Here is a 112,823-nt window from a genome sequence, read left to right as displayed (position 1 = left end):
GAAGTGCTTGCCGAGCGCGTCGAGCGCGTGCATCCGTTCGCCGTCGCTGAGGAGCAGCCCGTCGGGATCGGGAGTCGCGGTCATGATCGCCCACCTCTACACCAGCATTTGCCGTTCGTGGTCGAGTCTAGTGCTGCGGCACGCGCGGCATCGACCTATCGCGCGTGCTGGACGCGAGCGCTGGCGTAGAGGCAGATCGCCGCGGCGGCAGCCAGATTCAGGCTTTCGGCGCGGCCGTGAATGGGGATGCGGACACGATGGTCGGCGCGGGCGGCCACGGCGGGGTCCAGGCCGTGGGCTTCGTTGCCGAACAACCAGGCGACCGGTCCGGTGAGGATGTCGTCGGCGGCATCGAGGTCGACCTCACCGTGTGCCGTGGTCGCCAGGATCGTCACCCCGGCGGCGGCGATCGCGTCGAGGGTGGCGGTGATGTCGCGGCTGCGGGCGACCGGCACATGGAACAAGCTGCCCGCGCTGGCGCGTACGCACTTGCCGTTGTGCGGGTCGACGGTGTCGCCGGCCAGCACCACGCCGTCGGCGCCGACCGCGTCGGCGACCCGGATCAAGGTGCCGGCGTTACCGGGTTCGGCGATCTCGACGGGTACCGCGAGCAAGCGCGGACCGCCGTCGAGGATCTGGCCGAGCGGAACGTCGAGCTGCTCGCAGACCGCGACCAGGCCGGGCGCGGTGACGGTCTCACCCAGGTGCTCGGCGGCGCGATCGGTGACCAGAGTGGTGCGCACGCCCTCGGCGTCAGCCCCGGCGATCAGCGTGACATCACGCCGGGCGGCGGCGAGGGAATAGAACAGCTCACGCACTCGCCCCGTCTCGAGCGCGGCGGCCACCGCGTTGGCGCCTTCGGCCAGGAAGAGACCGGTTTTGCGGCGGTGTGCGGCGCGTTGGAGCTTGACAGCGGAAACGACCCGCGGATTGCGCTCGGAGAGCGCGTCCACGGGTCGTTCCGGCAGATTACTGTGCGTCGTCAAGCTCAGGCAGCCGCGGCCGGAGCGTTGACATCGGCGGGCAGCGCGGCCTTGGCGACGGCCACCAGGCCGGCGAAGGCTTCGGCGTCGGAGACGGCGAGCTCGGCGAGGATCTTGCGGTCCACCTCGACACCGGCGGCCTTGAGGCCCTGGATGAAGCGGTTGTAGGTGATGTCGTTCAGACGCGCGGCGGCGTTGATACGAGCGATCCACAGCTTGCGGAAGTCACCCTTGCGCGCCTTACGGTCGCGGTAGGCGTAGGTCAGCGAGTGGAGCTGCTGTTCCTTGGCCTTGCGGTACAGGCGCGAACGCTGGCCCCGGTAGCCTTTGGAGGCCTCGAGGATGGAACGGCGCTTCTTCTGAGCGTTGACAGCCCTTTTGACGCGTGCCACTTTTCAGTCCTTGATCATTTGGGGGCGCGACGGCGCCCGAATTCGGTGATTGTCGGCGTCCGGTTGTCCCGGCCGCGTGATCGTCGGGTTACGACGGTCCTCGAGCCTGCGATCAGGCCAGACCGAGCAGCCGCTTCACGCGGGGGACATCGACGGAAGCGACGGACTCCGTGCCTTCCAGACGACGAGTCCGGCGCGAGGACTTGTGCTCCAGGAGGTGGCGACGGTTCGCCTGCTCACGAAGCAGCTTGCCCCGGCCGGTCACCTTGAATCGCTTCTTGGCGCCGCTGTGGGTCTTGTTCTTCGGCATGGATTCCTCTATCTAGTCGTTGAAATCGGTGTTACTGCGGATCGGCCGGCGGAGCCTGCTCGGTCGGCGCGGCCGGTTCGGCGGGCTTGGGCGCCGCGGCCGGTTCGGCACTGGCGCGGGGGGCCGCCTGTGGACGAGGTGCCGCCGAATCCTGCTGCGCCTTCACACGGGTCTTCGCACCCTTGTGGGGGGCGAGGACCATCGTCATGTTGCGACCGTCCTGCTTGGCCGAGGTCTCGACGAAGCCCAGATCGGCCACATCGGCGCCCAGACGCTGAAGCAACCGGAAACCGAGTTCGGGCCGCGACTGCTCACGACCGCGGAACATGATCGTGACCTTCACCTTGGAACCGGCTTCGAGGAAGCGAACGACGTTGCGCTTCTTGGTCTCGTAGTCGTGATCGTCGATCTTCGGCCGGAGCTTCTGCTCCTTGATCACGGTCTGGACCTGGTTCTTACGGGACTCACGCGCCTTCTGCGCGGTCTCGTATTTGAACTTGCCGTAGTCCATGATCTTGCAGACCGGCGGGCGGGCATCGGGTGCCACCTCTACCAGGTCGAGGTCGGCTTCGAGCGCGACGCGTAGTGCATCTTCAACACGCACGATCCCAACCTGTTCGCCGCCGGGTCCGATGAGTCGAACCTCGGGAACACGGATGCGATCGTTGATGCGGGTCTCAGTGCTGATGGGGCCTCCTAGGTCAAGCGGTGTCGTCATGACGACCGCAATAACTGCAACCCCTGTTTCAACACGAAAGCCCCGTTGCGGATTTCTCCGCGACGGGGCCCGAGTCGACCGATCGTCCACAGCCGGTGCCCAGAAGGACACGGTGTCGACCCCTGCATGACCAGCACGCAGGAAACCCGCCACACTGTGGGGGTGACCGGACCGTTTGTCCCGGGCGAATGCTCGCCGGTAAACGGTGGGAGTCGGGCTCCACTTATCTGCCCCAGACTGCATGACACAACCAGGGGCGGTCGTCAACGGGAAGTCTAGCATCGCATCCGGCTATCGCCGAATCGGCCGGGTGCGCACGGTCGCGAACGGCCTGGCGATAGCCTGGTCGTCATGACTGACGAGCTCGATCCTCCCGTGCGCGACCTGGCCGACATCCCCGCTGTCGAGGTGATCAGCCGGGCCGCCGTGATGCTGATGAGTTCGGCCGCGGAGAAGCTGGGCCTGGCCGAGGAGACCCCGAACTCCGGCGCCAACGTCGACCTCGACGAGGCCCGCCGGGTGATCACCGCGCTGGCCGGCCTGGTCACCGCATCGGTGGAATACCTCGGACCGCACGCGGGTCCGATCCGCGAGGGCCTGCAGGCACTGCAGCGCGCCTTCCGCGAGGCGTCCTCGGTGCCGGACGCGCCGGGGGCCGGACCGGGCGAGAAGTACACCGGCCCGGTGCACTGACCCTCCCCCACAACGCAGAGATCCGCCGGTGCAGTGCGCACCGGCGGATCTTTTGTGTCTGCGCGATCAGACCGCGGGAGCCGGGGGCTGACCCGGGGTGACCGAGACGGCCGAGCCGGAGGAGATCATGTTGGCGATGGCGGCGAACAGTGCCGCGCTTCCGGTTTCCATTGCTGCGGGGATCCTTTCGATTCTGCCGAGTCAGGCAGTCGGCGTTGTGGGCTCGTAGGCCATCGAGGACCCGCCGCTGAGGAATGACAGAATCTGGCCGATGAGCGCCGTGGTGGCTTCATCCATGGGGACGTTCCTTTCGTACTGCACGACATCCGCGATCGCGCCGCCCACGGGCGCGAGGCACCGCTGGATGCCGGTCGACAAACCGCTACTGTCCGGTATTCCGGCGACGGTGAGGCGAATGTTACCCACGCCTGTTTCACTTCGTAGCGTTTTCGGGAAGTCCCGGCGCGATGGTAGCCGCGATCAGCCGCGGCGGTGGCCGCATCAGCGCAGCGCGGCCGCCTTTCGAGCCAAACGCTTGGCCGCGACGGTCTCCGGCGGCGCCTTCTTCTCGGCCGGCGCCGCCTTCTTCTTCTTCGCCGCGGGCGCGGTCGGGGCCGCAGCGGCGAGCACGCCCTTCAGGAACTGCCCGGTGTAGCTGTCCGACACCTGCGCCACGTCCTCCGGCGTACCGGCGGCGACCACGGTGCCACCACCGGAACCACCCTCGGGGCCCATGTCGATGACCCAGTCCGAAGTCTTGATGACATCGAGGTTGTGCTCGATGACGATCACCGTGTTGCCCTTGTCGACCAGCCCGTTGATCACCTTGAGCAGTTTGCGGATGTCCTCGAAGTGCAGACCGGTGGTCGGCTCGTCGAGAATGTAGACGGTGCGCCCGGTGGATCGTTTCTGCAGCTCGGCGGCCAGCTTCACGCGCTGGGCCTCACCACCGGACAGGGTCGGCGCGCTCTGCCCCAGCCGCACATAACCCAGGCCGACCTCGACGAGGGTCTTCAGGTAGCGGTGGATCGAGGTGACCGGTTCGAAGAACTCGGCGGCCTCGTCGATCGGCATGTCCAGCACCTCGGCGATGGTCTTGCCCTTGTAGTGCACCTCGAGGGTCTCGCGGTTGTAGCGGGCGCCGTGGCACACCTCGCACGGGACATAGACATCGGGCAGGAAGTTCATCTCGATCTTGAGCGTGCCGTCACCCGAGCACGCCTCGCAGCGACCGCCCTTGACGTTGAAGGAGAACCGGCCCGGCTGGTAGCCGCGCACCTTCGCCTCGGTGGTGGAGGCGAACAAGGTGCGGATCTTGTCGAAGACACCGGTGTAGGTGGCCGGGTTGGAGCGCGGGGTACGCCCGATCGGCGACTGGTCGACCTGCACCAGCTTGTCGAGCTGATCGATACCGTTGATCCTGGTGTGCCTGCCCGGCACCTGACGGGCGCCGTTGAGCTTGTTCGCGAGCACCGTCGCCAGGATGTCGTTGACCAGCGTCGACTTACCCGAACCCGAGACACCGGTGATCGCGGTGAGCACCCCCAACGGGAACGTGACATCGATGTCGGCCAGATTGTGTTCGGTGGCACCGACCACGGTGAGCTTGCGCTTCTTGTCGATCGCCCGGCGCACCAGCGGCAGCTCGATCTGCTCACGGCCCGACAGGTAGGCACCGGTGAGCGATTCGGGCTCGTCGAGCAGATCGGCGTAGGGGCCCGAATGGACCACGCGACCGCCGTGCTCGCCGGCCAGCGGGCCGATGTCGACCACCCAGTCCGAGGCACGAATGGTGTCCTCGTCGTGTTCGACCACGATCAGGGTGTTACCCAGCCGCTTCAACCGCAACAGCGTCTCGATGAGCCTGCGATTGTCGCGCTGGTGCAGACCGATCGACGGCTCGTCGAGCACATAGAGCACACCCACCAGCCCGGAACCGATCTGAGTGGCCAGCCGGATGCGCTGCGCCTCGCCACCGGACAGGGTCGCCGCCGCCCGGGAGAGCGACAGATACTCCAGACCGACATCGAGCAGGAAGCCGAGCCTGGCCTGGATCTCCTTGAGCACCTGACCGGCGATCGCGGCCTGGCGCTCCCCCAGCGTGAGCGCGTTCAGGAAATTCGCGCACTCCCCGATCGAGAGCTCACTGACCTCGGCGATCGACTTGTCGATGCCGTCGGCGGCCAGGGTGACCGCCAGGATCTCCGGGCGCAACCGTGAACCGTTGCACACCGGGCACGGCACATCACGCATGTAACCGTCGTAGTGCTCTTTCATCTGCTCGGACTCGGTGTTGTCCATCCGCCGCTGCAGGAACGGCATCACACCTTCGAAATCGGCGTAATAGGAGCGTTTGCGGCCGTAACGGTTGGTATAGGACACGTGCACCTGATCGGAGCTGCCCTCGAGCACCGCCTTGCGGGCCCGGGCGGGCAGTTCACGCCACGGGGTGTCCATCGAGAAACCGACCGCGGCGGCCAGGCCCGAGAGCAACCGGTTGAAGTACTCGGCGGTCTGCCCACGCGACCACGGCGCGATCGCACCCTCGGCCAGACTCAGATCCGGATCGGGCACCACCAGGTCCGGATCGACCTCCTTGCGGATACCGAGACCGGTGCAATCCGGGCAGGCACCATAGGGCGAGTTGAACGAGAACGAACGCGGCTCGAGGTCCTCGATATCGAGCGGATGACCGTTCGGGCAGGCCAGCCGCTCGGAGAAACGGCGCTCGCGGTCGTGCGCGTGTTCGTCACGGTCCACGAAATCCAGCACGACGATGCCGTCGGCCAGCCGCAACGCGGTCTCGATCGAATCGGTGAGGCGCTGCTTGGACGCCGCCTTCACCGACAGCCGGTCCACGACCACCTCGACGTCGTGCTTCTCCTGCTTCTTGAGCTTGGGCGGCTCGGTGAGCGGATACACCACACCATCGACGCGCACACGCGAGTAACCCTGGGTCTTGAGCTGATCGAACAGATCGACGAACTCGCCCTTGCGGGTCCGCACCACCGGCGCGAGCACCTGGAACTTCAGGCCCGCGTCCATCGCCAGCACCTGATCGACGATCTGCTGCGGGCTCTGCTTGGCGATCAGCTCACCACACACCGGACAGTGCGGCGTACCGGCACGCGCGTACAGCAGGCGCAGATAGTCGTAGACCTCGGTGATGGTGCCGACCGTGGACCGCGGATTGCGGTTGGTCGACTTCTGATCGATCGACACCGCGGGCGAGAGACCCTCGATGAAATCGACATCCGGCTTGTCCATCTGCCCGAGGAACTGGCGCGCGTACGCCGACAGCGACTCGACATAACGGCGCTGTCCCTCGGCGAAGATCGTGTCGAACGCCAAGCTCGACTTACCCGAACCGGACAGGCCGGTGAACACGATCAGACTGTCACGCGGCAAATCCAGGTCCACACCCTTGAGATTGTGTTCCCGAGCTCCGCGCACAGTGAGGCGTTCCGCCACCTGGTGAATCCCTTCTCCATCGTCATCCGCCGACCGGACCTGAACCCCCACGAACAATGCTAGGCGCGCCCACCGACAGAGTTGCTGGAGCGCTGGCGCGCTCGAGTTCGCGGCCCCTTGTGTCCCGGCGATCAGGCGCCGTTGCTTGCTCCTTCGTCGCGTACGCAACGGCGCCTGATCGCCGGGACGGCCGCGAACCGCCGCTGCGCGGCGGCCCCTCCTCGAGGTCGGGGCGTGGTGGTCGAGTTTCCGGTCTACGCACGGGATTTGGGGGGTCGGATTATGTTTGACCGTAAGGGGTGACCGTTCGACATGATGAAGGAGCCGGCGTGCTCGAGGTGTTCCTGGTCGACGACCACGAGATCGTGCGGCGCGGATTGATCGATCTGCTCGAGGGTGATCCAGAACTCACTGTGATCGGTCAGGCAGGCAGCGTCGCCGAGGCGATGGTGCGGATCAGGGAGACCCGCCCGCACGTCGCCGTTCTGGATGTGCGGCTGCCCGACGGCAACGGCATCGAACTGTGCCGCAATCTGCTGGCCGAGTTCGAGGACCTGCACTGCCTGATCCTCACCTCGTTCTCCGACGAGCACGCGATGCTCGACGCGATCCTGGCCGGTGCCAGCGGTTATGTGGTGAAGAACATCGACGGCATGAAACTGGCCGACGCGATCAAACAGGTCGGCGCCGGGCAGTCGCTGCTCGACACCAGGGCCGCCGACGCGCTGCGCGCCCGGCTGCGCCGCAGCACCGAACCCACCGGTGCGCTGGCCGGGCTCACCGAGCAGGAACGCCGATTACTCGAACTGCTCGGCGAGGGCCTGACCAACCGCCAGATCGCGGCGAGAATGTTTCTCGCCGAGAAGACGGTGAAGAACTACGTCTCCCGGCTGCTGGCCAAGCTCGGTGTGGAGCGCCGCACCCAGGCCGCGGTCCTGGCCACGAAGTTGCGCGAGCCGTGAGAGTTCAGGACGGGACGACGATCGTCAGGTCGCCGTCGTAGCGGCGGTAGAGCAGGTTGCCGCGCCCGGTGTGGGTGTCGGTGAAGAACAGATACGGCAGGCCCGCCGTGCACAGCACATCGGAGGCCTCGTCCTCGGCGTAGACCGGCGCGGCATCCTGGACCACCCGCACCGGCATGGCGCTGGCGGTCAGCGGCAGGTGCGCCGAATCCCCCACCGCCCCGGTGCGGCGCTGCCGGGCCAGGGTGACCCCGTGCGGGTCGGACCAGGTGACGATCGCGTCCTCGCCGGTGTCGGCATCGGTGAACAGGTAGGCCTCGTAGTCCATCGCGTCCAGGACGGTGCTGGCTTCCAGCGGGGTGCCGGTCATCAGCGCGCAGTCCTTGCGGCGGATGATCGGCCGGGTCTCGGTGACCTCGGCCAGCGGGCGCCGCGCCGGGTCCGGCCACGCGCTGCGCGCTTCCTTGCCCGCGCGCCGGGCGAGCTGCCGGTCGAGCCGTTCGGCGGCGAAGGTGACCGCGAAACCGCCGGGACCGGTGACCTGCACGCGGGTCAAGGTCTCGTTGGTGCGGATGTTGGCCTGGACGAGAGTCGGTTCGCCGTTGCCCTGCGGCGCGGTGACGCGCACGCGGGCCGGGCTGTCGAGATGGTGGCGGCGCATGACGCGGGTGATCGCGCGCACGGCACGGGTCACATCCTGGGCCGGTACCTCGCCGCGGGTGGTCACCGCGAGCTCCGGGTCCGCGGCGGTCGTCCAGTGCTGGGTGCTCGACAACGAATTCATCACTTGCCCCACTTCTCGATCCCTATTCCCGGTGGCCCTATGCCACCATCTCGGCCCGCCGGGAAGAAGGGCCGAAAGTCCCCAACCTTGCGGACTAGACTTCGAGGTGGATCGGTACGGGGTGGCGCGGTGACGGGATCAGGCGATGACGAATGACGATCGGGCAGGCCGCAGTTCGGCCGGCCGGTCGGTTTCGCAGCAGCGTCTGCGCGCCCTGCTCGGCGAGGTGGCCGACCGGGTCGAGGTGATGATCGGTTCGCGTGACCGGATGGACGGGCTGGTCGAGGCCATGCTCACCGTCACCGCCGGACTGGATCTGGACGAGACCCTGCGCACGATGGTGCGCACCGCGATGAATCTCGTCGACGCCCGCTTCGGTGCGCTCGCGGTGCACGGGCACGGTCAGCAGGTGGCGCAGTTCATCGACGAGGGCATACCCGATCAGCTGCGCGAGCGGATCGAACGACCACCGGCCGGCCACGGCGTGCTCGGCGCGGTGTTCGCGCACAAGAAGCCGTTGCGCCTCGACGATCTGAGCCGGCACCCCGCCTCGGTCGGTTTCCCGGCGGGCCATCCACCGATGCGCACGTTTCTCGGTGTGCCCGTGCGCATCCGGGACGAGGTGTTCGGCAGCCTGTATCTCACCGAGAAGTCCGACGGGCAGCCGTTCACCGAGGAAGACGAGGTCCTGGTGCTGGCGCTGGCCGCGGCGGCGGGCATCGCGGTCGACAACGCCCGCCTCTACGAACAGGCGCGCACCCGCCAGGCCTGGATCGAGGCCACCCGTGACATCGCCACCGAGTTCCTGGCAGGCACCGAGTCGGATCGGGTCCTCGCGCACGTGGTCGATCACGCCCGCGGGCTCACCGGCTCCCATCAGGCGTTCCTGGCCGCGGTGCCGGTTCCCGACGAATCACCCAGCGAGATCGCCGAATTGGTGGTCACCCAGTGGACCGGGCCCGACGCCGGACAGGACTGGCAGACGATCCCGATCGCGGGCACGGTGCTGGGTGACGCGTTCAGCAGGCGCACCCCGCTGCGCTTCGACGACGTGTCGAAGGTGACGCTGGGCGTGGAGTTCCCCGCGGCCGAATTACCCGGCGCCGGACCGGCGCTGGTGCTGCCGCTGTGCACCCCCGACGCGACGCTCGGCGTGCTGGTGACCGTCCGCCCACCCGGTTTCGCCCCCTATTCCGACGAGATGCTGGAGCTCACGGCGGCATTCTGCGATCAGGCCGCGCTGGCGGTGCGCTTGGCCGACGCCCAGCGGCGCATGCGCGAGCTCGACCTCGTCGCCGACCGCGACCGGATCGCACGCGACCTGCACGACCATGTGATCCAGCGACTGTTCGCGATCGGGCTCACCGTACAGGCCACCATGCCCAGGGCTGAGGCTCCCGAAGTGCGGCAACGGCTTTCGTCGGTGATCATGGATCTGCAGGAAGTGGTCCAGGAAATCCGCACCTCCATCTTCGACCTGCACGCCAGCGGCCCCGGCCACAGCGAGGGCCTGCAGCAGCGGCTGGAGCTGGCGATCCGGCGCCAGACCGCCGACATCGCGTTGCGCGCCACCATCCAGGTCTCGGGGCCGCTGTCGGTGCTCGATCCGCAATTGGCCGATCACGCCGAGGCCGTGGTGCGGGAGGCGGTGAGCAACGCGGTCCGCCATTCCGGCGCCGACACCGTCGCGATCGTGATCGAGGTGGCCGACGATCTCACCATCACCGTCACCGACAACGGGTGGGGCATCCCGAACCACGTCATCCGCAGCGGCCTGCGCAACCTCGAGCAACGTGCCCGCGAAGCCGGTGGCCGGTTCGGCATCGGCCCGGCGCAACGCCCCGACGCCGACGGCAACCATCCGGAGATGCCGGGCACCCAGCTGCGCTGGGCGGTGCCGCTGCCCCACGATCAGCCGGTGACCGGCGGGTACGCGCTGGCCGCGGGTCCGGAGACCAGCGAAGACTGAATCCGCGCCACCCGGCACGCCCGAACGAGCCGTGCGCACGCGCAGGATCTGCGCCGCCCGCACTCGCGCCCGGACCTGGGAGCGCTGATCACGTCGCGGCCCGTAAGCGCGGTGTCGGCCGGGAGCGGGCCGGCCGGGGAGCGGTTCCCGCCACCGCTGTCGGCGACCGCACCCGAAAGCTGAGACCTCGCCGATACCACCGGCCGACATAGAATCGATTCGGTGGGCCCTGCCGTCGGGACGCACGGTGACCACCTCAGTCCCGCGCACCATCCGTAGCCCAGGCAGAGATCGGGGGTCAGTCGCAGTGGGAGATGCCGACGCCGCGAGCGCGGAACTGCTCGCCCAGCGCTACCGTTCACTGGTCGAACACACCCCCGACGGGATATGCGTGCACGAGGCGGGCCGCGTCGTCTACGTCAATCCGGCCATGGTGCGCATACTCGGCGCGCATTCGGCCGACGATCTGATCGGCCTGCGCATCACCCATTTCGTCCATCCCGACGACGCGCCCGCGATGCTCGATCGAATCGCGCACCTCACCGCGGAGGGCGCCGCGTCCCCGCCCACCGACATGGACCTGGTGCGGGTCGACGGCCGTCGGGTGCCGGTACGGACGGTATCGGTGCTGACCGCGTGGCAGGGCGAAGTCGCCTACCAGGCGGTGGTGCACGACCTGACCGCCCAGCGGGCCGCGGAAGCTTCCGCGCGCCAGGCCGAGGCCTACTTCACCACGGTGGTGTCGCAGCTGGAGGAGGGTGTGCTCGTCGTCGATCGGCGTGGCCGGCTGGAATCGATCAACCCCGCGGGCAAGCGGATCCTCGGCATCGACGAAGGCGCGGCCGTGCTCGGGTGCCACATCGACGAGCTGCCCGCGACGATGATCGACCGCGACGGCAGACCCCTGCCGTCGGGCAAGCACCCGATGGCGCACACCCTCGCGACCGGGGAACCGGTCTCGCGCTATGTGTTCGGGGTACTGCGCGGTGACGGTCAGCAAGTGTGGGTGTCGTGCAACTGCCGCCTGCTCAACCCGGACAACCCCGATTCGCCGGGGGTGTCGTCCTTCGCCGACATCACCGAGTACCGGGCCAGCAAGCGCCAGCTCGAATACCAGGCCACCCATGACGCGCTGACCGGCCTGGCGAACCGCTCGCTGATCCTGTCGCAGCTGTCCAACGCGCTGGCCGACGAGGGCGACGCCCTGGTCACCACCGTGCTGTTCATCGACCTCGACGGCTTCAAGGCCATCAACGACACGCTCGGCCACGCCATCGGCGACACCGTGTTGCAGGTCGTGGCCCAGCGCCTGCAGCACGCGCTGCGCGCCGAGGACGTGGTGGGCCGCCTCGGCGGCGACGAGTTCCTGGTCCTGCTCTCCGGACACCCGCAGCGCACCAACCTGCCCGCCCTGATCGAACGCCTGCGCACCTCGATGGCCGAACCGATCATCGCGCACGGTCACCGGCTGGAGGTGAGCGCCTCGATCGGCATCACCGAACTCGGCCCGCAGGAGAACCGCACCCCCGAGTCGGTGCTGCACGACGCCGATCTGGCCATGTACCGCGACAAACCGTCGGGCCCCGACGACCTCGCTCCCGGCCGCAACCGACGCTCGAACAACCACGCCTCTTGAGAGACTGCTCGCGTGATCATCGAACACGCGCTGCTACCCGTGCGACCCGACCGCACCGTCGCCTTCGAGGCGGCCTTCGCCGAGGCCTACCCGATCATCGCGGCCATGCCGGGCTTCGGTGGGCTGTCACTGTCGCGCTGTCTCGAACGCGACGGCACCTACCTGCTGCTGGTGCGATGGGAGCAGTTGCGCGATCACACCGAGGGCTTCCGCGGCTCCCCGGAATATCAGCGCTGGCGGTCGCTGTTACACCACTTCTACGAGCCGTTCCCGGTGGTCGAACACTTCGCTCCGGTGGCGGGCGACGACGTCTTCTCTGCCGTGGCGCCGGTAGCCGCGGGCCCGGCCGCACCCGAGTAGACTCGACAACTCTGTTCTCAACGCGGTGACAAAGGAGTCCTGTTTTGCCCGACCGCCTCGCCGAAGACCGCGCCACCGCCGAACCGTCCGAGCGCAGCCGCGAGATCGAACAGGAGCAGCAGTACCTCTCGGTGCTCTACGACCGGCTCGACAGCATGCGCGACTACGCCAAGAACCGCCTCTCCACCGTGCTCCTCGACACCGGGGGTACCCCGCAGGCGCGCAGTGAACGCGAGTCGTTCACCGCCCTCTACACCGAGGACCTCGCCAAATACGATGCCGCCGAGCACGGACTGTGCTTCGGGCGCATCGACCTCGATGCCGCCGAGGACTCCGCCCGCTATATCGGCAGGCTCGGCATCCTCGACGAGGCCAACGACTACGAGCCGCTGCTGCTGGACTGGCGCGCTCCCCTGGCCCGCCCGTTCTACCTGGCGACCACGGCGAATCCCGAGGACGTCACCCGACGCCGCCACATCCGCTCGCGCAACCGCGCGGTCACCGCGATCAACGACGAGTACCTGGACCTGCGCGCCGCCGAACGCGACGGGGTGGTCGGCGCCGACGACGGTGTCGGCGGCGAGAGCGCGCTGCTTGCGGCGCTGAACGCGGCCCGCACCGGGCACATGAACGACATCGTCGAGACGATCCAGAGCGAGCAGGACGCGATCATCCGCTCCGATCACAAGAGTGTGCTGGTGGTGCAGGGCGGGCCGGGTACCGGCAAGACCGCGGTCGCGCTGCACCGGGCGGCCTACCTGCTCTACACCTACCGTCAGCAGCTGGCCAAGAGCGGCGTACTGATCATCGGACCCAATGCCACCTTCCTCGATTACATCGGCCAGGTGCTGCCCTCGCTCGGTGAGACCGGTGTGCTGCTCTCGACCATCGGCGACCTCTATCCCGGCGTGAAGGCGGTGCGCGAGGACACACTGCGCGCCGCCGAGCTCAAGGGCTCGCTCGACATGCTCGCCGTCCTCAAGCAGGCGGTGCGCGATCGCCAGGAGGTGCCCGCCGAGCCGGTGCGGCTCAGCTTCGACGGCTACCCGGTGACGCTGGATCGCAAGATCGTCACCCGGGCGCGGGGCCGGGCCCGGTCCTCGCGGCGCCCGCACAACCTGGCCCGCCCGATCTTCGCCTCCTCGGTGATCGACGCGCTCACCGATCAGCTGGCGGCGACGATGGGTGCGGATCTGTCCGGCGGCACCAGCCTGCTCAGTTCGGCCGACCTCAGCGAGATCGGCGACGAGATGCGGGCCGATCCGCACGTGCAGGCCGCCATCAGCGCGCTGTGGCCGGTGCTGACTCCCCAGGAGGTCCTCGCCGACCTGCTGGCCGACCCGGCCCGGCTCGATCGGGCGGCCAAGACGCTGAGCCCGCAGGATCGCGCCGCGCTGGTGCGTCCCGACGACGGCACCTTCGCCACCGCCGACGCCCCACTGCTCGACGAGCTCGCCGAGCTGCTCGGCGTGGACGACACCGAGGAACGCGAACGGTCCCGGCGACGCTGGCGGGCCCAGCTCGCCGAGGCACAGGACGCTCTCGACATCCTCACCGGTTCGGCGCCCCAGGACATCGAGGACGAGCTCGATCCGGAGATCCTGATGGCCTACGACCTGATCGACGCCTCCCAGCTGGCCCAGCGCCAGGAATTCGGCAACCGGCAGACCACCGCCGAACGCGCGGCGGGTGATCGCACCTGGACCTATGGGCACGTGATCGTCGACGAGGCGCAGGAACTTTCGGAGATGGCGTGGCGGATGGTGATGCGCCGCATCCCGAACCGCTGGATCACGGTGGTGGGTGACGTCGCCCAGACCGGCGATCCGGCCGGTGCGTCGTCCTGGCAGCGAGTGCTGGAACCCTATGTGGCACAACGATGGAAGCTCACCGAGCTCACGGTGAACTACCGCACGCCGGCCGAGATCATGGCCGTGGCCGCCGATGTCCTCACCGCGATCGACCCCGCGGCACAGGCCCCACGTTCGGTCCGCGAATCCGGCAATCCGCCGCGAGCACACCGGGTTTCACCACAGCAGGTGAAATCGGAGCTGTCCCGGCTGATCGCCGAACAACACGGCCCCGGCACCGCCGCCGTACTCGCCCCCGCCCTACTTGTCCCCGAATTGTCGTCCCTTGCAGGGGAATCAGTCCAGGTCCTGACGGTGCACGACGCGAAGGGCCTCGAGTTCGACCGCGTCTACCTGGTGGAGCCACAGTCCATCCTGGACGAATCCCCCCGCGGCCTCAACGACCTCTACGTCGCCCTGACCCGCGCGACCCAACGCCTGGCGATAGTGCACACCGAAGACCTACCGGAAAGCCTCGCCACCCACTTCACACAGTAAAAGAGCGTGGCGCCGCAGCAACCTGCGACGCCACGCTCCCAGAGTCACCCACCGATCTCGCAAGCACATGGGTAACTCACCGGGTACGGGCTGACCCACCACGCTCCCAAAGCTTGCCGCGTGCTCACCCGACACCACACCTGAGTCCGGCCAGAATTCGCGGAGAGGCGGGTGAGCGGAGAGGCGGGCGAGCTATCTTACGGTGTGGACGATCAGTACGTCAGAACGTGACTTGCGGGCCACGTCCGAGGGCACCGAGCCGAGCAGTCGCCCGGTGAGGGTGTTGAGTCCACGGTTGCCGACGACGAGCAGGTCGGCCTTGGTCTCGCGGACCAGGTCGAGCAGCGAATCGACCGGCTCACCGACGATGGCACGCTCGACGATGTTGTTCGCACCGGCGGCCACCGCCTTCTGCCGTGCCACGATCAGGATCTCGTTGGTCGGGGCCGAGCCACGAACCTGGTAGGCCTCGTCCTTGAGCACATCGGCGGCGGCGGCGACATCGCGGTCGTCGGTCGGGAAGTAGGCGCAGGCCAGTACCAGAGTGGCGTCCGCATCCGCGGCGAGCGCCGCGGCCTTCTCCACCGCGACGTACGACGAATCCGAGCCATCTGTACCGACGACAATGGTCCGGTAGGCGGTCATCTCTCCTCCAACTTTGGTCGGTGCCAGTGCCGGAGCACTCGCCGAATCGAGCGTCAGCGCGGCAATTGAAACGACCCTAACGCCAAAACCGGCCGATTCAGCAGAAATCGCAACAGATCACATCGGGAGTGTTGACCGCGCCGTGCGCGGTAACCGGCATTGTCGCGCGATGCCAACGTATTCACCTGGGCCGAACGGGCCGGCGGGCACAAAAGTTGTGGCCGATCACAACCGAATCAACATTGTTGCGCCGGTGGGATTTTGCTCACATCACCCCGGTGCCGATCGCGTCCTGCGCGCATATTCGCCGGGTGACATGCCGATCTCGGCGGTGAATTCCCGGCTGAAATGCGCTTGGTCGAAATAGCCGAGGCCCGCGGCCAACTCCGCCAGCTCGGGGCTGCCGTGGGCGAGCAGATCGGCGGCGTCTTGGAGCCGGAAGCGGCGCAGCACCCATTTGGGCCCCGCCCCGACATAGCGGCGAAACAGGCGCTGCAGGGTGCGCACCGGAATCGCGAAGCGCTCGGTGACCTGATCGACCCTGGTGAGTTCGGAGTCCTCGGCCATCGCCGCGACGATCCGCGACACCAGGGCGTAGTGCGGATCGTCGGTGCGGCCGCGGCCGGCGAAGAACTCCTCGATCAGTACCCGGCGGTGTTCGTCGTGCGATTCGGCCAGTACCCGTTCGGCCAGTCCGCGCGCCTCGGGCAGCACCTGGGTGAGCGGGGCCGCGTCGTCGCGCAATGCCGCGACGTCGCAACCGGTGAACGCACCGAAACCGCCGGGCCGGAAACGGATACCGAATGTCTCGCCCTCACCGTCGAGTTCGCGCACGTACTTGGTGGTGCTCACCCCGTTCACGAATCCGCCGGTGCGCGTGCTGGTCCGCTCGAAGGTGAGGTTCACGCACGGAAACGACAGCACCTCGGCGCGGTAGGCGGGGCGGCCGCGCAGATCCCAGCGCACCACCCAGTACCGGTCGGCGAATTCCGCGAGCGCGGGCCCGACGTCGAGCCGGCGCAGCGAGCGGTGCCTGGCCTGTTCGTCGGGGTGCAGAATCCCTTTCATCTCGCCGGTGCCTGCCGCGCCCGTCACCGGCGGCCGATCTGTCGTGTTCGTACAAGATCCCCGGTCCGGGGCCGAGCAGAATCGTCGGCATGACCACACCTGTTGCGCCCATCCCGGAGGGCTACCACTCCATCACCTGTTTCCTGGCCGTGGCCGATGCCAACGCGGCCATCGACTTCTACACCGAGGTGTTCGGTGCGAAGGTGCTCAGCCGCGCCGATCTGCCCGACGGCCAGGCGGCCCACGCCGAACTCCTCATCGGTGACTCCACCCTGCAGCTCGGAATGCCGGTGCCCGACAGCGGTGTTCGAGCGCCCGAGGGCTGGGTGCACACCTCGGTCGTGCACTACTGCCCCGATGTCGACGCGGCGATAGCGCGCGCGGTCGAGCACGGCGCCCGTATCGCCGAAGCGCCGCAGACCTTTGTCACCGGTGACCGTTTCGGCGTCGTGCTCGATCCGTTCGGTCACCGCTGGGCGGTGATGACCCGGGTGGAGAACGTGTCCAGAGCAGAGGCCGACCGCCGGGTCGCCGCCTGGATGGCTGCGTCTGCTTAGCGGCCGGCGCCGCGGGGTTTGCGGCCCCTTGCGCCTCGCGTCCGAGGAGCGACACAGCGCCTTCGGCGTTCCGTCTCGCTCCTCGGACGCGAGGCGGCCGAAAACCCGTGGTTGCCGGGTCGACACCCTCAGCTCAGTCCTGCGGCGTCCATACCGCGTAGTTCCTTCTTCAGGTCCGCGATCTCGTCGCGTAGTCGGCCCGCCAGCTCGAACTGCAGTTCGCGCGCGGCGTTCATCATCTGTTCGGTGAGCGAGGAGACCAGGTCGGCCAGTTCGGCGCGCGGCATGGACTTCACATCGCGTTCGGCGTAGATGCCCGCGCTCACCGCCCGCCCCGGCTCGCCCTGCGCCCGCCTGCCCCGACTGGAGTTGCGGCCGGACCCGCCGACGGCCACCTCGTCGTCGGCCTCGAGATACACCTGGTCGAGGATGTCGGCGATCTTGCGGCGCAGCGGCTGCGGATCGATGCCCTTGGCCTCGTTGTAGGCCACCTGTTTGGCGCGGCGGCGGTCGGTTTCGTCGATCGCGTGCCGCATCGAGTCGGTGATCTTGTCGGCGTACATGTGCACTTCACCCGAGACGTTGCGGGCCGCGCGGCCGATGGTCTGGATGAGGCTGGTGCTCGACCGCAGGAAGCCCTCCTTGTCGGCATCCAGGATCGCCACCAGCGACACCTCGGGCAGGTCCAGGCCCTCGCGCAGCAGGTTGATGCCGACCAGCACGTCGTACTCACCGAGGCGCAACTGACGCAGCAGCTCCACCCGGCGCAGGGTGTCGATCTCGGAGTGCAGGTAACGCACCCGGACCCCGAGGCCCAGCAGGTAGTCGGTGAGGTCCTCGGCCATCTTCTTGGTGAGGGTGGTGACCAGCACGCGTTCGTCGCGCTCGCTGCGCCCGCGGATCTCGTGGACCAGGTCGTCGATCTGCCCCTTGGTCGGCTTCACCACCACCTGCGGATCGACCAGCCCCGTGGGGCGGATCACCTGCTCGACGACCTCGCCGCCGACCTGCCCGAGTTCGTACGGACCCGGCGTGGCCGACAGGTACACGGCCTGACCGATCCGATCGGCGAACTCCTCCCAGGTCAACGGCCGGTTGTCGACCGCCGACGGCAGCCGGAACCCGAAGTCGACCAGATTGCGCTTGCGCGACATGTCGCCTTCGTACATGCCACCGATCTGCGGGACGGTGACGTGCGATTCGTCGATCACCAGCAGGAAATCGTCGGGGAAATAGTCGAGCAGCGTAGCCGGCGCCGACCCGGCCGGACGGCCGTCGATGTGGCGCGAGTAGTTCTCGATGCCCGAGCAGAAGCCGACCTGACGGATCATCTCCAGGTCGTAATCGGTGCGCATGCGCAGGCGCTGGGCTTCCAGGAGTTTGCCCTGGCCCTCGAGTTCGGCCAGCCGCGCGGCCAGCTCCTCCTCGATCGCCGCGACGGCGCGTTCCATCCGGTCCGGGCCCGCCACATAGTGGGTGGCCGGGAAGATGCGCAGCGAATCGACCTTGCGAACCACGTCACCGGTGAGCGGGTGCAGGTAGTAGAGCGCCTCGATCTCGTCGCCGAAGAACTCGATGCGCACCGCCAGCTCCTCGTAGGAGGGGATGATCTCGACGGTGTCGCCGCGCACCCGGAACGAGCCGCGGGTGAAGGCCATGTCGTTGCGGGTGTACTGCACATCGACCAGCAGGCGCAGCAGGGCGTCGCGGTCGATCTCGCCACCGACCTCGAGCTGCACCGACCGATCCAGGTACGACTGCGGGGTGCCGAGGCCGTAGATACACGACACCGAGGCGACCACCACGACATCGCGGCGCGAGAGCAGGCTCGAGGTCGCCGAGTGCCGCAGGCGCTCGACGTCGTCGTTGATCGAGCTGTCCTTCTCGATGTAGGTATCGGTCTGGGCGATATAGGCCTCGGGCTGGTAGTAGTCGTAGTAGGAGACGAAGTACTCGACCGCGTTGTGCGGGAACATCTCGCGCAGCTCGTTGGCCAGCTGAGCGGCCAGGGTCTTGTTGGGCGCGAGCACCAGGGTGGGCCGCTGCAGCTTCTCGATCAGCCAGGCGGTGGTCGCCGACTTGCCGGTACCGGTCGCGCCGAGCAGGACGACGTCCTTTTCGCCCGCGGTGATCCGCCGCTGCAGCTCGGCGATGGCCGCGGGCTGATCACCGGCCGGGTTGTGCTCACTGACCACCTCGAAGCGCCCGCCCGTGCGCTCGATCTCGCCGACGGGGCGATGTTCGGAATGCGCGAGCGGGTGCCCCCGCTCTTCGTACCCTTCCGTCGGGATCTCGGTTGCGAATGCCATGCACACCAGGTTAGGCGCAGCCACCGACAAGTTCGCCGCAGCGCCCGGTGCCCGGTCGGCGCCGACGGGTGCGCGCCGGTAGATTCTGCGCTCATGACGCAGGCAGCCACCGCGCACGTGCATCCGCCCAAGGTCGAGTACTTCGATCTCGCGGCACAGACCAACACCGACCCGAAGGGATTCGTCCGGCCGGTGGAGGTCTATCAGGAGCAACCGTGGGGTCTGTACATGGCGCGACATTCCGACCACCCGACCTTCCACTATCTGGAGTCGTGGCTGCTGCCGGACCTGTCGCTGCGCGCGTCGAAGCTCTGGTACAACCCGGGTATCGAGCAGTACCAAGACATCTACGTCGACGTGGGTTCGTTCACCCGGCAGTCCGAGACCCTGTGGCGTTCGGTGGACCACTACCTTGATCTGCTGGTGCAAACGGGCCGCGAGGTGCGCCTGGTCGACGTCGACGAACTGCTGGCCGCGCACGCGGACGGCCTGCTCGACGCCGCCGACGCCCAGTCGGCGGTCGAGCACGCCGTGCGCGCGATCGACGGCATGGCCGCGCACGGGCATTCGCTCGAGCCCTGGCTGGCCACCCTCGGGGTGGAGCTGACCTGGCGCTGAAACGACGCGACCGCCCGGGCTCTCGGTAGGAGCCCGGGCGGTCGCGGACGCCGGATCAGCCTGCCGAACCGCTACCGAGCAGATCGCCCAGGCCACCACCGCAACCGGCGCTGCCGGTCGCGGCGGCCTCGCCCACGGTGACCGTGATCGAGTCACTGATCAACAGCTGACGCGCCTCGAGCTTGTGCTGGCCTGCCGTGGTCGGCTTCCAGGTGATGCTCACCGTGCCCGAGAGCAGCGACGGCGACACCGGGCTGCCCGGGATGTCGCGGCCGTTGTCGGTGAACTTCACCGAGGTCAGCCGGTCGACCTCGACGCTGGCGGTCAGCTTGTAGCTGCAACCGACCTTGTGGTCGGTGCCTGCCACGCCCAGATTGCCGACCCAGGCCGAGGCTTGCGGGGCGGCCAGCACCACGGTGGCGGCCACGGCGCCGAAGGCGGTGAGGCCGAAGCCGGCCCGGCCGAAATGACGGTGATGTGTTGTCATACGCGCTACAACTTCCCTGTGAATCGAGTCACCCGATCGTGACTCGCCACAATGTACCCAGCGCGCGGCACCGCTCGGCCTATTTTGAAGTATTGATGTTTAACAGTTTCGTCTCGGCATCACCCACGAGCGCGCGCCCACTCGGTGACCGTCGGATACACGGCGTCGAACCATGGTTCCTTCACCGCGTAGTACGCCTCGCCCGCCGCTTCGCCCGCCCGGTCCGCCGCGGCCCGCTGCGCCTCCTGCTTGACCGCCAGATACTGCGCGCGGGCGTCCGGGTCGGCACGCAGCCAGTCACGCAGGTCGAGCGCGAACCGCTGACCGGGCGAATCCTGCACGCGCAGATGAATGTTGGCCGGACGCTCGGGATCGGCATTGCCGTGCAAGCGCTTGGCCCACCTGGCCGTATCGGTGCCCGCCGAGTCGCCCGGCGTGGGCTTCGGGTTGTCGTGTGTCACCTCGGACGCGCGCGGGAAGCCGGCGATCGCCAGCGGCCCGGCCAGCGCGTCGGCGGTGTCCAGGTCCGCCACCGTCACCTGGATGTCGATGAGGTCCTTGGCCGCCAGCCCACCGACCGCGGTGGACCCGATGTGATCGATGCGCACCGCCGACGCACCACAGGCCAGATGCAGGCGGGCGATGATCCGGCGCGCCTGCGCTCCCCACTCCGGATCGTGCGACACGAGCCGGTAGTCGGCACGGGCACGAATCCCGGCGCGCTGGTTGCGCTCGAACGGCACCAGGCGCCGCTCCCACAGCTCGCGCACCTGCTGTTCGACCACCTCGGGCGCACCGTTGTTGTCGAGCCACACATCGGCGACCGCGCGCCGTTGATCGTCGGTGGCCTGCGCGGCGATCCGGGCGCGCGCATCGGCTTCGTCGACCCCGCGCTGTCGCACCAGCCGGTCCAGTCGCGTCTGCACCTCGGCGCCCACCACCACGACCAGCTGCATCAGCGGCGCGAGCCCGTTCTCCACCAACAGCGGAATGTCTTGCACCACAATCGCGTCCGCGGGGGCGGCACCGATGAGCTCGGCGGTGCGCGTACCGACCAGCGGATGGGTGATGGCGTTGAGTTTCGCGCGGGCGGTGTCGTCGGCGAAGGCCACCGCGGCCAGCGCCGGGCGATCCAGACTGCCGTCATCGGCCAGGATCTGCTCGCCGAACGCGTCGACCAGCGCCGCCAGCCCCGGCGTACCGGGCGCGACGACCTCGCGCGCGATCACGTCGGAGTCGATCAGCACCGCCCCGAGTTCGACCAGGGTCCGCGCCACTGTGGATTTTCCCGCTCCCATGCCTCCGGTGAGGCCGATCCGCAACATGGGGCCAGTCTCGCATCCCGGCGGCCGCCGAGCCGCATCCAGGCCGACACGCCCAGGCGGTGACCGGCGTAAATCCGTGGTCGGGCGCGTCGCGTCGATTAATCTTCGCGGAGGCGAGAAGGCCGCTCCAGCTACCGAAGGATGATCATGAGTACCAGAGACCACCGGAGGGGCCGCCACCGCCTGGGCATGCCCGGCGGTGTGCATTGTGCCGAATTCCCCGCTGTCGCAGCGACTCTCGCGGAGTATCGGCGCCCCTGGCTCACCGCCCTGATCTCCCCGGCCCGGCACAGCTTCGCCGCGATGCGCAAGCGGTCGACGATGGCCAGCACCTACTGGGTTCCCGCCGCCGCCGCGAACTGACACCCGCACTCCTGCGCCGAGCCCACCGCCCCGCTGCGGTGGGCTCGTTCGTATGCCACGACCCCCACCCACCCTGGAACAGGCCGAAGGCCCCGGTCCGTGTGGACCGGGGCCTTCGGTATTGCTCTACCCGAATCAGGCGTTGCCGGAGAGCTTCTCCCGCAGAGCCGCGAGCTGGGCGTCACTGGCGAGCGAGCCGCCGGTGGTCTCAGCCGGGCCCGAGGAGGCCTGCGGCGCGTTGTTGCCGGTCTCGGAGGAGTAGTTGCCCGCGGCGGCACCGCCGTTGGCAGCTTCGGCAGCCGCGTCGGCGGCCATCTTCTCCATCTGAGCGGTGTGCATCTTGTGACGACGCTCGGCCTCGGCGTAGCGGCTTTCCCACTCTTCGCGGACCTTGTCCGAGCCCTCGAGCCATTCGTTGGTCTCGGGATCGAAGCCCTCGGGGAAGATGTAGTTGCCCTGCTCGTCGTAGCTGTCGGCCATGCCGTACTTCGACGGGTCGAACTCGGCGTGGTAGTCCTCGTTCGCCTGCTTCAGCGACAGCGAGATCCGGCGACGCTCGAGGTCGATGTCGATGACCTTGACCATCGCGTCGTCGCCGACGGCGACAACCTGGTCCGGGACCTCGACGTGGCGCTCGGCCAGCTCCGAGATGTGCACCAGGCCCTCGATGCCCTCTTCGACGCGCACGAAGGCACCGAAGGGAACCAGCTTGGTGACCTTGCCGGGCACGATCTGGCCGATGGCGTGGGTCCGGGCGAACTGACGCCACGGGTCTTCCTGGGTCGCCTTGAGCGACAGCGAGACGCGCTCGCGGTCCAGATCGACGTCGAGAACCTCGACGGTGACCTCGTTGCCGACCTCGACGACCTCGGACGGGTGGTCGATGTGCTTCCAGGACAGCTCGGAGACGTGCACCAGGCCGTCGACGCCACCCAGGTCCACGAAGGCACCGAAGTTGACGATGGAGGACACGACGCCCTTGCGGACCTGGCCCTTCTGGAGCTGGTGCAGGAACTCGCTGCGGACCTCGGACTGGGTCTGCTCGAGCCAGGCGCGACGCGACAGGACCACGTTGTTGCGGTTCTTGTCGAGCTCGATGATCTTGGCCTCGATCTCCTTGCCGACGTACGGCTGGAGGTCGCGGACACGACGCATCTCGACGAGCGAGGCGGGCAGGAAGCCACGGAGACCGATGTCGAGGATCAGGCCGCCCTTGACGACCTCGATGACGGTGCCCTTGACGGCCTCGTCCTTCTCCTTGAGCTCCTCGATGGTGCCCCAAGCGCGCTCGTACTGAGCCCGCTTCTTCGACAGGATCAGGCGGCCTTCCTTGTCCTCCTTGGTGAGAACCAGGGCCTCGACCTCATCGCCCACGGAAACGACCTCGTTCGGGTCGACGTCGTGCTTGATGGAGAGCTCACGGGACGGGATGACGCCTTCGGTCTTGTAACCGATGTCGAGCAGGACCTCGTCACGATCGACCTTGACGATGGTTCCCTCGACGATGTCGCCATCGTTGAAGTACTTGATCGTGGCGTCGATGGCGGCGAGGAAATCCTCGGCGGAGCCGATGTCGTTGACGGCTACCTGCGGCGAGGTGACGGTGGTGGGCATATGTGGGTTTGCTCCGGACGGATTGTGGTCGGTTGCGGACATTGGAACTTTCGGTACGCTGCGAGATCACCGCGACGAGGCGACGAAGGATACCGGGTAAGTATCGCACGGCCCGTCGAACTTGCGATGATCGAACTCAGCACGGGACTTTCGTCATCGGATACCGTACGCACAACACCGCGGCGCAGCGGAGTCCTCGAAAGTCACTCGCGTGCCTCAGCGTACGCGAGGCTGCGCCGACCGGGCAAACCACCCCCCGCGCCACGCCGATACCCTGTTCGGCGTGTCCGACGACGAACGCCACGCGCAGGCAAACGCGCTGCTGGGAACCACCGCGACCACCCGAACCAAGATCGACTCGGCCGCCAGCGAGCGCGCGAGCAGGCGCTGGTGGGACGCCGACGCCGACCAGTACCACCAGACCCATGCCGACTTCCTCGGCGTGGACTCCCCCGGCGGTGAGTTCGTCTGGTGCCCCGAGGGGCTGCACGAGGGCGACATGGCCTTCCTCGGCGACGTGGTCGGTCGGTCCGTGCTCGAGATCGGCTGCGGGTCGGCGCCGTGTTCGCGCTGGCTGGCCGGGCACGGCGCGCACCCGGTGGGCCTGGACGTGTCGATGGCGATGCTCGAGCGCGGGGTGGCCGCGATGGACCAGGGCGGGCCGCGGGTGCCGCTGGTCCAGGCGGGCGCCGAGGCGCTGCCGTTCGCCGACGAGTCCTTCGACCTGGCCTGCTCGGCCTTCGGCGGGGTGCCGTTCGTCGCCGATTCGGCGCAGGTGATGCGCGAGGTGGGGCGGGTGCTGCGCCCGGGCGGGCGCTGGGTGTTCTCGGTGAACCATCCGATGCGCTGGATCTTCCCCGACGATCCGGGACAGGCCGGACTCACCGCCACGATCCCGTACTTCGACCGCACCCCCTATGTAGAGGTCGACGACGCCGGAACGCCGACCTACGTGGAGCATCACCGCACGATCGGTGACCGCGTCCGCGAGATCGTCGGCGCCGGCCTGACCCTGCTCGACATCGTCGAACCCGAGTGGCCGGAGTGGCTCGACCGCGAGTGGGGGCAATGGTCGCCGCTGCGCGGGGAGATCTTTCCCGGCACCGCCATCTTCGTCTGCGAGAAACCGCGCGCCTAGAACTCCGGTAGCGCCGCGAAGGCCGGGTCGACGCGCACCTGGGGCACGGTGTCGGCGATCCAGCGCCGCGCCCTGGTGAGCGGGTGCTCGGGGAACGCGTCGTCGAACCGCAGATGATCGGACAGGGTGTAGGGCAGTCTGCCGCGCAGACCGGGGGCGTAGGGGTGCGCCGGATACATCTCGGCCGGGCGCACCCGGCTGCCGACGATCGCTTCCCGCACGCCGGGCGCGCCGGTCTCGGGGCAGATGATCTGGAACACCGCGCTGCACCGGTCCTTGGGCACCACGATGGAGGCGGCGAACACCAGCCCCACCGGGGAACCCGGCATCCGGGACTTCTCCACTCGCAGCAGCGCGGGCAACTGGTCGACCCACACGACGAACGCCTCGATCAGGCAACCGGTGCGGGCATGGTGTTCGGCCAGTCGCCTGCGCAACCGCGGCAGATCGTGCAGCGGCGCGGGCAGATCCGGGACACCATCGGCGTAGGTGAGCGCGACAACGTCACGAGTGGCTGGATCCCCCCAGGTCGTGTTGTCCAACTGCTGCATTCCACGGATGTCGAACGAGATGGGCACCGGATCAATTTACCGGCGGGTCCGGATTCGGTTCGCCCCGCGCGCCGTCCCGGCGCGCCGATCGGTACTCGAGCCACCTCGGGCGGGCGCTACCTCGTGACCGATCACAACCGTTCAGTCCCGCTTGGGTTTTCGGCCCGCCTGTTCCAGCGCCAGGCGCAGCGCGTATTCGATCTGGGAGTTGACGCTGCGCAGGTCGTCGGCCGCCCACTTGGCGATGGCCTCGTGGACGGCCGGGTCGAGCCGCAGCAGAACCTTTTTGGGTTCCTTCCTCGGCGTGGGCACGGTGCGCTCAGGCGTAGAGGGATCCGGCGTTGACCACCGGCTGGGTGGCGCGGTCGCCGCACAGCACGACCAGCAGGTTCGAGACCATCGCGGCCTTGCGCTCCTCGTCGAGTTCCACGGTGCCCTGCTCGGTCAGCCGGTCCAGGGCGAGCCCGACCATGCCGACCGCGCCCTCCACGATCTGCGTGCGCGCCGCGACCACCTGCGCGGCCTGCTGGCGCACCAGCATCGCCTGGGCGATCTCGGGGGCGTACGCCAGGTGGGTGATGCGCGCTTCGATCACCTCGATTCCGGCGGTGAGAGTACGTTCGCGCAGCTCCACGGTGAGTTCCTCGGCCACCTCGGCGCCGTCGCGCAGGCTGGTGCGGGCGTCGTCGTGCGCGTCGTAGGGGTGGGTGGTGGCCAGGTGGCGCACCGCGGCCTCGGACTGGGTTTCGACGTACTCCTCGTAGTCGTCGACGGCGAAGGCGGCCTTGAAGCTGTCGATCACCTTGTAGACCACGACCGCGGCGATCTCGACCGGATTGCCGTCGGCGTCGTTGACCTTCAGTTTCTGGGTTTCGAAGTTGCGCACCCGCAGCGAGATGGACTGGCGGTCGGCCAGCGGGATCACCGAGAAGAAGCCGGGCTCGCCGACCGAGCCGATGTAGCGGCCGAAGAACGTGACGACCTTGGCTTCATTGGGGTTGACGATGGTCAGCCCGGTGGCAAGCAACGCGACGACGAGCACCGCGACCGTGGCGAGGCCCGCGATCACCCAGGCCGGCGCACCACCGTCGCGCTGAGCGGCAGCGACGAACGCCAGCACCGCGGCGGCACCGAACAGGAGGGTGAGCACCAGCCACCCCAGCAAGACGACGAATCCGTTGACGCGGAATGCGGAGCGTAGCTCCATGACAGCCTCCCGATATCTGAGTGATATCACCAAGATAGTGCAGTCGGCTCGGGAGGGCAAGGCGTCCGGTGCCGCTACCCGGCGGGTGCGATGTTGCGATTGAACCGGAACATGTTGCGGGGGTCGTACTTCGACTTCAGCGTGCGCAGATGCGCGTAGGTGACATCGTCGTACCCGGTCCTGGTCTGCGCCGGCCCGGCGGCGGCACCTGCCCCGTAGAGGAAGTTGAGGCCGGCGCCGATCGTCCACGGCGCCAGCGCTTCTCGCACCACGTCGAGACCCGCGGGAGCCGAATCCCGCACCCCGGCATCGGTGATCACCCGCACGAGGTATTCGGCGTCGCGATGACCGATCGACGCCGTGCCCCGGCGCAACGCCGCGCCGAGGTGCCGGATGTCGATCACCGCCTCGACGGGTCCGCCGGGCGCCGTGCGTGCGCGCAGCGCCGCTAGCGTTTCCGGCGTCAGCTCCGAGAGCATCGCACTGGTAGCCGCGTAGGCGTGGGGGAAGTCGGGATCACTGTGGATGGTGTGTGATTCGGTGTAGGGCAAGATGCGCAGATCGTCACGCAGTCGCGTGCCGACGGCCCGTAGCGGAGCCACCAGTCGCTCGCCGTCGTCGGCCGGACCGTGGAAGGCGATGCGGACCGAAGCGACGTGGCGACCACGCAAGGGCGCGGGCACCGGCTCGATGTCGGGGAAGGTGAGCACCGCGATACTCGAGGTGAGCGCGTCGGGCAGGGTCACGGTCCACTGCCGCCATGCCTCCAGCGCCCGGTCGACCAGCGGGGTGTCGAATACCAGTTGGCCGCCATAGATTTCGGTGACGGGAACCAGCTCGAGTTCGAGGCCGGTGACCACGCCGAAGTTGCCGCCGGTGCCGAGTACCGCGGCGAACAGTTCGTCGGCCGGGGTGAGGGTGCGGATTCTGCCGTCGGCGGTCACGAGGTCGATCGAGCGCACATGGTCGGCGGCATAACCGAATTCGCGCGCCAGCAACCCGAGGCCGCCCCCGAGTACGTACCCGGCCATGCCGACCGAGGGCGCGGAGCCGTTCAACGGGGCCAACCCGTGCCGGGCGGCGGCGGCGACCAGCGCGCCGGCCCGGACGCCCGCCCCTATCCGAGCGGTGCCGGCTCGCGCGTCGACGTCGATGCCGGTCATCCGGCCGGTCGTGATGAGCACTCCCCCGTCGGCGGCCGCCGAGAGCCCGTGTCCGGTCGCCTGCACCGCCACCGGCAGGTTGTGCCGTGCGGCATGTTCCACGGCCGCGCGGACGTCCTCGACGTGCGCGGCGCCGACGACGAGCGCCGGACGGTGGGTGTATGCGGTCTGGAACCCGGCGACCTCCTGTGCGTATTCGGCGTCGCGCGGGGTGAACACGGGTCCGGTGCAGCTGGGGTGCGGTGCGGTTGCGGTCATGTCGTCGACTCTGCGGCCGCACGAACAAGAAGTACAACAGATAGCATTTCTCAGACCTATAATCATCAGTTATGGAACTGCGGCAGCTGCGCTACTTCGTGACAGTGGTCGACGAAGGCGGCTTCACCCGGGCCGCCCAGCGCCTGCACCTGACCCAGCCGGGGCTCAGCGCCCAGATCCGGCAGCTCGAACGCGAACTCGGCCAACGCCTGCTCGACCGCGGGGCGCGCACGGTGACCCCCACCGAGGTCGGCGCCGCCGTCCTCACCCACGCCCGCGCCGCCCTGGCCGCCGCCGACCGGATCGGGGAGACAGTGCAGGAGTTCACCGGGCTGCTGCGCGGGCAGGTGCGCCTGGGCGTGATCTCCGGCGCGGCCGACGGCGAGTTCGACATCGCCGGTGTCCTGGCCGATTTCCACCACGATCACCCCGGCGTGGCGATCAGCCTCACCGAGGACACCTCCGAACGCATGCTCGCCGCCGTCGAACGCGACGAGCTCGACATCGCGCTGGTCAGCCTCACCGGCGCCGCCCCCAGCCCCGCCGTGGACATCGACGTCGTCCTGGAAACACCGGTCGTCGCCGCGATCGCCCACGACGCCGCCCCCGACCCCGCCGAATCAGCCGGCACCATCACCCTGGCCGACCTCGGCCGACGCCGACTCATCTGCCTACCCCCGGGCACCGGCCTGCGCGGCATCTTCGAACGCTCCTGCGCCGCAGCCGGTTTCACACCGTCGATCACCTTCGAAGCGGCCGCTCCCCCGCTACTGCTCGAACTGGCCGCACGCGGACTCGGGACCGCGGTGGTCCCCGCACTCTCCGCCGAGGAGGCCACCGCCTTCGGCGTCCGCGTACTCGACATCGTCGAACCACGAATCCACGGCCGCCTGGCCCTGGCTTCCCGCGCCGACCGGCCCGGCACACCGGCAGCGAAGGTGCTGCTGGGGCAGTTGCGCGTCGCCTTCGGTCACGCCGGGCGCGCCCGTTCCTGAAGCTGTCGCGTCGCCGACAATCCGCGCTCACGCCGGGGTTAGGCTCAGCCGACACTGATGAAGGAGAGCTCGACCACAACGGGAAGGGCATGCGCATGGGGCAGTCGACTACCGCGGCGAAGCTGCAAGAACTCCGGCAGAACCTGGCGGCGGCACAGGAACCGGCCGGGGCGGCGGGGATCGCCAAGCGGGTGGCCAAGGGGATACCGAGTCCGCGCGAACGCATCGACATGTTGTTGGACCCGGGTAGTTTCGTCGAGATCGGGGCGTTGGTCAGGCAGGCGGGTGCCGACGGGCTCTACGGCGACGGTGTGGTCACCGGGCACGGCACCGTCGAGGGGCGGCCGGTGGTGGTGATCGCCCACGATCAGACGGTGTTCGGTGGTTCGGTGGGTGAGATGTTCGGGCGCAAGGTCGCCAAGGCCATGGATTTCGCGGCCGACACCGGGTGCCCGTTCGTGGCGATCAACGACTCCGGGGGCGCCCGGGTGCAGGACGCGGTGACCTCGCTGGCCTGGTACGCGGCCATGAGCCGACGGCAGCTGCGCCTGTCCGGCCTGGTGCCGCAGGTATCGGTGATGCTGGGCAAATGCGCCGCGGGCGCGGTGTACTCACCGATCAACACCGATGTGCTCATCGCCACCGAGTCGGCCTACATGTTCGTCACCGGACCAGAGATCATCCGCGAGACCACCGGGGAGAGCGTGACTCTCGAAGAGCTCGGCGGGGCGTTCAACCAGGCCGAGAACGGCAACATTCATCATGTCGCCACCGATGAGCGCGCCGCTTTCGACTGGGCGCGAAAGTATTTGAGCTACATGCCGTCGAACTGCTTCGACCGGGCACCGGTGGTGAATCCGGGCATCGAACCCGAGATCACCGATTCCGACCGGGAACTCGACTCGCTCATCCCGGATTCGGACCGCGCGGGCTACGACATGTACGACGTGCTGCTGCGGATCTTCGACGACGGCGACTTCCACGAGGTCGGTGACGGTGCCGCCCGTAATCTCATCACCGGTTTCGCCCGGGTCGACGGGCACAGCGTCGGGGTGATCGCCAATCAGCCACTGGTATTCAGCGGCGCGATCGACGCCCGCTGCTCCGACAAGGCCGCGCACTTCATCCGGCTCTGCGACGCGTTCGGGATCCCGCTGGTGTTCGTGGTCGACACACCGGGTGTGCTGCCGGGTGTCGAGGAGGAGAAGATCGGCGTGATCAAACGGGGCGGGCGGTTCTTCTACGCGGTGGTCGAGGCGACGGTGCCGATCGTCACCGTGGTGGTACGCAAAGCCTATGGCGGCGGCTACGCGGTGATGGGCTGCAAGCAGCTCGGCGGTGACGTGAACCTGGCCTGGCCGACCGCGCGGATCGCGGTGATGGGCGCCGAAGCCGCTGTCGGGCTCACCCAGCGCCGTCAGCTCGCCGCCCTGCCCGACGAACAGCGGCCCCTCGTGCGGCAGCAGATGGTCGACTTCTACAACGCGACGGTCGCCACCCCGTGGATCGCCGCCGAGCGCGGCTATATCGACGCCGTCATCGAGCCCTCGCAGACGCGGCTGGAAATCCGTAGGGCGCTGCGCCTGCTCGCGGACAAGCGGGTCGCGCAGGGCCCGCGCAAGCACGTGCTCATGCCGTTGTGACCCGTTCCCGGGCACGGCGTTCCGAGCCGCCGGCCACCCGGATCAGCGGCACCGCGTCGTCGGTGACCGAGCTGACCCGGTGGCCGGCACCGGTGGGTCACACGGTGACCCGATTCGCCTGCGCGGTGGCCGCGTCCGGGGCACGCCGGACGACGGTCCGCAGCGCCAGGTACACCGGGAACACGATGGGCGACAACAGGATCGTGCCCACCAGCAGCGGCCCCATCAGCAGCGGGTGGATGTCGCGGTCGCGGCTGTCGAGGTAGACCCAGCGGCCCAGGAACAGGTCCCAGGCGAGGATCTGGGCCCACAGCGCGGTGAGGACGGCGGGGTCGGCGGTGGCGGTGGTGATCGCGGCCAGCGACGGGGACGTGACCAGTGACCACATGGTGTCCAGGACGGGCAGCGCCACGATCGCCCAGATCACGACCGAGGGTGCCACGATCCAGGGCGAGGAGATGATCGTGCGGGTGTGGCGCCAGGTCGGGGCCAGGATCATCAGTGCCCAGAACGGGACGGTGACGTAGAACGACAGGTCGAACAGGGTGCTCATACGGTGGCTACCTTTCGTGCGTTGGTGGCGGGCGCCACCGAGATGAGAAGGCCGCCGACGACTCCGGTGAGGATCGCGGCGGCCGCGGTGAGCGTGGCACCGTCGGGGTGGACGAGTGGCTGGCCGCGCAGTGCCTGCCAGGTGAGCAGCGCGAGTACGGCGGCGTAGCCGGCCGACGCGGTGAGGATCAGCCCGAGGCGCACCCGCGGCACGCGCAGCAGCGGGACGCGCGGCGCGAGCAGCACCAGCGCCGCTGCCAGCAAGGGCAGCACCTGGAGGGCGTGCATGCCGAAGAAGTGGGGAATCCGCAGGTCGCCGTCGGTGGTGCTCCAGCCGGTCAGCGGCATGCCGGGGGTGCCGTCGGGTGCGCCGACGGTGTGCGCGCCGGTGATCTGGTCGACACCGGATTCCCGGCCGACCATCAACTGTCCCAGCCCCAGACCGACCAGGGTGATCACCAGGCCCAGCCGGATCGACCAGGTGATCGCGGCATCGCCGATGCGGGCCCGGGCGACCCCGGCAGCGATCACCATCGTCGCCAGGAACAGCGCGACGATGGTGGCGCCCATGGTCACCCAGAGGGCGCGGTCGAGGTCGGTGGTGGTGTTGAAGTGGCTGCGCAGGCCCCGTACCACCTGCCCGACGATGATGACCTGCTCGACGGTCCCGGCCACCACGATCACCGTGGCCATCCACCATGCGAGCCGGGATGCCTTGGGCCGCAATGAGATCAGCCAGGCCAGCGCCACGCTGTAGAGCAGGAACGACATCGCGAACTTGGCCGGCTTGGCCCAGGCGGCCGACCCGGCGATCAGCCGGTCGTCGACCAGCATTCCGACCATGGCGACCACGGCGAGCACGCCGCTGGCGGCAGCGAAGTACAGCAGTGGGCGGTGCAACGGGGCGCGCCGACGAGGTAGCGCATCGGCAACGGTCAGGACGGACATATGGATCTCCCCTAGTTAGATAGTTCTACTATCCGTTACGGATAGTTAGACTATCCGCTAGGCGAACCGTCGACAAGAGGTGCGAACGAAAACGGAGGAACGGTGCGGATTTCGGAGTTGAGCGAGCGCAGCGGGATCGCGGTGGCGACGATCAAGTACTACCTGCGCGAAGGACTGCTGCCCGCGGGCGAACGCACCGGCCCCAACCAGGCCAGTTACGGCGAAGAGCACCTGCGCAGGCTGCGGCTGATCCGCGCGCTGATCGAGGTGGGCGGGTTGCCGGTGGCCACGGTCGGCGACGTCCTGGCCGCCGTCGACACCCCGGATCTGTCGATGTTCAGCCTGCTCGGCGTCGTACAGCACAGCATGACCACCCCCGTCCCGGCCGCGCCCGACGACGAATGGGAACGCGCCTCGGCCACCGTGCACGCGGAACTGGCGCGCCGCGGCTGGAACCCGAAACCGAGCCGCCCCGCGATCGACACGCTCACCGCCGTACTCGTCCGCCTCGCCCAACTCGGCTACCGGGACTGGGGCACCACCGCCCTACCCAGCTACTTCGACGGCGCCCGCGTGATCGCGGCCACCGACGTGGAAGCCGCACTCACCGCGGGCAGCCGCGAAGAGATCGTCGACGCGGTAGTAGTCCTCACCGTCCTCGGCGACACCGCCCTCTCAGCCATCCGCCGCATGGCCCAGGCCCAGATCACCCTGGAAGGCCTCGAGGCTGACAACACCACAAGAACAGACAACTGATCCCGCAAGAACATGGGTAACTCCATGTACTCACATCGGGCTAGTTTACGGTTGGTGTTGTTGTCAAGAGCAAACAGGGTTGGGCGCGCTTGGCAACGTGAGCCCCTGGCCTGCGGATATGCAGAACGTTTGCGGCTTCGTGTGGGCGACATTGATTTGGTAGCGTTGGCGTCAACGAGTGTCATTGGCTGACATTAGACATTAAATGGCAGGTTTGATGACAAGTGACGACGGCTTCGGCAGCAACCGCTCTACGCCGGGCTGGATGGCTGGACGTTCACATGGGCGGCGGCTCATGACCAGCGCGTGTCGCAGGTTCGCGCCCCGGGCGGGGCACACCGAAGATGGGAACGCGGGCGAACTGGGGATTTGTACTGGTCGGCTGATGATAGAAGCGGATTTCGCGAGCATGAGCCGACGCTGGCGGCGACTAGCCGCCGCGCTCGGCCTCCCCGAGGGGGTAACGCCCCACAGCTTGCGTAAACACCTTGGCACCGAGGGCATCTCGGCCGGACTCGACGCGACCAAGGTCGCCGACCAACTCGGCAACAGCTCAAGGGTACTGAGGAATTCCTACGTGCGACGCCACCAGCCCCACGCCGACGTCACCGCCTTGATCGGTGACAAGCTCGCCCCCGCGCTGAGCGAAGTCGCACGCTACCGCTCCGGCTAGGCCGCCTCAGCGGTAGCGAAGGGGCGGCCCCGCTCATGCGGCCCCGCCCCTATCTCATGTCCACCACGAGTGCCCCCGCGCACACCTCACCCCTGAGCCATACCTTGGGTGGTGTGCCCGGTGCGGCCTCGTGCCCTTACGCCGCCAGGCGCACGAGGTCGATGCGAGGTTCTTGGTCCCCGGGCCTGGGCTGAGCTGAGCGCTGCGCCGCGACGGAGTCCATCGTCGACGCGGGCACTGGCGAGGCCGAGATGCACGGCGGATGCTGGATTGACGGGATGTTGACGCTACCCTCTGCGCCGGGCGTCGACGGTTTCGTTCTCGGGCAAGGTGCGCTCCGGCGGTCGGCGTGCCTCGAAACGTCGCCGTCGCCAATCGGGCACAAATTCAGCTAGTTCCATATAGGATTGATTTTGCAACAGCCAGATCATCATATTGGTTTTGGATTCGACCAGGGGGGAGGAAACTATCTGAGCAGCGCTATGGTGCGGTCGCAAACTCCATCAAGAGTCTGACCCGCCACGTTTGCGCTGCATATCGGTCCTGATCTCGGAATGTGGATCTGCGCAGGCTTTGGCATGGTGCCACTCCGGGAGAGTGTTCTCGATCCCCGGGCGCCCCGCAGATTTCGGCGGGTTCCAGTTTTCTCATCAGGAGGATTGATGCCCAATAAGAAATCAATTGTCGGCATGTTGGGAGCGATTACACTATTTTTCGGAATGATATTCGCAGCAACCGCGACAAGTGACTCGAATGACTGGCCCCCCGCCGACTCTGCGAAGAATAATCCACACGCCCCTCCGGCACCGATTGAGACAATTGGACCGTTTGCCGGTACTCCAAAGGATAAGATCCCCGGTCGGCCGGACGGACGACCAAGCAACCTGGGCCCGGATGCGCAAAATCAAGGCCCCGTCGGCGATCGTCCCACGGGCGTCGAACTCGAAAAGAGACAACGGGCAGTGGCAGGCCAGAACGATCAATGGATATGCTACTCGAACTCGGGAGAGTACGTAACGGACATCATCGTCACGCTTGCCGATCCTAAGATGCAGCTCTCCAAGGAACAGCGTGACGCCATCTGCGTGACCAATGGCGCAGTAAGGAGCTCTCAGCGGTGAATACTACCCATCAGAGCGGCAGAGCGGGGGCACCGTTCGCCTTCGTCGCGGCTCTGACGTTCCTATCCTTTCTGTTCGCCTCCACGGTCTTGGCTCCGACCGCATCTGCTGATCATCAATGGGGAACACGGCACTGGTATCGAGCCAGTAGTTCGCCAGCTGCGGTGGTTCAGATTGCGGATCGTACTGATATTCACCCCTTCCCTGTCACGACAGCGACGTGGGCATGGGACAATCCGTTATCGGAAGTATCCCTGGTTTATAAGTGGTGGAACTGTGACTTCGCGGCGAAGTGCGTCACAGTGTGGGAGGAACCTCAGATCAATGGCGTATTGGGAGTTACATCCGCACCATACGACTCCAATGGGCATATTATCTACTCACACATTCGATTGGACCCGAACCAAAACGACAACGATCACAAAAAGATCTGGGTGTCGACCCACGAGATCGGACACGCATTGGGTCTGAATCATCGCGCTGATACAAACACAAGTGTGATGTACCCGTATGCCTACGAATCGAATGGTGCCGCTAACAGCACAACACCTGACGCCCATGATGTAGGAATGGTGGATTCGATCCACGCGCACACGCACTAGCAGTCTTCAGGCATAAGTCACCACGGAGTACGCGCGTACGCAGGGCGGATTGAAGTGCTCAGCAAGCAAGCCACTGACCCCTGCGTACTGCGGAGTAGAATAAGCCGTGCCGGATGGCTTGGGCATCGTGGGAGCTGCTCCTTTTACTAGGGCTGGCCGCAGTCACGGACCGATCTGGGAAACATTCAGTGAACAGGTGAGGAGTCGTTGGCATGAGCGTCCGGTTTTGCCGCTTACCGACCGTGGGATCCACGGCATCGAAGATTCGTTCCCTGGGCCCACGGGCGGGGCGCACCGCAGGGATCCTCCTTCTCGGTGTGTCGGCGTCGCTGGCTCTGTCTCCAGGTAGCGCGCATGCGGACTGCGCCGTCAGCCACACAACCGAGGCAGAGCGGATCTCCGCTGCGTACAACGATGCGGACCTGATAGTCACCGGCACAGTGTCGGCAATCGAACACCACCCGAGGGAAGAGACCGGAGGTCTTCCGCTCGACGTCGCGACCGTAGTCGTCGACACGAAGTACCGAGGCGACGACGCAGCTGGTCCGGTCGTGTCGGTCGCCAGCCCGCTCGACACCTCCCTGAGTCGGAGCTTCGTTGTCGGTGAGCGGTACTTCTTCGCAGCCAGAGCCGCAGGCGGCGCCATAACCTGGGAAACCGAGATCCAACGCTGGTCCCCGTACATGGACGACATCTGCACCCCCACGATCGAGACCACAGCCCTCTCTCCAAGCTTCTTCACCGCCCTGAACGACCGACTGCCAGCGACCCCAGTTCCGAATCACCAACTCCCAACGGCTTCCGAACAGCAACACGCCGGTGAGGACCAAGTCGCGTGGTCGATCCCGACATCGTTGGTTGCAGGTTTGGCGATCTTGATAGTCGGCACAACTGCCGCAGGGGCCGCCATCTGGTATCGAATCCGCCTGCGGCGGTCACAGGAGCACCGGCGGCACCGTTGACCGCCGACCGAGTCGGCGGTGCAGGTGTTGTTGTAGATGAGCGAGACTACTCCGAACGGGATCCGCCGATCGCCGAACTCGTCTACACCCGCGCATCTACCGACGTCATTGGAAGCTCAACCAAGCACTAACTGAGCCGATCCGCAGCCCGAGCCGCTATGGGGCATAACTGCTGGTCAAACGATTGTCGTTTGCGCCGGTAAGACAACCTCCGGAAGTGTGGTTCTGCTCGTCACGGCCAGCTTCCTCCTACTCTCTTGCCGCAAGATCCGCCCTCCGCCGACATATTTACTGCCGTTCGGAAGCACTAACGCGCCGTCTAGGCGATCGCGTTAACGCCTGTGTTCAGGCAAGGGGACACCGACAGTAGTTGTTTCCGAGTGGAGGAGGCCGGCTGCTCAGCCCCTATCGAGGGGCACCTCATCCGGACTCGACGCGACCAAGGTCGCCGACCAACTCGGCAACACGCCCGGGGACTCCGGAATTCCTACGTGCGCCGCCTCCAGCCCCTACGTCGACATGACAGCCATGATCGGTGAGAAGCTCGGCCCCGCGCCGAGCGGATGCGGACGCAGACTGTTCCTGAAGCTGGCACAACCGGTGCCGTCGAGGATCTGCACGATCGAACGGTTCACTGGTTCACTCGCCAGATGAACCAGCTGGCTGTCCTGGAGTGTGCGAAGCCGCCGGTCAGCTTCACGTTGATTGTTATGTATTTGCTTGAAATGTAACGGTCAACTGTGTGGTTCGGATGTAGCTGCGGAGTATTCGAAACTACAAAAGAGGTGAGTGCAGTTGCATCGAGCGGTCGGAGTTTCGGCTTTGTCGGGGGTTGCGGGTGTGTTCGCCGGGATCACGGCGGGGGCAGCGGCAGCGCAGGCTCCGTATCCGGCGGAAACCAGGTTGCAGGTGCCCGGGCTGATCGTTGCGGCGAACCCCGCGAACGGGGCCGCGCTGGTGCAGCCGACGATGTCGCATGGGCACGGCGCGATCTATCCGGTGCCAGCGGGCAACGGGTATGTCTATACCTGGCAGAACCTGTCGACCGGCGCTTCGGGGACGGTCACCAACTGGTCCGGGGATCGGGCAGAGATCGTCACCGGGGTGGGCCAGGTAGTGGTCACAGCCTCGCTGCCCGGTGTTGGTGGTTTCCAGACACCGAGTGTCGGAACGTTCTACGTCGCAGCCTGATCTGTGCAGGCCCCCATGGCGGGCATGTGTCGATGCCATGGGCGTCGTGCTGTTGGGTGCCCCGCTATTCCTCCCCGGGATTGTCTCGTCACGCTGTATCGAAGCGCGGGGTGCGGGCGGCACGCACGAACGTCTCAGATGAAGGACAGTTACGCGGGGAAGGCGGCAACTACCGGATGTACGGACACGGCAAGCATGGCAGGCTGCAGCTGAACGTTTCGCACACTCGCTCCCGATCGGGCCCGAGCTAGCGATCGCCGCCGAGGCCGTATGGCGCGATCGTGGACGAGACCAGCCAAATGGCAACGCAACTGGACGCGGTTCGCGCCGAGCCGTCGACTAGAGCATGAGCAGAAGCTGGCGACGACGAGCCGCCGCGCTCGGCCTCCCCGAGGGGTCACACCACACATTTGCGTAAACACCTTGGCACCGAGGGCATCTCGGCCGGACTCGACGCGACCAAGGTCGCCGACCAACTCGGCAACAGCTCGAGGGCACTCAGGAACTCCTACGTGCGACGCCACCAGTTCCACGCCGATGGGACCGCACTGATCGGTGAGAAGCTCGGCCCCGCGCTGAGGGAGCTAGCACGCCACCGCTCCGGCTAGCGCTGGCCGTGCCGGGGCAAGCTGAAGGGGTGGCCCGCGAAACGCGGTGCCACCCCTTCACCTCTGTAGGCCGATCGACCACTAGGGCGTTCGCGTGGTGCAACAACAGAGTTCAAACGGTGTGATGAAAGGCCCGCTCAATCGTCGGAATCGACCGGAGCGGCGGCGAATCCGGTGTCCCCGACGATGACGACGCAGGGCCGCTTATCACGGTCCAGCTCGTGGAGTGCCTCAGCGAGGTGAGTCGACATCAGCGTCATCCACCACTCCCACGCCGGTTCCGGTGCCACACCCCGCTCGGCTTCCCCGGCGATTCGCCGATAGTAAGCCCGCAACTCAGCATCCGTGACAGCGAACACCACGGGCATATGCAGGAGTTCGCCATGGCGTCGGATGATCTGCAAGCGGCCGTGGGGGCCTCTGCCTATCTCCGCACCCCAGTCCGCGCCCGCAGTGGTGACCGATTCGGACAGCTGTTCGATAGTGGGGTCAGCCACGGCACCCGCCTCCTGGATACGCTGTGATGATCGTTCCGTCCCCGCCCACGATAACGGTGGGCTGCACGGTCTTCTCGATCCGACCGTTGACATGGTTTACCAGGTAGATCTGCCCGGAATAGCAGTACTTGCTGCCACCGGCCGGGCCACTCTTGTCCGGGGCGGTCAACGACTTCTCGATCGCCATATCCGCGATGTCACGCCAGTTCTTTCTCTCGATGTTGGCCAGGTTCTGCCATTCTTCGAGGTGGCGGGCCTTGATATGCCGGAAACCCCAGTTCGCGGTTCCACACTGCAGGTGCGCTTTCGGATATGTCGCGACCAACTTCGTTTCCGATGACGACATCCCGCAGGCCGCCCACACCCGGCTGGCATCCGCTGTCCCGGCACCGGTCCACGCACCCGCCCCCGCCATCACACCCACCACTACCGCAACCATCAACGAACGAAACATCTAACCGTCCCCATTCTCGACCGGAGCCGAACAGTGCACATTTCGCGGGCTCGCCCGCCCCCTACGCGGTGCCGGACACCAGGTTCACCTTTCGCGGCTGGCCCCTGCGCCCCGCCGAGTACCAGCTGTGCGACAACGTCACTTGGCGGTACATAGGGATTGGATGCGACGCCACCCGAACCGTTCCTTCACGTGATGGAAGGCACAATAGGGCCCATCCCCCCCGAGGAGTGGAACTGATTTCACAGTCCCACCCTTGGGGAGCAGCTCGTCGGAGCGCCACCCGCCACGTCTTCGGTCCACGTGGACCGAACCCGCAGATCTCCCCGACCGCCGACGACGCTGGGATACCCGCTGCTCACCAGAACGTGGCCCATGCGCAACGTCACCCATCGCGCCATCTATGCACGTAGCGCGAATTTATGACGATTAGATGGCAAGTCGACACCGCCCACGCAGTAGCCTGGGCACCGTGACCAGCGGGAACAGTTTCGGTGAGCACATTGGCAACTCACCGGGTACGGGGAAACCCGACCACCCCATCACCGCCGGCCGCGCCACCCGACCGACGTCGCACCTGAACCCGGCCAAAATACGCGGAGAGGCGGACTAGAGCAGGCGGGACAGGAAGGCCTGGGTGCGTTCGTGCTGCGGGTCGGCCAGCAGTTCGCGCGGCGGTCCCGATTCCACCACCACCCCGGCATCCATGAACACCAGTTCGTCGGCGACCTCACGGGCGAAGCCCATCTCGTGGGTCACCACCAGCATGGTCATGCCCGAATCGGCGAGTTCACGCATGACGGTGAGCACCTCACCGACGAGTTCGGGGTCCAGTGCCGAGGTGGGCTCGTCGAACAGCATCAGTTTGGGGTCCATCGCCAGCGCCCGCGCGATGGCGACGCGCTGCTGCTGACCGCCGGAGAGCTGCGCCGGGTAGGCGTTGCGCTTGGCCGAGAGCCCGACCCGTTCCAGCAGGTCCTCGGCTCGCGCGATCGCCTCGGATTTGCGGATGCCGCGCACCTGGACGGGTGCTTCGATCACGTTCTCCAGCGCCGTGCGGTGCGGGAAGAGGTTGAAATGCTGGAACACCATGCCGATGTCGCGACGTTGCACGGCCGCGTCGCGCGGGTGCATTTCGTAGAGCTTGCCGTTCTTCTCCCGGTAGCCGACGAGTTCGCCGTCGACGTAGAGCCGGCCCGCGTTCACCTGCTCGAGGTGGTTGATGCAGCGCAAGAAGGTGGACTTGCCCGATCCGGAGGGGCCGACCAGGGTCAGCACCTTGCCGCGCTGCACCTCCAGGGAGATGCCCTTGAGCACCGGTAGCGCGCCGAAGTTCTTGCACACCCGATCGGCCAGCACCATCGGAGGTGCGGTCACTGCTTCGCTCATTTCGCCTTCACCGCCGCCTGCGCGGTGGCCAGTTCGGACAGCTGCTTGGCCGTCAGCTGCCGGGTGGCACCGCGCGAGAAATACCGTTCCAAGTAGAACTGCCCCACCATGAGCACGCTGGTGATCGCCAGGTACCAGGTGGCACAGACGAGCAGCAGCGGGATGGGCTGGAAGTTCACGCCGTAGATGTCGCGGGCACGACCGAACAGGTCGGTGCTCAACGGGATCGCGGTGACCAGCGAGGTCGTCTTGAGCATGCCGATCAGTTCGTTGCCGGTGGGCGGGATGATCACCCGCATGGCCTGCGGCAACACTGTGCGGCGCATCGTCTGCGTCCACGACATGCCCAGCGCCACCGAGGCCTCGCGCTGGCCTTCGCCGACGGAGTTGATGCCGGCGCGCACGATCTCGGCCATGTAGGCCGCCTCGTTGAGCCCGAGGCCGATCACCGCGAACAGGAACGCGGCCTGCATGTTCTGCACGTCGAACTCGAAGAACTGTGGCCCGAACGGCACACCCAGGTGGATCTGCTTGTACAGCGAGGGCACCAGGCCCCAGAACACCAGCTGCACGAATACCGGGGTGCCGCGGAAGATCCACAGGTACACCCACGCGGCGGTGCGCAGCACCGGGTTGGGCGACAGGCGCATCACCGCGAGCATCGTGCCGAGGCCGACCGCGATCGCCATCGCGAGCACGGTCAGCTCCAGCGTGACGATCGCGCCCTCGGTGATCCGGCTGTCGAACAGGTACTGGCCGTAGGTGTCCCACCGGTAGGCGGGGTTCGTCGCGGCACCGTAGGCGAACAGTCCCACCAGGATGAGGATGACTGCCGCCGCGATCCAGCGACCCGGTCTGCGCAGCGGGACCGCTTTGATCGGCTCGGGTTCGGTGCCCGGTCCGGGCACCTCCACCGTGTTGTCCTTGTCGATCACGTCAGCTCACTGCACCGTTGATCACCGAGGTCTTGATCTGACCTTCCTGCACACCCCAGTTGGTGGTGATCTCGCCGTACTTGCCGTTGTCGATCAGGTGCTGCAGCGCCTGCTGCAACGAGACCGCCAGCGGCGAACCCTTCTGCACGGCCCAGCCGTAGGGGGCGGAATCGAACAGCGGGCCGGCGGGCTCGATCTTGCCTTCGCTCTGCTTGATCGCGTACGCGGTGACCGGCGAATCGGCTGACATCGCGTCGACCTGGCCGAGGACCAGTGCGTTGGTGGCCGCGCTCTGCTCGTCGAAGGCCTTCATATCGATGGGCGGCTTGCCCTCGGCCACGCACTGGGCGCTCTTGGCCGGGATCTCGTCGGTGTGCTCGACGGTGGTGGCCTGCACCGCGACCTTCTTGCCGCACGCGTTGTTGGGGTCGATGGTGGCACCGGTCTGCTTGGCCCACTGGATTCCGGCGCTGAAATAGGTCGTGAAGTCGACCTGCTTTTCGCGTTCACGTGAATCGGTGATCGAGGACATGCCCACGTCGTAGGTGCCGGCCTGAATGGCGGGAATGATCTTCTCGAAGGAGGACTCGACGTAGTCGACTTCCAGTCCGAGTGTGGTGGCGACCGCGTCGAACAGGTCCACGTCGAAGCCGACGATCTCGCCGTTGGCGTCCTTGTACTCGTTCGGCTGGTAGGGCACGTTCACACCCACCACCAGCTTGCCTGCCTGCTTGATCTTGTCCGGGACGGTCGCGGCGAGCGCGTCGACCTGCTCCACCGACACCTTGGGCACTTCGGTGGAATCGCCCTCGGTGTTCTCGGCACAGCCGGTCAACACCATCGCGCCACCGGCAACGGTACAGAGCAGTCGCACGGCGCCGCGGCCGAGCACAGTTCGAACAGACAATGGAGCCTCCACATTTCACGTCGACGCCGGCCACGTGTCAGCGCCTGTTTGGCAATGTATGCGAACCGGACACAGCGTGGTGCGACAGTAGCCGAAGATTCACCAGCCGATGTGAAAGGGGTGCCTTCACCTCCGGTGTACGCGGGCGGTCACCTGCTCGGTGAATTCGCTGGTGGAAGCCAGGCCGCCCAGGTCCGCGGTGGCCACACCCGCCGCCAGCGTGGCCGCGACGGCACCGGTGATCCGGTCGGCCGCTTCCGTCAGCCCGCGCTCGCGACGGCGAACTGCCAACCACCGCAACAACATCGCCGCCGACAGTTGCAGCGCCACCGGATTGGCACGGTTGTGCCCGGCCAGTGTCGGCGCAGCGCCGTGCACGGCCTGCGCCATCGCCTTGGCGTCGGAGCAGTTGAGCGAAGCCGCCATGCCGAGCGAGCCGCTCAGCTCACCGGCCAGGTCCGAGAGGATGTCACCGAAGAGGTTCTCGGTGACGATCACGTCGAAGTCGCCGGGAGCGCGAACCAGGTGCGCGGCTACCGCGTCGACGTGTTCGTCGGTGACCCGCACCTGCGGGTACTGCGCGGCCACCTCGTAACAGACGTCACGGAACAGGCCTGTCGTCATCGGCAGCACATTCGCCTTGTGCACCACGGTGAGCTTGTTTCGCCGCTCCTGTGCCAGCCGAAACGCTTCGTGAGCGATACGTTCGCAGGCCCGGCGGGTGAACACCGCCACCGCCATCGCCACGTCCTCGGTCGGACGGAACTCCCCCGACCCGGCGAACATGTTGCGATCGGCGTAGAAGCCCTCACTGTTCTCCCGCACGATCACCAGGTCGATCCCGGGCGCCGTGGCGCGCACCCCGGCGAACGCGGCCGCCGGGCGGATATTGGCGTAGAGCCCGAGGCGTTTGCGGATGGCGCCACCGGGCGCCACCCGCATCCGGTCGGGATAGGAGACGTTGTCGTGCGGGCCGAGGATCCAGGCGTCGAGGTCGTCTAGGGCGCTGAGCGTCTGCTCGGGCAGCGGGTGACCGTGCGCGGCGATCGCGGCGTGCCCGATCAGCAGCGGCACCCACGCCACCGGGTCCAGCCCGGCCGCACCGACCGCCTCGTCGACGACCGCGCGGGTGGCGGCCACCACCTCCGGGCCGATACCGTCGCCGTCGATCAGACCGAGCCGCACGCTGTGGTTGCTTCCGTTCACCCGACCATCCTCACCCCTGCCGCCGCCCGCACTGCTGCGGGGCTCGCCGCGGCGAGTCGGGCGGCGCGTCCGGCGCGACGCGCCCGTTGCGGTCCCGGCAACGAATTTTCCGCCGCTGTGGTGCGGATTCGCTGCCGGCGGGCCCGTGGTGGGCTGCGGCCGATCACGATCGGTGGAAGATAGAGGGACGCCGCGGCGTTACAGCCGAGGACACCCACAAGGAGAGGACGTCATGGCCACCCAGACGCTGACCCAGCAGAACTTCGACGAAATCATCACCGGGAACGACGTGGTCCTCGTCGATTTCTGGGCGGACTGGTGCGGCCCGTGCAAGAGCTTCGCACCGACCTACGAGACCTCGTCGGAAAAGCACACCGACGTCGTCTACGGCAAGGTCGACACCGAGGCCGAGCAGGGACTCGCCGCCGCCGCCAACATTCAGTCGATCCCCACCATCATGGCCTTCCGCGAGGGCGTGCTGGTGTTCGCCCAGCCCGGTGCCCTGCCGGCCGCGGCGCTGGAGGATCTCGTGACCCAGGTCAAGGGCCTGGACATGGACGAGGTCCGCAAGCAGATCGCCGAGCAGCAGGAATCCTCGCCCGCCGAATAATCGGCCCACCGAACGTCAAGGGTCCGTTCACCTTTCGAGGTGAACGGACCCTTCGTGGTTTCGCGCCGGTCAGCGCGGTGCGCTCAGCGCGCGAGCAGGTTGAGGCCGGCGATCATGGCGCGCACGGTCGACTCCGCGCCGTGTGCGGCGATCGCGGCGGCCCAGCCGCGCCTGCCGTTGAACTCGCACTGCACGAAGGTGGCGGTGCCGGCATCGGTGCGGCGCTGGTGGAAACGCAGGATCTCGAGCGGGTAACCCTCGTCATAGAGGGCCGAGGTCATCGCCGCGACCGGGTTACCGGCCGCGATGACGGTGCGCAGGTGCTCGGAGAATTCCAGCGTCGCGGTGAAATCCATTCCGGAGCAGGTGAATTCGCCGAGTGCGATCGGTCCGTCGATGCGGATGTAGCGGTCGGCGAATTCGGCGGGGTCGAGGTCACGGAGCTCGGCGCGCAGCGCTTTCGGAGCGGCGGCGAGCATGGCATGGTCCAGGGTGAGCATTGTCATCGCAGATGAGGTCTTCCCGAAGATGTCTTCGTTGGCAGGTGGGACCAGCAGAACAAGAGAAATCAGCCCGCAGCGAGGGGGCTGGTCCGAATCAGACCCCGCTACGGCGGGTTACTACGAGAAGAATCTGCCGTGTGGCTGCCTGCGCGGTCTGCGCAGCAGCGGCCGCGCGGTCGCGGTCAGCGACAAGCAGCGCGGCGAGGCGGTCGGCGGGATTCGGCACGTTTCGAGAATAGGTCGATCGTCGCGAAACCGCAACCTGATTATCGGCCCGCCGTGTCTACCCGTGAGTACCATCACCGCAGCTCAGGATCAGTAACACACCGGCGGCGCGCGGCGATCCACGCCACGCCGTGCGTCAACCGATGGGTTCGATGGCCGCCAGGGCACGGGCCGAGCCGTCGACATCCATCTGCAGGCGCAGACCACCGGCCTGCGCGCTGGTGCGCAGCACCACCTTGTCGCCCATCATCACCGGGCCCACGTGTTCGACGATCGCGCGATACGGCAGCGCTCGGCTGCCGGGATGGGCGGCGAGACTTTCCTCGACAGCCTCCCAGTAGACCGCGTTGTTCACGTGGCCCAGGCGGTCCACATCGGTGACGCGCAGTGGAAACGGCACCGTCTCGACCTCGGTGGTGTCGAGTTCGGTGAGCGCGGCCTTCCAGCGCAGACGGTGCTCGGTGGTGCTGGCCAGCATCGGCGCCATGAACGCGTCGCTCATCCGGGCCGGACGCCCCGCGACCGGGTCGATGTGAATCAGGAACGCGGACGCCTCGATGTGCCCGCCACGTTCGCCGGTGAGCTGGATGCGCATGTCACACCAGCGGTTGGACAGGGCGTCGGCCCAGCGGCGCAACTGCACCCGGTCCCCGAACATGATCGGCTCGTACACGTCGATCACGGTGCGCCGCACGATCCACACCTGGTGCAGGTCACCGTCCTCGACCGCGTCCAGGTGATCGAACCCGATGTCCTGCAGATACCGCGCCACGGCGTCGAGACGCAGGCGATCCTGGTCATCGGTGTCGCCGAGGCGCACCGGCCACGACCTCGCGAAGGCCTGCTCGATGTCAGGGCAGGTGGGCAGCGGGGTGGCGATGACAGGAGCAGTCATGGAGCCGATGCTGCCACAGTGCGCCGGCGAGTCGGGTGAGGCGGACCCCGAGCGATTGTGACCGGCTCGTGAACTCCCGCGCGTCGCCGCCGGGAACCGGCGCGGGCGCGGTAGCGTCGCGGCCGCTAGATCAATTGATGCTTGGTGAAAGGATTTGTTCGACATGGCATTTGAAGTCACTGGGGCTATCGGCGATCACTACAACGAAGCCGGTGGCGCGTCCAGCCCGCTGGGTGAGCCGACCTCGGCCGAGCAGGACGCCCCCAACGGTGGCAAGTTCCAGGAGTTCACCGGCGGCGTCATCTACTTCACGCTCCCGACCGGGGCCAAGACCGTGTACGGCGCCATCCGGCAGGCGTGGGAAGCCGACGGCGGCGCCGGCGGCCGGCTGGGCTACCCGACCTCCGACGAGCAGGACATCGAGGGCGGCAAGATCAGCCACTTCGAGAACGGATCGATCAGCTACTCGATCGCCGACGACGCGGTTGCCGTGACGGTCAACGCGTAATCAGCGGCACCTGTCGCTACACGATGGGCGCCGGCCCCCGGGGTCGGCGCCCATCGTGGTGTCCGGGCCGCGTCAGTGCGCCGCGGCATCCCAGCTCCGCCCGGTGCCGACCGACACGGTGAGCGGGACCGAGAGTTCGATCGCCGCCGACATCTGCTCGCGGGCAAGGGCTTCCAGCGTTTCGCGCTCGCCCTCGGCCACTTCGAAGACCAGTTCGTCGTGGATCTGCAGGAGCATGCGTGAGCGCAGCCCGGCCTCGCGGATCGCGGTGTGAACGTTGATCATCGCGACCTTGATGATGTCGGCGGCGGTGCCCTGGATCGGCGCGTTCAGCGCCATGCGTTCGGCGGACTCGCGGCGCTGACGGTTGCTGGAATCCAGGTCGGGCAGGTAGCGGCGGCGGCCGAACAGAGTTTGGGTGTAGCCGACCTTGCGGGCCTGGGCGACGACATCGGACAGGTAGTCGCGGATGCCGCCGAAGCGGTCGAAGTACACCTCCATCTGCTCTTTGGCCTCGGCGGTGCTGATCTTGAGCTGGGCGCTGAGGCCGTAGGAGCTCAGCCCGTAGGCCAGTCCGTAGGACATCGCCTTGATGCGGCGGCGCAACTCCGGACTCACCTGCGCGATCGGGATGTCGAAGGCCTTGGACGCGACGAAGGTGTGCAGGTCTTCACCGGAATTGAACGCCTCGATCAGGGCCGCGTCGCCGGACAGGTGCGCCATGATCCGCATCTCGATCTGGCTGTAGTCCGCCGTCATCAGCTCGGTGTAGCCGGGGCCGACGACGAAGGTGTCGCGGATCATCCGGCCGGTGTCGGTGCGGATCGGGATGTTCTGCAGGTTGGGTTCGGTCGAGGACAGCCGGCCGGTGGCGGCGATGGTCTGGTTGAACGTGGTGTGCACGCGGCCGTCGTCGGAGACCGACTTGAGCAGACCGTCGACGGTCACCTTCAGCCGGGTCGCGTCGCGGTGGGCGAGCAGGTGCTCCAGGAAGGCGTGGCCGGTCTTCTCGAACAGCGATTCGAGGGCGTCGGCGTCGGTGGTGTACCCGGTTTTGGTGCGTTTGGTCTTGGGCATGTCGAGCTCGTCGAACAGCACCACCTGCAGTTGTTTGGGCGAGCCGAGGTTGATCTGCTTGCCGATCACGTCGTAGGCCGCGTTGGCGGCCTCGCTGACCCGGTCGGCGAACTGCTGCTGCAAGTTCTCGAGCTGGGTGACATCGACCGCGATGCCGGCTTGCTCGAGTTCACCGAGCACGCCGAGCAGCGGCAACTCCATCTCCATGAGCAGCGGCGTCGATTCGATCGCGGCCAGTTCGGTGTCGAGGGCGTCGGCGAGGTCGGCGACCGCGCGGGCGCGCAGCATCTCCTCGCGGGCGATACCGGCGGCGACGGTGTCCTCGTCGTCGAGCAGCGACAGCTGGGCATCAGCACTGGTCTCGGCGCGCAGTTCGCGTTTGAGGTAGCGCAGCGACAGGTCGTCGAGGTTGAAGCTGCGCTGCCCCGGCCGCACCAGGTACGCGGCCAGCGCGGTGTCGATGGTGATTCCGGCGAGGGTGAAGCCGCGGCCACGCAGCGCGTGCCCCGCGGACTTGGCTTCGTGCAGCGCCTTGGCCACGGCCGGGTCGGCCAGCCAGGCCGCCAGCGCCGTCTCGTCTTCCGGGGTGAGCACGGTGAGGTCGATGTAGCCGCCCTCGCCGTCGGCGGCGGCGATGCCGAGCGCCCGGGCGTCGCCGTGCGTCGGCGTACCGGTGCCGACGATCGAAAGCCCGTGGCGCGCACCGGCTTTCGCATGCTCGGCCAGCCAGTCGGCGACCGCGCCCTGATCGAGGGCGCCGCCGCTGATCTCGAAACCCGACTCTGCTTCGGGTTCGGCGGAGCCCAGCGTGTCGAACAGCCGGTCCCGCAGCACCCGGAACTCCAGGTCGTCGAAGAGCCGGTGGATGGCGTCGCGATCCCAGGGCGCCTTGGCCAGCTGATCGGGGGTGTAGGGCAGCGGCACCTCGCGCACCATCTCGGTGAGCTGACGGTTGAGCACCACGCTCGACAGATTCGCCCGCAACGCGTCGCCGACCTTGCCCTTCACCTGGTCCACCCGGTCGACCAGGGTGTTCAGATCCCCGTATTCGCGGATCCACTTGGCCGCGGTCTTCTCCCCCACCCCGGGGATGCCGGGCAGGTTGTCGCTCGGGTCGCCGCGCAGCGCCGCGTAGTCGGGGTACTGCGCCGGCGTGAGGCCGTACTTGGTCTGCACCTCCTCGGGGGTGAACCGGGTGAGGTCGGAGACACCCTTCTTCGGGTAGAGCACGGTGACGTCGTCGTTGACGAGCTGGATCGCGTCACGGTCACCGGTGACGACGAGCACCCGGAACCCCTGCGCCTGTGCCTGGGTGGTGAGAGTGGCGATCACATCGTCGGCCTCGTAGCCGTCGATGGCCATCACCGGGATGCCCATCGCGCCGAGCACGTCCTTGGTGAGTTCGACCTGCCCACGGAACTCGTCCGGGGTGGCGCTGCGATTGGCCTTGTACTCCGGGTACGCCTCGGTGCGGAAGGTCTTGCGTGACACGTCGAACGCCGCCGCCACATGGGTCGGCTGCTCATCGCGCAGGAGGTTGATGAGCATCGAGGTGAACCCGTACACCGCGTTGGTCGTCTGCCCCGTGACGGTCTTGAAGTTCTCCGCGGGCAGCGCGAAGAACGCACGATAGGCGACCGAATGCCCATCGATGAGCAGCAACGTGGGCCGCTCCCCCTCGGCCGCGGTGGTCGTTGTCGATGCCTGAGCAGTCGTCGGTGAACTCACCCGCATGAGTGTAGGGACACCCACCGACACCGACGAACGCCGCCGCGCCCGCCACACCTCACGCCCGGCCCACGACACCGCTCAGCTTCGCCATGACGCACACCACACCACTCGGGCTCCTGCCCCGCACCATCAATCCACACCCAGATAAGCCGCCATAACGGCCGGATCAGTCAGCAGTTCGGCCCCCACTCCCGCCTTGGTGACCTCGCCCGTTTCCAAGATGTAGGCCCGATCACTGCGAGTCAGCGCCTGCTGCGCGTTCTGCTCGACGAGCAGCACCGTGGTCCCCTGCCGATTGATCTCACTGATGATCCGAAAGATCTGCTGGATCACCATCGGCGCCAAACCCATCGACGGCTCGTCGAGCAGCAGGAGCTTCGGACGTGCCATCAGAGCCCGGCCGATGGCCAGCATCTGCTGTTCACCACCCGAGAGCGTGCCACCCACCTGTTTGCGGCGTTCGGCGAGCCGCGGAAACAGTTCGAAGATCCACGCGAGGGTCCGCCGGTACTCGGCCTTGTGCTCGAAGGGCCGGGCATAGCACCCCATGTCGAGGTTCTCCAGCACGGTCATACCGGGGAACACGCCTCGGCCTTCGGGAGCTTGGATGAGCCCGTCGATCACCCGGTCGTGCGCTTTCATCGCGGTGATGTCCTTGCCCTGAAAAAAGATTCGCCCCGAGGTGAGCGGCAGCAGACCCGACAGGGCGCGCATGGTGGTGGTCTTGCCCGCACCGTTGGCGCCGAGCAGAGTCACCAGTTCCCCGGGCGACACCGACAGCGAGACGCCGTGCAGCGCCTCGATCCGCCCGTAGTGCACGACCATGTCACGCACCTCGAGCAGAGGTGTCGCGGCAACGGTCTCGTCGACCTCGGCTTTCACCGACGCCACGGTGGCGGACGTCAGTGGCGGCGCGGCGCCGGTATCTGCTTGCGCAGCCACCTCGGTCACCGACTCCGCGTCGGGCACCCCGAGGTAGGCCGCGATCACGGCTGGTTCCTCGCGTACCAGGTGCGGCAGACCGTCGGCGATCTTGCGCCCGAACTCGAGCACCACGATGCGATCGGTGACACCCATCACCAGGCGCATGTCGTGTTCGATGAGCAGCACGGTGTAGCCGTCGTCGCGGATCTTGCGGATCAGTTCCATCAGCGCCGACTTCTCGCTGGGGTTGAAACCCGCGGCCGGTTCGTCCAGGCACAGCAGCTTCGGTTCGGTGGCCAATGCCCGCGCGATCTCGAGCCGGCGCTGGTCTCCGTAGGACAGGTTGCGCGCCTTCTCCACCGCGCGCGGCGCGATCCCGACGAATTCGAGCAGCGCCATACCGCGTTCGATGGCGTCGCGTTCCTCGCGCCGGTGTGTTCGGCTGCGCAGTACCGCGCCAAGCACCGAGGTGGTGTGGCGGGCATCGGTGCCCACCACCACATTCTCGAGCGCGCTCATCTCGCCGAACAGGCGCACGTTCTGGAAGGTGCGGGCGATGCCGAGCCGGGTGATCTGGTTACGTTTGGTCTTGGCCAGCGGCCTGCCGTCGAAGTGCACGCTGCCCGCGCTCGGCTGGTACACACCGGTGATGGCGTTGAAACAGGTGGTCTTGCCCGCGCCGTTGGGTCCGATCAAGCCGAGGATCTCGCCGCGGCGGATCTCGAAACTCACCCCGTCGAGCGCAGTGAGGCCGCCGAATTTCACGGTGAGTCCGTCGGTGCGCAGCAGCGGCGCACCGACGGCGGTGTCGATGGCGCGATGCGGTGCCACCACCTCGGCTACGGCCGCGGTGTCGCCGAGTTCCGGGAGCACGGCCGCGACGTCGACCTCGCCCGCGGATTCGGCCTCCGATGGCGGCCGGTGCCCGGCCGCCATGTCGTCGTTGTCGTACAGCGCGTCGCCCGCACCCGGCCCGGTCATCGCCGCACTCCGATCAGTTCGGCCGGCTTGCGCACGGCCCGGTACACCTGCCTGCCGTAGGCGAGCAGCTTCTGCCGCACGGGGAACAGACCCTGTGGCCGCAGTGCCATCATCACCACCAGCGCGATGCCGAAGTAGAGGTACTTCAGGTCACCGAGGGTCTGTGCGCCGCCCGGCCGGAACAGCAGCACACTGCCGAACAGCAGCACTCCGAAGATCACCGCGACGATCGCGGTGAGGATCACCACGCGCCTGCCCCACACGCCGAGCGCGTCGCGACGCCACCGCCACAGCAGCCACAGCCCGAGCACCAGGGCGAGATCGAGTCCGAGCAGTAGATAGCCGGTCGATTCGTTCGACACCAGTTGTACCGACTGCAACCGCATCGGCAGATACGCGATGAGGAACGCGCCGACGAGCACCCCGAGTTTGTTGCCGGAACCGCCGAGGACCACCGCGCACAGGAACAGCATCGACAAGATGATGTCGAACTGTTTGGGGTTCACATAGGTGACCTGACCGGCGTACATCGCGCCGGAGAGCCCGCCGACCGCGGCACCGATCACGAATGCCCACAGTTTGAACTTGAAGGTCGGCACGCCCATGATCTCGGCGGCGTCCTCGTCCTCACGGATCGCGACCCACGCGCGCCCCACCCGGCTGCGCTCGAGATTGCCGATGATCAGCAGCACCGTGATCACCAGCGCCAGCCCGAGCCAGAACCACCAGGTCCCGTTGTTCGCCCGCTCGAGCGGGTTCAGGCTCGCGGTGTCGCCGAGGTTGCCCGGCGAGAAGTAACCGCCGGGGTGCGCCTCGGATTCACCGAATTCCGGGTAGGCGATCTCGGACAGTCCGAGGCTGCCGTTGGTCACCTCGCCGAGGTTGTCGGCCATCAGGCGCACGATCTCCCCGAAACCCAGCGTCACGATCGCCAGGTAGTCACCGCGCAGGCGCAGCGTCGGCGTGCCGAGGATCAGGCCGGCGACCGCGGTCACCGCCACCGCGATCGGCAGACAGGCCAGCCACGCCCAGCCGGGTTCGAGCCAGCCGCCGTCGGTTTGGTTCCACGGACTGTTCGGGCTGGTCAACAGGCCGACGGTGTAGGCGCCGACCGCGTAGAAACCGACATAGCCCAGGTCGAGCAGCCCGGCCTGGCCGACGACCACGTTCAGGCCGATGGCGATCAGCGCGTACATGGCGAACTGCGCCATCACTCCGCCGAAGCTCACGCCGGGGGTGTCCAGGATCGGGGGCGGAAACAGCGGTAGCAGTGCCAGCGCGGCGATGACCGGGACCCCGACGGCCCACTGTCCCGACCGTGACAGCCCGGCCCACCAGCCGCGGATCGCATCGCCGGGTCCGCGCCGCTCCGGTTGCGCCACTGGAGTTTTCGTCAGATCGGTCATGCGCGTGCCCTCCCCAGGCTTTCACCGAGGATGCCGGTGGGCCGGAACATCAGCACGGTCACCAGCAGCACGAACGCCACCACGTCACGCCATTCGGTGCCGAACAGGATCTGCCCGTACTGTTCGGCGACGCCCAGCAGCAAGCCGCCGAGCAACGCGCCGCGCAGGTTGCCGATGCCGCCGAGCACGGCAGCGCTGAAAGCCTTGATGCCGAGAATGAAACCGCCGGAGAAGATGATGCCGGTGGGAATGTAGAGGGTGTACAGCATCGCGGCGGCCCCGGCCAGCAGACCGCCGATCAGGAAGGTCAGCAGGATGACCCGCTCGCGCGAGACCCCCATCAGGGTGGCGGCGTCGGGGTTCTGAGCCACCGCGCGGATGGCGCGACCGAATGACGTTGCGTTGATGACGATCTCAGTGATCGCGGCCAGCACGATGGCGGCGGTGAAGATCACCAGCGCCACATTGGTCACCTGGGCACCGAGGAAGGTGAACTGCACCTTCGGCTCCACCAACCGGATGCCGGTCTGCGCGTTGGAACCACCGAGACCGGGCCTGATCTTGGGCAGGATGTAGTGCACGAATTCCTGGATCACGAACGACATCCCGATCGCGGTGATCAGGAACGCCAGCGGTTTCGCGCCGCGCCGCCGGAGCGGGCGATACGCCACCCGCTCCAGCCCGATCGCGGCGATGCCCGAGACCAGCATGCCGAACAACATCGCCAGACCGAGGTAGGTGACCGTCAGCACCACGCCCTGGGAGTACACGTTGCCACTGGGGGCGAAGCCGAGCAGTTCCAGGCCCACGTAAGTGCCGAACATGCCGAGCATGAAGATCTCGGAGTGGGCGAAGTTGATCAGTCGCAGCACGCCGTAGACCAGTGTGTAGCCGACGGCGACCAGCGCGTAGATCGATCCGTAGGTGAGACCGTCCACGGTCAATCGCCAGAACTGGTCGATCACCCCGGACACGTTGAAATCGATGGACCCCGCGACCGACAGGGGCACACCGAGCGTTGCCGCTGATGTCATGGTCACTCTCGCGTCGGGCCGGCGGTGCGCGCGGCATCGACTGCCACGCGCACCGCAACGTGCTCGGGGGAACTACTTGACCTCGTACATCCAGATCTGGATGTTGGCCAGTTCACCGGTCGCGCCCCACTGGTACGTACGGGCGATCCCGGTGCCGCTGTAGTCGCGCACGAAGTCCACGAGCTCGGCCCGGGTGAGCTTGCCGGAGTCGATGCCTTTGAGCAGGATCGTGGCCAGGTCGTAGCCCTCCACCGAGTAGACGCCGGGTGCCTGGCCGTTGAGCGCCTTGTACTCGGCGGCGAACTGCTCCGGCGCCGGGCTGCACGGACACGACAGCAACGCGTCCCGCGACGACGATCCCGCCTGGCGCACGAACTCGGGGTCGTTGCTGCCGTCGGCGGAGACGAAGGTGGCGCTCACTCCGGCCGAGCGCAGTTGCTGCACGAACGGCGCCGATTCCGCGTAGTACCCGGCGTAGAAGATGGCGTCGGGCGCGGCCGCGGACAGCTTCGACACCGTGGCCGAGAAGTCCTTGTCACCTTCCTTGACACTGGCCGCGCAGGCCGGGTCGGCCGCCGCACCGGCGGCCGTGCTGAAGGCTTGTGCCAGGCCGGCACCGTAGTCGGTGTTGTCCTGCACGACGCAGATCTTCTGGAAGCCCTTTTCGTCGGTGAGGTACTTGGCCACCGCCGGACCCTGCGAATTGTCGTTGCCCAGGCCACGGAAGAAGGTCTGCCAGCCGTTCTGGGTGAGCGCGGGGTTGGTGGCCGAGGCGGTGAGCGTCGGCATGCCCGCCTCGCTGAGGATCTGGCCGGTCGCCTTGGTCTCGCCGGAGAAGGTCGGGCCGATCAGGCCGACGATGCTCGGATCGCTGACGATCGTCGGGACCACCTGGCTGGCGAGCTGCGGTTTGCCCTCGGTGTCGAACTGCTTCACCTCGACCTGGCAGCCGGGGTTGGCCTTGTTGTGTTTGTCGAGGGCCAGCTTGACACCCATGATGATGTTGATGCCGAGCGCGGCGTTCGCGCCGGTCAGCGGACCTGCCATCGCGATCGATTGCGGCGCGCACTCGGCCTTGCCGTCGCCGGTCGGGTCGGCGGCCGCGGCCGCGTCGGTCTGCGCGACGGATTTGCCTTCGGTATCGAGCTGGACCACGGGCTGAATGGAGAGGTCGGTGTTGCCGCCACCGCCGCCGTCGGACGACTTGTCACTACATCCGGACAACACCAACGACGCGGCGGCTCCGAGAACCAGAACCCCCCGCGTCGAGCGACTGCGCCATATCGAACTGAGCACGTCTCACCTCTATGTTCTGTGCTCCCCGGGGCGAACCCGAGGGGGCCGATGACCTTCAGCCCGGTCAGAACATATCGCCGGTGTGTGGGATCTGCATCACATTCACGCCATGTTCGGCGCACTGCCCACGGTCGTAGTCCCCGTTGTCATTTCGCTTGTGTGAAGATTTCCGGTTTCCGACACACGAAGCGGCGCAGTGCGTTCCGGCGTCACTGCGGGGTGAGATTGTCCAGTACGACTTCGGCGACAGCCTTCATGGTGGTGCGCCGGTCCATCGCGGTGCGCTGAATCCATTTGAACGCCTGCGGCTCGGTCAGACCCTGGGTCTGCATGAGCACGCCCTTGGCCCGTTCCACGAGCTTGCGCGTCTCGAGCCGGTCCGACAGATTCGCGACTTCTGTTTCCAGCGCGGAGATCTCGTGGAATCGGCTCGCCGCGAGCTCGATGGCCGGGACCAGATCCGACTTGGTGAACGGCTTGACCAGGTAGGCCATCGCACCGGCGTCGCGGGCCCGCTCGACCAGGTCGCGCTGACTGAAAGCGGTCAGAATCACTACTGGCGCAACACGTTTCGTCGCGATCTCGGCGGCGGCGTCGATGCCGTCGCGGCGCGGCATCTTCACGTCCATGATGACCAGATCGGGCCGCAATTGTTCGGCCAGCTCGACGGCCTGCTGACCGTCACCGGCCTCGCCGACGACGTCGTATCCCTCTTCCTTGAGCATTTCCACAAGGTCCATACGGATGAGGGCCTCGTCCTCGGCGACGACGACGCGCTTGGCCACGGCCTCACGCGCGGCGGCGGCGCCGGCTGCATTCATGCTCATAGGTTCGACCCCTCTGGATTCCGATGCCGATGTCAAGAGTACCTTCCGCTTCCGCACAGAATGCCCCTAGCTGTCGGAAACCGGGGGTGAGCCCGAGCGCGAGGACATCGCGCGTCCCGCGCTGGATACTCCCCCGCGGAGCGCGACCGATGCCGCGCTTCCGCCGTGGTGCCGAGTGTGGGACTCGAACCCACACGTCCTTTCGGACAACGGTTTTTGAGACCGTCGCGTCTGCCAGTTCCGCCAACCCGGCGCACCGCGGTCACTATAGCGTCTCGACACGCCGAGAAGCGAACCGAGGTACTCGCCGCACCGTGCGGCGCCGGCAACGGCAGGTCACCGACCGCCACGCCCGCGCGCGCCGACGCCCGGTCCGCGCCGCCAGCTATTTCCGGATCGAATTATCAACTATCGCCACAGTGAGCACCGACACACACCGGCGAGGAGTTTCCGGTTACTATCTCGCGGGTATCACGGTCACATACCGCAGATTTTCGTATCGCGATTCATGTACGGAATTCAACCGAAAGATGAATAAATAGTACCGCCGCTGTGATGGTTACGATTCCGGCCTTCTGCACGACAATCGACCGGATTACGGTGTCGACATGCACGTGCTGTTCGTCTGCAACTCCAATGTCTGCCGCTCGGTGATCGCCGAACGGCTCACCGTGGCATTCGCGGCGGACAACGACCTACCCGGTCTCACCGCGGAGAGTGCGGGAACCCGTGCCCTGGTCGGCTTTCCGGCCGAACCGCTGGCCGCGGAGACCATCGCCGGGCTCGGCGGTGACACCGCGGGATTCAAAGCCCGCAAACTGGCCGTAGAGATGGTGGATCGCGCCGACCTGGTCCTCACGATGACCGAGGCGCTGCGCGAACAGGTGTGCGACCTCGCCTTCGGGGTCGCACCGCGCACCTTCACCCTCGCCGAGGCACACCGCATCGCGAAGGTCACCGGCGCGAAGTCCATTGCCGCACTGCATTCGGCCCGCGACGATCTGGCCTACGTGGGCCGGGAGAACATCGCCGACCCGATCGGCCTGTCGCCCGAGGCGTTCCTGGCGGTCGGCGACCGGATCGCCGAACTGCTGTTTCCCCTGCTGGGTGCGCTGGCTCCGCACGAGCCGACCGCGCGCACCGCCGACGCGCGCCCCGGCCTGGTGATCGCGCACGCCCGGCCGCAGCAGCCGACGAGTTTCCTGGCCGCGCAGCGCGGTCGCTGAGTCGGGGTCTGTTCGGCGCGGCGCCCACCGATTACACTTCGGCGCGGACGTGGTAGTTCCCCTTGCTGGTTCGACACACGACAGGACTCGGGCATGCCGAAACGCATTTCGGATGTTTCTCTCCATGTGTATGTGACGCCGGAAGATCTCGATCGCATCGTCGCCGGTATCCGGTCGGTGGTCGACGACCACCTACAGGACCGCGATGTCTTCGCCTGGCGGTGCACCGTGCCGGTCGACGCCGCCGAGACCGTCCACCAGGATCTCGAATCACAGTGGCACCGAAGCCATCCCGGCGATCATCCGGCAACCGAGGCGACCTTCGAGATCGCCATCGGCCTGGTCGGTGAACCCACCGAACTCACCGGCGCCGACATCGCCGACCTCGAGCACGAACTCGCGCTGGCCGTCTGTGGCGCCGAACCGGTCCCCTACACGCTGCGCGCGCACCAGCGCACCGACGCCGAGTTCGACCTCGACGTCGGGCGGCTGTGACACCGTTGGTTCAGCGCGCCGGGAAGTGCCGGATGACGCCTTCCTGCACGGTGGTGGCGAGCAATTCCCCGCTGCGTGAATAGAACCGTCCCGTGGCCAGGCCGCGTGAACCCGCCGCGACGGGCGACTCGGTGGCGTAGAGCACCCAGTCGTCGAAACGGAACGGGCGGTGGAACCAGATCGAATGATTCACCGTCGCGGCGAGAATTCGGTCAAGACCCCACGACAATCCGTGCGTGGTGATGATCGAATCCAGCACCGTGGTGTCGGAGGAGTACCCCAGCGTGGCCACGTGCAGCAGCGGATCGTCGGCCAGCGGGCCGTCGGTGCGCATCCACACCCGGTTGTGATTGAGCTTCTCGCCGGTGCCCTTGAGAATCCACGACGGATCGTTGGTGTAGCGCATGTCGATCGGGTGCGGGGCGTTGATGAACATCTCGAGCTTGTCCTCGAACCCCGCGAAGCTCTCCTCGATCCGGGGCAGCGACTCCGGATCGGGCACCACGGGGGCATCATGGGAATGCTCGAGGCCCTTGCCCCAGTCCTGGAACGCGGCCAGCATGACGAACAGTTCCTGGCCGTCCTGGCTGGCGGTCACCGTCCGGTTGGCCAGCGCCCGGCCGTCGCGGTGGCGCTGCACGTGGTATTCGATCGGCTTCTTCACATCGCCGCCGCGCACGAAATGCGCGTTCACCGCGTGCAGCGGGCGGTCGGTGGTGCGCCCGGCGGCCACGATCGCCTGCGAGACCAGCTGACCGCCGAACGTACGGCTCCACACCTTCGCCGGGTGGTTACCGAGGAAGACGTCCTCGCCGATCTGCTCGAGATCGAGCAGGCCGAGCAGCACCCGCAGATCGGCTGACGGCTCGTCCCGCACGGTTCCCGCGATCTCGTCTACCGAACTACTCACTGCTAATGGTCCTCTTCGCCGATTCGGTGCACATGGATCAGGTTGGTGGAACCGACGGTACCCGGCGGGGAACCGGCCACGATGACCACCAGGTCACCCTTGCGGTAACGCTCCATCGACAACAGCGCCTGGTCCACCTGATGGATCATCGCGTCGGTGGTGTCGACCATCGGCACGATGAAGGTCTCGGTGCCCCAGGTGAGGGTGAGCTGGCTGCGTACCTCCGGCAACGGGGTGAACGCCAGCAGCGGCAGCGGGGTGTGCAGGCGGGCCAGGCGGCGCACGGTGTCACCGGACTGGGTGAACGCCACCAGCGCCCTGGCATTGAGCCGCTCACCGATATCGCGGGCGGCGTAGGAGATCACGCCACGCTTGGTGCGCGGCACGTGGGTCAGCGGTGGCACCCGCGACGTCTCGGATTCCACCGCGGTGACGATGCGCGCCATGGTGCGCACCGCGTCGATCGGCCAGGCCCCGACCGAGGTCTCCCCCGACAGCATCACCGCGTCGGCGCCGTCGAGCACCGCGTTGGCCACATCGGAGGCCTCCGCGCGGGTCGGGCGGGAGTTCTCGATCATCGACTCGAGCATCTGGGTGGCCACGATGACCGGCTTGGCGTTCTCGCGCGCCATCTGGATCGCGCGCTTCTGCACCAGCGGCACCTGCTCGAGCGGCAGTTCCACGCCGAGGTCGCCGCGGGCCACCATCACCGCGTCGAAGGCGAGCACGATCGCCTCGAGGTTCTCGATCGCCTCAGGCTTCTCCAGCTTGGCGATCACCGGCACCCGGCGACCGACCCGGTCCATGATCTCGTGCACGAGTTCGATGTCGGCGGGCGAGCGCACGAACGACAGGGCGATGAAGTCCACGCCCAGTTTCAGCGCGAATTCCAGGTCCTCGATGTCCTTGCCCGACAGCGCGGGCACCGACACGTTCATGCCGGGCAGCGACAGGCCCTTGTTGTTGCTCACCGGGCCGCCCTCGGTGACCCGGCACACGACGTCGTTGCCGTCCACGGCCTCCACCGTGAGGCCGACCTTGCCGTCGTCGACGAGCAGCCGGTCACCGGCCTTGGCGTCCTGGGCCAGTTCGGTATAGGTGGTGGAGACCCGGTCGTGGGTGCCGTCGAACTCGTCGACGGTGATCCGCACCTGCTCGCCGGTGGCCCAGTGGGTGCGGCCTTCGGCGAAACGGCCCAGGCGGATCTTGGGGCCCTGCAGATCGGCCAGGATGCCGACCGCGCGGCCGGTCTCGTCCGAGGCCGCGCGGACCATCTTGTAGTTGTCGGCGTGGTCGGCGTGGTCGCCGTGACTGAAGTTCAGCCGGGCCACATCCATGCCGCTTTCGACGAGCTCACGAATACGGTCCTGGGAGGCAGTGGCCGGCCCGAGGGTGCACACAATCTTCGTTCGTCGCATCACAACCCCAGCCTAGTACTGGTCCGCCGCTCCGCGAATTCTGCCGGTCGGGGCGTATGGGTCAGCTTTCGACCGGACCGGCGGCTTTCGACGGGATGGGGGCCGAGCGTTCCCGGTGAGTTACCCATGTGTTCACGAAATCAGTTGTCATCTCACCGCGACGTGTCTGGAAAGTCTTGTTTCCAGGCGGGTTTGTGCGAAGCCCAGGACCAGGCAGATCGCCCAGTAGTAGATCGCCGCGACGCCGTAGAGGGCGAAGAAGTCGAAGGTGGGGGCCGCGGCCAGCTGGGCGGTGCGCAGCAGTTCGGTGACCAGGATGGTCGAGGCCAAAGAAGTGTCCTTGACCAGCGAGATCAGCGTGTTGGACAGCGGCGGTACGGCGATGCGGGCGGCCTGCGGGAACACGATGTACCACAGGGTCTGCACGTAGTTCAGGCCCAGCGACTGCGACGCCTCCCACTGACCGTGCGCCACGCTCATGATCGACGAGCGCACCACCTCGGCGGCGTACCCGCCGACATTGAGGCTGAACGCGATCACCGCGGCCGGGAACGGGTCGATGACCACGCCGAACTGCGGCAGCGCGTAGAACACGATGAACAGCTGCACCAGCAGCGGGGTGCCGCGGATGATCGAGATGTAGAAGCGGGCGGGCACCGACAGCACCCGCCGCAACGACATCCGTGCCAGCGCGACACCCACCGCGATGACCAGCCCGATGACGAAACTGATCGCGGTCAGCGGCAACGTCATCGTCACAGTGGCCTCGAGCATCGGCCACAGGTTGTGCCGGATCAGCTCCCAGGTAGCCGGATCCATCCGCTATTTGCTGACGTCGGTGCCGAAGTACTTCTCCGACAGCTCGGCCAGGGTGCCGTCGGCGCGCATTTCCTCGAGCGCCCGGTCGACATCGGCGATCAGCGCGGTGTCGTCCTGGCGCGCGGCGAAGGCTTGCGCACTGGTCTCACCGGTCTCGGCGGCGATCTCGATACCGGTGTCACCGGTGGTCTTGGTGTACGCACCGACGGCGAGGGTGTCGTTCACGGTGGCATCGACGCGGCCCGCCTTCAGCAGCTGCACCGCCTGCACGAACCCTTCCACCGCTTCGACGTTCGCGCCGGCGTCCTCGGCGACCTGGCTCCAGTTGCTGGTGGCCGACTGCGCGGTGGTCTTGCCCGCGAGATCGGCCAGACCGTTGATGGTGGTGTTGCCGGCGCTGGTGACGATCACGCCCTCGGAAATGGTGTACGGCTGCGACAGCGCGTACTTCGCCGTGCGCTCCGGATTGACCGTCACCTGGTTGGCGACCAGATCGAACCGCTTCGACTCGAGCCCGGCGAAGATCGAATCCCACGGGGTCTGCACGAATTCCACCCGCTTACCGAGCTTTTCGCCGACCGCGCGCGCGACCTCCACGTCGTACCCGGTGAGCTCACCACCCTCTTGGTAGCTGAACGGCGCGTAGGTGCCCTCGGTGCCGACCCGCAGCACGTTCGGGTCGGTGGCGGACGAGCAGCCCGACAGACCGGTCGCGGCGACGACGGCGAGTACGGCGGCGGCGAGTAATTTGCGCACGGACATCCCTTTCTCCGCTGCGCGTCGAGGGCACGCGCAGGCCACAGCGACGCTACCGCGCCGCGCCGGACCGACACAGACTATCGCTCATCCGGATCGCCGCACCCGCCGGAAACGCGCAACGGGTGCCCCGCCGCAGCGGAGCACCCGTCGGCAGGGTGCCGATCAGTCGCGCAGCGGGCGGTTCTGCGCATCGGGGACCTTGCCGGTGAGCATCATGATGCCGTCGATCAGCGGCCAGATGGCGCCGAGCCCACACGTCAGCCAGGTCACCGCGATCTGGGCGATGCCGATGCCGGTGTAACCGAGGTAGAACCGGCCCACGCCGAACCCGCCCAGGAAGATCTGCAGCAGACCGGCCATCAGCTTCTGCTTGTCCGAGAACGGCACGCCGTACATGTCACGCCCGTACGGGGCCTCCGGATCGGCGGGGTTGTAGCCCTGGGGCATCCCGTATCCGGGCGCGTAACCCGGCTGGGCGTACGGGTCGACCGGCTGCCCGTACTGCGGCTGCGGCGCACCGTACTGCGGCTGCCCGTACCCCGGCTGCTGCGCGTACGGATCGGACGGCTGACCGTAACCCGGCTGCTGCGCGTACGGGTTCGACGGCTGCCCGTACTGCGGTTGCGCACCCGCGTTGGGCTGCTTGCCCAGATCGGGGTTGTACTGGGGATTGGGGTTGTAGGGGTCGGTCACTCATGTCCTCCATCATTCGTGCGGGTACCCGTCTCGGCCCCCGGCCAGTGGTGATCGGCCGAACGGCGGTGCGCCCGCGACGATCACCGGCCATTGTGTCCGGTGACACGGTCCCCTGTCCTGTCGGGTCCCACCCGATCGGTGCCCGCCGACGGCCCGAAATGACGCGGCGGACGCCCACAATGGCGCCGGGCGCCCGCCGATCTGTGCGCCGAACAGTCCTGGATCAGGACTTCTTCGGACCCGAATCCGTCGACTCCGTGGCGGTGTCGTCTACCGCCTTCGCGGAGCCGGCGTCCGCGGTTTCGTCGGCGGCCTCGGCTGCCGCGCCGGGCTCGGACATGTCCGTCTGCTTCGCCGCCTTCGTCACGGAGACGGCCGCGGTATCGGAGCCGCTCGCCGCCGCGGCATCATCGGCCGCAGCGGCGTTGTCGGCGGCACCGGCAGCCCGCAGCGCCGAGATCTGCCAGGGCCACGGGCGCCGCTCACCGCCGGGCTGCAACTGTTCCGGGGTCTCGCGGCCCTTGGTCGCCAAGGCGAAATAGGCCATGGCGCACAGGAAGACGAGTGCGGAGGTGAACGAGTTGATCCGGATGCCGAACACGAGAGTGGCCTCGTCGCTGCGCATCAGCTCGACGAAGAACCGCCCGAAGCTGTAGCCGGCGACATAGAGCGCGAACAACCGGCCGTGCCCGATCCGGAAGCGCTTGTCCAGCTGCACGAGCAGCACCACGATCAGCACGTTCCAGATCAGCTCGTACAGGAAGGTCGGGTGCACGATCTCCTTGATCTGACCGGTGGAGACGCCGTTCATCATGTCGGGCGCGCCGGTCTCGGAATCGAAGCGGTAGAAGATCTCCAGACCCCAGGGCACCTCGGTGGTGCGTCCGTAGAGTTCCTGGTTGAAGTAGTTGCCGAGCCGTCCGATCGCCTGGGCGAGCAGCACACCGGGCGCGATGGCGTCGCCGAGAGCCGGCAGCGGGATCTTGTAGACCCGGCAGCCGATCCAGGCGCCGATACCGCCGACGAACACCGCGCCCCAGATGCCGAGCCCGCCCTGCCAGATGTAGAGCGCCTCGACGGGATTCTTGCCCTCACCGAAGTACTTCTGCCAGTCGGTGGCCACATGGTAGATCCGGCCACCGATCAGCCCGAACGGCACCGCGAACATGGCGACGTCGAGCACCGCACCCGGCTGTCCACCACGCTGTTGCCACCGGCGTTCACCCCACCAGATGGCGACGACGATGCCGATGATGATGCACAGCGCGTACGCCCGCAACGGGAAGGGCCCGAGGTGCCAGACACCCTGCGGCGGACTCGGAATGTAGGCCAGGACTGAGTTCACGGCCCCCACGTTAGTTGAGCATCTCGCCGATGAGTGACAGCCACCCGGACATCAGTGATCGCCCAGATGACAACATCGCCCGACATCCACCACGCCACGCGAGTCCACGAGAATCGATGCACTCGACTTCGCCGGATCTTGGGTGATTCGCCACGATGGCTCCCTGGACCACTTGCGGAACCGCGGACGCAGGAGCCGATCAACCATGCCTGTGAATCCGGACAGAATCACCGACAGCGGGGCGGCGTCACCACGCGGCCGTGGCCGGGCGGCTCATGACCTCGATGCGGTTGCCGATCTGGCGCACGAGTTCTTCGGGGCCGCCGGGGATCACGGTGAAGTTCTCGCTGTCGTGGTTCTGCAGGAGATAGCGGCCGTCGCCGGGATAGTCGAGCCAGCAGAACGCCCGGCCGTCGCCGGTCGGGCGGGCATCGAGCTGATAGCCGGAGTAGACGGTGATCTCGCCCCCACCGATGCGCGACCGGAGGAAGAAACGCCGCAACTGCTCGGTCGTGGACAGCTGAGTGGGGTGGCGGGCGTACACGGGTGCGTCGAGATCGCCGCGCCTGCCTTCGAATCGGGGTTGGCCGCCGGCCTGCAAGCGGGGTAAACGGGCGGTGATGTCAGCGGCGATACCGGTGCTGCGGTGGGTCGAGACCACAATGTCGCCGCCGTGGGTGTGGTCGGGTCCGGGCTGCTGGACAGCCAGTACGGCGATCGGTCCCGAGATACCGGCGTAGACGCGCAGTACCTGGGACCGCGGCCCGTGTACGCCTTCGATCTCGACCCGCACCCGCGGTTCCAGCAGCACCTGGAACGTGGCGTGCAGCTGTTCGTCGTAGATCCGGCGCAGGCGGGTCCCCGCTTCGCGGCGGCGGCGCTCGTCGTCGGCGCGATAGGCGGTGAACTCACGTCGATAACTCAGCGGGTACGGAAACCGGTCGCGCCCGTTGGCTTCGAGTGCGAGCCCGAACGTGAGACCGTCGAAGTGGTACCGGAGCCCTGGAGCGAGGCTGTCCATCAACCGATGACCCCGCCCGGTGGCAATGCCGCGGGAAGGTGACCGATCAGCTCGGACTCCCGTTCGTGGATGAGGTAGTCGGGTGTCGTTCGTTCGGATTCGTCGTCGGTACCGCCACCACGCCCTCCGGCGCCACCCATCATGCCGGGCATCCCTCGCATCCCGGAGTTCGCACCGGCTCCTCTGGCCGCTGCGGCCGCCGAGTTGCCCGCTCCCACAGCCAGTCCCGCGCCGAGCTTGCCGGGTTGTGCGATACCGGCGACGGGGCTCCCGGTGCCGGGAAGCCCGGAACCGGGAGCGCCGGCGGAAGGTGATCCCGCACCGGGTGCGCCCAGACCGGTCGGCGCGCCACCGGTCGGCGTGGTGGCCGGTGTGCCTGCCGGCGTGGTCGGTGTCGTTTCCGGCACCGCTGAGGCCGATGTCGTGTCGTCGCCGGTGTCAGCCGGTTCCTGCGTGGCCGGTTCGGTGGCTTCGGGCTCACCGGCGCTCGGGTCCTCGCTGGTGGGGTCGGTTGCGGTGCCGGGGTCGGTGGACCCGCCGGTAGCGCCGCCACCGGGCCGGTCGGTGTTCGTTCCCGGGCCGCCGCCGTTTCCGTCACCGTCACCGAGGGCACCGAGGGTGTTCTTGGCGACGGGCAGGATCGGGGTCTGCCCGTCGACCTGTACCGAACCTGGGGAATAGAAGTTGGTCATGAGTTCCTGGGCGGCGGCCTCGGCTTCATTGGCTTGATGTTTGTCGCCCTTGACCAGCCCGTTGCCTGGGATGTGCCCCGCGATCTCGTCCCAGGTACTGAGCTCTTCGGGTTCCGGAATGGCCATCTTGACCTGTGCGAGATACCCCTCCATCAGATCGATCCCATTGGCGACGAGCTGGAACGAGGTCGGCAATTGCCTGGCCTGAGTGGCGTACTCGCGCACACCCTCGACGGCCGCGTTGGCGGACTGCCCCGACCACATGTCGCCGACCACGCGCGCGATCGTGGCGTCATAGGTGGTGATGAGGTCGTCGACTTTGGTGGTCAATCGCCGCCAGGCGTCGGCGCCGGCATTGATGTCGGCGGCGGAAACACCGGGCTCACCATCGGTACCGTTGAGGGCATTGTAGATCCGCTCGTGCGGCCAAGCTCCGAAACCCTCGGGCTGCACGACCCGACCGGCCGGGGCGTCGGTGAAAGTTCCGGTGAAACCGCCATTGAGCCGCTGGTATTCATCGCCGATGATGGTGCGATCCGGAGACCACTGATCGGAGGCCCCCGCACCCATCCGCCCCCGCTCGGACGCGGCCTCGTGCGATTCACGATGCCCGCCGATACCTTCCCCGGCGAACGCGCCGAGGATGGGGATGAATCCGACCGCTTCCTGCCAGCCCCACCCCATCAGATACCCGTTCCCGCAGCACGCAGTTGGGCCGCACGCTGCTCATCGACGAGCTCGATCTTACCGATCGCGGCGGCGAAGGTGTCGTGCTGCAACCATGCGATGTCTATGTGATCTTGGATTCGTTGCGCGGCGTTGTCGTTGGGATCGTCACCGCCGCCGACGCCCTTCTGCTCGAACTTCTTGCGCAAGGCCACTGCTGATGGCAACGATCCCCAGCCCGACAGGTTGGCCAGCCTGCCGGTGTCCGCCTTGGCGTCCACCAGTCCTTCAGCGTAGACCTTCGCGGCAGCTCGGAGCGCTTCTCCGAGTTCGGGTTCCATCCGCAACTCCCCACCGACCGCTTGCTGTGCCAGCTGCGTCCAGTAGGCGCGTTGGTCTCCAGTCCCACTCATACGACAACCTTCCCCTTACCGATTGTCCGACAGCCTATTTCGGCAAGGACGGCTCGAGTGTCTCGGCATGGCGAGCCGATATCTCACAGATATCCCCTGCACGCGACTCGTACTCGCTCAGCCAAACGGCGCTGACCTGAAACATGCCTTGTTCAGCTTCAAAATCGATATAGCAGCTATCGGGGTCGCTACGCTCCTTGGTGATCAGTGCTGGTCGACCGTTGACCGTGGTCTCGCCTAGTACGGTCGCGCTTTCCTTCTTACGTTGCTCCTCCAACGTGTGACTGGTGGAAAACACGTCAACCCGGTAGTTCACCGGGCCGTACCGGTCATCGATCGGCTTCCAGTTGCACGACCGGAAACTCGACACCCCCGTCGGCGGATCGGTGAACACCCGCTTGGTCGCCGGATCCAGCCCCGCCGCCCGCAAGGCCTCATCACTGATCCCCGGATCCCGGCACACGTTGTAGACGATGATCTCGTCGATATTGCGGGTAGTCGGCGTCGCCGACCCTTCTGTCGAACCGTCACAACCGACCAGCATCGGCAACACCACGACCCCGCCCACGACGGCCGAAACCACCTGACCTCTTCGCACAGCTCTCCCTCGCCGACCAACCCGGGCATCCCCATCATCATCTTGGACGCACCGAGCGGACTTCCGGTTCCCACCGATCTCGAATCACGTGGCGATCACCCTACCCGGCGCCGACATCGGCGCCACCAGGTCGCGAACCCGACTTCACTCGTGAGATGTCCGCACGCCGACAACCCGGACAACCAACGAGGATTCACGCACCGATCACTGACAGTCACCGGTGCGGCCCGTCGATCCCAGCAGACCCACGAAGCCGACGACGGATCGCCTCAGCGATCAACTCCGGCCGGTCGGTGGGGATCGTGAACGCCAGCCCGGACAGCGAGGTCGTCACCACGACCGTGCCCGCGGTGGCGGCTTCCAGCGTCCGCCCAGTCGGCAGCGCATACCAGGTGACCATGGACTTTCCCGCGGAAAACCGGTGCTCGACAACCCTGGTGACGTACCTGAGTTCGATCCGGCGCAATGGTCTTTCGACGACCCGGCGCGAGGCACCACGTCCACCTCGCACAGTCGCGTGCACGACCAGGTCACCGCCCCTCAACAGGACATCGACGACGACATTGCCGCTCCATTTCGGGTTGGCCGGGTCCATTCCCCGTTCGTCGCCGACGATCTGGCGAGCCAACAGCACATCGTCGCCGGACTCGGCGAGAAAGATGAGACGCACATCGAAGATGCGCATGAATGCCGACCACGCGAACGCACCCGCCACTGCTGCGGCAACCAGCCAGACCAGGCACGGCCAAGTCGCCCCCCATTGGTCATACCCGTGGTTCGCGGCGCCGCTGACTTCCACGATCTGGAGCACTATCGGGATCAGCAGCGCGCACGCCATCAGACACCACGACCGCGGCGGCCACAGCAACCCGCGCACACACCAGTTCACGCATGCGAACACCACGACCAGAGCAAGCAGGTGCGCCGGCAACAGCACAACCATCAGCGCCAGGGGCGCGGTGAGGATGTCGACCGATGTGATCACCGCAGCCACCGCCGGCGTCACAACGAACGCGCACCCCAGATTCCGGGCGACCACCGGCCACCGTTCCCGCAGCACCCGGGCGGCATACGGATCAGCCCAACCGTGCTCCGGCAGCGGGAAAAACCGCGCCCATCCCTGTGAATCCCGCACCGGCACCGACCCGTTCACCACCAACGTCTTGCCCCTCCCCACACACGGGCCGACCCCGTGCCCGACCCGGCATCCCGACCATCCTGGTGTGTTCAGCACTGATCCACAACATCACCGCAGCCGATCTCCCGATTCACGGATTCTGTTATGGTGCCGAAGGCTTCAGCGTCGGTAGCGACGAGGCGGGGCACTCTGGTGAACGGAACGGGTGGGGGGTGAATCCAATCTCAGGTGATGGGGCAAGCGTATCTGTCGATACCGCCGAACTTCGACGCCACCGCACCGTTGTCGACCAACAACGCGGCAACGTCGATCACGGCCTGGATGCCGCGAATCATGTCGTGAGTTTGAACGACGCGTACGGCACATTCTGCCTGCCGTTCGCGGCGATGCTCGACGACGTGCACGTGAGCACGACGACGCTGTTGCGCACACTCAGCGCGAAAATGAGCACAACAGTCACCAAGCTCGATGTCTGCGCCGACACCTACGATTCCGTCGACCAGGTCCACGCGCGCGAACTCGACAACACCACCGGTCAACTGGGCGACTGACACCGCAGCCGAGCAGCGAGAAAAGGGGCCCGGAATGGGATTCGACGATCCTTCGACGACGAACTCTCTGGTCACCCCAGGAACAGATCACCGCAACCAGTACGAGCCGACGGAGTCGATATACGTCGGACCTCTTTACATCGGCCCGCAACCCACGAATATGGAGGTAACAACCGGTACTCCCATGGGAATGGGCACCGGTTTGACAACGGCCGAAGCCTTCTGGGAGATCAGTGAAGGACTCGAGAAGGGCGACATCGGCTTGGTCGTGCTCGGTACGGCCGCCGCTGGGCTCGACATCGCTACCGCCATGACCGATCCGATCGCCTATATCGGTGGACAGATCATTTCTTGGATGCTCGAGCATATCGAGCCCGCCCGGAAGGCGCTCGAGTCGGTGACCGGCAACCCCGCGATGGTCAAGGAATACGCCGCGTCGTGGGTGAAAATCCAGGAGCACATGATCGCGGTCCGCGACGACCTCGAGACCGCGTTGGATACGGGGCTCACGAACTGGGAGGGCACGGCCGCGGCTGCGTACCGCGCCAAGGCCACGGGACTCATCGTGCAGGCGGACGCGGCAGCGGGCGCCGCCTACGGCGCCTCGGTCGCGACGCTGAAGATGGCAGAGATCGTCACCGGCGTTCGCACCGCCGTTCGTGACCTGCTCTCGGCGGTAGCAGGTTCGATGATCTCGTGGACAATCGAACTGATGCTCAGCGTGGGTACCGCAACCCCACTGGTCATCGCCCAAGCGACCACAAAGATCGCGTCCGTGGTGGCCAAGGTCGCCAAGCTGATGGATGGATTGAAGGATGCGGTTACCGACCTCGGCGCTTGGGCGGTCGTTCTCAAAGACCTCATCGACGGCGTATACCGCGCCGAAACCACCGGCGCCACATCGCACTGATGACACAGAATCGAGGAACCCCCATGTCCGCCGCCGACACCCCCACTCCCGACGACCTGTACACCTGGGCGGCTGACCTGGAACGCACCGCGCAGCGGTTCACCGACCTCAAAACTCAGATGGATGCCGTTTCGGTCACCGACACGTCCGCCGACGGCAAGATCAGCGTCACCGTGGACGCGAACGGTTCACCCACCTCGATCACTCTGGCACCGAGCACCCGTGGGGCCGACCCGGCCACCATCGCAGCGGAACTGATGGCGTGTATCCATCGGGGCCAGGCGAAGCTCCGCGACCGGATCACCGGTCTCGTCACCGACTCCGTCGGCGACACCGGTCCGGGACACAACATCATCGACCAGTACGCCGAGCGTTTTCCCGACCCGGAACCGACGCCGCCTGCCCCGGCCGAACCCGCGTTCGTCCCCACCGAACCGCAGGTGCCTCAGCACCAACAGCCCCCGGCTGTGCTCCCGCACTCGCGCACCCCCGACCGCAACGCGATCTACGAACCCGATGAACCCGACGACGAGGACCGGTTCTACCAGGGCAAATCCTGGTTGGTTTGAACATCGCGTGTCGCTCGACGCTCAGTAACTATCATGTCGGCATGCCCCCGCTGCCCCGTATCGAGCACGCCGATCTCCCTGAGCATATGACGTGGGACGACCTCGAACGGCTGCCCGAAGAGATCGCCGCGCAGATCGAGCTGTGGGAGGGGCGCGTCGTCTGGGTCCGCCGAGGCCCGGCCGAGCACCAGGACGCCATGTTCAGCATGACCGGCGCATTGAAGCGCGCAGCCCACACTGCGAGTTCCGTATCTCCGGAACAGTGCTGGCGGGCGGCGCTGGAAACAAATGTCTTCCTTGGAAGTTCCGGCAAGTCGGACTTCCTCACTCCTGACTTCTTGGTGTATCGCTGCCCGAAGCGACCGTTCGACGACGTGCGCGCAGACGACGTCGCGCTGGTCGGCGAAGTACTGTCGCCGTCGAACACTCCCAACGAGGTCGAGACGAAGAAGACTCGGTATGCCGGGGCTGGGATTCCCTGGTACTGGGAGGTCGCGCTGTCCCGCAGCACAGGGGCCATCGACTTGGTGCGCGCATACGCCCTCGAATCCGAACCCGGCCGGCTGCCCGAAGGTGTCCGCCCGCTGCGCGAGGCCAACTATCTGCTGGCCGGCGAGTGGAGTCCCGCCGACGCCGCCGACATCACGATCGACTTTCCGTTCTCCATCCGAATTCCCTGGTCAGAACTCAATGCCGAGTCTTAGCCGAGCAGACGGCGGCGTGCATCAGAGCTGACCGGGGTTCGTTGAGAGGCGGGAAAGCCTAGGAGCGCACGGTTGCCGCGCGCACGCCTTCGGCGAGTTCAGCGGTCAGCGAGCGGACCGCGTCCAGGCCCTCGGCGGCAGCCGACACCAGGGCCGAGCCGACGATCACGCCGTCGGCGTAGGCCGCGATCTCGGCGGCCTGGGCACCTGAGCGCACGCCGAGTCCGACGCCGATCGGGATGTCGGAATGGGCGCGGATCCGGGCGCAGAGTTCGGGGGCGGCCGAGGAGACCGCGTCGCGGGCGCCGGTCACGCCCATCGTGGAGGCCGCGTAGATGAAACCGCGCGAGGCTTCCAGGGTTCTGACCAGGCGTTCCTCGGTGGAGGACGGGGCGACCAGGAAGATGCGGTCCAGGTTGTGGGTGGCCGAGGCCACGAACCAGTCGTCGGCTTCGTCGGGGATCAGGTTCGGGGTGATGATGCCCGCGCCACCGGCGGCGGCCAGATCGCGCGCGAAGCTGTCCACACCGTATTTGAGCACCGGGTTCCAGTAGCTCATCACCACCGCCTGGCCGCCGGCGCCGGTGATCGCCTCCACGACGGAGAACACGTCACGCACCCGCACGCCGCCGCGCAGCGCCTGTTCGGCGGCCCGCTGGATCACGGGCCCGTCCATCACCGGGTCGGAGTAGGCGACGCCGACTTCCACGATGTCGCAACCGGCTTCGACCATGGCCCGGCACACCTCGATGGACCCGGCCAGATCCGGGTAGCCGGCGGGCAGGTACCCGATGAGCGCGGCCCGGCCCTCGCTGCGCGCGGCGGCGAAGGTGTTGGCCAGACGAGACTGCTGACTCACTGCTGGTTCTCCTCGGCGGTGTCGTCGAACAGACCGAACCAGCGGCCCGCGGTGTCCATGTCCTTGTCACCTCGACCGGACAGGTTGACCAGGATGATCGCGCCCGCGCCGAGTTCCTTGCCCAGTTTCAGCGCACCGGCCACGGCGTGCGCGGACTCGATGGCCGGGATGATGCCCTCCGAGCGCGAGAGCAGCAGCAGCGCGTCCATCGCCTCGGTGTCGGTGATCGGCTCGTATTCGGCGCGACCGATGTCCTTGAGGTGGGCGTGTTCGGGGCCGACGCCCGGATAATCCAGACCGGCCGAGATCGAATGCGATTCGATGGTCTGGCCGTCTTCGTCCTGGAGCAGGTACGAGTAGGCGCCCTGGAAGGCGCCGGGGGTGCCACCGGTGAAGGTGGCGGCGTGGCGTCCGGTGTCGACGCCGTCACCCGCGGCTTCGTACCCGATCAGGCGCACCTCGGCGTCGGGGATGAAGGCGTGGAAGATGCCGATGGCATTGGACCCGCCACCCACGCAGGCCACCACGGCGTCGGGCAGCCGGTGGGTGCGCTCGAGCATCTGCTCGCGCGCCTCCATCCCGACCACACGCTGGAAATCGCGCACCATCAGCGGGAACGGGTGCGGGCCCGCGGCGGTGCCGAAGCAGTAGTAGGTGTCGTCGGCGTGGGAGACCCAGTCGCGCAGCGCCTCGTTGATGGCGTCCTTGAGCGTCTGTGAACCTGTGGTCACCGAGATCACCTCGGCGCCGAGCAGCCGCATGCGGGCCACGTTGAGCGCCTGGCGGGCGGTGTCGACCGCGCCCATGTAGATGATGCAGTCCAGGCCGAGCAGCGCGCACGCGGTCGCGGTGGCGACACCGTGCTGACCGGCGCCGGTCTCGGCGATCACGCGGGTCTTGCCCATGCGCTTGGCGAGCAGCGCCTGACCCAGCACGTTGTTGATCTTGTGCGAGCCGGTGTGGTTGAGGTCCTCGCGCTTGAGGAAGATCCGCGCGCCACCGGCGTGTTCGGCCAGCCGGGTGCATTCGAACACCGGCGACGGGCGTCCGGTGTAGTCGCGCTGCAGGCGGTCGAGCTCGTCGAGGAAGGTGTGGTCGGTGCGCACCTTGTCGTACTCGGTGGTGACCTCTTCGATCACGGCCATCAGCGCCTCGGGCACGTGGCGTCCGCCGTAGACACCGAAGTGCCCGGCCGCGTCGGGCTCGTAGTCGCTGTGCTGGGCCACCCCGGCGCTGGCCTGGGGCAGCGCGTTCATCGGATGCTCCGGCGGGCCGGCTTCGGGCAAGACGGGTGGGCGCCGGCGGTCACCAGTTCCGAGACCGCGGCGCGCGGGTTACCGCTGGTCACCAGGCCCTCACCGACGAGCACCGCGTCGGCGCCCGCCCCGGCGTAGGCGAGCAGGTCGGCGGTGCCGCGGATACCGGACTCGGCCACCCGGATGACCTCCGAGGGCAGGCCGGGCGCGATCCGGGCGAACACGTCGCGGTCGACCTCGAGGGTCTTGAGGTCGCGGGCGTTGACCCCGATCACCGACGCACCGGCTTCCAGTGCGCGGTCGGCTTCTTCTTCGGTGTGTACTTCCACCAGGGCGGTCATACCCAGTGATTCGGTGCGGTCGATGAGCGAGGCCAGCACGTCCTGTTCGAGCGCGGCCACGATCAGCAGGATCACGTCGGCGCCGTGGGCACGCGCTTCGTGGATCTGGTACGGACCGACGACGAAGTCCTTGCGCAGCACGGGGATGTTCACCGCGGCGCGCACCGCGTCGAGATCGTCGAGCGAACCGCCGAAGCGGCGGCTCTCGGTGAGCACGCTGATGATGCGGGCGCCACCGTCTTCGTAGGCCTTGGCCAGCACCGCCGGATCGGGGATGTCGGCCAGCGCGCCCTTGGAGGGGCTGGCGCGCTTCACCTCGGCGATCACGCCGATACCGTCCTCGTGCAGCGCGGCCCGCGCGTCCAGCGGCGCCTTGCCCGCGGCGGACGCGGCTTTGATCGCCTGAAAATCGAGGAGGGCTTCGCGAGCGGCAACATCCGCCCGAACCCCGTCGAGAATCGAGTCGAGTACCGTCATCTGGCTCGAATCCTTTCTGGGGAGACGAACTTCTCACCCGAGAGTCCCCTCAGGCGCTGTCTCACCGATGCTGGTCAAGAATAAGGGTCTGCCGCCTGTGTCACTGCGGCGGGGTGCCGGGGGTCACTGCGGCCCGGCCGTCACCGGGTCCGTCGGTGCGGGGGTGCCGGGTCACTGTCCGCGTTTGCCTGGCTCGTCCGGCCCGCGCGGTTCGGCCGGGGTGTCGGTGGGGTCGGTGCCCGCGTCGAGCGCGTCCCACAGCACCCGCTCTGACAGCGGCGCCGCACCGGTGGACCCGCCGTGCTGATTGCTCACCTGCGCGCTGGCATCGGCGCGACGGAACACCGGGTTGTCGTACTTGTCCGACAGCTGCGCGCCACCGCCGGTGCGCCGTGTCAGCAGGACACCGGCGGCCAGCGCGAGTGCGGCCGCCACGATCGACAGGATCGCGGGGAACAGATGGGTCTGCGCCCCGGTCACCACCGCGCGACCAGGCAACTCCGCCAGGCTACCCGCTCGTTCGGCGGGCTCGCCCGCACCGACGGTCAGGGCGAAACCGGGCACCGCCGCCACCGCGGCGACCACCGCGACCACCACCCCGAGCAGTTGGCGCAGCGGCCCCTTCACGGCGAAGACCGCGGCGATCGCGGCGACCAGCACCAGGGCCAGCGGAGTGAGCGCGCCGAACCAGACGCCACCGTTGAGTTCGTCGGTGCGCGGTTCGGTGAGCCCGTCGGCGGAGCGCACCGTCACCCACGTCAACCGCGAACAGGCCCAGAGCCCGGCGGCGGCCAGGGCCAGCAGGACCACCGGGACGACCGGCTTGGCCGCCGGCGCGGTGTCACGCTGCTCGCTCATACCGGATCGCCGTCATAGGTCCGCAGGGTCTGCGCGGCGGCGATCGCCTTGAGCACCGCCATCGCCTTGTTGCGCGCCTCGGTGTCCTCGGCGATCGGGTCGGAGTCGGCGACCACTCCCGCACCGGCCTGCACATAGGCGGTGCCGTCCTTGAGCAGCGCGGTGCGGATGGCGATGGCGGTGTCGGCGTCACCGGCGAAGTCCAGGTAGCCGACCACACCGCCGTACACACCGCGCCGGGTCGGCTCGAGTTCGTCGATCAGCTCCATCGCGCGCACCTTCGGCGCCCCCGACAGCGTGCCCGCCGGGAAGCAGGCCCGCACCGCGTCTAGCGCGACCTTGCCCTCGGCCAGTTGCCCCGACACCGTCGAGACCAGGTGCATCACGTGGCTGTAGCGCTCGACGTGGCGGTACTGGCTGACGCGCACGGTACCCGGCCGGCACACCCGGCCCAGATCGTTGCGGCCCAGGTCGACGAGCATCAGGTGCTCGGCGTTCTCCTTGTCGTCGGCCAGCAGGTCCTTCTCGAGCAGGATGTCGTCCTCGGCGCTGGCCCCGCGCCACCGGGTGCCCGCGATCGGGTGCGTGGTGGCCACCCCGTCTTTCACACTGACCAGCGATTCGGGACTGGACCCGACGATGGAGAACGCGGTGCCGCCGTCGCCGTCGGGGATGTGCATCAGATACATGTACGGGCTGGGGTTGGAGGCGCGCAGCATCCGGTACACCGCCAGCGGGGAGCCGGTGTAGTCCATCTCGAAGCGCTGCGAGAGCACCACCTGGAAGGCTTCGCCCGCCTCGATCTCCTTGATCAGCCTGCGCACACCCGCACCGAACTCCTCGGTGCTGCGCCTGCGCAGGAAGTCGGGTTCGGGCTGGTCGAAGACCGACACCGTCGAGGCGGCCGGGGCGGCCAGCGCGGCGGTCATCTTGTCCAGGCGGGCGACGGCGTCGTCGTAGGCGGCGTCGACGTGCTCGTCGGTGCCGTTCCAGTTCACCGCGTTGGCGATGAGGGTGATCGCGCCCTCGTGATGGTCGAACGCGGCCAGGTCGGTGGCCAGCATCAGCACCAGTTCGGGCAGCCGCAGGTCATCGGTGGCGTGTTCGGGTAGGCGTTCGATCCGGCGCACAGCGTCGTAGCCGAGGTAGCCGACCATTCCGCCGGTGAGCGGCGGCAGGCCGGGCAGACGTTCGGTGCGCAGCAGTTCGAGTGTCTCGTGCAGCACGCGCAGCGGGTCACCGCCGGCGGGCGCGTCGGCGGGCACCGTGCCCAGCCAGGCCGCCTCGCCGTCGACGACGGTCAGCGCCGAGGGGCTGCCCGCCCCGATGAACGACCAGCGCGACCAGGAGCGGCCGTTCTCCGCGGACTCGAACAGGAAGGTGCCCGGCCGGTCGTCGGCCAGCTTGCGATAGGCCGAGAGCGGAGTTTCGGAGTCGGCGAGCACCTTTCGGGTCACCGGGACCACTCGGTGTTCGGCGGCGAGCAGCCGGAACTGGTCGCGGGTCGTGGTGGTTGGTGTCGACGCGCCCTGCATGGGTTCATCATCCCAGGCCCGCCCGCACGGCCGCGCGCTGACCCGACCCCCGCGCCGAAAGCCGCCGTGACCGGCATCACTACACTCGCGCGCGTTCCATGTCGCATGCGGTATCCCTTTTTTCCGAGAGGAGCAATGTTGTACCCCTCGCACCAGGGCGCACCGGACGGCCGAGTGGTCGTCCCGTCGCAGCAGTACCACGGTCCCGGCCAGCAGGCCACGGCGAACGCGCTCACATCGTTCGTCACCTACGCCATCGCCATGCAGGACCTCGACGAGAAGTCCTTTCCCGACGAGTACGAAGCACACCGTGATCGCCTCCTGAAACTCGAACCGATGCTGCGCGCGCACGGCATCCTCGACGTGATGGAAATTCGCCACCCGAAGATCAAGGCGCTGCTGCAACGCCAGTAGCGCTGTTGCGGTCGAGATCCCCGTTCCGCCTCGGCGGACGGGGATCTTCCGCCCGCCCCTACCGGCCGTTAGGGTCGTGGCATGCAGCCAGGCCAGCCCGCTCCCCAGTTCGAACTCCCCGACCAGTCCGCCGAGCTCCGCTCCCTGGACGGCCTGCTCTCCGCCGGCCCGCTGGTGCTGTTCTTCTACCCTGCGGCCAATACCCCCGTGTGCACCGCCGAGGCCTGCCACTTCCGCGATCTGAGCGCCGAGTTCGCCGCACTCGGCGCCTCCTGTGCCGGGATCAGCACCGACAGCGTCGAGGTGCAGGCCGGTTTCGCCGGTAAGCAGCGGCTGGACTACCCCGTGCTCTCCGACAGCGACGGCGCGGTGGCCGCGAGCTTCGGCGTCAAGCGCGGGCTGCTGGGCAAACTGGCCCCGGTCAAGCGGCACACCTTCGTCATCGACACCGATCGCACGGTCCTGAAGATCGTGACCGGCGAACTGCGCGCGGCGGTACACGCCGACGAGGCGCTGCGCTTCCTGCGCGAACGCGCCACGGCCGCGGAGTAGATCCGGGCAGGAAACGCCGGGCGCAGGGTCGAGGCGTCGGGCTCTCGCGCACTTACGCTGATGCCATGACAACCGGCGAGGTGCAGTCGAGCGGTCAGAAGTCCACGGCAACCGTCTGGCGTAATCGCGCGATCATGACGCTGGCCACGGCCGCGGTCCTGGTGATCGCCTATTTCATCCTGGCCTCGTTCATCCCGCGCTGGTGGGCGCAGCGGCTGGCCGGCCTGGTGCACGGCAGCTTCACCCAGGGCATCTGGTGGGGTCTGGTGTTCGGCCTGCTGTTCACCCTGATCCCGTTGCTGTTGTTGTTGCTGGCGGTACGCGTATGGCGGCGCCGGGGCGGCAAGTTCACGGCGGGTGCCGCGGTGATCATCGCATTGCTCGTCTCGCTGCCGAACCTGATGACCCTCACGATCGTGCTCGGTGGCAACAATGCCGCGCACGCCGGTGAGCGCATCCTCGATGTCGACGCTCCCGCGTTCCGCGGCGCCTGCCTGGTCGGCGCGATCGTCGCTGCCGTGCTGTTCGCACTGGTGGTGGGGCTGATGGGCAAGCGCGGCTACAGCCGTCACCGGGCAGCCAAGGCCGAACAGACCACCACCGCACCGCCCGCCCCACCGACAACGCCGGACGAACTGTAGGCCCCGCTACCACCAGGCGCCCGCACCCGCGGCGCTGTGAGTGACCTCACGACCGCGGCCAACCAGCGGACGCCGCAGCGACGTCGTGGCAAACTTTGTTCGGTGCGCGTCCCACTCCTTCACCTCCGCCTACCCGCGAGGCGGCCCCGGCGATGACCCAGTGGCTCGACCCGGTGGAGCAACGCGCGTGGCAGGCGATCGTGGCCCTGATGACTCGGATACCCGGCGCGCTCGACACCCGATTGCAGCGAGAATCCGGGCTCACCCATTTCGAGTTCCGGGTGTTGAGCCTGCTCTCGGAAGAGGCCGGGCACCGCATGCAACTCAGTGACCTCGCCCACAAGGCAAATGCTTCGCTATCACGCCTGTCGCATGTGGTGTCGAAGCTCGAACGCCTCGGCTGGGCGCACCGCGACTCCACCGCGGGCCGGCGCGGGGTGCACGCAGTACTCACCGACGAAGGTTTCGAGAAGGTCCTCGCCGCCACCCCCGGTTATGTCGACGCGGTGCGCAAGCTGGTACTCGACGGACTCGACCCCGACCAGATCGCCCGCCTGGCCGACCTCGGCGAGACGCTGTCCGCCCGGCTCACCCGGGTGCTGGCCGAGGACTGCGATTAGGTGCTCTGCCTGCGCACCATTTCGGCGATCCACGTTGACCGCGCGGATCTTCGGGTTCGCGAGTGCGGCGAGCTCGGCCGGACTTCGGCCACGGTCATGTCAGCGCGGTTCTTCGGCCAGCAGGACGTCGGTGTCGAAGCAGGTGTGGGTGCCGGTGTGGCAGGCCGCGCCCTGCTGATCGACGATCAGTACGACCGTGTCGCCGTCGCAGTCCAACCGCACCTCGTGCACGTACTGCGTGTGCCCGGAGGTCTCCCCCTTGACCCAGTACTGCTGCCGGGACCGCGAATAGTAGGTGCCCTGCCGGGTTTCGAGCGTGCGGGCCAGCGCCTCGTCGTCCATCCACGCCATCATCAGCACAGCACCGGTCGACTTCTCCTGCGCGACCGCGGCGATCAGCCCGGCCTCGTTACGCTTGAGACGTGCACCGATGGCGGGATCCAGACTCATCCGTCGTTTATAACAGTCCGCGATTCGACGCGGTGCGTCCGGCCGGCGCGGAATCAGCGGATGGTGAGGCCGTCGGCACGCATGGCTGCCTTCACCTGACCGATGGTGAGGTCGCCGAAGTGGAACACGCTCGCGGCCAGCACGGCGTCGGCGCCGGCGTGGACCGCGGGCGGGAAGTGTTCGACGGTGCCCGCGCCACCGCTGGCGATCACGGGGACGTGCACCGCGGCGCGCACGGCAGCGATCATCGGCAGGTCGAAGCCTGCTTTGGTGCCGTCGGCGTCCATCGAGTTCAGCAGGATCTCGCCGACGCCGAGCTCGGCGCCGCGGACGGCCCATTCGACGGCGTCGATACCGGTGCCGCGTTTGCCGCCGTGGGTGGTGACCTCCCAGCCGGACGCAGTGTCGGGCTGACCGTCGGGCACGGTGCGGGCATCGACCGAGAGCACGATGCACTGCGAGCCGAAGCGCTGCGACATCTCCGAGAGCACCTCGGGGCGGGCGATGGCGGCGGTGTTCACCGACACCTTGTCCGCACCCGCGCGCAACAACCGGTCCACGTCCGCCACGGTGCGCACGCCACCGCCGACGGTGAGCGGGATGAAGATCTGTTCGGCGGTGCGGGTCACCACGTCGAGCATGGTGGAGCGGTCGCCGGTGGAGGCGGTGACGTCGAGGAAGGTCAATTCGTCGGCGCCCTGCGCGTCGTAGGTGGCGGCCAGTTCCACCGGGTCGCCCGCGTCGCGCAGGTTCTGGAAGTTGACGCCCTTGACCACCCGGCCCGCGTCCACATCCAGGCAGGGGATCACGCGGACGGCCAGCGTGGCGGGCTGAGTGCTGGTAGCCATCGGATTCATCCTCGTTCTTCGTCGCTGACCGTGCAGATCATGTCCAGGAGTTCTTCGTGCACACCGGGCGCGGCGGCCAGCACCGAACCGGAGGTGATGGTCCAGGGTGCGCCGGCCAGGTCGGTGACCACCCCGCCCGCCGCGCGCACCAGCGCGACCCCGGCCGCGTTGTCCCAGGGATGGTGGCCGAACACGATGGCCCCACCGAGCACCCCGGCGGCCGTGAACGCCAGGTCGATGCCGGTGGCGCCGTGCATGCGCACCCGTGAGGACAGCCGGCTGAGCGCGCCGAGCAGGTCGAACCGGAACTGACCGGGGATGCGACCCGCGGAGTCGAGGTTGAAGGTGCCGAAACCGATCATGGCGTCGGCGAGTTTGGCCGGCTCCAGCCGCGGCAGCGCGACACCGTCGAGATACACCGGTCCGCCCACCACCGCCGCATAGCGGCGCCCGAGCACCGGCAGCCAGGTCAGCCCGACCACCGGGTCACCCTCGTGCACCAACGCCAGCAGAGTGCCCGACATGGGGTGGCCGGAGGAGTAGTTGAACGTGCCGTCGATCGGGTCGAGCACCCAGGCCGTGCCCGAGGTCAGTGCGGGACCACCGAATTCCTCGCCGTGCACCGCGATACCGGTGCGCTGCTGGAGTTCGGCGGAGATGGTGCGTTCCAGCTCGAGGTCGAGCTCGGTGGCGAAGTCGTTGTGGCCCTTGGTCACCGCACTCGGCGCACCGACACCCTCGACGAAGCGCGGGACGATCTCGTCCAGTACCCGGGTGGCCACGGCCAGCAGGTCGGTCAGTTCGGCGGTGTTCGGCGCGGCATTCATCGGTGGGTGTCAGCGCACCGCGGCCAGGGCTTCGGGCAGGGTGAACCGGCCCGCGTAGAGCGCCTTGCCGATGATGGCGCCTTCGACACCGTCGTCGGCCAGGCCGGCGATCGCGACGAGGTCGTCGAGTACCGAGATACCGCCCGAGGCGACCACCGGCGCTTCGGCGGCATTGGCGACCTGACTCAGCAGGTCGAGGTTGGGGCCGGTCAGGGTGCCGTCCTTGGAGACGTCGGTGACGACATAGCGCGCGCACCCGTCGCTTTCGAGACGTTCGAGCACCTCCCACAGGTCGCCGCCGTCGGTGACCCAGCCGCGTCCACGCAGCCGCCATTCGCCATCGATCTGCTTGACGTCGAGCCCCACCGCGATCCGGTCGCCGTATTCGCCGAGCACCCGGGCGCACCACTGCGGGTTCTCGATCGCGGCGGTGCCGATGTTGACCCGCGCGCAACCGGTGGCCAGTGCCGCCCGCAGCGATTCGTCGTCACGGATACCGCCGGACAGTTCGACTTTCACGTCGAGTTCGCCGATGACCCGGGCGATCAGGTCCCGGTTGCTGCCCTTGCCGAAGGCCGCGTCCAGATCGACCAGATGCACCCATTCGGCGCCGGCCTGCTGCCACGCCAACGCCGCATCGCGAGGCGACCCGTAGCTGGTTTCGCTACCGGCCTCTCCCTGCACGAGGCGCACGGCCTCACCATTGGCTACATCGACGGCGGGCAACAGCACAAGACTCACGCGATCAGACTAGTAGGTCAGGGACGGCGGGCCCGCAACGGTCCACATGGGTGCGCTCTGTGTCACTCCGGCCGACACCGGCGGTGCCTCCGGTATCCGGGCGCCGAACGGCAGCAGGATATGCCACGGATTTGCCGATTTACAGAATTCGGGTAGCCATTTATGCGCTGAGCCTTATGTGATCCATCGAACAGGCGCGGTTAACCTGCGGAAACATTCCGTTTCCCAACTATTAATGGTGACAATCACCACGCGTCCGAAATTAGCGATTCGTTTCCGGAATCGAGTAACTTCCATTTTGTCGGCAGGTACAACAGCCCCTACCGAGTACATCGCCGCACCACACTTCTGCGTTACCAGCCTGTGCCACGCAGGCCGAAAGGATTCTCATGTCTCGCAAGACTCTCGCCGCCGCCACTGCCGTCGCCTTCGCCGTGCTCGGCCCCGCCGCCGCCGCCAACGCCTTCACCGGTTCGGCCGCACTCGGCGCCACCGGCTCGGCCGCCCTGGGCGCCACCGGATCCGCTGCCCTCGGCGCCTCCGGCTCCGCCGGTGCAGGTGCCGCCGGTGCGGCCGGCGCCACCGGCTCCGCTGCCGCCGCCCCCGCGGTGACCGGTTCCGCCGCTGCCGCCCCCGCGGTGACCGGCCTGGCCGCCACCGGCTCGGCCGCGGCAGGCACCGGTTCGGCCGCCGCGCTCGCCGGCGCGGAACTGCTCGACACCGGCAGCTCGGCGTTCGACGGCCTCACCAGCGGTGGCGTCAACATCATCGACATTCTGCTCGGCGCTCGCGAACTCAACGCCCCCGCCGAATGAATTAGAATGCTCTGAACTGACCGGGCCCACCCCGGTCCGGTACGAAAGAGAATGCGGTGACGTGCTCGGTGCACGTCACCGCATTCTCTTTTTTCCAGAAGAAATTCCACCATTCCTGTCGAACAATTTGCCACACTCGTTGCGGTGGGATTACCGGAGTTGCGTACCGCCATCATCACGGGCCGGCGAGGCAGCGTCCGATTCCCTTGGGCGGCAAGCATTTACCGCCTCGAACGCACTGCTCGGATAGAGTCCAGGCGACGCGCGGGTCCGCGTCGTCTGTGTCCTATCGAAGGAAGAGTCAGTGTCACGTTCTGCAGTTCTGAGTGGTCTGCTCGGTACCTTGGCGCTCGCCGGGGTCATCGCGGCCCCGAGCGCGTCGGCGTTCACCCCCGAGCACGCCCGGTCAGCCGCGTGCGACTTCGCGCGCGAAGTGTCCACCTACGACTCCGCGCACGATCTCGACGGCTATTTTCAGCGAGTCATCGACCGCAGCTCCGGCGACCTCCGCACCCAGTTCATCGGTGCGAAGGAGCCGCTCAGCGCGCTGATGCGGGAACGCGAGGTCTCGGCGTACCTGGAGAGCGCGACCTGTGGGGTGCGCAGCGGTGACCTCCTCAACGCCGAGATCATGGTGACCATGACGCAGGTGACCACCAGGGCCGGTGTGTCCGGCCGCAATCATTTCGCCGTCACCATGCGGCTGAACAATGACTGGGGCCGCTGGCTGGTGAACGAGATGAACTCGGCGCTGCCGAACTGAGTCAGCCGAGGCGGCGGCGGAGTTCGGGGACTCCGTCGCCGGTGAGGTCGTCGAGTGCGACAGGGCGGCCCGCCATGGCCAGTGCGATGGCCTCACCCGGGCCGCGAACCTCCGGGCCGGCGCCCGAGGTCCAGTCGATGTCGGTGGCGGTGAAGCGCAGACCCTTGGTGAACCTGCCGGGGAAGGCGAAGGGGTCGGGGTAGGACAGGACGGCGGCGAGGCGGTCGGGGGCGATGGTGCGGGGCCGGTTCAGCGGGCGGCGGATGTCCTGGTGGTGCACGACGAGGTCGGAGAGCATGAGGCGGGGCGCAAACCTCGACAGCCGACCGGATTCCTTGTCGAGCTTGTCCACCAACTGATCGGTCGACAGATCCGACGACGACTGCGCGAGCGCATTGTTGATCCGGTTCACCGACCCACCGTTCTTCACCACCACAGCCGCGTAGCTCAGCGGTCCCAGCGTGTCCTGCAGCAGGTGCCCGACGACATCGCGCACCCGCCAGCCCGCACACAGCGACGGCGTCTCCCACTCCTGCTCGCTCAACCCGCGCAGCAGTTCGACCAACTCGGCCCGTTCTCGGATCAACATCCCCCGGTAGCTCATACCGTCAGCCTAGGCTCGCCGAGTGGTGTCCCGAATCCGCCTACGGTCGGATTTCCTTGGGCCCGACCCGATCACGCCACACCCCGCCACGCCGACCCAACCCGAGCCGGTCACGCCACGCCACGCCGACTCGACCCGATCACGCCACGCCGGCCCGAATCAGCCCGGCCCGATCACGCCACGCCGACCCCAGTGATCGCCAGCCCCGCGTCGGCTTTCGACACTGCCCGCGGCACCCCCGTGACCTGGCGCGACAATGGACGCCGCGCCCATGCCCCGGCAGCTACCTCCACGAACAGGATCGACACCGTTGGCCAAGCAGAATCGTCGCCGCCGTACCGGACGTAAGCCTGCCGCGTCTCCCGGGCTTCCGGTAGACGCCGCACTCTCCGGTGACCCGTCGCAGGTTGCCGAGGCGATCGCGACCGTCGCGTTCCTCGCGGCGCAGGGTGACGAGCAGGCGATCGACCGATTCGTCGCCCAGGTCGCCGATGCGCAGCCGGGCCTCGGTGTCCAGCTGGCGGCGCGGCGAATCATCGCCCGCGCCTTCGAGTTCGGCTGGTCGCCCGCCGACGTGCACGAGGCCGCACGCCGCCGCGTCGACGAGTTCGCGCTCGGCTACCTGACCGACCTGATGGCCGAGCACCGCGCCGAGTTCGCCGCCGAATCCGTCGACGAGGTCTGGCAGTCACAACTGGACGCACTGCACGCCACCGTGTGGTGGACATCCGGGCGCCCGCATCTCGACCAGTGGGCCGAGCGCACACTGCTCACCGCCGCGGAAGCTCTCACCGCGGCGCTGCACGCCCTGGCCCTGCTCGTCGAACTCCCGGAACTCGAGCAGATCATCCCGCGGCCCGGCACCGGCAACCACACCGCCCACCACCATGTCGACGAGAGGACCCTCGGCCGGGTCCGCGGTCTGCTGGCCAAGGCCGAGTCCACCTCCTTCGCCGAGGAAGCCGAAACCCTCTCCGCCAAGGCGCAGGAACTCATGACCAAATACGCCATCGACCGCGCCCTGCTCGCCCCCGGGCGCATCGACCCCGATCTGCCCACCGCGCGCCGGATCTGGCTCGACACCCCCTACACCGACGCCAAAGCCCTCCTGGTCGACCGGGTGGCCGGAGCCAACCGTGCTCGCGCGATCTTCGTCGCCGACTGGGGTTTCGTCACGGTGGTCGGCGACGACACCGATCTCGACGCCGTCGAAATCCTCACCACCTCCCTGCTGGTCCAGGCCACCCGCGCGATGATCGACAACGCCACCACCGAGCAAGCCCGCTCCCGCCACTACCGCAAGGCCTTCCTCACCGCCTACGCCACCAGGATCGGCGAGCACCTCACCAGAGCCGCCGAGGCGACGATCGCCGAAGCCGCCGAACCCGCCCGCCTGCTCCCCGCCCTCGCCTCCCACCAACAGCGCGTCGACCGGGCCTTCGACACCTACTTCCCCACCGCCCGCACCAAGGGCATCACGATCCGCAGCGCACTCGGCTGGGACGCGGGCACCGAAGCCGCCGACAACGCCCAGCTCGACAACCCGTGACATCGCGAACGGACCAGCCCGCCACCGGCGCCCCCGCCGATTGTGTCAACGGCCGCACGATGAGTGAGCGACAGCGGAATCCGCGTGCGTCCCAGTTCGCCGGCAGAACTACACGGCCTCCGCCGCATCCACGACCGCACCCGTATCGTCGAAGCGTGCGGCCGATCATGTCCGAACGTGAGCTCGAGGTGGGCTGGGAGTTGGCTCAGTCGACCGGTCCTGTGCCGTTGGGCGTTTCGATGGACGGGTTTCGCGATCGCGCGGCGGTGGGGCGCGCAATGCGGGTCTTCGCTCGACCCGCGGTCACGGTGGTAATCCAGTTCGGGGACCGTCCCCTGACGAGCGAGGGTGTCGTCCGAAGGTCCGCCTCCGATGGGCTGGTCGCCGGTCTCCTTCCCGGTATCCGCCATGTTCATTCGGAGCGCGTCGAATGCGTCGAGCTGCGGATGTCGCCGATCACCGCCTACCGCCTGCTCGATGCCGCACCGACCGACTTGGACGGCACGCTGATCGGGCTGGACGATATCTGGGGTTCAGCGGCGCCGCTGCTGCGCGAGCGTCTGTCCGAATCAGCAACGTGGGCGGACCGGTTCGCGGTGACCACGAAGTTTCTCGTCGCACAGGAATCGAGCAGGACTGCCGACCCCGAAGTCGTCGCGTGCTGGGACCGGATCGTCACAGACAAGGGTGCGGTGCGGGTCCGGGAGCTGGCCGAACTGACCGGTTGGAGCCGAAAACGCGTGTGGTCGAGGTTCACCGCACAGGTCGGCGTAACACCCAAACGGGCTGCCATGGTGGTCCGGTTCCGCTCCGCTTTCGAGCTGCTACTGACCGGCCGGACCATCGCCGAAGCCGCTGTCACGTGCGGTTATTCAGATCAATCCCACCTGCACCGCGACATGTCGACCTTCGCCGGAGTCACTCCGGGCGCCCTCGCCGCGACCTGACCGGAACATTCGTCCAAGACGCCCACCTCATTCGAGCCCGACAGTGGTGGTATGAGCAAACAGCGCCTCGGGCACAGGATCCGCGCAGCCGAACAACGCGTTGCCGCCACATACGGACTCACGATCACCGAGCGCATGCTCACGCTGAGCGAACCCGGAGTACAGGTGCGTGTCCTGACGTCCGGCGAAGGTGCGCCGCTGGTCCACATCAACGGCATCTCGGCGCCGGCGATGGGAATGGCGCCACTGGTGGGCGGCCTCCCCGGGTTCCACCACATCCTGATCGACCTCCCCGGCCACAGCCTCGCCCCGCCCTACACCTGGCAGGGCCGCACACTCCGCGCACTGTCGGTCGACGTCGTCACCGGCACCCTCGACGCACTCGACATAGATCGGGCCGCCTTCGTCGGCAGCTCCCTGGGTGGTCTGTTCACTCTCTGGACGATGCTCGACATGCCTGACCGCGTATCGCGAGCGGCGATTGTCGCCACGCCCGCCACCGCCATACCCGGAACCCGCGTCATCGCCGAATTCGAATCCCTGACCTCCCCGATCCGAGGCCGTTTCGACGAGATCCTCATGCGCCTCCCGTCGCCTCGGTTCGTCGCACGATTCGCTCTCACCGAGGCAATCGGCGTGAACGCGGCACGCGCGATGTCGGATGACCTGCTCGATCTGCACCGCCTACCGCTGCGGCTGCCCGGCCAGGCCGCGTCCTACCGAGCCCTCCTGCGCCGCCTGATCCAAGGCCGGGCCGCACGGCCGGAAAATGTCCTCACCGACGGCGAACTCGCACGAATAGACGTCCCGGCACTGTTCGTCTGGGGCGAAGACGACATCTTCAGCTCACCTGATCGAGCACGACCGTCCGTGGCGAAGATCCCCGGCGCACGTTTGACCGTGGTGCCGGGCGGTCACGCTCCCTGGTTCGACGACGCACCACGATGCGTGAGCCTGGTCGGCGAGTTTCTGACCGACGATCCGGTTCGTCCCGCTGTTCGACAACGAAACCGCCAGGTGTAGAACTCTTCTGAACTACAGCGACCCGATCCAGTTGCGCAGCAACTGCGCTCCCGCGTCACCGGACTTCTCCGGGTGGAACTGGGTGGCCGAGAGCGGGCCGTTCTCGACGGCGGCCAGGAACGGCACACCGTGTTCGGCCCAGGTGAGTTTCGGCGGGGCGATGTGGTCGGCTGCGGGGAGTTCCCACTGTTGGGCGGCGTAGGAGTGGACGAAGTAGAAGCGGGTGTCGGCGTCCATGCCGGCGAACAGGGTGCTGTCGGCGGGGGCTTTCACCGTGTTCCAACCCATGTGCGGGAGCACGGGGGCGTCCAGGCCCGCGACGACGCCCGGCCATTCGCCGCACCCTTCGGTTTCCACGCCGAACTCGACACCACGGTCGAACATGATCTGCATGCCCACGCAGATGCCCAGCACGGGGCGGCCACCGGCGAGGCGCTGCCCGATGATGCGTTCACCGCGCACCTCGCGCAGCCCCGCCATGCACGCGGCGAACGCGCCGACACCGGGGACGACCAGACCGTCGGCGGCCAGCGCGGCGTCGGGGTCGGCCGTGACCTGCACCTGCGCACCGGCGCGCACCAGCGCGCGTTCGGCCGAGTGCAGGTTGCCCGAGCCGTAGTCGAGCAGAACGAGAGATTTCACAGCACACCCTTCGTCGACGGCACGCCGGTGACGCGCGGGTCGAGTTCGACGGCGGCCCGCAGAGCTCGCGCGACAGCCTTGAATTCGGCCTCGGTGATGTGGTGCTGGTCGCGGCCGTAGAGCACCCGCACGTGCAGGGCGATCCGCGCGTTCTGCGCGATCGACTCGAACACGTGCTTGTTGAGCACCGTCGAGTACGAGGCGCCCGGGCCCGCGCTCGGAATGATGGTGTGCACCAGGTGTTCCGGTTCGCCGGTGAACACACAGTAGGGCCGGCCGGAGACGTCGACGGCGGCGTGGGCGAGGGTTTCGTCCATCGGGATGAACGCGTCGCCGAAGCGGCGGATGCCCTTCTTGTCACCCAGAGCCTGCGCGAGCGCCTGCCCGAACACGATCGCGGTGTCCTCCACGGTGTGGTGGGCCTCGATCTCGATATCGCCCTCGGCGCGCACGACCAGGTCGAACCCGGCGTGCGCGCCGAGCGCGGTGAGCATGTGGTCGTAGAACGGCACCCCGGTGGAGATCTCGGTCTGCCCGGTGCCGTCGAGGTTCAGTTCCACGAGGATGCTGGATTCTTTGGTGACGCGTTCCACCCGCGCTGTTCTGCTCATATCGGTTGCCTCCAGCGGTCAGTGGGTGAGGTCGGTGGCGGCGATGTCGCGGCTCACACGCAGGAATTCGTCGTTCTCGGCGGCCAGGCCGATGGTGGCGCGCAGATGACCGGGGATGCCGACGTCGCGGATGAGGACTCCGGCGTCGAGGTAGTGCTGCCAAGCCTGTGCGGCGTCGGTGAACCGGCCGAACAACACGAAATTCGCGTCGCTGGGGATCACCTCGAACCCGAGCGAGGTCAGGGCGGCCGCGACCCGGTCGCGCTGAGCCGCCAGTTCCGCGACGCCGGCCAGGGTTTCGTCGGCGTGGCGCAGCGCCGCGCGGGCGGCGGCCTGGGTGACCACCGACAGGTGGTACGGCAGGCGTACCAGCAGGATCGCGTCGATCACCGCGGGCGAGGCGGCCAGATAGCCCAGGCGTCCGCCGGCGAAGGCGAAGGCTTTGCTCATCGTGCGGGTGACCACCAGCTTGGTCGGGTACCGATCGATGAGGGTGATCGCGCTGGGTGCGGCCGAGAATTCGCCGTAGGCCTCGTCCACGACCACGATGCCGGGCGCGGCGTCGAGCAGGCGTTCGAGTTCGTCGAGCGCGATGCTGTGCCCGGTCGGGTTGTTCGGGCTGGTCACGAACACCACGTCGGGGCGGCGTTCGGTGATCTGGGCAACGGCGTAGTCGATGTCGAGGGAGAAGTCGGCACTGCGCGTCGCCTCGACCCACTCGGTGTCGATGCCCTCGGAGATGATCGGGTGCATCGAATACGAGGGCACGAAACCCAGCGCGCTGCGGCCCGGCCCACCGAAGGCCTGCAGTAGTTGCTGCAGGATCTCGTTGGACCCGTTGGCCGCCCACACGTTCGTGGTGTCGACCGCGATGCCGGTCTGGCGGGTCAGGTATTCGGCCAGCTCACGGCGCAACGCCACGGCGTCGCGGTCGGGGTAGCGGTGCAGGTCGGCGGCTACGGCGCGCACCGATTCGGCGACGTCGTCGATCAGCGCGCGGCTCGGCGGGTGCGGGTTCTCGTTGGTGTTGAGCTGCACCGGCACACTCAATTGCGGTGCGCCGTAAGGGGATTTGCCGCGTAGGTTCGCGCGCAGCGGCAGCTGGTCCAGGGTGGCCGAGGCGCCCGGCACGGTGGGAGTGCTCATGCCAGCGCCTCGCCGACGCCCGGCTGCGGCATGTGCGCGCACATGATCGCCGCACTCATGACAGCGCCTCGAAACGCGCCTGCACGGCCTGGCCGTGCGCGGGCAGGTCTTCCGCGTTCGCCAGCGCCACCACGTGTCCGGCCACATCCTTCAGCGCGGCCTCGGTGTACTCCACGATGTGGATACCGCGCAGGAACGTCTGCACGCTCAGTCCGGAGGAGTGCCGCGCGCAGCCGGCGGTGGGCAGCACGTGATTGGAGCCGGCGCAGTAGTCGCCCAGGCTCACCGGCGCCCACGGCCCGACGAAGATGGCGCCCGCGCTGCGGACTCGTGCCGCCACGGCCGCGGCGTCGACGGTCTGGATCTCGAGGTGTTCGGCGGCGTAGGCGTCGACCACGCGCAGTCCCTGGGCGATGCCGTCGACGAGGACGATCCCGGACTGCTTGCCGCGCAACGCTTCCCGCACCCGATCGTGGTGTTTCACCACGGCCAGCTGAGCGTTCACGGCGGCGTCGACGGCGTCGGCCAGCGCCACCGAATCGGTGACGAGCACGCTCGCGGCCAGCACATCGTGTTCGGCCTGGCTGATCAGGTCGGCGGCCACGTGCACCGGGTCGGCGGTGGCGTCGGCCAGCACGGCGATCTCGGTGGGTCCGGCCTCGGCGTCGATACCGACCAGCCCGCGGCACAGCCGCTTGGCCGCGGTCACATAGATGTTGCCCGGACCGGTGATGAGGTCGACGGGTTCGAGCGCACCGCCGTCGGTGTCGGTGCCGCCGTAGGACAGCAGCGCCACGGCCTGCGCGCCACCGACCGCCCACACCTCGTCGACGCCGAGCAGCGCGGCGGCCGCCAGGATCGTCGGGTGCGGCAGTCCACCGAACTGCGCCTGCGGCGGGGAGGCCACGACCAGTGACTCCACGCCCGCGGCTTGGGCCGGGACGACGTTCATCACGACCGACGACGGGTAGACGGCATTGCCGCCGGGCACGTACAGCCCCACCCGCTCCACCGGCACCCACTTCTCGGTGACGGTGCCGCCGGGCACCACCTCGGTGACCGAATCGGTGCGGCGCTGGTCGGCGTGCACCTTCCTGGTCCGCTCGATCGCGACCTCGAGGGCGGCGCGTACGGCGGGATCCAGCTCGTCGAGGGCTTTGGTCAGCTCGCCGACCGGCACCCGGACCGCGCCGGGCCGCACACCGTCGAACTTCTCGCTGTAGTCCAGCGCGGCCTCGGCGCCCCGGTCACGAATGTCTTCGACGACCGGCCGCACATGGTGCAGCACCGAGTCGACGTCGACCCCTCCGCGCGGCAGCGCGGTGCGCAGCTCGGCAGCGGAAGGAGTACGACCGCGCAGATCAACGCGGGCGAGCTCGATGCGGGTAGTCATATCGGGGTGCTGTCCTGTTCTGTGCTGGGCTCAGGTCAGGTACCAGCCTAATGGTCGGTCACCATCGGTTTTCCGGCAGATCCCGCCCGCACGCGGTGAAGCTCGCCACGCCACCCGGCGACGTCCCACGGCAGTGCTCGATTTTCCCGTACCGAGGCCACTGACGTGCTGAACGACCGACAGCCGAGCACAGGCGTGCTCGGCTGTCGGGACGTGCGGGGTCAGCGGGTGTCGCCGTCGATGCGCAGGCCGCCGCCGGCGTTCACCACGCGCATCACCATGGACTTGGTCTGACCGTCGATGGTGATGCTGGCCAGGCGCATATCGGTGGAACCGTCGGCGTTGTTGCCGCCGGTGATACTGGCGAAGGCATTGATGGTGCGCTGGTTCCAGTAGTCACGGAACTCGGCTTCGCTGCCGTAGACCTGCTGGGCGGCGGGGGTCAGCATCGACCACGAGCCACTCGGGTTGCTGAAGAAGTTCTCCACCAGCATGCCGGCCGAGCCGATGTCGACGGTGCCGACATTGGTGGTCTGACCGAGCGGCGCCACGGCCGCGGTGGTGGGGTCGGGCGCGACCGAGCTCTCCACCGAGGTGCTCGGATTCGCCTGGATCTGTGGCGAGTCCGAATCCGAACTGCTCATCGCGCTGATCGCGACGGCGATCGCGGCGATCACGGCGCCCACACCGGATCCGATCAGCACCGCACGCCCCTTGCCTGCCTGCTTGTGCGAGGTCGGCGCGGGCTGCGCCTGGGTCGGTGGGTGCGCGGCGGTGTCGTGCCGCACCGGCGGACGCGGATTCGACCGGATCTGGCGGGTGGTGGCGGTGGAGGCACCGGCGTGCGAGGCCCGGCGACCCGGTTGCCGGATCACCTGGGTGGCGGCCGCGGAGTTGCGGCGCCCGAAAGCCTCACTGGCGGGCACGAACCCGGCGGGCACCGAGTCCTCGTCGTCGGCGAACGCGGCCAGCGCGTCGCGGGCCTCGGTCATCGTCGGACGATCCAGGGGGTCCGGGTTGAGCAGGTCGAGCAGGAAATCGGTGGCCGGGCCCGCGTTGTGCGGTTGGCGCACCTGTCCGTTGGCGGCGGCGTAGAGCACGGCCAGCGGGTTGGCGTTGGCACCGTAGGGCGGCTCGCCCTCGAGCGCGTGGAACAGGGTGGCGCCGAGCGCGAACACGTCGGCGGCCGGTGTCGGATCGGAGCCGCGCGCCACTTCGGGTGCCAGGTAGGCGGCGGTGCCGCAGATCAGACCGGTTTCGGTGAGGGTGACATCACCGGCTGCGCGGGAGATGCCGAAGTCGGTGATCTTCACCTCACCGTGCTCGCCGAGCAGGATGTTGCCCGGTTTCACGTCGCGGTGCACCAGACCCGCCTGGTGGGCCGCGATCAGCGAGGAAGCGACCTGTTCCCCGATGCGGGCGACCTCGAGCAGCGGCAACGGGCCCTTCTGGCCCAGTTCACCGGCGAGGCTCACCGACTTGAGGTACTCCATCACCAGGCACGGGTCACCGTTGTGTTCGGTGATGTCGAAAACGACGATGGCGTTGGGATGTTGGAAGCGTGCGGCATTGCGGGCCTCCCGAATCGCACGCTGGCGCAAGACATCGCGCTCAGCCTCGGGCAGGCTGGGCTTGATGTGGATCTGCTTCACTGCCACGGAGCGTTGGAGGCGTTCGTCGACAGCGCGCCATACAACGCCTGTGCCGCCGCTACCAATACGCTCGACCAGGCGGTAATGCTCCGCGATCTTCTGACCGGTATCGATGGCGCCTACTCCGAACCTTCTCGAAATTGTGACATCCCGCGTATTGACCATGGGTATGGCCCGCCGACGAGTGTAGCTCGCTGGGTGTGGACCGCGTGCGGCAGCGGGGGGATTGCTCGCCTGCGGAGGGTGAGATAGCTCATCGTTTCACACGAAGCATCCGTCCCGCTGCCTCGACCGCCGGTCCGGAGCTGCCGGCGTCGGCCACGAAGACCGCGAACGCGAGGTCACCATCGATGCCGACGAACCAACCGTGTGCGTGCTGGTCGTCGAGATACTCGGCGGTGCCGGTCTTGCCGAGCAGGCCGGGAAGGTCACGCAGTGCGGTGGCGGTGCCCGTGCGCACGGTCTCGGCCATCATGGTCGAGAGCTGGGCCGTCACCTCCGGAGGCACCGGGGCCGGCGCCTGATCCGCGGTTCCCGGACGGCCCGCCACGATCGCCGGCGCGGGGGCCGAGCCGTGCGCGAGCGAGGCGGCCACCAGCGCCATGCCGAACGGCGACGCGGTGACCGTGCCCTGTCCGATACTCGACTCCACCTGTTCGGCCGGGTTCCGGGCGGGCGGAACGCTCCCGGTGACCGTCGTCAAGCCGGGTGTCACATAGTCCACCCCGAGGCCGAGCTGCGCGGCGGCGGTGGTGAGCCCGTCGGCGGGCAGGCGCGCGCCGAGCTCGGCCATGGTGGTGTTGCACGAGCGCGCGAAGGCGGTGATCAGTGGGACCGCGCCGAGGTCGAAGTTGTCGTCGTTGGGGATGGTGCGGCCCTCGATGGTGGCGCGGGCCGGGCACGGCAGCACGGTGTCGATCGTGACGTCACCGGCTTGCAGGGCCGCCGACACGGTGACCGTCTTGAAGGTGGAGCCCGGCGGGTAGAGCCCGGTCAGCGCGAGCGGGCCCTGCGCGTCGGCCGGGTCGTTCTGGGCGACGGCGAGCACCTCCCCCGTCGACGGGCGCAGCGCCACGATCGCGGCGGGGGTGGTGAGCGGGGCCAGGGCGCCCTCGGCGGCGTTCTGCAGATCGATGTCGACGGTGGTGGCGAGGTCGGCGGTGGGTGTGGGGTCGGGGCCGGCGACGCGCTGGGTGCCCTCGGCGGTCTGGGCGCGCACCGCCCAGCCGGCGGCGGCGTCGGCCTGCTGCTGCCAGAGTTCGGCCAGCCCGCCGAGAGTGGGTCCGGCCAGGGTCTTGTCGACGGTGAGCAGCCGGGTCTGTGGCGACAGTGTCACGCCGGGTGTCTCGGTCAGCGCCTGCCGCACGGGTGCGATGTCGGACTCACGCAGAGTGACGGCGGTGATCGCTTTGCCCTGCGCCGCCGCGAGATCGGCACCGAGCCCCGCCTCGGTGATCCCGTGCGGGGCCAGCAGGGCGGCCACCGCGGGCAGATCGGCGTCGGGGCCGACGCTCACCAGGGTCACCACCTGCTGAGTCATCAGCTCACCACCCGTGGCGTCGAGCACGCGCGCGGGCTCGGAGTAGACCGGGCTGTAGGTGAGGGGGCCGAGCTCGAGGCCGGGCGCCACTGTCGCCGGGTCCCAGTCGATCTTCCAGTCGCCGTCCTCGATCGCGGTCCCGGTGCTGGTGTAGTTCCACTCGTGGCGTTCGCCGGGGCCGAGCTTCCAGGTGGATTCCAAGGTGAAGGAGCTGTCGTCGGTGCCGGTGAGCCGGACGGTGTGGTTCTCGCCGAGATTGTCGAACAGGGTGGTCAGTGCGGGTCGAGCCTGTTCGGGTGCGTCGGTGAGGGCCGCGGCGGCGGCCGCGTCACCGCTGCTCAGCGCGGCGGCGAACGCGTCGGCGACCGTTTCGGGTTGTTCTGGTCCCGAGGAGCAGGCCACGGGCAGCAGAGCGAGCGCGAAGAGCAGGACCGGTGTCTTGCGGTGGATGCGCACGCGTCCGAGGGTAACCGGACCAGCGGGCGCCGGTGCGGGTCTCGCGTCACCACCACCCGGTGACCGCCGACATCTGCCGGCCGAGTTCGGGGGCCAGTGACCGGGCGTAGCTGGCGGTGAGGTGGTGTTCGTCGCGGTAGATGAGCACGTTGCCCTCCACGACCCGGCAGCGCTGCGGACGGCAGACGGCGTCGGACAGGTCGAGCAGGTGGATGTTCGGGTACCCGGCCGCCGGTGCCATGGCGGGGTCGACCAGGTCGAGGGCGTCGGCGCGGTCGAGCCCACAGCTGTCGGCGTCGCCCCGGTGGGCCAGGCAGTCGTTGGCCCGGTAGAGGACACCGTCGCGGCGCAACCGCGGGGTGTCACGCATCGCGAGCACGTTGAGTCCACGGTCCTGCAGCGCCGACCACACCTCGAGGTATTCGGCGGGCACCTCGTCGCCGATCCCCTGCTGGCGGTACCGGGTCGACAGGGTGAACACCCAGTCCGGCGGTTCGGCCGCCAGCCGGTCGAGCACTTCCACCGACCACTCGTGACATTCGGGGAAGGGCCACTCGGCGTAGGAGGGCTGATCGGCCAGCACGATCGGGCATCCCTCCTTGAGGTAGGAGACCACCCGGAACCCGTGTTCGACACCGAGCAATTCCAGTGCGGGCAGCCAGTGCTCGGAATGCGAGCCACCGACCAGCGCGATCGAGCGGGTCGCCGTGGGATCACCGTAGGTGCAGGTGCGCACCTCCCGGTTGGGGGTGATGCAGCCGTCGAAGGTCGGTGACGGGGCGTCGACGTGGGCTTCGAACACCGTGGGACGCATGGTCTCGGGCGCGAACTCGGCACCGCTGAGCAACGCGGCCGCACCCGGATACCGGGCGCTGTCCAGTGCCTGCGGCGGCACGGCCGGATTGGCCCGCAACACCAACTGCCAGCCCAGCGACGAAGCCAGTACCGTCACCGCGAGGACCCCGACCAGAACACCGGCGCCCCGGCTCGGTGTCGCGGCGGAACCGCGCGGTGGCAGCCGCAACGGTGTCTCGATCAGCCGGGTGGTCGCGACGGCCAGCAGCAGCGAGACACCGATCACCACCAGGCCGTCGACGAGTCCGGCCCGCACTCGCCCGGTTTCGGCCAGGTAGAAGATCAGGATCGGCCAGTGCCACAGATACAGCGGGTAGGCCAGCGCGCCGAGTTCGGTGCACACCCGGCCCGACAGCAGCCGGTTCGCCACCCCACGCCGTTCGCCGTGCACGCCGAAACCGGCGACGATCACCAGGCAGGCCGCGGCCACCGGCCACAGCGCCGCCACCCCGGGGAACTGGTTGGCCCCGTCGAAGAGCGGACCGCACGCCAGCACCATCAGCAATCCGAGCGCGGCCGCGACACCACGCAGGCGGGCGGGCAGGCGCACCCAGGGTGCGGCCACCGCCAGGGCCGCACCGGCCAGCAGTTCCCAACCCCGCGCGACGCTGTCGTAGTAGGTCCAGGCCTGGTGCTGTGAGGTGCCGAAGGCGGCGTACCAGAACGAGAGCAGCCCCAGCCCGGCCAGGGCCAGCAACAATCCGGGCCGCCCGACGCGGCCCTGTCGGCGCAACCACGCCCAACCGGCCAGAATGGCGAAGATCACCAGGTAGAACTGTCCCTGCACCGACATCGACCACAGGTGTTGCAGTGGGCTCACCGACGGGTCGGGCGCCAGGTAGTCGAGTTCGGCGGTGGCCAGGTACCAGTTCTGGCCGTAGAACATCGTGGCCAGCGTCTGGGCGGCGGTCTCACCGAGCTGGGTGTAGGGGCGCAGCACCACCGTCGCGGCCACGATCGCGGCCAGCACCACCACCAGCGAGGGTGTCAGCCTGCGCAGGGTGCGCCGGGCGGTGTTGCGCGCGGCCACCCGGCCCTGGCGCTCGACTCCGCGCACGATCGCGCCGGTGAAGAAGAAACCGGACAGGACCAGGAACACATCGACGCCGCCGGAGACCCGGCCCGCCCACACGTGGAATGCCACCACCAGGGCGATCGCGAGTCCGCGCAGCCCGTCGAGATCGGTTCGCCACTCGGGTCGGGCGGCTGCGGGCCCACGACGGACCGTGTGGTCCGGCTGGACCGGCAACGCGGATTGAACCTTCGGCACGAACGACCCCACTGAATCGGCCCCGAAGGGGCAATATTTCCCGGCAAGTAACCATCAATTTGCCGTAGCGACACCGTGGAAGCAAACCGCCGAGCGGCCCTGACGAGGCTAGCCGGTGCGCCAGGGCGCCGTGGCGAGTAGGTCCGCATCGGCCTCGTCGAGGTCGATGTCGAATACCTCTACCAGCACTTTCGGCAGTTCGGCCGATTCGAGTTCGCGGGTCTCGGCGGTGCCGTCGGGATACTCGGTGATCAGGGTCAGATCGTCGAGCACGTGATGCACCTCGGGGCGGAAGCGCTGGATGAAGGGGCGGGTGACGAACGGCGAGCGCGGGTGGGTCGACACGTAGTGGTTGCCGACGATGTAGTCGATGCGGAACTGCGGATTGTCGGTGAAGGTGTAGCGGTCGATCCAGCCGTCACGCCCGAACTGGAACAGCACCCAGTCCCGCGCGTGCCGCTCGAGCCGCAACCGCCAGGCGCCGATCGTGAACTCCCCGCGTCCCTCGACCAGTTCGAACGGCTCGAGTGGGCCGAAGCCGAAACCGACATCACAGATCCACACCCGGTCGTCCCCGGGCGTTCGCACCCGCAGCAGGGCGTGGGTGGCCGGCCGGATCGCGCCGGTGCCGAAGGTACCCATGGTGACCCGGCCGCTGAGGCCACGCACCTCGAAACCGAACCGTTCCAGCACCGCGGCGAACAGTGTGACGTTCTCGAAGCAGTACCCACCGCGACGCCGCCGGATCAGCTTGTCCTGCAAGGTGTCCAGGTCCAGCGGGATCCTGCGGCCGAGGAGGATCTCGAGATTCTCGAACGGGATGGTGGTGGTGTGGGCGCGCACCAGCGCGCGCAGCGTGTCCGGCGAAGCGGTGCGCGGCCCGTCGTAGCCGATCTTGGCCAGATAGGCATCCAGATCCAGCTGTTCACCCAGCCAGCGATCGTCACGCTCGGTCATCGCACACCAACTTTCCGCTCGTCTCCTCGACGCACAACCACCGCGTCGCCGGCATTGTTCCCACCGGCGGCGGCACCGCGGAACCGCGTTGCTTGTCGGTGCCCACGCCTACTATCCGCCCATGCTCTCGATCGATATCGCGCAGCGCCGGGCCCGCTTGGCGGTCAGGCACCGGCTCGCGCCGTCGGCCCGCGCGAACGACCCCGTCGACATCGCCCGTTCGATGGTGGTCCTGCACGCCACCGACCCGGCCACGGTGTTCCTGTCGGTCGGCGCCCGCGGCACCGATCTCACTCCCGCCGATGTCGAGCGGGCGCTCTACGACGACCGCACCCTGCTGCGGTTACTCGCCATGCGCCGCACCATGTTCGTCGCGCCCACCGAGTTGTTGCCGGTCCTGCAGGCCTCCACCTGTGATGCGCTCGCCCACAAACAACGCCGCGCCTATGGTCGTCACCTCGAGCAGGCCGGTGTCGTCGACGGCGAGGTCGGCACCTGGCTCGCCGACGTCGAAGCCGAGACGCACGCGGCGCTGCTGTCGCTCGGCGCGGCGACCGGCGCGCAGCTGAGCAAGGCGGTGCCCCGCTTGCGCACCCAGGTCGACACCGCCCCGGGCAAGTCGTATTCGAAACCCACCGGCATCACCACCTGGGTACTGGTGGTGCTGGGCGCCGAGGGCCGCATTGTGCGCGGGCGCCCGAACGGCAGCTGGACCAGCAGCCAGTACACCTGGGCGCCGGTGGAAACCTGGCTGCCACAAGGCTTCTCCCCTGTTCCGGTCGCGCAGGCGCGGGTGGAGCTGGTGCGGCGATGGCTCCACACCTTCGGTCCGGCCCCGATCACCGACCTGAAATGGTGGACCGGCTGGACGCTCGGCGAAGTCCGAAAAGCCCTGGCCGAACTCGACATCACCGAGGTCGACCTCGATGGTGTCACCGGGCTCCTGCTCGCCGATGACCTCGCCCCTGTCCCGGAGCCCGAACCGTGGGCCGCGCTGCTACCCGCCCTCGACCCCACACCCATGGGCTGGCAGTCGCGCGACTGGTTCCTCGGCCCGCACGCCCACGCCCTGTTCGACGCCAACGGCAATATCGGCCCGTCCATCTGGGCCGACGGTCGCATTGTCGGTGGCTGGGCCCAACGCTCCGACGGCGAGGTCGTCACCCGCCTGCTCGAGGACGTGGACGCCGAAACCCGCGCCCGCATAGATGCCGAAACCGCCCGCACCACAGCGTGGTTCGGCAACGTCCGCGCCATCCCCCGCTTCCGCACTCCCCTGCAACGCGAACTCACCGCCTGAGCTGATCCTCAGACCACCTTGACCGGACATCCGATCCCGGGCGCAGCGGCCAACCTGGCGTCGGTGGTGAGCAGCGCGGCCGCGTCGAGCGCTTCGGCGAGAGCGACGTAGGTCGCGTCGTAGGCGCTCAGATCGCCGCGCAGCTCCCACATCCGGCGGCGAAGCGGTTCCGCGGGAAACCGGGTCAGCACCAACTGGGAAAAGCCGTCGAATGCCAGATCCGCCTGCTCCTCGGTCAGCGCACGCCGCCGGGCGAGCAGGCGTAGGGCATTGGTGACCTCACTGTCGATCAGGTGCGGTACGGCCAGTTCCTCATCTCCCAAGCAGACGGGATCGACAACTCCGATGATCAGATCTACGAGCACCCCGGCATCGATGACGATCACTCGCCGCGGCCCTCGCGCAACACCGAGAGCACTGTCTCTCGATCCAGGGATGCGTCGACTTCGTCGCGAGTCCGGTGCATCACCGTGTTGTTGTGCCGCACGATCTGGGTGCGCCGAGCCACCTGATTCAATTCACGCAGTAGATAACGGGTCATCGACAGACCCTCCGCTGCGGCTGCGGCCGTCAACGCATCGTGGACATCGTCGGGCACGTCGCGAATCTGAATCACTTTTGACATAACACCAGGTTACCACCGTGGGTGCAGTTTGCACCCACGCTAATTCGGGGGGCGCAGGGCGGCGAATTCGTCGGTGACGCGCAGTCCGGAGTCGGTGAAGCGGTAGAGGGCGGCGGGGCGACCGCCCGCCCGGCCGGACGGGGCGGTGGCGCCGGTGGGTGTGATCACCTTGCGGCGGGTGAGGACGCGTTGCAGGTTGGTGGTGTCGACGTCGTAACCGAGGGCCGCGCAATAGATTTCACGCAGGACCGACATGGTGAAGATGTCGGGCGCCAAGGCGTAGGCGATGTTGGTGTAGGACAGTTTCGCCGCCAGGCGGGTGCGGGCGTGGTCGACGACGGTGCCGTGGTCGAAGGACATGTGGGGCAGGTTCGACACCGGGTGCCAGGTGGTGTCGGCGGGGAGTTCGGGCTCGGTGGTGAGCGGTACCAGGCCGAGGTAGGCCGAGGCGATGCGGCGGGGCGCGGGGACGCGGTCGGGATCGGAGAACACCGACAGTTGTTCGAGGTGAGCCAGTTCGCGCACGTCGACCTTCTCCGCGAGCTGGCGCCGGGCGGAGGTGTCGAGGTCCTCGTCGTCGCGCAGCCGGCCGCCGGGTAGCGACCACGTGCCCTTCTGCGGATCGAGCGCGCGTTCCCACAGCAGTACGGCCAGCTCGGGATGCCTCGATCGGCGCGCGGCCTCACTACCTGCGGAAACGTCGGCGGGGAAGCGGCGAACCTGGAACACCGCGGTGAGCGATTCGTGGATGGTGTTACTATGGGGCACGTTTTCGATTCTAAGTCGAAAACCTGGTTTTGTGCGAATCGCGGCGACGGAGCCGCTCGCACGAGGAAGGGAGCCACCATGGCGACGACGACCACGCAGCCGACGCTGATGGGTTCGGTCTTCGACGGACCCACCGGATACGCGGGTGTCGAAGCGACGCCGGAGTGGGCGACGGAGGTGCGGCGGCTGGCGCGCGAGCGCAACGCCACGATCCTCGCGCACAACTACCAGTTGCCCGAGATCCAGGACGTGGCCGACCACGTCGGCGACTCGCTGGCACTGTCGCGGATCGCGGCCGAGGCACCCGAGGACACCATCGTGTTCTGCGGCGTGCACTTCATGGCCGAGACCGCCAAGATCCTCAGCCCGGCCAAGACCGTGCTCATCCCGGACGAGCGCGCGGGCTGCTCGCTGGCCGACTCGATCTCGGCCGAGGAACTGCGCGCCTGGAAAGCCGAACATCCCGGCGCGATGGTGGTGTCGTATGTGAACACCACCGCCGAGGTGAAAGCGCTCACCGACATCTGCTGCACCTCCTCCAACGCCGTCGACGTGGTCGCCTCGATCGACGCCGACCGTGAGGTGCTGTTCCTGCCGGATCAGTTCCTCGGCGCGCACGTCAAGCGCGAGACCGGCCGCGAGAACATGTACATCTGGGCCGGCGAGTGCCACGTGCACGCCGGCATCAACGGTGACGAACTCACCGAGCAGGCCCGCACCCACCCCGACGCCGAACTGTTCGTGCACCCGGAGTGCGGCTGCGCCACCTCGGCGCTGTACCTGGCCGGGGAGGGCGCGTTCCCCGCCGACCGCGTGCACATCCTGTCCACCGGCGGCATGATCGACGCGGCCAAGACCTCCACCTCGAATCAGGTGCTGGTCGCCACCGAGGTGGGCATGCTGCACCAGCTGCGCAAGGCCGCGCCCGGGATCGACTTCCAGGCTGTCAACGACCGCGCGTCGTGCAAGTACATGAAGATGATCACCCCCGCCGCACTGCTGCGTTGCCTGGTGGAGGGCGCCGACGAGGTGCACGTGGACCTGGCGACGGCCGACGCCGGCCGGGCCTCGGTGCAGCGGATGATCGCCATCGGCAACCCCGGCGGCGGGGAGTGACCGGCACCGCACGGTCGAGCCGGTAGCGATCATGAACATCTCGTGGGAGGCCGCCGCCGACCTGGTGGTGATCGGCGGCGGGGTCGCCGGGCTCACCGCGGCGCGCACGGCTTCGCTGCGCGGGCTGCGGGTGCTCACACTGAGCAAGGGCGGACCGACCGACACCTCCACCCAGTACGCGCAGGGTGGGATCGCTGTCGTTGCACCGCAAGGCGATTCGGTGGGCTCGCATGTGCACGACACCGTCGAGGCCGGGGCCGGGTTGTGCGAAGCCGACGCCGTGCGTTCGATCGTCGAGGGCGGGCAGGCCGCGGTCGCGGCGCTGACCGATCTCGGCGCGGTCTTCGATCTCGGTCGTGACGGGCAGATCTCGCGTACCCGCGAGGGCGGGCACAGCACCCGGCGGATCATCCACGCCGGTGGTGACGCGACCGGCGCCGAAGTGCAGCGGGCGCTCAACGCGGCACGACTGCCGGTGCTCTTCGGTGCCGCCGCCCTGCGCGTGCTCACCGGTCCGGAAGGGGTGCGCGGCGTTGTCGCGGTGTCGGACAACGGTTTCGGTGTGGTGCACGCACCCGCGGTGGTGCTGGCCACCGGTGGGCTCGGGCAGCTCTACGCGCTGAGCACCAACCCGCCCGGAGCCACCGGCGACGGGCTGGCGTTGGCACTGTGGGCCGGTGCGGCGGTGGCCGATCTCGAGTTCGTGCAGTTCCATCCGACGGTGCTCTACACGCCCGGCGGGGTGGGCAGGCGACCGTTGATCAGCGAAGCGGTGCGCGGTGAAGGCGCGGTACTCCTCGACGCCGACGGTAATTCGGTGACAGCGGGGGTTCACCCACGTGGGGACCTGGCACCGCGAGACGTGGTGTCGCGGGCGATCGCGGAGCGGATGCGGGCTTCGGGATCCGATCATGTCTTCCTCGACGCGCGTGCCATACCGGGTTTCGCACAGCGGTTCCCCACCATCACCGCGTCGTGCCTGGCGGCGGGGATCGACCCGGTGACTCAACTGATTCCGGTCGCGCCCGCCGCGCACTACCAGTGCGGCGGAGTGCTCACCGACACCCACGGTCGCACCGAGGTGCCCGGTCTCTTCGCCGCGGGCGAGGTCGCCAGGACCGGTCTGCACGGTGCGAACCGGCTGGCTTCCAACAGTCTGCTCGAAGGGCTGGTGGTGGGTGAGCGGGTCGGTGCGGCAGCTACCGAACGGCTCGGCGCCCGCGCGGGAATCAATGAACTGCCCTCGTGGACAGAGGAGTTCGCGCGCCGGGCAACGGTGCAGCAGGCAATGACCGAGCACGCCTCGGTCGTGCGTGACGGTGCCGGGCTCGCTGCGGCGCTGATGCGGATCGACGCGGCGATGCTGAATCCGGACACCGCCGCGGCGCCCTGCGGCGTCATGGCGAGTGCGCAAACCGATGGCGACCCGGCCGGTGAGATGGGCGCAGCCGCCGGTGCCGCGCGTGGCGCTCTCGCCGCTGTCACGTCATCGGATCAGCGGACGGCAGACCTGGCCCCCGCATCCCGGGTGCGGCGAATCGAAGACGCCGCACTGACATTGACGGCCCGCGCCCTGCTGATCGCTGCCGCCGAACGCACCGAGAGCCGAGGCTGCCACACCCGCTCGGAGTACCGCGGGCCCAGCCGAGACCGGCAGCACAGCACGGCGGTCCGGCTCGACACGGACGGCACACTCGTGCTGTCGGCTCTGGGCGCGGTACCGACCGGGGCACGATGACCATGAACCGCCGAAGACTGTGGCCGACGAACCCCGCGGGAGGGGTCCCACCTGCCGATTCGGCTCCGATACAAGCAATTCCGGTGGATCGATGACGATCTCCACCCCATCGAACCGGCGCGATGCGCCCGAGAACAGGAGTGCAGTGATGGCTCTGGACACCGGCCTGGACCGTGCCGAGTTGCTGACGTTGATCCGCACCGCCCTCCACGAGGACCTCCGGTACGGGCCCGATGTCACCACGGTCGCCACCGTCGGCGCGGACGCGGTGAGCAAGGCGTCGGTGGTCTCGCGCGAGCACGGCACCGTCGCCGGTCTCGACGCCGGGCTGCTCGTGCTCGACGAAGTGCTCGGTGCGGGCACCTACGAGATCACCGGCCGGGTCGCCGACGGCACCCGGGTCGGGCCGGGTACCTCGGTGCTGAACGTGGTCGCGCCCACCCGTGGCCTGCTGACCGCCGAGCGCACCCTGCTCAACCTGGTGTGCCACCTGTCGGGCATCGCCACCGCTACCGCCGCGTGGGTGGACGCGGTGGCGGGCACCCACTGCGAGATCCGCGACAGCCGCAAGACCCTGCCGGGCCTGCGAGCCCTGCAGAAGTACGCGGTCCGGGTCGGTGGCGGCGTGAATCATCGGATGGGGCTCGGCGATGCGGCCCTGATCAAGGACAACCACGTGGTGGCGGCCGGTTCGGTCGTCAACGCGCTGCGCGCGGTCCGCGACCTCGCACCCGACATCGCCTGCGAGGTCGAAGTCGACAGCCTCGAACAGCTCGACGCCGTCCTGACCGAGAACGTGGAACTGGTCCTGCTCGACAATTTCCCCCTCTGGCAGACCCAGGCCGCCGTCCAGCGCCGCGACGCCACCGCCCCGAACACGAAACTCGAGTCCTCGGGCGGGCTCACACTGGATCAGGCCGCCGACTACGCGAGCACCGGTGTCGACTACCTCGCCATCGGCGCCCTCACCCATTCGGTACGAGTGCTGGACCTGGGCCTCGACATGTGACGAACGCCCCGTCGCGGTGCCTGCGGCGGCGCCGGCGCCGCTCGGTCCCCGAACTTGTCGGTGGCCGCTGTCACACTGCACGGCATGGACGACAACACGTTCGCCACCTGGGCGCTGGCGCAGAATCCGTTGCCGGCCGACTATCAGGCCAGGATCGACAAACCGGTGCCGCTGGTGGTGCTCACTCGCACACCTTCGGAACAGCCCTCCGGCGCTCAGGAATCGTGGCGGCGATCGCGGTGCTTGGCCGTGCGCCGGTAGGTGCGTCCGCTGGGCACCGCGGTGGCCGCCGACGAGCGGCGCAGGGCGTGCCGGCGCCGCCAGGCGATCAGATCGGGTCGTTCGGCGGCCTGTTCGGGTGTGGTCTTCATGATCAGGTCCTCCCCCGAGTCGATGATGGGCCTACAGTACGGAGCCGGCCCCGCTGTTCGCCATCGCTTTTCCGGTCAACAGCTCCGCGGCAGTGGCTGTTCCTGCTGTCGGGGGTCTCGGCAGAGATCAGGCGGTCTTCATCTGCGCGTCCGGTGGCGGGGTGCTGGTACGGCCCGTCATCCGCCCGGCCGCCCAGAACACGAGCTCGACCAGCCAGAACACCAGCAGTGCGGCGGTCACCACCAGCACCGGCACCGCGAGAAATATCAGCGTGGGCACCGCGACCAGCAGCCAGACCAGCACCGCACCCACGCTCGCTCCGCGCAGCCGGCTGCCCAACCGCACCGCCGCCCACATCATCCACCGCCGTGGCACCGACACACCGGCCTCACGCAGGCTGCGCCGGAACAGTCCATCGGCATCGGCCGGGCCGACTTCGCCGGTGCGGCACAGATAGTCGTGCAGGATCGCGGCGCGGGTGTAGTCGCCGTAGCGCGGGATGAGCCAGACCAGTGCGCGTGGCACCGAGGCGAAGTCGGTGCGGAACCCGGCCGGGACCGTGAACGTCTCGACCGCACCCCGATAGGTGAGCGGTTCGGTGAGCCGCCAGAATTTCGCGTCCAGTTCCTCGACCACCGGACCGCCGCCGACGAATGCCACGACCACTCCTCCAAAGGCGTTGGCGCAGTCTCTACCTGCCCATATGCCGATGGTAGCGCGGTGTGGACGCTCAGCCGCGTGGTTGCGAACTCGGGTCGAAATCGCCACTTGGCCGATACTGTTGGGCGCCCGTCGGCAACGCGAAATCGTCGGCGTCGTCATCGAAGTCGGCGGGTCGCAGGTCGCCGAGCAAGCCGGCGGCACCGGACCCGAGGTCCGCGCCGGGATGCAGTGCGGCCAGGAACAGCAGTACCAGCGCCGCCAGCAACGGTTGCACCAGTAGCGCCAGATCGGTGCCGATTTCGGCGGGCAGGGTGACGATCTGCCCGACGGACAGGGTGTCGGGGCGCGGATTCCGCACGCCCGCAACCCATTCACCCGTCCACTTCATCACCGCGGCGCCCAGCGCCGAGGCGACCAGCAGACCGAGTACCAGCGCGGGACCGCGCAGGGCGCGCACCCGCCAGGCCGCGACGGTCGCGAGTACCGCGATCACCGCGCCCAGGCACAGAAACATCCCGAGCGCGTCGAACACGTGCAGACTCTCGCCGGTGAGTGCGGCGCCACGACCCGGCCTGGTCACCCGCAGCCGCTGGGTCGGCGCGAGCAGACCCCACGCCACACCGGCGGCCGCACTCACCGCGAGCACCGACGCCACCGTCACGGCGACGCCGATCACCTCGCGCCGCAACACTTCCGGTCGCGGCCCGATCCCGATGTCCACTAGCGCCGTTCCAGCTGGGCCGAGTCGGTGACCCCGTGCCGGGAGCACTTGGCCCACCAGCCGTCGGGGCTCACCTGCACGATCATCCGGCGCCCGCACTGCTCGCAGAAACGCGGTGGTTCCAGCCCGAGTGCGGCCGACGCGGGCATCGCGTCGTCGAGCCCGGGCACGATTCGCTTGCCCGTGAACGGGTTGTAGCGCTCGTCCATGTCGGTCACCGCCTCGATGATGTGCGACTCGGCGGTCGCGTGGTCCCTGCTGGTCGGGGTCGGTTCTCGATCGTACACAGCGTCACAGGGTGTCGTTGAACGCCTTGATCGGCATCTTCAGCTCACCCAGCAGGTCCAGATCCGATTCGGCCGGACGGCCCAGAGTGGTGAGGTAGTTGCCGACGATCACGGCGTTGATACCGCCGAGCATGCCCTGCTTGGCGCCCAGATCGCCGAGGGTGATCTCGCGACCGCCCGCGAACCGCAGGATGGTGCGCGGCAGTGCGAGGCGGAAGGTGGCGATGGCACGCAGCGCGTCGGCGGCGGGCAGCACCTCGAGGTCACCGAAGGGGGTACCCGGACGCGGGTTGAGGAAGTTCAGCGGCACCTCGTCGGGCTCGAGCGCGGCCAGCTGCACGGCGAACTCGGCGCGCTGTTCGATGGTCTCGCCCATGCCGAGAATGCCGCCGCAGCACACCTCCATGCCGGCTTCACGCACCATCCGCAGGGTGTCCCAGCGCTCCTCGTAGGAGTGGGTGGTCACGACCTTCGGGAAGTGCGACTTCGCGGTCTCGAGGTTGTGGTTGTAGCGGTGCACCCCCATCGCGGCGAGCTGGTCGACCTGCTCCTGGTTGAGCATGCCCAGCGAGCACGCGACCTGGATGTCGACCTCGTTGCGGATGGCTTCCACACCCGCGGCGACCTGGGCCATCAGGCGCTCGTCGGGCCCGCGGACCGCGGCGACGATGCAGAACTCGGTGGCACCGCTCTTGGCGGTCTGCTTGGCCGCCTCGACGAGGCTGGGGATGTCGAGCCAGGCCGCGCGCACCGGCGACTGGAACAGCCCCGACTGCGAGCAGAAGTGGCAGTCCTCGGGGCAGCCGCCGGTCTTGAGGCTGATGATGCCCTCGACCTCCACCTCCGGGCCGCACCACTTCATCCGCACCTCGTGGGCGAGCTCGAGCAGCGCTTCGAGGCGATCGTCGGGCAGGCGCAGCACCTCGACGGCCTGCTGCTCGGTGAGGCCTTCGCCACGCTCGAGTACCTGCTCACGGGCGATGGCCAGAATGTCGGTCCGGACGGGTGCCTGCGTCACGACGTGTTGTCCCTTCGTCGGGGTGCGTGCACGCGCCGCAGGTGTGATCCACCCGGCGTAGCCGTGCAACTTGAACGGTGTTCAGGATAGGGTAGCGGCTGAGGGTGGCGCACAACACTCGGGTCGGTGAATCGAACGGAAGGACGCGCGTGCAACTGCGGAAAACAGATGTGGTCGATGCCGCCGTCGCGATTCTGGACCAGTACGGGCTCGCCGATCTGACGATGCGCAGGCTGGCCGGTGCCCTACAGGTACAGCCGGGCGCGCTGTACTGGCATGTGAAGGACAAGCAGTCGCTGCTCGGCGCGGTCGCCGACCGGATCCTGGCGCCGATGGACGAGCCGCTCACGGCCACCGACTGGACCGAGCAACTCACCGAACTGGCGCACCGGCTGCGCGACTGCCTGCTCGCCTATCGCGACGGTGCCGAACTGGTTTCGGCCACCTACGCCTCGCGCCTGACCACCAGCAAGGCCCGCGAGCGGCTGGCCGGCATCGTGATCCGCGCCGGAATGACCAGGGAGGAAGCCGACCTCACGGCCTATACCCTGCTGTACTACGTGCTCGGCCAGACCGTCGACGAGCAGTCGCGCATGCAGATGGACTCCGTGGGCGCGCTGCCCGAACAGTCCTCTCCCCTGCTCGACACTCCCGATGCCACCGCCCGATTCGACTTCGGGCTGCAGTTGTTCATCGCGGGCGTACGTACCGTGCTCGGCTCGCGGGTGCGCTGAGCCGGCTCATGGCCCCGCCTCGCGGATCGCCTCCTGATAGCGGCGCACGAACGGCAGCACCTGCGCTTCGATGATCGCGTTGTATTCGCCGGGCCGCTGGATCGGATTGGCGTGCTCGGTGCGGCGGGGCCGCACCACCGACAGCGTGCCGTCGACACCACCGGCGTGTTCGATCAGCACCCGATGCGAGTACGCCACGTCCACCACCCGGTCGCGGGCGGCGTCGCGGGGACGGATGAACACGATGGCCGGGCGCTGCTTGTCCGGGTGCGGCCGCGCCAGTGCTCGCAGATCCGCCGTGCTACCACCGGCCACGATCGCCAGGAACTGCGACTCGATCAGCCCGTTGCTGGCGGCGTCGTCGGAGAAGATCTTGTCGCGCAGCACCTCCGAGATCACCGACCCCAGGGCCCGGTGATCGATCTCGGGCAGCAGACCGTGGCGATGCTCGGTGAACCGTTCCCGCCGGGCCGCGATCTCGACGGCCATGCGCAGCAACCGGCTCTCGCGCGCGCCGGGCAGCCAGCCCATCAGCCGCTGCAGATCACTGCCGCGAGTGCGGCTTTCGGGCCGGACCGCGTCCAGATCCATCGGCGTACAGTCCAGCACCACCGCCACCAGGTGCCGGTCACTGCCCAGATGGATGTGGCGGGCCACCTCGAGCGCGATCACCCCGCCCATGCTGTGCCCGACCAGGACGATATTGCGCACAGCCCCGTACCGGGCCGCACGCACGATCATCTCGGCGATGACCTTGGTGTCGATACCGGCGTCGTCGTAGCGCACCGCCCACACCACGCCGAGCCGGCTCAGTGACGGCAGTGCCGCGGCGGTCGGAACCGCAGTGATGTTTCCGAGCCCCACCAGGTCGACTACGGCGGTATCCCAGTCGCGGGCATCGACGGGCAGATGCACGGGCAGCAACTCCGGTTCGGTGTGCGCCAGTCGCGCACGCTCGGGAACCACATCGTGCACCCAGTACTGCGCCCCCACCGTCAGCACGACCAGCAGCACCCCGACCAGCCGCAACACCACCAGCTTCGTCCGCCGCCAACTACACCACCGCTGACCGAACCGGGTTTCGCGCAACCGAACCCGCCGTCGCGCATCGTCGTAGTCCGCGACGGTGGACGGATGCCGATCGAGTGACGACATCCCTCCACTGTATGTGCCACCGGCGCCCGCCAGCGGGCCGCCGATCCCGGCGGACACTGTTCGGAAGCGGCAGCCCGAGCCGGACCTCGACTGGCCGTGCGAGCCCGCAGTCGCCCCGCGGTGGCCGTCGGCCGGGGTCCGCATCAGTCGCCGCAAGCCGGGCGAAGTCCGATGTCACCCGGGTCTTCGGTCGGCGCCGGTACCGCGCTACAGTCGGTGGGTCATCCCCGGCGGGTGCGGGAATCCGGTGTAACCCCGGAACGGTCGCGCCACTGTGATCGCCTCACGGCGAAAGTCAGACCTCCCTCGCCGGGCACCCTCTGAAAGGGCCGCGCCTTGCCTCTGGAGAAATCGCGATGATCCGGGCTCGGATCTCATTCGCCCTCCCCCTACTCGCGACGTTGCTGCTGGCCGCCATGGTCGCCGCCACCGGATTCGGCGCGGAGATCGTTCCCGTGGCCGCTGTGCTCGACACGCTCGGCGCCCGACTCACCGGTTCGACCCCGACCGATCTGGGTCTCGACACCATCGTCTGGCAACTCCGGGTGCCGCGCACGGTCCTCGCGGCGGTGGTCGGTGCGGGGCTGGCACTGGCCGGTGCCGCGATGCAAACCCTGGTACGCAACCCACTCGCCGACCCCTACCTGCTCGGTGTCTCCTCCGGCGCGGGTGTCGGCGCCGCCGCGGTGATCACCTCGGGGCTGTTCGCGGGCGCGGGCGCCTGGGCGTTGTCGGGCGGCGCGCTGGCCGGTGCGTTCACCGCCGCCACTCTCGTGTTCCTGATCGCCGTCGCCCAGGGTGGACTCACCCCGCTGCGCCTTGTCCTCACCGGCACCGTGCTCGCCTCGGCTTTCGCGGCGTGCAGCAGCTATCTGGTGTTTCGCAGCACCGACCCGGCGGCCGCGCAATCGGTGCTGTTCTGGCTGCTCGGCAGCCTCGCCGGCGCCGACTGGTCCACTCTCGGCTTACCGCTGACCGTGGTCCTGGCCAGCGGTGCGATCCTCGTCGCCCTGGCGGGCTGGCTCGACGCGCTCAGCCTCGGCGCCGACACCGCGTCGTCGCTGGGTGTACCGGTGCAGGGTCTGCGGATCGGGCTGTTCGTGCTGCTTGCCGTGCTGGTGGGGGTGCTCGTCGCGGTGTCGGGCGGAATCGGCTTCGTCGGCCTGGTCGTCCCCCACGCCGCCCGCATGATCGTGGGCCCGCGCCACCGTGACCTGCTCCCCGCCTGTGCCCTGGGCGGTGCGTTGTTCCTGGTCGTCGCCGACGCCGCGACCCGGGTGCTGGTGCGTCCCACCGAAATCCCGGTCGGTGTCCTCACCGGCCTCATCGGCGCACCCACGTTCCTGCTGTTGATGGGCCGGCGGCGCTACCGGTTCGGTGCGTCATGAGCACCGAACCGGCAGTCGAGCACAACCCCGCCGAAGCCACGCCACCCGACACACTCCACTCGACCCCGCCATCCGACGATCCAGGCGCCACCGCGCCGCAGCCCACCGAACCGCAACTCGGGGCCCTGCGTGCCCAGGACCTCACCTGTGCGATCGGGCGGCGCGATGTGGTGGCCGGAGCGGACTTCTCGATCCGGCCCGGCGAGACGGTCGGGATCGTGGGACCGAACGGCAGCGGCAAGACAACGCTGTTGCGTGTGCTGGCCGGCGTACGCAAACCGCGGACCGGCCGGGTACTGCTGGACGGGCAGGTCCTGCACGAGATCGGCCCGCGACGACGGGCGGCCGCGGTCGCACTCGTCGCCCAGGACGAAGTGCCGCCCGCCGACATGCTCGTCGGCGAGGTGGTGGCTCTCGGGCTGACCCCTTATCTGCCGCCGTGGGGTCTGGGCGCACCCCGCGAACAGCAACAGGTCGCGCAAGCGCTCACCGCGGTCGATCTGACCGGTTTCGCCGACCGGCCGGTCCGGCAGTTGTCCGGCGGCGAACGGCAGCGGGTCCTACTGGCCCGCGCCCTCGTCCAGGACACCCCGGTCCTGCTGCTCGACGAGCCGACAAACCATCTCGACGTCACCCACCAGCTCGAACTACTCGGCCTGGTGCGCGGACTGCGGCGCACCGTGGTGGCCGCCCTGCACGATCTGTCGCTGGCCGACCGCTACTGCGACCGGATCATCGTGCTGCACAACGGCCGCGCACGACCGCCCGCCCCGCCGGCGGACGCGCTCGACCCCACTGTCGTCGCCGAGGTGTTCGGTGTGGACGCCAACCGCGTCGTGCACCCGGTGACCGGCGAAAGCCACCTTTTGATCACCCCGCGAGAGGCACGACGATGACCGCACACCCCGGCCGGATCCTGATCACCACCGCGCTCGCCGCGGTACTCGCGGCCTGTACCGGCACGGCCGCGGAACCGACCGCCACGGTCACCGTGCGCAACTGCGGCCACGACACTCAGTTTCCGGCACCGGCGCAGCGCATGTTCGTCAACGACGGCAACCTCATCTCGATGGTGCTGGCGCTCGGCGCCCAAGACCAGGTGGCGGCCGTCTCGAGCGTCAAACGCGACGCCGCCACCCTCCGCGCGCATTACGGCGCCGAAGTCGTCGACGGACTCAACTCCGTTGCCCCCGAATATCCTTCGCGCGAAACGGTGCTGGCCCAGCGACCCGATGTCGTGGTCGCCGGCTGGAGCTACGGCTATGACGAAGCGAGCAACCTGACCCCCGCCTCCCTCCGGAAAGACGGCATCGCCGCCTATGTGCTCACCGAGAGCTGCCGCCAACGTGACAGCGGAATCGCCCGCGGCACCGTCGAACCGTGGGCCGCACTGCGCACCGACCTGACCGACCTCGGCGTCATCACCGGCCGCACCGACCGCGCCGCCGACATCAACGCAGATCTCGACAACCGCCTCACCGCCCTGCGGGCCGCCCCGAAACCGGCCACCGCCCCCACGGTCTTCCTCTTCGACAGCGGTACCGACACCATCTACTCCAGCGGACGATTCGGTGCGCCACAAGCCGTCCTGGAAGCCGCCGGGGCCCGCAATGTCCTCGACGATGTCGCCGACACCTGGACGCAGGTCTCCTGGGAACGCTTGGCCGCAGCCGACCCTGACGCCATCATGTTCGTCGACTACCCCGGTCAGACCTACGAGCAGAAGGTGGACCTGTTGCGTGGCAAAGCCGGCATCAACAACCTGCGGGCGGTGCGCGAGGGCCGGTTCTTCAACCTTCCGTACGCACTGTGGACGAGTGGACCGCTCAATATCGATGCGGCCGAACAGATCCGCAAACAGCTCGAGGCCTGGCAGCTGGTGCCTGCCTCGACGGTGATCCCGCGCGCCGACGACGCGGTGCGCTGAGGCCGGCTCAGCGCGCGGTGAGCAGCACCAACGGGATCTCTCGAGACGTTTTGGTCTGGTAGTCGGCGTACCCCTTGTAGGCCGCGACCACCTTCGGCCACAGCCGCGCCCGTTCCTCGGCATCGGCAACCCTGGCCGCCATCGACCGGCGCGGACCGTCCTGCAACGCCACCTCGACATCGGGGTTGTCCCGCAGGTTCAGAAACCACGCGGGGTGCGTCGGGTCGCCACCGCGCGAGGCCACAACCACGATCATGTCGTCCTCCACGATCGGCGCGGTGAGCATCACCGCTCGTGGCTGACCCGACTTACGGCCGATGGTGGTGAGTTCGAGAGACGGCATCCCCATCACGGTATTGCCGATCCGGCCCCTCGTCAGGGTGAGCAGTGCGCGATGGACGCCGTTCATGAGCTTCAGCTGCATATCGCTCGGCATGGCCGCAATCTACCTCAATCGCTGTTCGGCCATCGACTTCAACTTCGCCAGTGCCATCTGCCAGTGCTCGTCGTTGTCGGCCGCACTGAGCCCCGGCGGCACTCCCTCGTGCACGCTGTCGAGGTGGGTGCCCGTCCCGGTATCGGACAGCGTGAAGGTGATCGTCTGCGTGCCGGTCATCTCGTCCTGCTCGGTCACGAATTCCAAGACCTCGACGACCTGCTCGTCGGGAACCAGCGAGAGGAATCGACCGTAGTAGGCATCATGCGGTAGTTCCGCGGCGCCGGTAGTCGCGCCGGCCAACGTGATCGAGAAGGATCCACCTTCCCGCGGCTCGAAGCGATGTACCTCGGGGGAGACCCCGTCGGGCATCATCCATCCGATGACCGCGTCACCGTCGAGCAGCAGCCGGTAGACCGTCGCGCGGGGCGCGTTGATGTCGATGCCGATCCTCGTCGTCGCCATGGGTTCCACGTTAGCCGTTCGGGCAACGACCAACTTGCCACGCAACGCAAAAAGGCCCTCCAGCATCAGCTGGAGGGCCTCTTCACAATAATTGTCCGGCGGTGACCTACTCTCCCACACCCTGTCGAGTGCAGTACCATCGGC

At 67.9% G+C, this 112,823-nt stretch carries 116 protein-coding genes, 1 tRNA gene and 2 pseudogenes (1 of these 119 running past the window's edge); 44 read left to right on the top strand and 75 right to left on the bottom strand.

The genetic code is table 11. From position 1 onward, the window contains the following. The 5 genes from ACFO5K_RS03510 to infC all read right to left on the bottom strand — a co-directional run. Positions 1-84, bottom strand: the start of a protein-coding gene (locus ACFO5K_RS03510; protein ID WP_378555676.1) for a DUF1707 SHOCT-like domain-containing protein. Its footprint begins 513 nt before the window's first position; 84 of the gene's 597 nt are visible here — the first part of the coding sequence; its start codon is at positions 82-84; its stop codon lies off the left edge, out of view. A gap of 71 nt (positions 85-155) precedes the next feature. Beyond that, positions 156-953, bottom strand: coding sequence for a TrmH family RNA methyltransferase (locus ACFO5K_RS03505; protein ID WP_378555675.1), 798 nt, complete (start codon positions 951-953; stop codon positions 156-158). Positions 954-988: 35 nt separating this feature from the next. Continuing rightward, a complete protein-coding gene (gene rplT / locus ACFO5K_RS03500) occupies positions 989-1,375 on the bottom strand; it encodes a 50S ribosomal protein L20 (RefSeq protein ID WP_358188729.1) in 387 nt (128 codons plus the stop codon). A 112-nt stretch (positions 1,376-1,487) separates the two neighbouring features. Next, a complete protein-coding gene (gene rpmI, locus ACFO5K_RS03495; RefSeq protein ID WP_056824456.1) occupies positions 1,488-1,685 on the bottom strand; it encodes a 50S ribosomal protein L35 in 198 nt (65 codons plus the stop codon). A gap of 31 nt (positions 1,686-1,716) precedes the next feature. After that, the gene (gene infC / locus ACFO5K_RS03490) at positions 1,717-2,403 is read right to left on the bottom strand and encodes a translation initiation factor IF-3 (RefSeq protein ID WP_378555769.1); all 687 of its coding nucleotides are present in this window, start codon (positions 2,401-2,403) and stop codon (positions 1,717-1,719) included. A 351-nt stretch (positions 2,404-2,754) separates the two neighbouring features. Here infC and ACFO5K_RS03485 point away from each other — a divergent pair, with 351 nt between their 5' ends. Beyond that, positions 2,755-3,096, top strand: coding sequence for a DUF1844 domain-containing protein (locus tag ACFO5K_RS03485; protein ID WP_378555674.1), 342 nt, complete (start codon positions 2,755-2,757; stop codon positions 3,094-3,096). Positions 3,097-3,597: 501 nt separating this feature from the next. On the opposite strand, the gene uvrA is transcribed toward ACFO5K_RS03485, so the two are convergent. After that, positions 3,598-6,567 carry an excinuclease ABC subunit UvrA gene (gene uvrA, locus ACFO5K_RS03480; RefSeq protein ID WP_378555673.1) on the bottom strand — a complete coding sequence of 990 codons (2,970 nt, stop codon included), beginning with the start codon at positions 6,565-6,567 and terminating at the stop codon, positions 3,598-3,600. Between the two features lie 329 nt (positions 6,568-6,896). On the opposite strand from uvrA, the gene ACFO5K_RS03475 reads away from it, so the two are divergent. Next, a complete protein-coding gene (locus tag ACFO5K_RS03475) occupies positions 6,897-7,529 on the top strand; it encodes a response regulator transcription factor (protein ID WP_378555672.1) in 633 nt (210 codons plus the stop codon). A 4-nt stretch (positions 7,530-7,533) separates the two neighbouring features. Here the strand turns inward: ACFO5K_RS03475 and ACFO5K_RS03470 are convergent, their stop codons facing one another. Beyond that, entirely contained in the window at positions 7,534-8,313 is a 780-nt protein-coding gene (locus tag ACFO5K_RS03470) for a sigma 54 modulation/S30EA ribosomal C-terminal domain-containing protein (protein WP_378555671.1), read from the bottom strand. 145 nt (positions 8,314-8,458) lie between these two features. Here ACFO5K_RS03470 and ACFO5K_RS03465 point away from each other — a divergent pair, with 145 nt between their 5' ends. From ACFO5K_RS03465 to ACFO5K_RS03450, 4 genes are all read left to right on the top strand, one after another. After that, positions 8,459-10,282: a sensor histidine kinase gene (locus ACFO5K_RS03465; protein WP_378555670.1), complete on the top strand. Its 1,824-nt coding sequence runs from the start codon at positions 8,459-8,461 to the stop codon at positions 10,280-10,282. 307 nt (positions 10,283-10,589) lie between these two features. Further along, a complete protein-coding gene (locus ACFO5K_RS03460; protein WP_378555669.1) occupies positions 10,590-11,918 on the top strand; it encodes a diguanylate cyclase domain-containing protein in 1,329 nt (442 codons plus the stop codon). A gap of 12 nt (positions 11,919-11,930) precedes the next feature. Then, positions 11,931-12,278, top strand: coding sequence for an antibiotic biosynthesis monooxygenase family protein (locus ACFO5K_RS03455; protein ID WP_378555668.1), 348 nt, complete (start codon positions 11,931-11,933; stop codon positions 12,276-12,278). Positions 12,279-12,322: 44 nt separating this feature from the next. After that, positions 12,323-14,626, top strand: a complete 2,304-nt coding sequence (locus tag ACFO5K_RS03450) for a HelD family protein (protein ID WP_378555667.1) — start codon at positions 12,323-12,325, stop codon at positions 14,624-14,626. Positions 14,627-14,818: 192 nt separating this feature from the next. Here the strand turns inward: ACFO5K_RS03450 and ACFO5K_RS03445 are convergent, their stop codons facing one another. Both ACFO5K_RS03445 and ACFO5K_RS03440 read right to left on the bottom strand, forming a co-directional pair. Then, complete coding sequence (locus tag ACFO5K_RS03445; protein WP_378555666.1) at positions 14,819-15,271, bottom strand: universal stress protein; 453 nt, start codon at positions 15,269-15,271, stop codon at positions 14,819-14,821. A 270-nt stretch (positions 15,272-15,541) separates the two neighbouring features. Further along, positions 15,542-16,366 carry a helix-turn-helix domain-containing protein gene (locus ACFO5K_RS03440; RefSeq protein ID WP_378555665.1) on the bottom strand — a complete coding sequence of 275 codons (825 nt, stop codon included), beginning with the start codon at positions 16,364-16,366 and terminating at the stop codon, positions 15,542-15,544. A 62-nt stretch (positions 16,367-16,428) separates the two neighbouring features. Between ACFO5K_RS03440 and ACFO5K_RS03435 the strand changes: the two genes are divergently transcribed. Further along, positions 16,429-16,896 carry a VOC family protein gene (locus ACFO5K_RS03435; RefSeq protein ID WP_378555664.1) on the top strand — a complete coding sequence of 156 codons (468 nt, stop codon included), beginning with the start codon at positions 16,429-16,431 and terminating at the stop codon, positions 16,894-16,896. 128 nt (positions 16,897-17,024) lie between these two features. Here ACFO5K_RS03435 and uvrB read toward each other — a convergent pair whose 3' ends face one another. Beyond that, complete coding sequence (uvrB, locus tag ACFO5K_RS03430) at positions 17,025-19,205, bottom strand: excinuclease ABC subunit UvrB (RefSeq protein ID WP_378555663.1); 2,181 nt, start codon at positions 19,203-19,205, stop codon at positions 17,025-17,027. Positions 19,206-19,298: 93 nt separating this feature from the next. On the opposite strand from uvrB, the gene ACFO5K_RS03425 reads away from it, so the two are divergent. After that, on the top strand, positions 19,299-19,823 hold the full coding sequence (locus ACFO5K_RS03425) for a DUF402 domain-containing protein (RefSeq protein ID WP_378555662.1): 525 nt from the start codon (positions 19,299-19,301) through the stop codon (positions 19,821-19,823). Between the two features lie 55 nt (positions 19,824-19,878). On the opposite strand, the gene ACFO5K_RS03420 is transcribed toward ACFO5K_RS03425, so the two are convergent. Both ACFO5K_RS03420 and coaE read right to left on the bottom strand, forming a co-directional pair. After that, a complete protein-coding gene (locus ACFO5K_RS03420; RefSeq protein ID WP_378555661.1) occupies positions 19,879-20,310 on the bottom strand; it encodes a hypothetical protein in 432 nt (143 codons plus the stop codon). Between the two features lie 119 nt (positions 20,311-20,429). Beyond that, on the bottom strand, positions 20,430-21,635 hold the full coding sequence (gene coaE / locus ACFO5K_RS03415; protein ID WP_378555660.1) for a dephospho-CoA kinase: 1,206 nt from the start codon (positions 21,633-21,635) through the stop codon (positions 20,430-20,432). A gap of 147 nt (positions 21,636-21,782) precedes the next feature. Between coaE and ACFO5K_RS03410 the strand changes: the two genes are divergently transcribed. Then, the gene (locus ACFO5K_RS03410; protein ID WP_378555659.1) at positions 21,783-21,998 is read left to right on the top strand and encodes a hypothetical protein; all 216 of its coding nucleotides are present in this window, start codon (positions 21,783-21,785) and stop codon (positions 21,996-21,998) included. Between the two features lie 135 nt (positions 21,999-22,133). On the opposite strand, the gene rpsA is transcribed toward ACFO5K_RS03410, so the two are convergent. Continuing rightward, complete coding sequence (gene rpsA / locus ACFO5K_RS03405) at positions 22,134-23,612, bottom strand: 30S ribosomal protein S1 (protein WP_378555658.1); 1,479 nt, start codon at positions 23,610-23,612, stop codon at positions 22,134-22,136. Between the two features lie 283 nt (positions 23,613-23,895). Here rpsA and ACFO5K_RS03400 point away from each other — a divergent pair, with 283 nt between their 5' ends. Beyond that, positions 23,896-24,750 carry a class I SAM-dependent methyltransferase gene (locus ACFO5K_RS03400; RefSeq protein WP_378555657.1) on the top strand — a complete coding sequence of 285 codons (855 nt, stop codon included), beginning with the start codon at positions 23,896-23,898 and terminating at the stop codon, positions 24,748-24,750. On the opposite strand, the gene ACFO5K_RS03395 is transcribed toward ACFO5K_RS03400, so the two are convergent. The 4 genes from ACFO5K_RS03395 to ACFO5K_RS03380 form a co-directional block, all read right to left on the bottom strand. After that, positions 24,747-25,328, bottom strand: a complete 582-nt coding sequence (locus ACFO5K_RS03395; RefSeq protein ID WP_378555656.1) for a hypothetical protein — start codon at positions 25,326-25,328, stop codon at positions 24,747-24,749. The two genes, ACFO5K_RS03400 and ACFO5K_RS03395, sit on opposite strands and share 4 nt — an antisense overlap. A 114-nt stretch (positions 25,329-25,442) precedes the next feature. Next, the gene (locus ACFO5K_RS03390) at positions 25,443-25,613 is read right to left on the bottom strand and encodes a hypothetical protein (RefSeq protein WP_378555655.1); all 171 of its coding nucleotides are present in this window, start codon (positions 25,611-25,613) and stop codon (positions 25,443-25,445) included. Between the two features lie 7 nt (positions 25,614-25,620). Beyond that, the gene (locus ACFO5K_RS03385; protein ID WP_378555654.1) at positions 25,621-26,508 is read right to left on the bottom strand and encodes an SPFH domain-containing protein; all 888 of its coding nucleotides are present in this window, start codon (positions 26,506-26,508) and stop codon (positions 25,621-25,623) included. Between the two features lie 74 nt (positions 26,509-26,582). Beyond that, positions 26,583-27,929 (bottom strand): FAD-binding oxidoreductase, encoded by a 1,347-nt coding sequence (locus tag ACFO5K_RS03380; RefSeq protein ID WP_378555653.1) that lies wholly within the window; start codon positions 27,927-27,929, stop codon positions 26,583-26,585. A gap of 71 nt (positions 27,930-28,000) precedes the next feature. On the opposite strand from ACFO5K_RS03380, the gene ACFO5K_RS03375 reads away from it, so the two are divergent. Continuing rightward, positions 28,001-28,924: a LysR family transcriptional regulator gene (locus ACFO5K_RS03375; RefSeq protein WP_378555652.1), complete on the top strand. Its 924-nt coding sequence runs from the start codon at positions 28,001-28,003 to the stop codon at positions 28,922-28,924. A 95-nt stretch (positions 28,925-29,019) separates the two neighbouring features. Continuing rightward, positions 29,020-30,567, top strand: coding sequence for an acyl-CoA carboxylase subunit beta (locus ACFO5K_RS03370; RefSeq protein WP_378555651.1), 1,548 nt, complete (start codon positions 29,020-29,022; stop codon positions 30,565-30,567). A gap of 97 nt (positions 30,568-30,664) precedes the next feature. Here ACFO5K_RS03370 and ACFO5K_RS03365 read toward each other — a convergent pair whose 3' ends face one another. Both ACFO5K_RS03365 and ACFO5K_RS03360 read right to left on the bottom strand, forming a co-directional pair. Beyond that, positions 30,665-31,120: an ABA4-like family protein gene (locus ACFO5K_RS03365; RefSeq protein WP_378555650.1), complete on the bottom strand. Its 456-nt coding sequence runs from the start codon at positions 31,118-31,120 to the stop codon at positions 30,665-30,667. Further along, positions 31,117-32,067 carry a hypothetical protein gene (locus ACFO5K_RS03360; protein WP_378555649.1) on the bottom strand — a complete coding sequence of 317 codons (951 nt, stop codon included), beginning with the start codon at positions 32,065-32,067 and terminating at the stop codon, positions 31,117-31,119. The genes ACFO5K_RS03365 and ACFO5K_RS03360 overlap by 4 nt, the downstream gene beginning before the upstream one ends. A gap of 102 nt (positions 32,068-32,169) precedes the next feature. Here ACFO5K_RS03360 and ACFO5K_RS03355 point away from each other — a divergent pair, with 102 nt between their 5' ends. The 7 genes from ACFO5K_RS03355 (at position 32,170) to ACFO5K_RS03325 (ending at position 37,980) form a co-directional block, all read left to right on the top strand. Further along, a complete protein-coding gene (locus ACFO5K_RS03355) occupies positions 32,170-32,823 on the top strand; it encodes a MerR family transcriptional regulator (RefSeq protein WP_378555648.1) in 654 nt (217 codons plus the stop codon). 475 nt (positions 32,824-33,298) lie between these two features. Next, positions 33,299-33,496 (top strand): hypothetical protein, encoded by a 198-nt coding sequence (locus ACFO5K_RS03350; protein ID WP_378555647.1) that lies wholly within the window; start codon positions 33,299-33,301, stop codon positions 33,494-33,496. A gap of 662 nt (positions 33,497-34,158) precedes the next feature. Beyond that, positions 34,159-34,617 carry a hypothetical protein gene (locus ACFO5K_RS03345; RefSeq protein WP_378555646.1) on the top strand — a complete coding sequence of 153 codons (459 nt, stop codon included), beginning with the start codon at positions 34,159-34,161 and terminating at the stop codon, positions 34,615-34,617. Continuing rightward, the gene (locus ACFO5K_RS03340) at positions 34,614-35,219 is read left to right on the top strand and encodes a matrixin family metalloprotease (protein WP_378555645.1); all 606 of its coding nucleotides are present in this window, start codon (positions 34,614-34,616) and stop codon (positions 35,217-35,219) included. The genes ACFO5K_RS03345 and ACFO5K_RS03340 overlap by 4 nt, the downstream gene beginning before the upstream one ends. Positions 35,220-35,536: 317 nt before the next feature. After that, positions 35,537-36,181 (top strand): hypothetical protein, encoded by a 645-nt coding sequence (locus tag ACFO5K_RS03335; RefSeq protein ID WP_378555644.1) that lies wholly within the window; start codon positions 35,537-35,539, stop codon positions 36,179-36,181. 840 nt (positions 36,182-37,021) lie between these two features. Beyond that, on the top strand, positions 37,022-37,372 hold the full coding sequence (locus tag ACFO5K_RS03330; protein ID WP_378555643.1) for a hypothetical protein: 351 nt from the start codon (positions 37,022-37,024) through the stop codon (positions 37,370-37,372). A gap of 410 nt (positions 37,373-37,782) precedes the next feature. After that, a complete protein-coding gene (locus ACFO5K_RS03325) occupies positions 37,783-37,980 on the top strand; it encodes a hypothetical protein (protein WP_378555642.1) in 198 nt (65 codons plus the stop codon). Between the two features lie 137 nt (positions 37,981-38,117). On the opposite strand, the gene ACFO5K_RS03320 is transcribed toward ACFO5K_RS03325, so the two are convergent. The 6 genes from ACFO5K_RS03320 to ACFO5K_RS03295 form a co-directional block, all read right to left on the bottom strand. Continuing rightward, entirely contained in the window at positions 38,118-38,477 is a 360-nt protein-coding gene (locus tag ACFO5K_RS03320) for a hypothetical protein (RefSeq protein ID WP_378555641.1), read from the bottom strand. Then, positions 38,470-38,916 carry a hypothetical protein gene (locus ACFO5K_RS03315; RefSeq protein WP_378555640.1) on the bottom strand — a complete coding sequence of 149 codons (447 nt, stop codon included), beginning with the start codon at positions 38,914-38,916 and terminating at the stop codon, positions 38,470-38,472. The genes ACFO5K_RS03320 and ACFO5K_RS03315 overlap by 8 nt, the downstream gene beginning before the upstream one ends. A gap of 624 nt (positions 38,917-39,540) precedes the next feature. Beyond that, a complete protein-coding gene (locus tag ACFO5K_RS03310) occupies positions 39,541-40,293 on the bottom strand; it encodes an amino acid ABC transporter ATP-binding protein (RefSeq protein WP_378555767.1) in 753 nt (250 codons plus the stop codon). A gap of 23 nt (positions 40,294-40,316) precedes the next feature. Beyond that, a complete protein-coding gene (locus ACFO5K_RS03305; RefSeq protein WP_378555639.1) occupies positions 40,317-41,255 on the bottom strand; it encodes an amino acid ABC transporter permease in 939 nt (312 codons plus the stop codon). A 1-nt stretch (position 41,256) separates the two neighbouring features. Next, complete coding sequence (locus ACFO5K_RS03300; RefSeq protein ID WP_378555765.1) at positions 41,257-42,096, bottom strand: ABC transporter substrate-binding protein; 840 nt, start codon at positions 42,094-42,096, stop codon at positions 41,257-41,259. 192 nt (positions 42,097-42,288) lie between these two features. Continuing rightward, positions 42,289-43,368, bottom strand: a complete 1,080-nt coding sequence (locus ACFO5K_RS03295) for an isocitrate/isopropylmalate dehydrogenase family protein (protein ID WP_378555638.1) — start codon at positions 43,366-43,368, stop codon at positions 42,289-42,291. Positions 43,369-43,600: 232 nt separating this feature from the next. On the opposite strand from ACFO5K_RS03295, the gene trxA reads away from it, so the two are divergent. Then, a complete protein-coding gene (gene trxA, locus ACFO5K_RS03290; RefSeq protein WP_378555637.1) occupies positions 43,601-43,978 on the top strand; it encodes a thioredoxin in 378 nt (125 codons plus the stop codon). 83 nt (positions 43,979-44,061) lie between these two features. Here the strand turns inward: trxA and ACFO5K_RS03285 are convergent, their stop codons facing one another. Both ACFO5K_RS03285 and ACFO5K_RS03280 read right to left on the bottom strand, forming a co-directional pair. Beyond that, a complete protein-coding gene (locus tag ACFO5K_RS03285; protein ID WP_378555636.1) occupies positions 44,062-44,484 on the bottom strand; it encodes a 2-keto-3-deoxygluconate kinase in 423 nt (140 codons plus the stop codon). Between the two features lie 358 nt (positions 44,485-44,842). Continuing rightward, on the bottom strand, positions 44,843-45,601 hold the full coding sequence (locus ACFO5K_RS03280) for an acyl-[acyl-carrier-protein] thioesterase (RefSeq protein ID WP_378555635.1): 759 nt from the start codon (positions 45,599-45,601) through the stop codon (positions 44,843-44,845). 163 nt (positions 45,602-45,764) lie between these two features. On the opposite strand from ACFO5K_RS03280, the gene ACFO5K_RS03275 reads away from it, so the two are divergent. Then, positions 45,765-46,109 (top strand): LGFP repeat-containing protein, encoded by a 345-nt coding sequence (locus ACFO5K_RS03275; protein ID WP_378555634.1) that lies wholly within the window; start codon positions 45,765-45,767, stop codon positions 46,107-46,109. A 72-nt stretch (positions 46,110-46,181) separates the two neighbouring features. Here the strand turns inward: ACFO5K_RS03275 and polA are convergent, their stop codons facing one another. From polA to ACFO5K_RS03235, 8 genes and pseudogenes are all read right to left on the bottom strand, one after another. Then, positions 46,182-48,920: a DNA polymerase I gene (polA, locus tag ACFO5K_RS03270; RefSeq protein WP_378555633.1), complete on the bottom strand. Its 2,739-nt coding sequence runs from the start codon at positions 48,918-48,920 to the stop codon at positions 46,182-46,184. Positions 48,921-49,046: 126 nt separating this feature from the next. Beyond that, positions 49,047-49,742 carry an ABC transporter ATP-binding protein gene (locus ACFO5K_RS03265; RefSeq protein ID WP_378555763.1) on the bottom strand — a complete coding sequence of 232 codons (696 nt, stop codon included), beginning with the start codon at positions 49,740-49,742 and terminating at the stop codon, positions 49,047-49,049. A 129-nt stretch (positions 49,743-49,871) separates the two neighbouring features. Continuing rightward, positions 49,872-50,777: pseudogene (locus tag ACFO5K_RS03260) on the bottom strand (ABC transporter ATP-binding protein); the annotation flags it as partial. Between the two features lie 41 nt (positions 50,778-50,818). Next, entirely contained in the window at positions 50,819-52,228 is a 1,410-nt protein-coding gene (locus tag ACFO5K_RS03255) for a branched-chain amino acid ABC transporter permease (RefSeq protein WP_378555632.1), read from the bottom strand. Next, entirely contained in the window at positions 52,225-53,262 is a 1,038-nt protein-coding gene (locus ACFO5K_RS03250) for a branched-chain amino acid ABC transporter permease (RefSeq protein WP_378555631.1), read from the bottom strand. The genes ACFO5K_RS03255 and ACFO5K_RS03250 overlap by 4 nt, the downstream gene beginning before the upstream one ends. Before the next feature lie 72 nt (positions 53,263-53,334). Continuing rightward, positions 53,335-54,492, bottom strand: coding sequence for a branched-chain amino acid ABC transporter substrate-binding protein (locus tag ACFO5K_RS03245; RefSeq protein WP_378555630.1), 1,158 nt, complete (start codon positions 54,490-54,492; stop codon positions 53,335-53,337). Positions 54,493-54,767: 275 nt separating this feature from the next. After that, complete coding sequence (locus ACFO5K_RS03240) at positions 54,768-55,385, bottom strand: ANTAR domain-containing response regulator (protein ID WP_378555629.1); 618 nt, start codon at positions 55,383-55,385, stop codon at positions 54,768-54,770. 166 nt (positions 55,386-55,551) lie between these two features. Further along, positions 55,552-55,638: transfer RNA gene (locus ACFO5K_RS03235), tRNA-Leu, on the bottom strand. A 355-nt stretch (positions 55,639-55,993) separates the two neighbouring features. Between ACFO5K_RS03235 and ACFO5K_RS03230 the strand changes: the two genes are divergently transcribed. Together ACFO5K_RS03230 and ACFO5K_RS03225 are read left to right on the top strand one after the other, a co-directional pair. Further along, complete coding sequence (locus ACFO5K_RS03230; RefSeq protein ID WP_378555628.1) at positions 55,994-56,611, top strand: arsenate reductase/protein-tyrosine-phosphatase family protein; 618 nt, start codon at positions 55,994-55,996, stop codon at positions 56,609-56,611. A 132-nt stretch (positions 56,612-56,743) separates the two neighbouring features. Further along, on the top strand, positions 56,744-57,106 hold the full coding sequence (locus ACFO5K_RS03225; protein ID WP_378555627.1) for a hypothetical protein: 363 nt from the start codon (positions 56,744-56,746) through the stop codon (positions 57,104-57,106). A 10-nt stretch (positions 57,107-57,116) separates the two neighbouring features. Here ACFO5K_RS03225 and ACFO5K_RS03220 read toward each other — a convergent pair whose 3' ends face one another. The 11 genes from ACFO5K_RS03220 to ACFO5K_RS03170 form a co-directional block, all read right to left on the bottom strand. After that, positions 57,117-58,016 (bottom strand): acyl-CoA thioesterase, encoded by a 900-nt coding sequence (locus ACFO5K_RS03220; protein WP_378555626.1) that lies wholly within the window; start codon positions 58,014-58,016, stop codon positions 57,117-57,119. Between the two features lie 2 nt (positions 58,017-58,018). After that, the gene (pyk, locus tag ACFO5K_RS03215; protein WP_378555625.1) at positions 58,019-59,437 is read right to left on the bottom strand and encodes a pyruvate kinase; all 1,419 of its coding nucleotides are present in this window, start codon (positions 59,435-59,437) and stop codon (positions 58,019-58,021) included. 144 nt (positions 59,438-59,581) lie between these two features. Beyond that, positions 59,582-60,253, bottom strand: coding sequence for an amino acid ABC transporter permease (locus tag ACFO5K_RS03210; RefSeq protein ID WP_378555624.1), 672 nt, complete (start codon positions 60,251-60,253; stop codon positions 59,582-59,584). 3 nt (positions 60,254-60,256) lie between these two features. Continuing rightward, the gene (locus ACFO5K_RS03205; RefSeq protein WP_378555623.1) at positions 60,257-61,015 is read right to left on the bottom strand and encodes an amino acid ABC transporter substrate-binding protein; all 759 of its coding nucleotides are present in this window, start codon (positions 61,013-61,015) and stop codon (positions 60,257-60,259) included. Positions 61,016-61,174: 159 nt separating this feature from the next. Next, positions 61,175-61,705, bottom strand: a complete 531-nt coding sequence (locus ACFO5K_RS03200) for a TM2 domain-containing protein (RefSeq protein WP_378555622.1) — start codon at positions 61,703-61,705, stop codon at positions 61,175-61,177. A 226-nt stretch (positions 61,706-61,931) separates the two neighbouring features. Beyond that, positions 61,932-63,062 (bottom strand): prolipoprotein diacylglyceryl transferase, encoded by a 1,131-nt coding sequence (lgt, locus tag ACFO5K_RS03195; protein ID WP_378555621.1) that lies wholly within the window; start codon positions 63,060-63,062, stop codon positions 61,932-61,934. Between the two features lie 238 nt (positions 63,063-63,300). Further along, positions 63,301-64,074 carry an ESX secretion-associated protein EspG gene (locus ACFO5K_RS03190; protein ID WP_378555620.1) on the bottom strand — a complete coding sequence of 258 codons (774 nt, stop codon included), beginning with the start codon at positions 64,072-64,074 and terminating at the stop codon, positions 63,301-63,303. Then, complete coding sequence (locus tag ACFO5K_RS03185; RefSeq protein WP_378555619.1) at positions 64,074-65,450, bottom strand: PPE domain-containing protein; 1,377 nt, start codon at positions 65,448-65,450, stop codon at positions 64,074-64,076. The genes ACFO5K_RS03190 and ACFO5K_RS03185 overlap by 1 nt, the downstream gene beginning before the upstream one ends. Then, positions 65,450-65,845 carry a hypothetical protein gene (locus ACFO5K_RS03180; protein WP_378555618.1) on the bottom strand — a complete coding sequence of 132 codons (396 nt, stop codon included), beginning with the start codon at positions 65,843-65,845 and terminating at the stop codon, positions 65,450-65,452. The genes ACFO5K_RS03185 and ACFO5K_RS03180 overlap by 1 nt, the downstream gene beginning before the upstream one ends. Positions 65,846-65,879: 34 nt before the next feature. Continuing rightward, a complete protein-coding gene (locus ACFO5K_RS03175) occupies positions 65,880-66,428 on the bottom strand; it encodes a DUF3558 domain-containing protein (protein ID WP_378555617.1) in 549 nt (182 codons plus the stop codon). A gap of 229 nt (positions 66,429-66,657) precedes the next feature. Beyond that, entirely contained in the window at positions 66,658-67,428 is a 771-nt protein-coding gene (locus tag ACFO5K_RS03170) for a hypothetical protein (RefSeq protein WP_378555616.1), read from the bottom strand. 137 nt (positions 67,429-67,565) lie between these two features. Here ACFO5K_RS03170 and ACFO5K_RS03165 point away from each other — a divergent pair, with 137 nt between their 5' ends. Genes ACFO5K_RS03165 through ACFO5K_RS03150 form a run of 4 tightly spaced genes read left to right on the top strand, consistent with a single transcriptional unit; the run spans position 67,566 to position 70,315 of the window. After that, the gene (locus ACFO5K_RS03165; RefSeq protein WP_378555615.1) at positions 67,566-68,132 is read left to right on the top strand and encodes a type VII secretion target; all 567 of its coding nucleotides are present in this window, start codon (positions 67,566-67,568) and stop codon (positions 68,130-68,132) included. Positions 68,133-68,166: 34 nt separating this feature from the next. Next, positions 68,167-69,042, top strand: coding sequence for a hypothetical protein (locus ACFO5K_RS03160; protein WP_378555614.1), 876 nt, complete (start codon positions 68,167-68,169; stop codon positions 69,040-69,042). A gap of 23 nt (positions 69,043-69,065) precedes the next feature. After that, on the top strand, positions 69,066-69,611 hold the full coding sequence (locus ACFO5K_RS03155) for a YbaB/EbfC family nucleoid-associated protein (protein WP_378555613.1): 546 nt from the start codon (positions 69,066-69,068) through the stop codon (positions 69,609-69,611). Between the two features lie 41 nt (positions 69,612-69,652). Beyond that, complete coding sequence (locus ACFO5K_RS03150; protein ID WP_378555612.1) at positions 69,653-70,315, top strand: Uma2 family endonuclease; 663 nt, start codon at positions 69,653-69,655, stop codon at positions 70,313-70,315. A 58-nt stretch (positions 70,316-70,373) separates the two neighbouring features. Here the strand turns inward: ACFO5K_RS03150 and trpA are convergent, their stop codons facing one another. From trpA to ACFO5K_RS03125, 5 genes are all read right to left on the bottom strand, one after another. Then, positions 70,374-71,174 (bottom strand): tryptophan synthase subunit alpha, encoded by an 801-nt coding sequence (trpA, locus tag ACFO5K_RS03145; protein WP_378555611.1) that lies wholly within the window; start codon positions 71,172-71,174, stop codon positions 70,374-70,376. After that, positions 71,171-72,430 carry a tryptophan synthase subunit beta gene (gene trpB / locus ACFO5K_RS03140; RefSeq protein WP_378555610.1) on the bottom strand — a complete coding sequence of 420 codons (1,260 nt, stop codon included), beginning with the start codon at positions 72,428-72,430 and terminating at the stop codon, positions 71,171-71,173. Before trpB ends, trpA begins: the two co-directional genes overlap by 4 nt. Further along, positions 72,427-73,248: an indole-3-glycerol phosphate synthase TrpC gene (trpC, locus tag ACFO5K_RS03135; RefSeq protein ID WP_378555609.1), complete on the bottom strand. Its 822-nt coding sequence runs from the start codon at positions 73,246-73,248 to the stop codon at positions 72,427-72,429. Before trpC ends, trpB begins: the two co-directional genes overlap by 4 nt. 171 nt (positions 73,249-73,419) lie before the next feature. Continuing rightward, positions 73,420-74,106, bottom strand: a complete 687-nt coding sequence (locus ACFO5K_RS03130) for a TIGR02234 family membrane protein (protein WP_378555608.1) — start codon at positions 74,104-74,106, stop codon at positions 73,420-73,422. Beyond that, complete coding sequence (locus ACFO5K_RS03125) at positions 74,103-75,641, bottom strand: anthranilate synthase component I (RefSeq protein WP_378555607.1); 1,539 nt, start codon at positions 75,639-75,641, stop codon at positions 74,103-74,105. Before ACFO5K_RS03125 ends, ACFO5K_RS03130 begins: the two co-directional genes overlap by 4 nt. A gap of 135 nt (positions 75,642-75,776) precedes the next feature. Here ACFO5K_RS03125 and ACFO5K_RS03120 point away from each other — a divergent pair, with 135 nt between their 5' ends. From ACFO5K_RS03120 to ACFO5K_RS03105, 4 genes are all read left to right on the top strand, one after another. Continuing rightward, positions 75,777-76,055, top strand: coding sequence for a hypothetical protein (locus ACFO5K_RS03120; protein WP_378555606.1), 279 nt, complete (start codon positions 75,777-75,779; stop codon positions 76,053-76,055). Positions 76,056-76,136: 81 nt separating this feature from the next. After that, on the top strand, positions 76,137-76,607 hold the full coding sequence (locus ACFO5K_RS03115) for a peroxiredoxin (protein ID WP_378555605.1): 471 nt from the start codon (positions 76,137-76,139) through the stop codon (positions 76,605-76,607). 65 nt (positions 76,608-76,672) lie between these two features. Beyond that, complete coding sequence (locus ACFO5K_RS03110) at positions 76,673-77,248, top strand: permease (RefSeq protein ID WP_378555604.1); 576 nt, start codon at positions 76,673-76,675, stop codon at positions 77,246-77,248. A 152-nt stretch (positions 77,249-77,400) separates the two neighbouring features. Beyond that, the gene (locus tag ACFO5K_RS03105; RefSeq protein WP_378555603.1) at positions 77,401-77,868 is read left to right on the top strand and encodes a MarR family winged helix-turn-helix transcriptional regulator; all 468 of its coding nucleotides are present in this window, start codon (positions 77,401-77,403) and stop codon (positions 77,866-77,868) included. Between the two features lie 99 nt (positions 77,869-77,967). On the opposite strand, the gene hisI is transcribed toward ACFO5K_RS03105, so the two are convergent. The 4 genes from hisI to priA are packed head-to-tail and all read right to left on the bottom strand — an operon-like array spanning position 77,968 to position 80,734. Next, positions 77,968-78,318, bottom strand: coding sequence for a phosphoribosyl-AMP cyclohydrolase (hisI, locus tag ACFO5K_RS03100; RefSeq protein WP_378555602.1), 351 nt, complete (start codon positions 78,316-78,318; stop codon positions 77,968-77,970). 53 nt (positions 78,319-78,371) lie between these two features. After that, positions 78,372-79,166, bottom strand: coding sequence for an imidazole glycerol phosphate synthase subunit HisF (gene hisF, locus ACFO5K_RS03095; RefSeq protein WP_378555601.1), 795 nt, complete (start codon positions 79,164-79,166; stop codon positions 78,372-78,374). A gap of 5 nt (positions 79,167-79,171) precedes the next feature. Further along, complete coding sequence (locus ACFO5K_RS03090; RefSeq protein ID WP_378555600.1) at positions 79,172-79,993, bottom strand: inositol monophosphatase family protein; 822 nt, start codon at positions 79,991-79,993, stop codon at positions 79,172-79,174. 9 nt (positions 79,994-80,002) lie between these two features. After that, positions 80,003-80,734 (bottom strand): bifunctional 1-(5-phosphoribosyl)-5-((5-phosphoribosylamino)methylideneamino)imidazole-4-carboxamide isomerase/phosphoribosylanthranilate isomerase PriA, encoded by a 732-nt coding sequence (priA, locus tag ACFO5K_RS03085; RefSeq protein ID WP_378555599.1) that lies wholly within the window; start codon positions 80,732-80,734, stop codon positions 80,003-80,005. Between the two features lie 389 nt (positions 80,735-81,123). Here priA and ACFO5K_RS03080 point away from each other — a divergent pair, with 389 nt between their 5' ends. Both ACFO5K_RS03080 and ACFO5K_RS03075 read left to right on the top strand, forming a co-directional pair. After that, positions 81,124-81,549 carry a hypothetical protein gene (locus tag ACFO5K_RS03080; protein WP_378555598.1) on the top strand — a complete coding sequence of 142 codons (426 nt, stop codon included), beginning with the start codon at positions 81,124-81,126 and terminating at the stop codon, positions 81,547-81,549. Between the two features lie 304 nt (positions 81,550-81,853). Further along, on the top strand, positions 81,854-82,312 hold the full coding sequence (locus tag ACFO5K_RS03075) for a hypothetical protein (RefSeq protein ID WP_378555597.1): 459 nt from the start codon (positions 81,854-81,856) through the stop codon (positions 82,310-82,312). Position 82,313: 1 nt separating this feature from the next. Here ACFO5K_RS03075 and ACFO5K_RS03070 read toward each other — a convergent pair whose 3' ends face one another. Further along, positions 82,314-82,916, bottom strand: a complete 603-nt coding sequence (locus ACFO5K_RS03070) for a maleylpyruvate isomerase family mycothiol-dependent enzyme (RefSeq protein WP_378555596.1) — start codon at positions 82,914-82,916, stop codon at positions 82,314-82,316. A gap of 310 nt (positions 82,917-83,226) precedes the next feature. Between ACFO5K_RS03070 and ACFO5K_RS03065 the strand changes: the two genes are divergently transcribed. From ACFO5K_RS03065 to ACFO5K_RS03055, 3 genes are all read left to right on the top strand, one after another. After that, the gene (locus ACFO5K_RS03065; protein WP_378555595.1) at positions 83,227-84,465 is read left to right on the top strand and encodes a DUF2786 domain-containing protein; all 1,239 of its coding nucleotides are present in this window, start codon (positions 83,227-83,229) and stop codon (positions 84,463-84,465) included. Between the two features lie 155 nt (positions 84,466-84,620). Beyond that, positions 84,621-85,412 carry a helix-turn-helix domain-containing protein gene (locus ACFO5K_RS03060; RefSeq protein ID WP_378555594.1) on the top strand — a complete coding sequence of 264 codons (792 nt, stop codon included), beginning with the start codon at positions 84,621-84,623 and terminating at the stop codon, positions 85,410-85,412. 51 nt (positions 85,413-85,463) lie between these two features. After that, positions 85,464-86,435 (top strand): alpha/beta fold hydrolase, encoded by a 972-nt coding sequence (locus ACFO5K_RS03055; protein WP_378555593.1) that lies wholly within the window; start codon positions 85,464-85,466, stop codon positions 86,433-86,435. 12 nt (positions 86,436-86,447) lie between these two features. On the opposite strand, the gene hisH is transcribed toward ACFO5K_RS03055, so the two are convergent. The 8 genes from hisH to ACFO5K_RS03015 all read right to left on the bottom strand — a co-directional run bounded on the left by hisH (position 86,448) and on the right by ACFO5K_RS03015 (position 96,957). Continuing rightward, complete coding sequence (gene hisH, locus ACFO5K_RS03050) at positions 86,448-87,077, bottom strand: imidazole glycerol phosphate synthase subunit HisH (protein ID WP_378555592.1); 630 nt, start codon at positions 87,075-87,077, stop codon at positions 86,448-86,450. Next, entirely contained in the window at positions 87,074-87,688 is a 615-nt protein-coding gene (hisB, locus tag ACFO5K_RS03045; protein ID WP_378555591.1) for an imidazoleglycerol-phosphate dehydratase HisB, read from the bottom strand. Before hisB ends, hisH begins: the two co-directional genes overlap by 4 nt. A gap of 18 nt (positions 87,689-87,706) precedes the next feature. Beyond that, entirely contained in the window at positions 87,707-88,834 is a 1,128-nt protein-coding gene (locus tag ACFO5K_RS03040; protein ID WP_378555590.1) for a histidinol-phosphate transaminase, read from the bottom strand. A 55-nt stretch (positions 88,835-88,889) separates the two neighbouring features. Next, complete coding sequence (hisD, locus tag ACFO5K_RS03035) at positions 88,890-90,227, bottom strand: histidinol dehydrogenase (protein ID WP_378555589.1); 1,338 nt, start codon at positions 90,225-90,227, stop codon at positions 88,890-88,892. Between the two features lie 221 nt (positions 90,228-90,448). Next, on the bottom strand, positions 90,449-92,044 hold the full coding sequence (locus ACFO5K_RS03030; protein ID WP_378555588.1) for a serine/threonine-protein kinase: 1,596 nt from the start codon (positions 92,042-92,044) through the stop codon (positions 90,449-90,451). Between the two features lie 88 nt (positions 92,045-92,132). Next, on the bottom strand, positions 92,133-93,875 hold the full coding sequence (locus ACFO5K_RS03025; RefSeq protein ID WP_378555587.1) for a penicillin-binding transpeptidase domain-containing protein: 1,743 nt from the start codon (positions 93,873-93,875) through the stop codon (positions 92,133-92,135). A gap of 46 nt (positions 93,876-93,921) precedes the next feature. Next, positions 93,922-96,000, bottom strand: a complete 2,079-nt coding sequence (locus ACFO5K_RS03020; protein WP_378555586.1) for an acyltransferase family protein — start codon at positions 95,998-96,000, stop codon at positions 93,922-93,924. A gap of 108 nt (positions 96,001-96,108) precedes the next feature. Next, positions 96,109-96,957, bottom strand: coding sequence for an arylamine N-acetyltransferase family protein (locus ACFO5K_RS03015; protein ID WP_378555585.1), 849 nt, complete (start codon positions 96,955-96,957; stop codon positions 96,109-96,111). A 121-nt stretch (positions 96,958-97,078) separates the two neighbouring features. Between ACFO5K_RS03015 and ACFO5K_RS03010 the strand changes: the two genes are divergently transcribed. Then, positions 97,079-98,257 carry a winged helix DNA-binding domain-containing protein gene (locus ACFO5K_RS03010; protein ID WP_378555584.1) on the top strand — a complete coding sequence of 393 codons (1,179 nt, stop codon included), beginning with the start codon at positions 97,079-97,081 and terminating at the stop codon, positions 98,255-98,257. Between the two features lie 8 nt (positions 98,258-98,265). On the opposite strand, the gene ACFO5K_RS03005 is transcribed toward ACFO5K_RS03010, so the two are convergent. Genes ACFO5K_RS03005 through ACFO5K_RS02995 form a run of 3 tightly spaced genes read right to left on the bottom strand, consistent with a single transcriptional unit; the run spans position 98,266 to position 99,650 of the window. Next, positions 98,266-98,643 (bottom strand): type II toxin-antitoxin system VapC family toxin, encoded by a 378-nt coding sequence (locus tag ACFO5K_RS03005; RefSeq protein ID WP_378555583.1) that lies wholly within the window; start codon positions 98,641-98,643, stop codon positions 98,266-98,268. Beyond that, positions 98,640-98,882 (bottom strand): FitA-like ribbon-helix-helix domain-containing protein, encoded by a 243-nt coding sequence (locus ACFO5K_RS03000; RefSeq protein ID WP_378555582.1) that lies wholly within the window; start codon positions 98,880-98,882, stop codon positions 98,640-98,642. The genes ACFO5K_RS03005 and ACFO5K_RS03000 overlap by 4 nt, the downstream gene beginning before the upstream one ends. 39 nt (positions 98,883-98,921) lie before the next feature. Beyond that, a complete protein-coding gene (locus tag ACFO5K_RS02995; protein WP_378555581.1) occupies positions 98,922-99,650 on the bottom strand; it encodes an NUDIX hydrolase in 729 nt (242 codons plus the stop codon). A gap of 78 nt (positions 99,651-99,728) precedes the next feature. Between ACFO5K_RS02995 and nadA the strand changes: the two genes are divergently transcribed. The 3 genes from nadA (at position 99,729) to nadC (ending at position 103,513) form a co-directional block, all read left to right on the top strand. Further along, positions 99,729-100,766, top strand: coding sequence for a quinolinate synthase NadA (gene nadA / locus ACFO5K_RS02990; RefSeq protein ID WP_378555580.1), 1,038 nt, complete (start codon positions 99,729-99,731; stop codon positions 100,764-100,766). Positions 100,767-100,797: 31 nt separating this feature from the next. Further along, positions 100,798-102,504 (top strand): L-aspartate oxidase, encoded by a 1,707-nt coding sequence (locus ACFO5K_RS02985; RefSeq protein ID WP_378555579.1) that lies wholly within the window; start codon positions 100,798-100,800, stop codon positions 102,502-102,504. Between the two features lie 148 nt (positions 102,505-102,652). After that, a complete protein-coding gene (gene nadC / locus ACFO5K_RS02980) occupies positions 102,653-103,513 on the top strand; it encodes a carboxylating nicotinate-nucleotide diphosphorylase (RefSeq protein WP_378555578.1) in 861 nt (286 codons plus the stop codon). Positions 103,514-103,728: 215 nt separating this feature from the next. On the opposite strand, the gene ACFO5K_RS02975 is transcribed toward nadC, so the two are convergent. The 5 genes from ACFO5K_RS02975 to bioB form a co-directional block, all read right to left on the bottom strand. Next, positions 103,729-103,884: a hypothetical protein gene (locus ACFO5K_RS02975; protein WP_378555577.1), complete on the bottom strand. Its 156-nt coding sequence runs from the start codon at positions 103,882-103,884 to the stop codon at positions 103,729-103,731. 127 nt (positions 103,885-104,011) lie between these two features. Further along, positions 104,012-104,545, bottom strand: a complete 534-nt coding sequence (locus tag ACFO5K_RS02970) for a DUF1353 domain-containing protein (protein WP_378555576.1) — start codon at positions 104,543-104,545, stop codon at positions 104,012-104,014. A 70-nt stretch (positions 104,546-104,615) separates the two neighbouring features. Further along, a complete protein-coding gene (locus ACFO5K_RS02965) occupies positions 104,616-105,269 on the bottom strand; it encodes a DUF2567 domain-containing protein (protein WP_378555575.1) in 654 nt (217 codons plus the stop codon). After that, complete coding sequence (bsaP, locus tag ACFO5K_RS02960; RefSeq protein ID WP_378555761.1) at positions 105,269-105,478, bottom strand: biotin synthase auxiliary protein BsaP; 210 nt, start codon at positions 105,476-105,478, stop codon at positions 105,269-105,271. Before bsaP ends, ACFO5K_RS02965 begins: the two co-directional genes overlap by 1 nt. 82 nt (positions 105,479-105,560) lie before the next feature. Then, a complete protein-coding gene (gene bioB / locus ACFO5K_RS02955) occupies positions 105,561-106,574 on the bottom strand; it encodes a biotin synthase BioB (protein ID WP_378555574.1) in 1,014 nt (337 codons plus the stop codon). A 149-nt stretch (positions 106,575-106,723) separates the two neighbouring features. On the opposite strand from bioB, the gene ACFO5K_RS02950 reads away from it, so the two are divergent. After that, positions 106,724-107,308 carry a TetR/AcrR family transcriptional regulator C-terminal domain-containing protein gene (locus tag ACFO5K_RS02950; protein WP_378555573.1) on the top strand — a complete coding sequence of 195 codons (585 nt, stop codon included), beginning with the start codon at positions 106,724-106,726 and terminating at the stop codon, positions 107,306-107,308. Between the two features lie 6 nt (positions 107,309-107,314). Here ACFO5K_RS02950 and ACFO5K_RS02945 read toward each other — a convergent pair whose 3' ends face one another. Then, positions 107,315-108,463 (bottom strand): alpha/beta hydrolase, encoded by a 1,149-nt coding sequence (locus tag ACFO5K_RS02945; protein ID WP_378555572.1) that lies wholly within the window; start codon positions 108,461-108,463, stop codon positions 107,315-107,317. 356 nt (positions 108,464-108,819) lie between these two features. Here ACFO5K_RS02945 and ACFO5K_RS02940 point away from each other — a divergent pair, with 356 nt between their 5' ends. The 3 genes and pseudogenes from ACFO5K_RS02940 to ACFO5K_RS02930 all read left to right on the top strand — a co-directional run bounded on the left by ACFO5K_RS02940 (position 108,820) and on the right by ACFO5K_RS02930 (position 111,778). Next, positions 108,820-109,851, top strand: a complete 1,032-nt coding sequence (locus ACFO5K_RS02940; protein WP_378555571.1) for a FecCD family ABC transporter permease — start codon at positions 108,820-108,822, stop codon at positions 109,849-109,851. A 185-nt stretch (positions 109,852-110,036) separates the two neighbouring features. Beyond that, positions 110,037-110,747, top strand: a pseudogene (locus ACFO5K_RS02935) (ABC transporter ATP-binding protein); the annotation flags it as partial. After that, on the top strand, positions 110,744-111,778 hold the full coding sequence (locus ACFO5K_RS02930) for an ABC transporter substrate-binding protein (RefSeq protein ID WP_378555569.1): 1,035 nt from the start codon (positions 110,744-110,746) through the stop codon (positions 111,776-111,778). The pseudogene ACFO5K_RS02935 and the gene ACFO5K_RS02930, both read left to right, overlap by 4 nt. A 7-nt stretch (positions 111,779-111,785) precedes the next feature. On the opposite strand, the gene ACFO5K_RS02925 is transcribed toward ACFO5K_RS02930, so the two are convergent. Further along, a complete protein-coding gene (locus tag ACFO5K_RS02925) occupies positions 111,786-112,214 on the bottom strand; it encodes a nitroreductase family deazaflavin-dependent oxidoreductase (protein ID WP_378555568.1) in 429 nt (142 codons plus the stop codon). Between the two features lie 9 nt (positions 112,215-112,223). Then, positions 112,224-112,823 (bottom strand): SRPBCC domain-containing protein (locus tag ACFO5K_RS02920; protein WP_378555567.1); only part of this gene is annotated, 600 nt, incomplete at its 5' end.

The sequence above is a fragment of the Nocardia halotolerans genome, assembly GCF_042650145.1.
Taxonomy (GTDB): Bacteria; Actinomycetota; Actinomycetes; order Mycobacteriales; family Mycobacteriaceae; genus Nocardia; species Nocardia halotolerans.
The sequence above is the reverse complement of the archived record's forward strand: the minus strand, read 5'-3'. Positions and strand labels throughout refer to the sequence as shown.

Coding starts and splice junctions, on each gene's coding strand:
- ACFO5K_RS03280 (WP_378555635.1), bottom strand. CDS start 45,601: ATGACTGCTCCTGTCATCGCCACCCCGCTGCCCACCTGCCCTGACATC.
- ACFO5K_RS03120 (WP_378555606.1), top strand. CDS start 75,777: ATGTTGTACCCCTCGCACCAGGGCGCACCGGACGGCCGAGTGGTCGTC.
- ACFO5K_RS03015 (WP_378555585.1), bottom strand. CDS start 96,957: ATGACCGAGCGTGACGATCGCTGGCTGGGTGAACAGCTGGATCTGGAT.
- ACFO5K_RS03275 (WP_378555634.1), top strand. CDS start 45,765: ATGGCATTTGAAGTCACTGGGGCTATCGGCGATCACTACAACGAAGCC.
- ACFO5K_RS03435 (WP_378555664.1), top strand. CDS start 16,429: ATGACCACACCTGTTGCGCCCATCCCGGAGGGCTACCACTCCATCACC.
- ACFO5K_RS03115 (WP_378555605.1), top strand. CDS start 76,137: ATGCAGCCAGGCCAGCCCGCTCCCCAGTTCGAACTCCCCGACCAGTCC.
- ACFO5K_RS03285 (WP_378555636.1), bottom strand. CDS start 44,484: ATGACAATGCTCACCCTGGACCATGCCATGCTCGCCGCCGCTCCGAAA.
- ACFO5K_RS02925 (WP_378555568.1), bottom strand. CDS start 112,214: ATGCCGAGCGATATGCAGCTGAAGCTCATGAACGGCGTCCATCGCGCA.
- ACFO5K_RS03110 (WP_378555604.1), top strand. CDS start 76,673: ATGACAACCGGCGAGGTGCAGTCGAGCGGTCAGAAGTCCACGGCAACC.
- ACFO5K_RS03155 (WP_378555613.1), top strand. CDS start 69,066: ATGTCCGCCGCCGACACCCCCACTCCCGACGACCTGTACACCTGGGCG.
- ACFO5K_RS03315 (WP_378555640.1), bottom strand. CDS start 38,916: ATGGTTGCGGTAGTGGTGGGTGTGATGGCGGGGGCGGGTGCGTGGACC.
- ACFO5K_RS03180 (WP_378555618.1), bottom strand. CDS start 65,845: ATGAGTGGGACTGGAGACCAACGCGCCTACTGGACGCAGCTGGCACAG.
- ACFO5K_RS03255 (WP_378555632.1), bottom strand. CDS start 52,228: ATGACCGATCTGACGAAAACTCCAGTGGCGCAACCGGAGCGGCGCGGA.
- ACFO5K_RS03205 (WP_378555623.1), bottom strand. CDS start 61,015: ATGTCCGTGCGCAAATTACTCGCCGCCGCCGTACTCGCCGTCGTCGCC.
- rpsA (WP_378555658.1), bottom strand. CDS start 23,612: ATGCCCACCACCGTCACCTCGCCGCAGGTAGCCGTCAACGACATCGGC.
- hisD (WP_378555589.1), bottom strand. CDS start 90,227: ATGACTACCCGCATCGAGCTCGCCCGCGTTGATCTGCGCGGTCGTACT.
- ACFO5K_RS02975 (WP_378555577.1), bottom strand. CDS start 103,884: ATGAAGACCACACCCGAACAGGCCGCCGAACGACCCGATCTGATCGCC.
- ACFO5K_RS03090 (WP_378555600.1), bottom strand. CDS start 79,993: ATGAATGCCGCGCCGAACACCGCCGAACTGACCGACCTGCTGGCCGTG.
- ACFO5K_RS03040 (WP_378555590.1), bottom strand. CDS start 88,834: ATGAGCACTCCCACCGTGCCGGGCGCCTCGGCCACCCTGGACCAGCTG.
- ACFO5K_RS03465 (WP_378555670.1), top strand. CDS start 8,459: ATGACGAATGACGATCGGGCAGGCCGCAGTTCGGCCGGCCGGTCGGTT.
- ACFO5K_RS03000 (WP_378555582.1), bottom strand. CDS start 98,882: ATGTCAAAAGTGATTCAGATTCGCGACGTGCCCGACGATGTCCACGAT.
- nadC (WP_378555578.1), top strand. CDS start 102,653: ATGGCTCTGGACACCGGCCTGGACCGTGCCGAGTTGCTGACGTTGATC.
- ACFO5K_RS03370 (WP_378555651.1), top strand. CDS start 29,020: ATGGGGCAGTCGACTACCGCGGCGAAGCTGCAAGAACTCCGGCAGAAC.
- trxA (WP_378555637.1), top strand. CDS start 43,601: ATGGCCACCCAGACGCTGACCCAGCAGAACTTCGACGAAATCATCACC.
- ACFO5K_RS03210 (WP_378555624.1), bottom strand. CDS start 60,253: ATGGATCCGGCTACCTGGGAGCTGATCCGGCACAACCTGTGGCCGATG.
- uvrB (WP_378555663.1), bottom strand. CDS start 19,205: ATGGCATTCGCAACCGAGATCCCGACGGAAGGGTACGAAGAGCGGGGG.
- ACFO5K_RS03300 (WP_378555765.1), bottom strand. CDS start 42,096: ATGGTGTTGACCGGCTGTGCCGAGAACACCGAGGGCGATTCCACCGAA.
- ACFO5K_RS03485 (WP_378555674.1), top strand. CDS start 2,755: ATGACTGACGAGCTCGATCCTCCCGTGCGCGACCTGGCCGACATCCCC.
- hisB (WP_378555591.1), bottom strand. CDS start 87,688: ATGAGCAGAACAGCGCGGGTGGAACGCGTCACCAAAGAATCCAGCATC.
- ACFO5K_RS03250 (WP_378555631.1), bottom strand. CDS start 53,262: ATGACATCAGCGGCAACGCTCGGTGTGCCCCTGTCGGTCGCGGGGTCC.
- ACFO5K_RS03425 (WP_378555662.1), top strand. CDS start 19,299: ATGACGCAGGCAGCCACCGCGCACGTGCATCCGCCCAAGGTCGAGTAC.
- bsaP (WP_378555761.1), bottom strand. CDS start 105,478: ATGGACGAGCGCTACAACCCGTTCACGGGCAAGCGAATCGTGCCCGGG.
- ACFO5K_RS03380 (WP_378555653.1), bottom strand. CDS start 27,929: ATGACCGCAACCGCACCGCACCCCAGCTGCACCGGACCCGTGTTCACC.
- ACFO5K_RS03070 (WP_378555596.1), bottom strand. CDS start 82,916: ATGAGCTACCGGGGGATGTTGATCCGAGAACGGGCCGAGTTGGTCGAA.
- ACFO5K_RS03360 (WP_378555649.1), bottom strand. CDS start 32,067: ATGTCCGTCCTGACCGTTGCCGATGCGCTACCTCGTCGGCGCGCCCCG.
- ACFO5K_RS03445 (WP_378555666.1), bottom strand. CDS start 15,271: ATGACCGCCTACCGGACCATTGTCGTCGGTACAGATGGCTCGGATTCG.
- ACFO5K_RS03230 (WP_378555628.1), top strand. CDS start 55,994: ATGCACGTGCTGTTCGTCTGCAACTCCAATGTCTGCCGCTCGGTGATC.
- infC (WP_378555769.1), bottom strand. CDS start 2,403: ATGACGACACCGCTTGACCTAGGAGGCCCCATCAGCACTGAGACCCGC.
- ACFO5K_RS03185 (WP_378555619.1), bottom strand. CDS start 65,450: ATGGGGTGGGGCTGGCAGGAAGCGGTCGGATTCATCCCCATCCTCGGC.
- ACFO5K_RS03055 (WP_378555593.1), top strand. CDS start 85,464: ATGAGCAAACAGCGCCTCGGGCACAGGATCCGCGCAGCCGAACAACGC.
- ACFO5K_RS03470 (WP_378555671.1), bottom strand. CDS start 8,313: ATGAATTCGTTGTCGAGCACCCAGCACTGGACGACCGCCGCGGACCCG.
- coaE (WP_378555660.1), bottom strand. CDS start 21,635: ATGTTGCGGATCGGCCTCACCGGAGGCATGGGAGCGGGAAAATCCACA.
- ACFO5K_RS02930 (WP_378555569.1), top strand. CDS start 110,744: ATGACCGCACACCCCGGCCGGATCCTGATCACCACCGCGCTCGCCGCG.
- ACFO5K_RS03125 (WP_378555607.1), bottom strand. CDS start 75,641: ATGCAGGGCGCGTCGACACCAACCACCACGACCCGCGACCAGTTCCGG.
- ACFO5K_RS02940 (WP_378555571.1), top strand. CDS start 108,820: ATGATCCGGGCTCGGATCTCATTCGCCCTCCCCCTACTCGCGACGTTG.
- rpmI (WP_056824456.1), bottom strand. CDS start 1,685: ATGCCGAAGAACAAGACCCACAGCGGCGCCAAGAAGCGATTCAAGGTG.
- ACFO5K_RS03420 (WP_378555661.1), bottom strand. CDS start 20,310: ATGACAACACATCACCGTCATTTCGGCCGGGCCGGCTTCGGCCTCACC.
- ACFO5K_RS03365 (WP_378555650.1), bottom strand. CDS start 31,120: ATGAGCACCCTGTTCGACCTGTCGTTCTACGTCACCGTCCCGTTCTGG.
- polA (WP_378555633.1), bottom strand. CDS start 48,920: ATGCGGGTGAGTTCACCGACGACTGCTCAGGCATCGACAACGACCACC.
- ACFO5K_RS03105 (WP_378555603.1), top strand. CDS start 77,401: ATGACCCAGTGGCTCGACCCGGTGGAGCAACGCGCGTGGCAGGCGATC.
- trpC (WP_378555609.1), bottom strand. CDS start 73,248: ATGACGGTACTCGACTCGATTCTCGACGGGGTTCGGGCGGATGTTGCC.
- ACFO5K_RS03265 (WP_378555763.1), bottom strand. CDS start 49,742: ATGGTCGTGCACTACGGGCGGATCGAGGCGCTGCACGGCGTCTCGCTG.
- ACFO5K_RS02945 (WP_378555572.1), bottom strand. CDS start 108,463: ATGTCGTCACTCGATCGGCATCCGTCCACCGTCGCGGACTACGACGAT.
- ACFO5K_RS03240 (WP_378555629.1), bottom strand. CDS start 55,385: ATGAGCATGAATGCAGCCGGCGCCGCCGCCGCGCGTGAGGCCGTGGCC.
- ACFO5K_RS03310 (WP_378555767.1), bottom strand. CDS start 40,293: ATGGTGCTGGCCGATCGGGTGTGCAAGAACTTCGGCGCGCTACCGGTG.
- ACFO5K_RS03080 (WP_378555598.1), top strand. CDS start 81,124: ATGTCTCGCAAGACTCTCGCCGCCGCCACTGCCGTCGCCTTCGCCGTG.
- ACFO5K_RS03030 (WP_378555588.1), bottom strand. CDS start 92,044: ATGGTCAATACGCGGGATGTCACAATTTCGAGAAGGTTCGGAGTAGGC.
- ACFO5K_RS02985 (WP_378555579.1), top strand. CDS start 100,798: ATGAACATCTCGTGGGAGGCCGCCGCCGACCTGGTGGTGATCGGCGGC.
- ACFO5K_RS03375 (WP_378555652.1), top strand. CDS start 28,001: ATGGAACTGCGGCAGCTGCGCTACTTCGTGACAGTGGTCGACGAAGGC.
- trpB (WP_378555610.1), bottom strand. CDS start 72,430: ATGAACGCGCTGCCCCAGGCCAGCGCCGGGGTGGCCCAGCACAGCGAC.
- ACFO5K_RS03010 (WP_378555584.1), top strand. CDS start 97,079: ATGCTCTCGATCGATATCGCGCAGCGCCGGGCCCGCTTGGCGGTCAGG.
- ACFO5K_RS03160 (WP_378555614.1), top strand. CDS start 68,167: ATGGGATTCGACGATCCTTCGACGACGAACTCTCTGGTCACCCCAGGA.
- ACFO5K_RS03190 (WP_378555620.1), bottom strand. CDS start 64,074: ATGGACAGCCTCGCTCCAGGGCTCCGGTACCACTTCGACGGTCTCACG.
- hisI (WP_378555602.1), bottom strand. CDS start 78,318: ATGAGTCTGGATCCCGCCATCGGTGCACGTCTCAAGCGTAACGAGGCC.
- ACFO5K_RS03150 (WP_378555612.1), top strand. CDS start 69,653: ATGCCCCCGCTGCCCCGTATCGAGCACGCCGATCTCCCTGAGCATATG.
- nadA (WP_378555580.1), top strand. CDS start 99,729: ATGGCGACGACGACCACGCAGCCGACGCTGATGGGTTCGGTCTTCGAC.
- ACFO5K_RS03410 (WP_378555659.1), top strand. CDS start 21,783: ATGAGTACCAGAGACCACCGGAGGGGCCGCCACCGCCTGGGCATGCCC.
- ACFO5K_RS03345 (WP_378555646.1), top strand. CDS start 34,159: ATGCCCAATAAGAAATCAATTGTCGGCATGTTGGGAGCGATTACACTA.
- ACFO5K_RS03130 (WP_378555608.1), bottom strand. CDS start 74,106: ATGAGCGAGCAGCGTGACACCGCGCCGGCGGCCAAGCCGGTCGTCCCG.
- ACFO5K_RS03385 (WP_378555654.1), bottom strand. CDS start 26,508: ATGGAGCTACGCTCCGCATTCCGCGTCAACGGATTCGTCGTCTTGCTG.
- hisF (WP_378555601.1), bottom strand. CDS start 79,166: ATGGCTACCAGCACTCAGCCCGCCACGCTGGCCGTCCGCGTGATCCCC.